The organism is Streptomyces microflavus (assembly GCF_014650075.1).
Taxonomy (GTDB): Bacteria; Actinomycetota; Actinomycetes; order Streptomycetales; family Streptomycetaceae; genus Streptomyces; species Streptomyces microflavus.
On record NZ_BMUG01000010.1, the window covers coordinates 285,994 to 395,686 of the forward strand.

Annotated in this window: 96 protein-coding genes, 1 tRNA gene, 2 pseudogenes and 1 riboswitch (1 of these 100 cut by a window edge); of the genes and pseudogenes, 63 read left to right on the forward strand and 36 right to left on the reverse strand. The window is 71.3% G+C overall.

Annotation, left to right across the window (positions count from 1 at the left end; translation table 11 throughout):
* Together IE264_RS28210 and IE264_RS28215 are read right to left on the reverse strand one after the other, a co-directional pair.
* On the reverse strand, positions 1-12 hold the beginning of the coding sequence (locus IE264_RS28210) for a hypothetical protein (RefSeq protein ID WP_158706528.1). 159 nt of this gene lie to the left of the window's left edge; 12 of the gene's 171 nt are visible here — the first part of the coding sequence; its start codon is at positions 10-12; its stop codon lies off the left edge, out of view.
* A gap of 65 nt (positions 13-77) precedes the next feature.
* Positions 78-665 carry a TetR/AcrR family transcriptional regulator gene (locus IE264_RS28215; RefSeq protein ID WP_032757270.1) on the reverse strand — a complete coding sequence of 196 codons (588 nt, stop codon included), beginning with the start codon at positions 663-665 and terminating at the stop codon, positions 78-80.
* A 115-nt stretch (positions 666-780) separates the two neighbouring features.
* Between IE264_RS28215 and IE264_RS28220 the strand changes: the two genes are divergently transcribed.
* The gene (locus IE264_RS28220; protein WP_032757347.1) at positions 781-1,653 is read left to right on the forward strand and encodes an SCO6745 family protein; all 873 of its coding nucleotides are present in this window, start codon (positions 781-783) and stop codon (positions 1,651-1,653) included.
* Positions 1,654-1,826: 173 nt separating this feature from the next.
* Positions 1,827-2,615, forward strand: coding sequence for an HNH endonuclease family protein (locus tag IE264_RS28225; RefSeq protein ID WP_032757272.1), 789 nt, complete (start codon positions 1,827-1,829; stop codon positions 2,613-2,615).
* 47 nt (positions 2,616-2,662) lie between these two features.
* Here IE264_RS28225 and IE264_RS28230 read toward each other — a convergent pair whose 3' ends face one another.
* Entirely contained in the window at positions 2,663-3,322 is a 660-nt protein-coding gene (locus IE264_RS28230) for a hypothetical protein (protein ID WP_032757273.1), read from the reverse strand.
* Positions 3,323-3,502: 180 nt separating this feature from the next.
* Here IE264_RS28230 and IE264_RS28235 point away from each other — a divergent pair, with 180 nt between their 5' ends.
* The 6 genes from IE264_RS28235 (at position 3,503) to IE264_RS28260 (ending at position 9,198) form a co-directional block, all read left to right on the forward strand.
* Positions 3,503-4,249: a hypothetical protein gene (locus IE264_RS28235; RefSeq protein WP_032757274.1), complete on the forward strand. Its 747-nt coding sequence runs from the start codon at positions 3,503-3,505 to the stop codon at positions 4,247-4,249.
* Between the two features lie 95 nt (positions 4,250-4,344).
* Positions 4,345-4,902, forward strand: coding sequence for an isochorismatase family protein (locus IE264_RS28240; RefSeq protein WP_229887825.1), 558 nt, complete (start codon positions 4,345-4,347; stop codon positions 4,900-4,902).
* 128 nt (positions 4,903-5,030) lie between these two features.
* Positions 5,031-5,651: a membrane protein gene (locus IE264_RS28245; RefSeq protein WP_032757276.1), complete on the forward strand. Its 621-nt coding sequence runs from the start codon at positions 5,031-5,033 to the stop codon at positions 5,649-5,651.
* Entirely contained in the window at positions 5,648-7,285 is a 1,638-nt protein-coding gene (locus tag IE264_RS28250; RefSeq protein WP_015609010.1) for a serine/threonine-protein kinase, read from the forward strand. The genes IE264_RS28245 and IE264_RS28250 overlap by 4 nt, the downstream gene beginning before the upstream one ends.
* 140 nt (positions 7,286-7,425) lie before the next feature.
* A complete protein-coding gene (locus tag IE264_RS28255; protein WP_032757277.1) occupies positions 7,426-8,082 on the forward strand; it encodes a SurA N-terminal domain-containing protein in 657 nt (218 codons plus the stop codon).
* Positions 8,083-8,181: 99 nt separating this feature from the next.
* Positions 8,182-9,198, forward strand: a complete 1,017-nt coding sequence (locus IE264_RS28260; protein WP_032757278.1) for a nucleoside triphosphate pyrophosphohydrolase — start codon at positions 8,182-8,184, stop codon at positions 9,196-9,198.
* Between the two features lie 55 nt (positions 9,199-9,253).
* On the opposite strand, the gene IE264_RS28265 is transcribed toward IE264_RS28260, so the two are convergent.
* On the reverse strand, positions 9,254-10,501 hold the full coding sequence (locus IE264_RS28265) for a cytochrome P450 family protein (protein WP_032757279.1): 1,248 nt from the start codon (positions 10,499-10,501) through the stop codon (positions 9,254-9,256).
* Positions 10,502-10,658: 157 nt separating this feature from the next.
* Between IE264_RS28265 and IE264_RS38570 the strand changes: the two are divergent.
* The 10 genes and pseudogenes from IE264_RS38570 to IE264_RS28315 all read left to right on the forward strand — a co-directional run.
* Positions 10,659-11,651 (forward strand): annotated as a pseudogene (locus tag IE264_RS38570) (recombinase family protein); the annotation flags it as partial.
* An 840-nt stretch (positions 11,652-12,491) separates the two neighbouring features.
* Positions 12,492-13,021, forward strand: a pseudogene (locus IE264_RS38575) (cytochrome P450); the annotation flags it as partial.
* A 209-nt stretch (positions 13,022-13,230) separates the two neighbouring features.
* A complete protein-coding gene (locus IE264_RS28280; protein WP_032757280.1) occupies positions 13,231-14,262 on the forward strand; it encodes a transglycosylase family protein in 1,032 nt (343 codons plus the stop codon).
* A 291-nt stretch (positions 14,263-14,553) separates the two neighbouring features.
* Positions 14,554-14,751, forward strand: a riboswitch (cyclic di-AMP (ydaO/yuaA leader).
* Positions 14,752-14,756: 5 nt separating this feature from the next.
* On the forward strand, positions 14,757-15,470 hold the full coding sequence (locus IE264_RS28285; protein WP_015609005.1) for a transglycosylase family protein: 714 nt from the start codon (positions 14,757-14,759) through the stop codon (positions 15,468-15,470).
* 314 nt (positions 15,471-15,784) lie between these two features.
* Complete coding sequence (gene eno, locus IE264_RS28290; protein ID WP_015609004.1) at positions 15,785-17,065, forward strand: phosphopyruvate hydratase; 1,281 nt, start codon at positions 15,785-15,787, stop codon at positions 17,063-17,065.
* A 140-nt stretch (positions 17,066-17,205) separates the two neighbouring features.
* Positions 17,206-17,685, forward strand: a complete 480-nt coding sequence (locus IE264_RS28295; protein WP_015609003.1) for an FtsB family cell division protein — start codon at positions 17,206-17,208, stop codon at positions 17,683-17,685.
* Positions 17,686-17,748: 63 nt separating this feature from the next.
* Positions 17,749-18,363: a DUF501 domain-containing protein gene (locus tag IE264_RS28300; RefSeq protein WP_015609002.1), complete on the forward strand. Its 615-nt coding sequence runs from the start codon at positions 17,749-17,751 to the stop codon at positions 18,361-18,363.
* Positions 18,360-19,322 carry a Ppx/GppA phosphatase family protein gene (locus IE264_RS28305; protein ID WP_015609001.1) on the forward strand — a complete coding sequence of 321 codons (963 nt, stop codon included), beginning with the start codon at positions 18,360-18,362 and terminating at the stop codon, positions 19,320-19,322. The genes IE264_RS28300 and IE264_RS28305 overlap by 4 nt, the downstream gene beginning before the upstream one ends.
* A gap of 470 nt (positions 19,323-19,792) precedes the next feature.
* Positions 19,793-21,181 carry an NAD(P)/FAD-dependent oxidoreductase gene (locus IE264_RS28310; protein WP_015609000.1) on the forward strand — a complete coding sequence of 463 codons (1,389 nt, stop codon included), beginning with the start codon at positions 19,793-19,795 and terminating at the stop codon, positions 21,179-21,181.
* A gap of 297 nt (positions 21,182-21,478) precedes the next feature.
* Entirely contained in the window at positions 21,479-22,783 is a 1,305-nt protein-coding gene (locus IE264_RS28315; RefSeq protein ID WP_032757281.1) for a class I SAM-dependent methyltransferase, read from the forward strand.
* Between the two features lie 136 nt (positions 22,784-22,919).
* Here IE264_RS28315 and IE264_RS28320 read toward each other — a convergent pair whose 3' ends face one another.
* On the reverse strand, positions 22,920-25,454 hold the full coding sequence (locus tag IE264_RS28320) for an ABC transporter permease (RefSeq protein ID WP_032757282.1): 2,535 nt from the start codon (positions 25,452-25,454) through the stop codon (positions 22,920-22,922).
* A gap of 94 nt (positions 25,455-25,548) precedes the next feature.
* Positions 25,549-26,319 (reverse strand): ABC transporter ATP-binding protein, encoded by a 771-nt coding sequence (locus IE264_RS28325; protein WP_015608997.1) that lies wholly within the window; start codon positions 26,317-26,319, stop codon positions 25,549-25,551.
* 554 nt (positions 26,320-26,873) lie between these two features.
* Between IE264_RS28325 and IE264_RS28330 the strand changes: the two genes are divergently transcribed.
* A tRNA-Leu gene (locus IE264_RS28330) sits at positions 26,874-26,959 on the forward strand.
* 209 nt (positions 26,960-27,168) lie between these two features.
* Positions 27,169-28,053, forward strand: coding sequence for a Bax inhibitor-1/YccA family protein (locus tag IE264_RS28335; RefSeq protein ID WP_032757283.1), 885 nt, complete (start codon positions 27,169-27,171; stop codon positions 28,051-28,053).
* An 81-nt stretch (positions 28,054-28,134) separates the two neighbouring features.
* Here IE264_RS28335 and IE264_RS28340 read toward each other — a convergent pair whose 3' ends face one another.
* Positions 28,135-28,365, reverse strand: a complete 231-nt coding sequence (locus tag IE264_RS28340) for a DUF4287 domain-containing protein (protein WP_015608995.1) — start codon at positions 28,363-28,365, stop codon at positions 28,135-28,137.
* Positions 28,366-28,524: 159 nt separating this feature from the next.
* Between IE264_RS28340 and IE264_RS28345 the strand changes: the two genes are divergently transcribed.
* Entirely contained in the window at positions 28,525-28,842 is a 318-nt protein-coding gene (locus IE264_RS28345; protein ID WP_015608994.1) for a hypothetical protein, read from the forward strand.
* A gap of 38 nt (positions 28,843-28,880) precedes the next feature.
* Here IE264_RS28345 and IE264_RS28350 read toward each other — a convergent pair whose 3' ends face one another.
* The 3 genes from IE264_RS28350 to IE264_RS28360 all read right to left on the reverse strand — a co-directional run bounded on the left by IE264_RS28350 (position 28,881) and on the right by IE264_RS28360 (position 32,408).
* Positions 28,881-29,744, reverse strand: coding sequence for a hypothetical protein (locus IE264_RS28350; RefSeq protein ID WP_032757285.1), 864 nt, complete (start codon positions 29,742-29,744; stop codon positions 28,881-28,883).
* Between the two features lie 270 nt (positions 29,745-30,014).
* Positions 30,015-31,235: an acetyl-CoA C-acetyltransferase gene (locus IE264_RS28355; protein ID WP_015608992.1), complete on the reverse strand. Its 1,221-nt coding sequence runs from the start codon at positions 31,233-31,235 to the stop codon at positions 30,015-30,017.
* Between the two features lie 165 nt (positions 31,236-31,400).
* Positions 31,401-32,408, reverse strand: coding sequence for an SGNH/GDSL hydrolase family protein (locus IE264_RS28360; protein ID WP_032757286.1), 1,008 nt, complete (start codon positions 32,406-32,408; stop codon positions 31,401-31,403).
* Positions 32,409-32,640: 232 nt separating this feature from the next.
* On the opposite strand from IE264_RS28360, the gene IE264_RS28365 reads away from it, so the two are divergent.
* The gene (locus IE264_RS28365; RefSeq protein WP_015608990.1) at positions 32,641-34,047 is read left to right on the forward strand and encodes a cystathionine beta-synthase; all 1,407 of its coding nucleotides are present in this window, start codon (positions 32,641-32,643) and stop codon (positions 34,045-34,047) included.
* 455 nt (positions 34,048-34,502) lie between these two features.
* On the opposite strand, the gene IE264_RS28370 is transcribed toward IE264_RS28365, so the two are convergent.
* Positions 34,503-34,949 carry a hypothetical protein gene (locus IE264_RS28370; protein ID WP_015608989.1) on the reverse strand — a complete coding sequence of 149 codons (447 nt, stop codon included), beginning with the start codon at positions 34,947-34,949 and terminating at the stop codon, positions 34,503-34,505.
* A 69-nt stretch (positions 34,950-35,018) separates the two neighbouring features.
* Positions 35,019-35,495: a protein-tyrosine phosphatase family protein gene (locus tag IE264_RS28375; protein ID WP_015608988.1), complete on the reverse strand. Its 477-nt coding sequence runs from the start codon at positions 35,493-35,495 to the stop codon at positions 35,019-35,021.
* 163 nt (positions 35,496-35,658) lie between these two features.
* On the opposite strand from IE264_RS28375, the gene IE264_RS28380 reads away from it, so the two are divergent.
* Both IE264_RS28380 and IE264_RS28385 read left to right on the forward strand, forming a co-directional pair.
* A complete protein-coding gene (locus IE264_RS28380) occupies positions 35,659-36,504 on the forward strand; it encodes a MurR/RpiR family transcriptional regulator (RefSeq protein ID WP_051821831.1) in 846 nt (281 codons plus the stop codon).
* Between the two features lie 192 nt (positions 36,505-36,696).
* The gene (locus IE264_RS28385; RefSeq protein ID WP_032757289.1) at positions 36,697-37,236 is read left to right on the forward strand and encodes a hypothetical protein; all 540 of its coding nucleotides are present in this window, start codon (positions 36,697-36,699) and stop codon (positions 37,234-37,236) included.
* Positions 37,237-37,248: 12 nt separating this feature from the next.
* On the opposite strand, the gene IE264_RS28390 is transcribed toward IE264_RS28385, so the two are convergent.
* From IE264_RS28390 to IE264_RS28405, 4 genes are all read right to left on the reverse strand, one after another.
* Positions 37,249-37,623, reverse strand: a complete 375-nt coding sequence (locus IE264_RS28390) for a hypothetical protein (protein WP_015608985.1) — start codon at positions 37,621-37,623, stop codon at positions 37,249-37,251.
* Positions 37,624-37,750: 127 nt separating this feature from the next.
* A complete protein-coding gene (locus IE264_RS28395; protein WP_015608984.1) occupies positions 37,751-38,218 on the reverse strand; it encodes a roadblock/LC7 domain-containing protein in 468 nt (155 codons plus the stop codon).
* Positions 38,219-38,256: 38 nt separating this feature from the next.
* Positions 38,257-39,069: a DUF4388 domain-containing protein gene (locus IE264_RS28400; protein WP_031124277.1), complete on the reverse strand. Its 813-nt coding sequence runs from the start codon at positions 39,067-39,069 to the stop codon at positions 38,257-38,259.
* Entirely contained in the window at positions 39,066-39,488 is a 423-nt protein-coding gene (locus tag IE264_RS28405) for a hypothetical protein (RefSeq protein WP_015608982.1), read from the reverse strand. Before IE264_RS28405 ends, IE264_RS28400 begins: the two co-directional genes overlap by 4 nt.
* A gap of 383 nt (positions 39,489-39,871) precedes the next feature.
* On the opposite strand from IE264_RS28405, the gene hutU reads away from it, so the two are divergent.
* The 4 genes from hutU to hutI all read left to right on the forward strand — a co-directional run bounded on the left by hutU (position 39,872) and on the right by hutI (position 45,442).
* Positions 39,872-41,530, forward strand: coding sequence for a urocanate hydratase (hutU, locus tag IE264_RS28410; RefSeq protein WP_015608981.1), 1,659 nt, complete (start codon positions 39,872-39,874; stop codon positions 41,528-41,530).
* A complete protein-coding gene (locus tag IE264_RS28415) occupies positions 41,530-42,822 on the forward strand; it encodes an allantoate amidohydrolase (RefSeq protein ID WP_032757290.1) in 1,293 nt (430 codons plus the stop codon). The genes hutU and IE264_RS28415 overlap by 1 nt, the downstream gene beginning before the upstream one ends.
* 77 nt (positions 42,823-42,899) lie before the next feature.
* A complete protein-coding gene (locus IE264_RS28420) occupies positions 42,900-44,216 on the forward strand; it encodes a formimidoylglutamate deiminase (RefSeq protein WP_051821827.1) in 1,317 nt (438 codons plus the stop codon).
* Between the two features lie 53 nt (positions 44,217-44,269).
* A complete protein-coding gene (gene hutI, locus IE264_RS28425) occupies positions 44,270-45,442 on the forward strand; it encodes an imidazolonepropionase (protein WP_015608978.1) in 1,173 nt (390 codons plus the stop codon).
* Between the two features lie 153 nt (positions 45,443-45,595).
* Here hutI and IE264_RS28430 read toward each other — a convergent pair whose 3' ends face one another.
* Positions 45,596-46,567 (reverse strand): RNA polymerase sigma factor SigF, encoded by a 972-nt coding sequence (locus tag IE264_RS28430; protein WP_015608977.1) that lies wholly within the window; start codon positions 46,565-46,567, stop codon positions 45,596-45,598.
* A gap of 285 nt (positions 46,568-46,852) precedes the next feature.
* Here IE264_RS28430 and IE264_RS28435 point away from each other — a divergent pair, with 285 nt between their 5' ends.
* From IE264_RS28435 to IE264_RS28460, 6 genes are all read left to right on the forward strand, one after another.
* A complete protein-coding gene (locus tag IE264_RS28435) occupies positions 46,853-47,221 on the forward strand; it encodes an STAS domain-containing protein (RefSeq protein WP_032757294.1) in 369 nt (122 codons plus the stop codon).
* A gap of 198 nt (positions 47,222-47,419) precedes the next feature.
* Positions 47,420-47,911 carry an ATP-binding protein gene (locus IE264_RS28440; protein WP_032757297.1) on the forward strand — a complete coding sequence of 164 codons (492 nt, stop codon included), beginning with the start codon at positions 47,420-47,422 and terminating at the stop codon, positions 47,909-47,911.
* A 165-nt stretch (positions 47,912-48,076) separates the two neighbouring features.
* Positions 48,077-48,796, forward strand: a complete 720-nt coding sequence (locus IE264_RS28445; RefSeq protein ID WP_032757298.1) for a hypothetical protein — start codon at positions 48,077-48,079, stop codon at positions 48,794-48,796.
* A gap of 56 nt (positions 48,797-48,852) precedes the next feature.
* Complete coding sequence (locus tag IE264_RS28450) at positions 48,853-49,824, forward strand: hypothetical protein (protein ID WP_032757300.1); 972 nt, start codon at positions 48,853-48,855, stop codon at positions 49,822-49,824.
* On the forward strand, positions 49,821-50,921 hold the full coding sequence (locus tag IE264_RS28455; RefSeq protein WP_032757301.1) for a hypothetical protein: 1,101 nt from the start codon (positions 49,821-49,823) through the stop codon (positions 50,919-50,921). The genes IE264_RS28450 and IE264_RS28455 overlap by 4 nt, the downstream gene beginning before the upstream one ends.
* 14 nt (positions 50,922-50,935) lie before the next feature.
* On the forward strand, positions 50,936-52,375 hold the full coding sequence (locus IE264_RS28460; protein WP_032757303.1) for a hypothetical protein: 1,440 nt from the start codon (positions 50,936-50,938) through the stop codon (positions 52,373-52,375).
* 128 nt (positions 52,376-52,503) lie between these two features.
* On the opposite strand, the gene IE264_RS28465 is transcribed toward IE264_RS28460, so the two are convergent.
* Positions 52,504-53,988 carry an oligopeptide:H+ symporter gene (locus IE264_RS28465; RefSeq protein ID WP_032757305.1) on the reverse strand — a complete coding sequence of 495 codons (1,485 nt, stop codon included), beginning with the start codon at positions 53,986-53,988 and terminating at the stop codon, positions 52,504-52,506.
* A gap of 491 nt (positions 53,989-54,479) precedes the next feature.
* On the opposite strand from IE264_RS28465, the gene IE264_RS28470 reads away from it, so the two are divergent.
* Both IE264_RS28470 and IE264_RS28475 read left to right on the forward strand, forming a co-directional pair.
* Entirely contained in the window at positions 54,480-55,157 is a 678-nt protein-coding gene (locus tag IE264_RS28470; protein WP_015608969.1) for a response regulator transcription factor, read from the forward strand.
* A 73-nt stretch (positions 55,158-55,230) separates the two neighbouring features.
* Complete coding sequence (locus tag IE264_RS28475) at positions 55,231-56,496, forward strand: sensor histidine kinase (RefSeq protein WP_015608968.1); 1,266 nt, start codon at positions 55,231-55,233, stop codon at positions 56,494-56,496.
* A 21-nt stretch (positions 56,497-56,517) separates the two neighbouring features.
* Here IE264_RS28475 and IE264_RS28480 read toward each other — a convergent pair whose 3' ends face one another.
* Entirely contained in the window at positions 56,518-57,051 is a 534-nt protein-coding gene (locus IE264_RS28480) for a GtrA family protein (RefSeq protein WP_015608967.1), read from the reverse strand.
* An 88-nt stretch (positions 57,052-57,139) separates the two neighbouring features.
* On the opposite strand from IE264_RS28480, the gene IE264_RS28485 reads away from it, so the two are divergent.
* From IE264_RS28485 to IE264_RS28495, 3 genes are read left to right on the forward strand one after another with little or no spacing between them, the layout of a single operon-like run.
* Complete coding sequence (locus tag IE264_RS28485; protein WP_229887812.1) at positions 57,140-58,354, forward strand: 5-(carboxyamino)imidazole ribonucleotide synthase; 1,215 nt, start codon at positions 57,140-57,142, stop codon at positions 58,352-58,354.
* Positions 58,351-58,884 (forward strand): 5-(carboxyamino)imidazole ribonucleotide mutase, encoded by a 534-nt coding sequence (gene purE / locus IE264_RS28490; protein WP_015608965.1) that lies wholly within the window; start codon positions 58,351-58,353, stop codon positions 58,882-58,884. The genes IE264_RS28485 and purE overlap by 4 nt, the downstream gene beginning before the upstream one ends.
* A 6-nt stretch (positions 58,885-58,890) precedes the next feature.
* Positions 58,891-60,087 carry a dipeptidase gene (locus tag IE264_RS28495; protein ID WP_015608964.1) on the forward strand — a complete coding sequence of 399 codons (1,197 nt, stop codon included), beginning with the start codon at positions 58,891-58,893 and terminating at the stop codon, positions 60,085-60,087.
* On the opposite strand, the gene IE264_RS28500 is transcribed toward IE264_RS28495, so the two are convergent.
* The 3 genes from IE264_RS28500 to IE264_RS28510 form a co-directional block, all read right to left on the reverse strand.
* Entirely contained in the window at positions 60,084-61,262 is a 1,179-nt protein-coding gene (locus IE264_RS28500; protein ID WP_032757307.1) for a GDSL-type esterase/lipase family protein, read from the reverse strand. The genes IE264_RS28495 and IE264_RS28500 overlap by 4 nt on opposite strands.
* A gap of 29 nt (positions 61,263-61,291) precedes the next feature.
* The gene (locus tag IE264_RS28505; RefSeq protein ID WP_032757308.1) at positions 61,292-61,657 is read right to left on the reverse strand and encodes a VOC family protein; all 366 of its coding nucleotides are present in this window, start codon (positions 61,655-61,657) and stop codon (positions 61,292-61,294) included.
* An 81-nt stretch (positions 61,658-61,738) separates the two neighbouring features.
* The gene (locus tag IE264_RS28510) at positions 61,739-63,082 is read right to left on the reverse strand and encodes a UDP-glucose dehydrogenase family protein (RefSeq protein WP_032757309.1); all 1,344 of its coding nucleotides are present in this window, start codon (positions 63,080-63,082) and stop codon (positions 61,739-61,741) included.
* A 207-nt stretch (positions 63,083-63,289) separates the two neighbouring features.
* Here IE264_RS28510 and IE264_RS28515 point away from each other — a divergent pair, with 207 nt between their 5' ends.
* Entirely contained in the window at positions 63,290-64,447 is a 1,158-nt protein-coding gene (locus IE264_RS28515) for an acyl-CoA dehydrogenase (protein ID WP_032757310.1), read from the forward strand.
* Positions 64,448-64,539: 92 nt separating this feature from the next.
* Here the strand turns inward: IE264_RS28515 and IE264_RS28520 are convergent, their stop codons facing one another.
* Positions 64,540-66,000 (reverse strand): FAD-binding oxidoreductase, encoded by a 1,461-nt coding sequence (locus IE264_RS28520; protein WP_229887814.1) that lies wholly within the window; start codon positions 65,998-66,000, stop codon positions 64,540-64,542.
* A 225-nt stretch (positions 66,001-66,225) separates the two neighbouring features.
* A complete protein-coding gene (locus tag IE264_RS28525; RefSeq protein ID WP_032757311.1) occupies positions 66,226-66,807 on the reverse strand; it encodes a dihydrofolate reductase family protein in 582 nt (193 codons plus the stop codon).
* A gap of 184 nt (positions 66,808-66,991) precedes the next feature.
* Here IE264_RS28525 and IE264_RS28530 point away from each other — a divergent pair, with 184 nt between their 5' ends.
* Positions 66,992-67,462 carry a hypothetical protein gene (locus tag IE264_RS28530; RefSeq protein ID WP_015608957.1) on the forward strand — a complete coding sequence of 157 codons (471 nt, stop codon included), beginning with the start codon at positions 66,992-66,994 and terminating at the stop codon, positions 67,460-67,462.
* 332 nt (positions 67,463-67,794) lie between these two features.
* Positions 67,795-68,988, forward strand: coding sequence for a S8 family peptidase (locus IE264_RS28535; protein ID WP_015608956.1), 1,194 nt, complete (start codon positions 67,795-67,797; stop codon positions 68,986-68,988).
* 82 nt (positions 68,989-69,070) lie between these two features.
* Here the strand turns inward: IE264_RS28535 and IE264_RS28540 are convergent, their stop codons facing one another.
* The gene (locus IE264_RS28540; protein ID WP_032757312.1) at positions 69,071-70,051 is read right to left on the reverse strand and encodes a hypothetical protein; all 981 of its coding nucleotides are present in this window, start codon (positions 70,049-70,051) and stop codon (positions 69,071-69,073) included.
* Positions 70,052-70,435: 384 nt separating this feature from the next.
* Here IE264_RS28540 and IE264_RS28545 point away from each other — a divergent pair, with 384 nt between their 5' ends.
* From IE264_RS28545 to IE264_RS28555, 3 genes are all read left to right on the forward strand, one after another.
* Positions 70,436-71,290 (forward strand): helix-turn-helix domain-containing protein, encoded by an 855-nt coding sequence (locus tag IE264_RS28545; RefSeq protein WP_032757349.1) that lies wholly within the window; start codon positions 70,436-70,438, stop codon positions 71,288-71,290.
* Positions 71,287-71,493 carry a DUF397 domain-containing protein gene (locus IE264_RS28550; protein ID WP_032757313.1) on the forward strand — a complete coding sequence of 69 codons (207 nt, stop codon included), beginning with the start codon at positions 71,287-71,289 and terminating at the stop codon, positions 71,491-71,493. Before IE264_RS28545 ends, IE264_RS28550 begins: the two co-directional genes overlap by 4 nt.
* A gap of 144 nt (positions 71,494-71,637) precedes the next feature.
* The gene (locus IE264_RS28555; protein ID WP_032757314.1) at positions 71,638-72,684 is read left to right on the forward strand and encodes a DUF5954 family protein; all 1,047 of its coding nucleotides are present in this window, start codon (positions 71,638-71,640) and stop codon (positions 72,682-72,684) included.
* Between the two features lie 33 nt (positions 72,685-72,717).
* On the opposite strand, the gene IE264_RS28560 is transcribed toward IE264_RS28555, so the two are convergent.
* Entirely contained in the window at positions 72,718-74,013 is a 1,296-nt protein-coding gene (locus IE264_RS28560; RefSeq protein WP_078657464.1) for an LCP family protein, read from the reverse strand.
* Between the two features lie 117 nt (positions 74,014-74,130).
* On the opposite strand from IE264_RS28560, the gene IE264_RS28565 reads away from it, so the two are divergent.
* Complete coding sequence (locus IE264_RS28565; protein ID WP_031124313.1) at positions 74,131-74,688, forward strand: acyl-CoA thioesterase; 558 nt, start codon at positions 74,131-74,133, stop codon at positions 74,686-74,688.
* A gap of 15 nt (positions 74,689-74,703) precedes the next feature.
* Here the strand turns inward: IE264_RS28565 and IE264_RS28570 are convergent, their stop codons facing one another.
* Positions 74,704-76,212, reverse strand: coding sequence for an LCP family protein (locus tag IE264_RS28570; protein WP_435851996.1), 1,509 nt, complete (start codon positions 76,210-76,212; stop codon positions 74,704-74,706).
* Positions 76,213-76,439: 227 nt separating this feature from the next.
* Between IE264_RS28570 and IE264_RS28575 the strand changes: the two genes are divergently transcribed.
* Positions 76,440-77,468 carry a glycosyltransferase family 2 protein gene (locus IE264_RS28575; RefSeq protein ID WP_032757317.1) on the forward strand — a complete coding sequence of 343 codons (1,029 nt, stop codon included), beginning with the start codon at positions 76,440-76,442 and terminating at the stop codon, positions 77,466-77,468.
* A 98-nt stretch (positions 77,469-77,566) separates the two neighbouring features.
* Here the strand turns inward: IE264_RS28575 and IE264_RS28580 are convergent, their stop codons facing one another.
* The 4 genes from IE264_RS28580 to IE264_RS28595 form a co-directional block, all read right to left on the reverse strand.
* Positions 77,567-79,291, reverse strand: a complete 1,725-nt coding sequence (locus IE264_RS28580) for an LCP family protein (RefSeq protein ID WP_190167721.1) — start codon at positions 79,289-79,291, stop codon at positions 77,567-77,569.
* A 37-nt stretch (positions 79,292-79,328) separates the two neighbouring features.
* Entirely contained in the window at positions 79,329-81,053 is a 1,725-nt protein-coding gene (locus tag IE264_RS28585; RefSeq protein WP_015608946.1) for an LCP family protein, read from the reverse strand.
* Positions 81,054-81,277: 224 nt separating this feature from the next.
* Entirely contained in the window at positions 81,278-82,750 is a 1,473-nt protein-coding gene (locus tag IE264_RS28590; RefSeq protein ID WP_229887816.1) for an LCP family protein, read from the reverse strand.
* A gap of 229 nt (positions 82,751-82,979) precedes the next feature.
* Complete coding sequence (locus IE264_RS28595) at positions 82,980-83,732, reverse strand: TIGR03089 family protein (RefSeq protein WP_032757319.1); 753 nt, start codon at positions 83,730-83,732, stop codon at positions 82,980-82,982.
* 137 nt (positions 83,733-83,869) lie between these two features.
* Here IE264_RS28595 and IE264_RS28600 point away from each other — a divergent pair, with 137 nt between their 5' ends.
* The 3 genes from IE264_RS28600 to IE264_RS28610 all read left to right on the forward strand — a co-directional run bounded on the left by IE264_RS28600 (position 83,870) and on the right by IE264_RS28610 (position 87,703).
* Positions 83,870-85,372, forward strand: a complete 1,503-nt coding sequence (locus IE264_RS28600) for a peptidoglycan recognition protein family protein (protein ID WP_032757321.1) — start codon at positions 83,870-83,872, stop codon at positions 85,370-85,372.
* An 81-nt stretch (positions 85,373-85,453) separates the two neighbouring features.
* Entirely contained in the window at positions 85,454-86,545 is a 1,092-nt protein-coding gene (gene manB, locus IE264_RS28605; RefSeq protein WP_032757323.1) for a mannose-1-phosphate guanylyltransferase, read from the forward strand.
* Between the two features lie 63 nt (positions 86,546-86,608).
* Positions 86,609-87,703 carry a DNA-3-methyladenine glycosylase family protein gene (locus IE264_RS28610; RefSeq protein WP_032757325.1) on the forward strand — a complete coding sequence of 365 codons (1,095 nt, stop codon included), beginning with the start codon at positions 86,609-86,611 and terminating at the stop codon, positions 87,701-87,703.
* Positions 87,704-87,908: 205 nt separating this feature from the next.
* Here the strand turns inward: IE264_RS28610 and IE264_RS28615 are convergent, their stop codons facing one another.
* From IE264_RS28615 to IE264_RS28625, 3 genes are read right to left on the reverse strand one after another with little or no spacing between them, the layout of a single operon-like run.
* Positions 87,909-89,258 (reverse strand): coenzyme F420-0:L-glutamate ligase, encoded by a 1,350-nt coding sequence (locus tag IE264_RS28615; RefSeq protein ID WP_078657465.1) that lies wholly within the window; start codon positions 89,256-89,258, stop codon positions 87,909-87,911.
* Positions 89,255-90,211 (reverse strand): 2-phospho-L-lactate transferase, encoded by a 957-nt coding sequence (gene cofD / locus IE264_RS28620; RefSeq protein WP_032757326.1) that lies wholly within the window; start codon positions 90,209-90,211, stop codon positions 89,255-89,257. The genes IE264_RS28615 and cofD overlap by 4 nt, the downstream gene beginning before the upstream one ends.
* A 13-nt stretch (positions 90,212-90,224) precedes the next feature.
* A complete protein-coding gene (locus IE264_RS28625) occupies positions 90,225-90,725 on the reverse strand; it encodes a cysteine dioxygenase (protein WP_015608938.1) in 501 nt (166 codons plus the stop codon).
* 693 nt (positions 90,726-91,418) lie between these two features.
* Between IE264_RS28625 and IE264_RS28630 the strand changes: the two genes are divergently transcribed.
* The 3 genes from IE264_RS28630 (at position 91,419) to IE264_RS28640 (ending at position 97,695) form a co-directional block, all read left to right on the forward strand.
* Positions 91,419-91,682 (forward strand): WhiB family transcriptional regulator, encoded by a 264-nt coding sequence (locus IE264_RS28630; protein ID WP_014046372.1) that lies wholly within the window; start codon positions 91,419-91,421, stop codon positions 91,680-91,682.
* Positions 91,683-92,092: 410 nt separating this feature from the next.
* Complete coding sequence (locus IE264_RS28635; protein WP_032757328.1) at positions 92,093-96,130, forward strand: glycosyltransferase; 4,038 nt, start codon at positions 92,093-92,095, stop codon at positions 96,128-96,130.
* On the forward strand, positions 96,127-97,695 hold the full coding sequence (locus IE264_RS28640) for a DUF5719 family protein (RefSeq protein WP_015608936.1): 1,569 nt from the start codon (positions 96,127-96,129) through the stop codon (positions 97,693-97,695). Before IE264_RS28635 ends, IE264_RS28640 begins: the two co-directional genes overlap by 4 nt.
* Positions 97,696-97,780: 85 nt before the next feature.
* On the opposite strand, the gene IE264_RS28645 is transcribed toward IE264_RS28640, so the two are convergent.
* On the reverse strand, positions 97,781-98,140 hold the full coding sequence (locus IE264_RS28645; protein WP_015608935.1) for a metallopeptidase family protein: 360 nt from the start codon (positions 98,138-98,140) through the stop codon (positions 97,781-97,783).
* Positions 98,141-98,594: 454 nt separating this feature from the next.
* On the opposite strand from IE264_RS28645, the gene IE264_RS28650 reads away from it, so the two are divergent.
* The 8 genes from IE264_RS28650 to IE264_RS28685 all read left to right on the forward strand — a co-directional run bounded on the left by IE264_RS28650 (position 98,595) and on the right by IE264_RS28685 (position 107,264).
* Positions 98,595-98,972 (forward strand): DUF3499 domain-containing protein, encoded by a 378-nt coding sequence (locus tag IE264_RS28650; protein ID WP_015608934.1) that lies wholly within the window; start codon positions 98,595-98,597, stop codon positions 98,970-98,972.
* Between the two features lie 55 nt (positions 98,973-99,027).
* Complete coding sequence (locus IE264_RS28655) at positions 99,028-100,395, forward strand: phosphomannomutase/phosphoglucomutase (RefSeq protein WP_032757330.1); 1,368 nt, start codon at positions 99,028-99,030, stop codon at positions 100,393-100,395.
* 408 nt (positions 100,396-100,803) lie between these two features.
* Positions 100,804-100,986, forward strand: coding sequence for a Trm112 family protein (locus IE264_RS28660; RefSeq protein ID WP_015608932.1), 183 nt, complete (start codon positions 100,804-100,806; stop codon positions 100,984-100,986).
* 176 nt (positions 100,987-101,162) lie between these two features.
* On the forward strand, positions 101,163-102,299 hold the full coding sequence (locus IE264_RS28665; protein WP_032761015.1) for an SIS domain-containing protein: 1,137 nt from the start codon (positions 101,163-101,165) through the stop codon (positions 102,297-102,299).
* 163 nt (positions 102,300-102,462) lie between these two features.
* Entirely contained in the window at positions 102,463-103,638 is a 1,176-nt protein-coding gene (manA, locus tag IE264_RS28670; RefSeq protein WP_032761018.1) for a mannose-6-phosphate isomerase, class I, read from the forward strand.
* An 87-nt stretch (positions 103,639-103,725) separates the two neighbouring features.
* Positions 103,726-104,736, forward strand: a complete 1,011-nt coding sequence (locus tag IE264_RS28675) for a cation diffusion facilitator family transporter (RefSeq protein WP_051822099.1) — start codon at positions 103,726-103,728, stop codon at positions 104,734-104,736.
* Positions 104,737-105,007: 271 nt separating this feature from the next.
* On the forward strand, positions 105,008-106,465 hold the full coding sequence (gene ahcY, locus IE264_RS28680; protein ID WP_015608928.1) for an adenosylhomocysteinase: 1,458 nt from the start codon (positions 105,008-105,010) through the stop codon (positions 106,463-106,465).
* 169 nt (positions 106,466-106,634) lie between these two features.
* The gene (locus IE264_RS28685; protein ID WP_032761021.1) at positions 106,635-107,264 is read left to right on the forward strand and encodes a hypothetical protein; all 630 of its coding nucleotides are present in this window, start codon (positions 106,635-106,637) and stop codon (positions 107,262-107,264) included.
* Here IE264_RS28685 and IE264_RS28690 read toward each other — a convergent pair.
* On the reverse strand, positions 107,261-108,196 hold the full coding sequence (locus IE264_RS28690; RefSeq protein WP_032761023.1) for an RDD family protein: 936 nt from the start codon (positions 108,194-108,196) through the stop codon (positions 107,261-107,263). The genes IE264_RS28685 and IE264_RS28690 overlap by 4 nt on opposite strands.
* A 120-nt stretch (positions 108,197-108,316) precedes the next feature.
* On the opposite strand from IE264_RS28690, the gene IE264_RS28695 reads away from it, so the two are divergent.
* Both IE264_RS28695 and IE264_RS38170 read left to right on the forward strand, forming a co-directional pair.
* Positions 108,317-109,324, forward strand: coding sequence for a stage II sporulation protein M (locus tag IE264_RS28695; RefSeq protein WP_015608925.1), 1,008 nt, complete (start codon positions 108,317-108,319; stop codon positions 109,322-109,324).
* Between the two features lie 120 nt (positions 109,325-109,444).
* Positions 109,445-109,693, forward strand: a 249-nt coding sequence (locus tag IE264_RS38170) for a hypothetical protein (RefSeq protein WP_229887820.1), incomplete at its 3' end; no start/stop codon positions are given.

Sequence of the window (109,693 nt, forward strand, 5' to 3'; positions counted from 1 at the left end):
GTTCGAGTCCATCCCCGAAGCAGACCGAAGTCACCGGCCCGGGGACAGCGAGGCCCTAGTGCAGGCCGAGCGCCCCTTCAGCCGTCGCCGCGGTTTTCCGGGGTGAAGATCAGGCCCGTGAGGGACCGGAAGGCCGCCTCCGGGTCCCGTCCCTCCAGCGCGTCGGACAGGTTGCCGCTGAGCAGCAGCGTCGCGAAGCCGTGCGCCAGTGACCAGGCGGCCACCCCCGCGAGCCGGTCGTCCTCGCCCCGGCCGCCCGGTGGGAGGTCCGCCACGCCCGCGCGCAGGGCGTCGGTCGCACGCGCCTGTGCGGAGAGCAGGTCCGGGTCGTCGGCCCGGTACAGGTCCGGCTGGAACATCACCTGGAAGTGCGCGGGGTGCGTCGCCGCGAACCGTACGTACGCCACGCCCCGCTCCCGCAGGTCCGGCGCCCCGGCCAGGGCGTCGGCGAACAGTGCGTACCCCTCGGCGGCCACAGCGGTCAGCAGGCCCGTGCGGTCCTTGAAGTGGTGCGCGGGAGCGGCGTGCGAGACGCCGGCCCGGCGGGCCAGGTCGCGCAGGCTCAGGGCGGCGGGGCCCTCGGCGGCGATGGCGTCGAGGGCGGCGGACAGGATGGCGCGCCGCAGATCGCCGTGGTGGTAGGTGCGCTCGCGCTCGTTGCTCATGGACAGCACCCTACCGGGCATCTAGTCATTGACAAGTTCTCTCGGGGTGCGCATGATGGAGATCCGATCTAGTCACTGGAAAGATGCCTGACTCCCGTTCGGGAGGGTGGAGATCATGACCGGAGAACCGGCCCGTGTGCGGCAGATGTGGCACCTCCTGGAGCCCCTGCACGCCGTTCTGTACTACGCCCCGGAAGCCTTCGAGGAGGCCGCCGCGCTGGGGTACGGCACCGAGGAGCGCTGGACGAGCTACTTCGCCTGGCGGGCGGCCCCGCTGGGGGCGGTCGATGCGCCGGAGGTGGTGCGGACGTTCCACAGCTTCGCCCCGGCGATGGTGGACCGGTATGTTCCGGCCGTCTGGGCGGCCGCCGGCCCGGACGCCGTGCTCGTGGCCCGGCTGCGGGCGGTCGACCGGTCCTACCGGGCGCTGTTCGGGGACCGGGTGGAGGGGCCGCAGTTCGCGGAGGCCGCCGCACTGGCGCGCCGCGCGGCGGAGGCGGCCGGGGGCGGTCAGGTGCCCCATGGCATGGGCCACGCCAACTCAGCCCTGCCCTGGCCGGACGCCCCGCACCTGACGCTCTGGCACGCGGCGACCCTCCTGCGCGAACACCGCGGCGACGGGCACATCGCCGCCCTGGCCGGGGCCGGCCTCGACCCGGTCGAGTCGCTGGTCTCCTTCGCGGCGGTCGGTGCGGCCCGCCCCGAGGTGTTCGCGAGCCGTGGCTGGGGCGAGGAGGAGTGGGGCGCGGCCCGGCGGCGGCTCCAGCAGCGTGGGCTGCTGGCGGCGGACGGCACGGCCACGGAGGCCGGACGCGAGCTGCGCGCGAAGGTGGAGCTGCGCACCGACGAGGAGGCCGCCGCACCATGGCGGGCCCTGGGGGAGGAGGGGCGCGAGCGGCTCGTGGAGCTGCTGGGGGAGCCCTGGCTGGAGGTCATCGGCTCGGGGACGCTGCCCGGGGAGAACACCCTCGGCATCGGCAAGGCCTGAGACGGGCTTTGCGAGGGCCAGAACTGTGCGCGCGGTGCCGGAACGGGCTGAAGGCGAGGACCGGGCGCCCTGAGCCGGAACGGGCTGAAGCCGAGTCATGAAAGCGCCCCCGACGGGGAAGACGCCCATAAGATTCTGGGCGTTCGGCTTTCTCCCCGTCAGGATGGCTTCACGTGATATCTGCCCGTACGTACCGAGCCGCGACCCTCCCCGCCCTCAGCGCCCTCGTCGTGCTCGCCCTGGCCGGCTGCGACCCCGACGACCTCGCGGCGGAGAGCGGCGGCGGCACGAGTGGCGGGGCGAACGGTGGCGCGCAGTCCGCCGAGGGCTTCGGCGTCAGCCCGCTGGACAACCCCGACGGTACGAAGCCGGGCCTGGCGCCCCTCACCAGCGACGCGGACCGGGCCGCCGCGCGGAAGATCATCGAGAAGGTCGCCACCAAGGGGCGCGGCCCGAAGACCGGCTACGAGCGGAGCAAGTTCGGCTCCGCGTGGAAGGACGGGATCGACGGCATCCCGCTCGCCCGGAACGGCTGCGACACCCGCAACGACCTCCTCGCCCGCGACGGCAAGGACATCGAACACCGCTCGGGCTCCAACTGCGTCGTCGTCTCGCTGAAGCTCAAGGACCCCTACACCGGCAAGAGCATCGACTGGCGCAAGCAGCAGGCGACCGAGGTGCAGATCGACCATGTGATGCCGCTGTCCTACAACTGGCAGATGGGCGCCGCCCGCTGGAACGAGACCAAGCGGCAGCAGATCGCCAACGACCCGCTCAACCTCCTGCCGGTGGACGGCCCGGCCAACAACGCCAAGCGCGACTCCGGCCCGGCCTCCTGGCTGCCGCCGTACAAGCCGGTCCGCTGCTCCTACGCGGTGCGGTTCGCCCAGGTCTCGCTGAAGTACGAACTCCCCGTCACCGCACCGGACAAGCAGGCGATGCTCGCGCAGTGCGGGGGGTGAGCCGGCCGCCCGGGGGGACCACGGTCCGTGGTCCCCCCGGATGACGCCTAGACCTTGCCGCCGCAGATCACGTCGTACGGCCTGCCCATCGCCATCATCAGCTCCATCGGCTCGGTGGTCGCCGCCGGGCACTGCTCCTTCTCCTTGACGAGGTCGAGCACCTTGAAGGCGTCGGAGCCGGCCGAGGCGCAGGCGACCTCCTTGGCGGTGGACGTGATGCAGTCGCCCTTCACCAGCTGCCCGCCCCCGGCGCCCGCGTCCCCGGGGTGGTCACCCGTCAGGTTGCGGCCGCAGACGGTGTTGGTGGGGATGCCGCCGCCCTTCTTGTTGTCGCCGGAGCCGAAGACCCGGGAGACCTGGATGATCAGGTCCGTTCCGGCCGGGCACTGGATCGCGTTCGGCAGGATGCTCGCGCTCTTGATTTCCAGCGCCTCGAAGGTGGCCCCGGAGTCGTCGCAGTCGAACGCGCGGTAGCCGTCCGGCTTGTTCTCCGGGTCCGGCCCTCCGCAGTCACCCACCTCCCACGAACCGCCCTTGCCGTCCGAGGCGGAGGAGGGCGACGAGGACGCCGACGACGAGGAGTCCTTGTCGCCGAAGACCTTGGACGCGCCATAGCCCAGGCCGAGAATCACCGCCAGCACCAGCAGGCTCTGCAGACACCCGGCGCCTCTCCGGGGGCGGGACGGCGTACTGCCTGGCTGGGTCATGGTGCTGCTCCTCATGGTGTCGTGCACAGGTACGAAGTCACGGGTGGGGACGCGGCATGGACACCTCACGGTTCCCCGATCCGGGCTTCCGGGGAACGGCCTCCGGGGCCGGCCGTCGCGAGGGCCCGGCGCGTCGAAAACCCCTGGTCCCAGGGGGTGCGGTCTGGCTAGGGTCGGCCCATGGAACTGCACATCACCACGCTCGCCGAGCGCCCCGAACTCGCCGACGCCCTGGACCGGATGCCGGACAACTGGCCGGAGTTCGTCCTGGAGGACATCGTCGGCTGGGCGAACTTCGGGCGGATCGCCGTCGAGTTCCCGCAGTACGTACTGGTCGCCACCGGCCCGGACGGCGCCGTGGTCGCCCGCGCCTACAGCGCCCCCTTCGAGCTGAACGCCCCCGGGCGCGGGCAGCTCCCCGCCGGCGGCTGGGACCGGATGCTGCTGTGGGCCTTCTCGGACCTGCGGCGCGGGCGGACCCCCGACACCGTCGGCGCGCTGGAGATCACCGTGGCCACCGGTCACCAGGGCAAGGGGATCTCGGGCCGCATGCTGGCGGCGATGCGGGAGAACGCCGGGCGGCACGGCTTCGGCGAGCTCGTCGCCCCGGTACGGCCGAGCGGCAAGCACCTGCGGGCCGCACTGCCGATGGAGGAGTACGCCCGGATCACCCGCCCCGAGGACGGGCTGCCCGAGGACCCGTGGCTGCGGGTCCACGTCAGGGCGGGCGGGGTCGTGGACTCGGTGGCCCCGGTGTCGATGACGGTGAGCGGGACGCTGGAGCAGTGGCGGAAGTGGACCGGGCTGCCGTTCGACACGGAGGGTCCGGTGGAGGTGCCGGGCGCACTGGTGCCGGTCCACTGTTCGCCCGCGCACGGGTACGCCGTCTACGCCGAGCCGAACGTGTGGGTGCGGCACCGGGTGTGACGGCAGCCGGGGCGGCACGTAACTCCGGTGCGGCGCCGCCCCGTCGCCGTTAGCGTGTGCCCGTGCCGCACACCCCCGCCCTCCTCGTCATCGACATGCAGAACGCCCTGGTGGCCATCGCCCACCAGGGCGCCGCGACCGTCGCGCGGATCGCCGGGCTCCGGGAGCGGGCCCGGGCGGCCGGCGTACCGGTGGTGACGGTCCAGCACCAGGACGACGAGCTGGAGCCGGGTACCGAGGGGTGGCACATCGCCCCCGCACTCGCGCCCGCACCGGGCGAGGCGGTCGTCCCCAAGTCCAGCCCGGACAGCTTCCTGGACACCGGCCTCGACGCGGCGCTGCGGGGTATGGGCGTCACCGAGCTCGTCGTCACCGGGTTCGCCACCGAGATCTGCGTGGAGTCCACCACGCGGCGGGCGCTGAGCCTCCGTTACGACGTGGTGCTCGTCGCCGACGCCCACACCACGTCACTCCGGACCGGCCCCGGCCCGTACGCCGCGCCGGAGGCGTCGATCGCGCACCACAACGAGATCTACCGGAACCTGCGTTTCCCCGGGCGGACCATCCGCGTACTGCGCACCGCCGAGGTGGATTTCACGGCGGCCCCGGCGGCCACGGCGACCGTCCGGCCCGCAGGGGTCGCGACCGCCTGACGGACGGTACGGTCACGCCCCGGTGACCTCATGGGCAACGGTTGGGCACAAGGGGGGACGGTCTGTCGGCGGCGGTGTATACGCTCACTGCACACGCCCGACTCACGTACGTCTCCCAGGAGCAGCACATGCACGGCTACGGCTATCCGCCGCAGCAGCCGCCGACGCCCCGGCCGTCCTCGGGGACGCTCACCACGCTGCGCGCCATCTTTGTTGTGCTGACCGTGCTGAGCTGCGGGTTCCTGGGGTGGGTGGCGATGCTGAGGCTCGCGGTCGTGACCCGCAAGCCCCGTGACTGGTGGCTGCTCGCGGTCACGGTCGTCCTCACCATCGGCCTGTTCGCGTTCTTCGCGGCCCTGCCCGAGGAGGACGAGATGACGGACACCCAGGCACTGGTCGGGGTCGGGTGGCTCATAGCGATCCTGGTCGGCGTCATCACGTACTACCTGATCATGGAGACACGGCACTTCGCGGCGCCCGGACCGTACGGCACCCGGACGCCGGTGCCCGGCCCCGCGACGGACCCGTACCGGCCGTCCGTCCACCAGCACCCGCCCGTCCAGGTCCAGAACCAGGCGCCCGTCCAGCCCCGGGCGCAGCACCCGACGCCGCCGCCCACCCCGAACCCGTACACCGTCGAGACCACGCCCCCCAAGCCCGCGCCCCAGCGCCTCGACCAGGTCCGGGCCGAGCTGGACGAGCTCAGCGACTACCTCCGCAAGGAGAACAAGGAGGGCGAAGGCCGGTGAGCGGCCGGGTCATCGCGGGACGGTACGAGCTGGCCACCATCCTCGGCCAGGGCGGCATGGGCCAGGTGTGGACGGCGTACGACCAGCGCCTGGACCGCCGCGTCGCCGTGAAGCTGCTGCGTCCGGACCGGGTCGCCGGGCCCACCGGCAGCGACGCCGCCGACGAGCTGCGCCGCCGGTTCGTCCGCGAGTGCCGGGTCACCGCACAGGTCGACCACCCCGGCCTGGTCACCGTCCACGACGCGGGCAGCGACGGCGACGACCTCTATCTCGTCATGCAGTACGTGGAGGGCGCCGACCTCGCCGACCACCTCGCCGAGCAGGACCCGTACCCCTGGCCCTGGGCCGTCGCGGTCGCCGCCCAGCTCTGCGCGGTCCTGAGCGCGGTGCACGCGGTGCCGATCGTGCACCGCGACCTGAAGCCCCGGAACGTGATGGTCCGGCCCGACGGCTCCGTCACCGTGCTCGACCTGGGCGTCGCCTCCGTCCTCGACACGGACACCACCCGCCTCACGCACACCGGTTCACCGATCGGCTCCCCGGCCTACATGGCCCCCGAACAGGCGATGGGCGGCGCAGTCGGCCCGTACACCGACCTGTACGCCCTCGGGGTGCTCCTGCACGAACTGCTCAGCGGGGACGTGCCGTTCGCCGGGTCCACCGCACTCGGCGTCCTGCACCGCCACCTCTACGAGCCGCCGGTCCCGGTCCGGCAGGGCAGGCCGGAGGTCCCCGCCGCGCTGGAGGCCCTCGTGCTGCGGCTGCTCGCCAAGGACCCGCAGGACCGGCCCGCCTCCGCGCAGGAGGTGTACGAGGAGCTGGCCCCGCTGCTGCCCAAGCACGGCACCCCCGCCGGGCCCCTCGACCCGACGCGCCCGTTCCTGCGCCCGCACGCCCCCTGGCCGGACCGGGCCGCCACCCCGGCCTCCGCGCCCGTACCCGCGTCCGTCTCCGTACCGTCGCAGGCCCAGGCGGGCACCACTCCGTGGCCCGCCGTCGCCTCCCTCCTCTCCCCGCCCCCGCCGCTCACGGCGCCGACCAACTTCACCCCGCCGCCCGCCCGCCCGGACGTCGCGCAGGCCGTGGACGAGGTGAAGAAGTTGCTCGGCGAGGGCCGGATCACCCAGGCCGTGGACATCCTCGGCTCGATCCTCCCGGCGGCCGCCGCCGAGCACGGCGAGCACTCACCCGTCGTCCGCATCCTGCGCAAGCAGTACGCGGCGACACTGATGGACGACGGGCAGTACCGCCGCGCCCTCCCGGAGCTGCGCCGCCTCGCGGAGGACCGCACCGCCGGGACCGGCCCGGCCGACATCCAGGTCCTCCAGTTCCGTTACGACGCCGCCCAGTGCCTGGAACAGCTCGGCGAGGCCACGGCCGCGCTCGGCGAGTACCGCGCGGTCCTCCCGTACTACGAGAACGCCTACGGGGCCGTCACCACCGATCCGGGCCGGGCCCTCGACATCCGCCACCGCATCGGGCAGCTCCTGCTGGCGGTCGGGGACCACACGGCGGGCCGGGCCCAGTTCCAGGCCCTGCTGTACGACGCGGAGCGCACCTACGGGCCGCACCACCCGCTCTCCGCCGACCTGCGCCGCCGCCTCAGCCACCAGCAGGACGTCCGGGGCGGCTGATTCCGGGGGTCCGGCCGCCCCACATCCCCAACTCCTCCCGAATCGTTGGTCGAATCAGTGGCACCGATCACATCCACTGCCTACCATCGATCACCGCAAGGCTTGTGCACCGATGCACAAACTCTCCACGGGAGGCTCCTTTGCACCGCCGTCGTCGCACCGCGCTCGCCGTCACCGCCGCAACCCTGCTCGCGGCACCACTCCTCGCCGCCTGCGGCAACGAGGCCCACCCCGGTGCCGCGGCCGTCGTGGGCGGCGAGCGGATCGAGGTCTCGGCGGTCCAGGCCCAGGCTGCCGACGTCCGCACCGCCCAGGAGAGCTCGCCCGAGGCGGCCCAGCTGGTCAACAAGTCGGGCCAGCTCAACCGCGCCAAGCTGCACGGGCTGATCTTCGGCCGGATCCTGGACAAGGCCGCCGAGGACGCCGGGGTCACCGTGAACCGCAAGGAGATCCAGGAGGCCCGGACCGCCAGCCGTGCCCAGGCCGGCGGTGAGGAGCAGCTGCGGGCGATGATGCTCCAGCAGCGCTGGGTCGCCCCCGACCAGATCGACGGCGACATGCGCCAAGAGGTGCTGCTGCCGAAGCTCGCCAAGGCGCTCGGCGCGGACCTCGGCACCCCGGCCGGACAGCAGGTCGTCGGCGAGGCGCTGACCAAGGCGTCGAAGCAGCTGAAGATCGACGTCAACCCGCGCTTCGGGGCCTGGGACGACCAGAAGATGCAGCTCGGCAACTACAAGGCGCCCTGGATCACCCAGGTCACCGAGTTCGCCCCGCAGGAGCCGGAAGCGGGCGCCTGATCTGGATGCCGTCCGGGCACCCGCCGGGCGCTTGAGCCGGGCGCCCTTCGGGTACCCGCCGGGCGCCTGACCTGGGGCCGCGGCGGGTAGGTTCGCCGGGTGAACGCTGAAGCCCCCGGCACGCCCACTGCCACCCCCGGCGACCCCGGCCGCATCGTCCTGCTCACCGCCAGCCACCGGGTCGCGCCCGGCCTGCTGTCCTGGCCGGCCTGGCAGACGCTGCACGCCGCCGACCAGGTCCTCACCGCCGACCCGGACCACCCCCAACTGCCCTACCTCCGCGAGGCGGGCGTCCGCGTCGAGCACGCGGCGCCCTCCGCCGACGAACTGGTGGCCGCCTGCGCGGGCGGCCGCACGGTCGTGGTCCTCGTCGGCGGCGAGGGCGACAGCCGCCTGACCGACGGCCTGGCCCGGCTCGGCGGCTCCGGCCGGGTGTCCATGCCGGACCTGGAGCTGCTCCCCGGCTCGTACGACCTGCCCGGCGCCCGCCTCCTGGACCTGGTCCAGGTGATGGACCGGATCCGCCGCGAGTGCCCCTGGACCTCGCAGAAGACGCACAAGGGCCTCGCCAAGTACGCCATCGAGGAGGCGTACGAACTGGTCGAGGCGATCGAGGACGGCGACCGGACCGAACTGCGCGAGGAACTGGGCGACGTACTCCTCCAGGTCGTCTTCCACGCGCGCATCGCGGAGGAAGGCCGCCCGGAGGATGGGGCGGAGCCGTTCGCCATCGACGACGTGGCGGGCGGCCTGGTCGAGAAGCTGATCCACCGCCATCCGCACGTCTTCGGCGACGAGAGCGCCGAGACCCCGGAGGACGTCCACGCGCACTGGCTGCGCACCAAGGCGATCGAGAAGCAGCGCACCTCGGTCACCGAGGGCGTCCCCCTCGGCCAACCGGGCCTGGCCCTCGCGGCAAAGCTCGGCAGCCGCGCCCGTACGGCCGGACTCGACGTCCCCCTCCCCACCGGCGACACCATCGGCTACGAGCTCCTGGCCCTCGCCGTGACCGCCGAGGCGAACGGCACCGACCCGGAGGCCGCCCTCCGCGCGGCGGCCCGTGCGTACAGGGACGCGATCGTGGCGGCGGAGGGCGGGGAGCCGGGGGCCCGGTAGGTGTGCGGGTGCTCTCCGCCCTCGAAGCCTCTGCGGCACGGGACCGGCACCATGGTCAACTAGTCGATGCTTCCGGTGTGAACTCCACCGGAAGGGTGCGCAGGCCTCGCATGATCAGGCCGCCACGCCACCGCAGATCGGCCGGATCCACCGCGAGCCGCAGGTCCGGCAGACGGCGGAACAACGTCTCCAGAGCAGTGCGCCCCTCCAGCCGGGCGAGGGGTGCACCGAGGCAGTAGTGGATGCCGTGCCCATATCCCAGGTGCTGGTTGTCCCGGCGGGCGAGATCGAGGGTGTCGGGGTTCTTGAACCTCTCGGGGTCGCGGTCCGCCGCCGCGAGCACCACGAGGACCGGGTCACCTTTTCGAATCGGCTGCCCTCCGATTTCGAGCCCCTCGGTGGCGTACCGCCAGGTTGCCAGCTCCACCGGGCCGTCGAAACGCAGCAGCTCCTCCACGGCGCTATCGATGAGGGGACCGTTGCCTTGCTCTACCGCACCCTGGAAAACGGATCGCTGAGCAGGGTTCCGGAAGAACGCATGGGCGCTGTTGCCGATCAAGTTGATGGTCGTTTCGAAACCCGCGAAAAGGATCACGAACGCCATTGCGGCGGCCTCGTTCTCGGTGAGGTGCTCGCCATGGTCACTCGCCCGGATCAGATCCGAAATCAGGTCGTCGCCGGGGTCGGCGCGCTTCTTGTGAATCAGCTCGGAGAGGTAAGCACGAATCTTTTTCACGGAGCGGGCGACGCCGCCGCGGGGGCCTCCGCCGTGCCGGATCATCATCCCGGCCCAGTCACGGAAGTCGTCCTGGTCCTCGCGGGGTACGCCGAGCAGGTCGCAGATGGCGTAGATGGGGAGCGGGAAGGCGAATTCATGGATGAGGTCGGCTTCCCCCTTCTCCGCGAAACCGTCGATAAGGCTGTTCGTCAGCTCTTGGACCCGTGGCGCGAAGAGCGCGGCCCGACGTGGCGTGAACGCCTTGGATACGAGTCGGCGCAGCCTGGTGTGGTCCGGCGGGTCGATGTTGAGCAGGTGCGTCATGAGGCCCGCGCCGCGCTCCCCCGGGATACCGGTCTTGGCGCGGCCCTGGGCGTCATCAGCGTGATGCTCGGGGTTCTTGGAGAGCCGTGCGTCGGCCAGCGCCTGCCGCGCGTCGGCGTAACGTGTCACGAGCCACGCTTCCACTCCGGACGGCAACTCTGTCCGATGCACGGGTGCGTGCTCCCGCAGCCAGGCGTATGCGGGATACGGATCGGTCGCGAACTCCCAGGAGAAGAGTTCCGGAGTCGGGGTGTCGTTCATCCGGCGACGGTATCGGGCGCTTGTGCGGCGAGAGCCCACTGGCATGGCGTTGAGATCTCGACCCGGAGGCTTGTGACGCTCCAGGGCAATCACGAGGACAGCAAAGCGTAGTGCTGTCGCAGCACGGCGGGGCGAGGACGGCAGACGGTGGCTGGAACTGTGTCCTCCGCCCCCGCCCGGTCCCGAAGCCACCGTTTACGACGAGTACGTGGACGAAGCGGTCTCCGGCGCGCTGGAAAGGCGTCCCGAGATGGACCGCCTGGTCCTCGACGCGCACCAGCAGCACTTCAACCGCATTCTCGTCCCCAACGTCGACCGCATCGGCCGGACGGCCCGCGCCGCCTACCAGTGGGCCTGGAACATGGCGGACCTCGGCATCCACTTCATCTCGGTCACCGAGGGCATCGACACCAGCACCGACGTCGGCTGGTCCCGGTTCATGCAGTACGTCACCTACTCCGAGATGGAGTGGCGGCGCATCCAGGAGCGGACCGCTGCCGGCCGCGAACTGAAGATCAGCTACGGCGGCTGGCCAGGTGGCCCCGCTCCTTACGGCTACATGATTGCCCAGGACGCCTCCCGGGTAGGCCGGCGCCGCAAGAGGTTCAGCGTTCTCGTCACCGCCGGTCAGGAGTCCATGGTGCTCTCCGTGGCCGTCGGGCTCATCGTCGACCAGGGCATGAACTACACCGAGGCGTGCGACGAACTCAACGAGCGCGCGCTCTTCACCCGCAGCGGCGTGCCCTGGACCGTCGGGAACCTGCGTAACCGCCTCTGGAGCGAGACCATCCACGACGGTTACGTGGTCTACCGGAAGACGAACCGGGGCAACGGCAAGAACACGACCCTGCGCTGCGAGGACGGCACCCCCGTTCACGGCGACCCGGTCAAGATCGGCGTCCCGCCCATTTTCAGTGAGGAGCGCGCCCGGCTCCTCATGGAAGCGCTCAAGAAGATCGGCTTCCAGAACGGCCGCATCACGGATCAGGTCTATCCCCTCAGCGGACGCATCGACGGGCATTGCGGCGAGGTCTACACCGGTGCAGGCCGAAGCGGTGAAGCACGTGCCTACCGCTGCAAGGGCATGACCCGTAAGGCGGGGTCCTGCGGCGAGCCGCACTTCAACGCCAAGGGGATCGAGGATGTCGTCTGGGCGGAACTGACCAGGCTCATGAAGGACGAACGCACCCTTCGGACGATGGCGGCCGAGTGGGTCAGCAACCTGCCCGGCGACAAGGAGAAGTACGAGCGGCGAGTCGCCGAGTTCGCCACGAGAATCGCGGCCCAGGAAAACCTCCTTGACCGGAAGGTGCCCGAGTACGTCAGGGCTGGGGTCGACCCCGTCGTCCTTGAGTCGTCTGTCAAGGAGATGAAACAGGAGCTGGAGAAGTTCCGGAAGCAGAAGAAGTTCGCGGAGGAGTGGCTGGAGGAGTACGCCGAGCACGAGCGCCAGGCACGCAACCTCGTAGACATCGCTGACAACGCCCGCGAGCGTCTCGGCACCATGACTCTGAAGGAGCGCAGGGAAGTCTTCGACATGTTCGACGTCAGGGTCGCCCCCGGCGCGATGGAGAACACGTCCAAGCCCGGCGTCAAGTGCGCGGTGAGCCAGTGGCACTGGGAGACCGGAACTCTCGTCCCGTCGGACCCGACGGATGAGGAATGGGAGTCGGTTCTCGCTGCACTGCGCACCTTCTTCCATGGGAAGGCGAAGCAGCACTTCGCTACGAAGTACGACATCCGTGCGCAGTTCTGCGGCATGCTGCACCGACTTCGGCGCGGCCTTGCGTGGAACGACATGCCCCTCACCTGGGGGCCGATCGACCCCATGCGGACGCGCCAGCTCAAGTGGTGGCAGAAGGGTGCCTGGCCCGAGGTCATGCAGGTGCTCTGCGCGGACAAGAGGGGAGTGGAGGCGTACCGTCGGCCGACTCTTCCTCAGCTCACGGTCACCGGCCGACTCCGTCTGGGGCTGTCGGCGGAGGCGCGGAGCGAGGCACCCGAGCACAAGGTGGAGAACACGTTCATCGATCGCAACGCGGTCAAGGCGGACAGGCCTGGCTATCTCCTTCTTTCCTCTGCTGGTCAGATCAGGTTCGAGACGACGATCGGCCTCATCGGCAACGGTACGTGCGCCCTGCTGGAGGCCTCGCTGTAGACGGGGAGAGTGCGCTGCCGGCCACCGGGACCGAGGAACTGCTCCGTTTCGACGGCCTGGTGGAGCTCTCGACCGGGCAGTACGTCACCGAGGCGCTGACGTTCGACCTGTCACGGAGTGACAATCAGCACCTCGGATACGGTCACGGAATCCACTACTGCCTGGGAGCGCCGCTGGCCCGGCTGGAGGGCCAGGCTGCGGTGGCGACGCTGCTGAGGCGCCTCCCTGGCCTGCGACTTGCCGGAGAATCCGCCGATTTGCGCTGGCGGGGCGGACTCATCATGCGTGGACTGCGCACTCTGCCGGTGGAGTTCGAGCCGGGACGCCGCCTCGAAGAAAGTGACACGCTGTCACCTCTGTGACTTTCACGTGATCTGCGCTGCATCGACTTGTGACATACGTTCGAGTCCCGCTAGGTTCACGGTTCGACGCGTCGGCCGCGGTTAAACCTTGGCCCGCCCGTCACTTGCTCAACAGCTTCACGCTCAGCAGATTTACGTTCAGCAGATTTGCGCTCAACAGTTTCATGCTTCTCAGTTCCTGCTTGTCAGTCGCACGGAAGGCAAACCCCATGGGCTCCGCGAACGGCAGACACCGCCGCCCTCGTCAGGCACCCGCCATCGTCGTCGCCGCAGGCGTGACCGGATCGGCCATCGCCATTCCGTTCCTCGGCGCGGCGGGCGCACACGCAGCCGACGCCACCACCTGGGACCGGGTCGCGGAGTGCGAGAGCGGCGGCATGTGGAGTGCCGACCTCGGCAACGGCTACTACGGCGGGCTCCAGTTCTCGCAGGAGACCTGGTCCGCGTACGGCGGCACCGCCTTCGCCGAGCGGGCCGACCTCGCCAGCCGTTCCCAGCAGATATCCGTCGCCGAGAAGGTCCTGGACGACAAGGGGCCGCAGGCGTGGCCGAGCTGCGCGGTGATCTCCGGCCTCGCGGTGGACGGCAGCCTGCCCGGTGTCGACCCCGGAACCGCGCCCGCCGCCGAGCCCACCGATGACGCGACGACCGCCCCGGCGGACGAAGCGGATGAAAAGGGTGAAGCGGGGAGTTCCGGCAATACGGACTCGTCCGGCAAGGCCGGTAAGACCGGCAAGAGCGGCAAGGGTGAGAAGGAGGGCGGGAGCGACACGCTCGACCCCTCGGGGAAGCCTTCCACGCCCCCGGTCGCCGGAAAGGCCGGAACCCCCGGGTCTCCTGACGCCTCGCAGCCCTCCACCTCCGCCCCCGACGCCTCGCAGGGCGCCGACGGCACCGGCGGCAAGCACCGGGGCGCTCCCGCGCCCGAGGAGGCCGGCGCGGTGGGCCAGGACGGCGACCCCCGTGAGTCCGGCCGGCACGCCTCGCGGGGCGAGGGTGACGTGCGGGACGGCGGTGCGGTCGTCGACGGCGGGTACACCGTGCAGCCCGGCGACAACCTCTGGGCGATTGCTGACGCACAGAAACTTCCCCAGGGCTGGACCGGCCTGTACGAGGCCAACAAGGACCTTCTGGGCTCCGACCCGGATCTGATCCTGCCCGGACAGAGCCTGGATCTGGGGCTGGAGCAGGTCGGCCAGGAAGGCGCCCCGGAGGGTGCCGAGGTGCCCGCCGCCAACTGATCAAAAGCGGGAAAACACCCCAAAATTGCGGGTAGTTCAGAGGCCTATGTCCACTTATGCGTAAGTGAGACATGGGTCTCTTTGCTTCAACTGGCGTGTCGCGTCCGCCCGCTCGCCGCAGATCCCCTCCGACCTGCGGAAACGATCCATCACAGAAGGCAAGTAAGCGCCGATTGGCCTAGTATGTCCATCTTTGAATGTGGGGGTTGCCTGTGTTTACGGTCGGAACCGCTCGCACCGCGGGCCCCGTCGACCGTCACGCCGAATCCTGCCGTCGGTCGAAGGGAACAGACGCGTAAAGCGCCGTAGGCAGGAGCGGGGGACCCAGGTAAGCCGCCGGGTCCGTACAGCCCCTTCGAAGGGCAGTTCCTTCGAAGTCGGGGACGTACGGGAACGGCTTGGGGTGAAGTCGCGTGCAAGGTCGCGCGACCGGGCAACTCATTGGCCCGAACCCGACAGCTCACCTCGTAGGCGTCGGTGAGGAGATTCGTTCCATGCTGCTTAACAGCAAGGGCAAGCACCGCCGCCCCTCGAAGGCCGTCCGTTTCGCCACCCTCGCGGGCATCACCGGTGCCGCCGTCGCCGTCCCGCTGATGGGCGCGACCAACGCTTCCGCCGCCTCCGTCGAGACCTGGGACGCCGTCGCCCAGTGCGAGTCCGGCGGCAACTGGTCCATCAACACCGGCAACGGCTACTACGGCGGGCTGCAGTTCTCGCAGTCGAGCTGGGCCGCCGCCGGCGGTACGCAGTACGCCTCCCGTGCCGACCTGGCCTCCAAGGACCAGCAGATCGCCACCGCCGAGAAGCTTCTCGACCTCCAGGGCCCGGGTGCCTGGGCCTGCGCCGGTGCCGGCGGCCTCACCAACGACGGCGTGGACCCGGGTGTGAACACCGGCTCCGGCCAGTCCGAGAGCAAGCCCGAGCAGGCGCAGCCCGAGCGCAAGGCCGAGCAGCCCACCACGCGCAGCGAGCAGCGCACCGCCCCGGCCGCCCCCAAGGCCGAGTCCAAGAAGACCGTCACCACCCCGACCGGTGAGAAGGTCCAGAAGGGCGACGGCGAGTACAAGGTCAAGGCCGGCGACACCCTGAGCAAGATCGCTGAGAAGGAAGACGTCAAGGGTGGCTGGAGCAAGCTCTTCAAGCTCAATGACGACATCGTCAAGGACGCGGACCTGATCTTCCCGGGTCAGCAGCTCCACCTGAAGTAACAGCGGGCTCTCCTCCCCGGAGGGAGGGGGTCCGGCTCCACCCTCCCTCGCACGGCTCCCCGGCCCGGCGCGCTCTCCCCCCGTGCGCGCCGGGCCGGGGTCTTTCGTTCACCTCTTGTCGTCATCGGGCCCGCACCGCTTGTTACTGCCCAGTAGATTTCTAGAGATTTGTCCCGTCATGCAGGCCCTTGGGTCCTTTTTCGTCCCAGGAGACGGGCGGTCGGCCGACTGACACGGCCGGGCCGGTTAGGCTCGTGTCGCAAGGCCACAGTGACCCTGCACAACCAGCGTCATATCCCAGAAGGAGATGCCTCGTGCCGTCCATCGACGTCGTCGTAGCCAGGGAAATCCTCGACTCCCGGGGCAACCCCACGGTCGAGGTCGAGGTTGGCCTCGACGACGGCAGCACGGGCCGTGCTGCAGTACCGTCCGGCGCCTCCACCGGTGCGTTCGAGGCCGTCGAGCTTCGCGACGGTGACCCCAACCGCTACCACGGCAAGGGCGTCGAAAAGGCCGTCCTCGCCGTCATCGAGCAGATCGGCCCGGAGCTCGTCGGGTACGACGCCACCGAGCAGCGCCTCATCGACCAGGCGATGTTCGACCTCGACGCCACCGAGAACAAGGCCTCGCTCGGCGCGAACGCCATCCTCGGTGTCTCGCTCGCCGTCGCCCACGCCGCCTCCGAGGCGTCCGACCTGCCGCTCTTCCGCTACCTCGGCGGCCCGAACGCGCACCTGCTGCCCGTTCCGATGATGAACATCCTGAACGGCGGCTCGCACGCCGACTCCAACGTGGACATCCAGGAGTTCATGATCGCCCCGATCGGCGCGGAGTCCTTCTCCGAGGCCCTGCGCTGGGGCGCGGAGGTCTACCACACGCTGAAGAAGGTCCTCAAGACCAAGGGCCTGTCCACCGGCCTCGGCGACGAGGGCGGCTTCGCCCCGAACCTGGACTCCAACCGCGCCGCCCTGGACCTCATCGTCGAGGCCATCAAGGAGGCCGGTTACGTCCCCGGCCGCGACATCGCGCTCGCGCTCGACGTCGCCGCGTCCGAGTTCTACAAGGACGGCGTCTACGAGTTCGAGGGCAAGTCCCGCTCGGCCGCCGAGATGACCGAGTACTACGAGGAGCTCGTCTCCGCGTACCCGCTGGTCTCCATCGAGGACCCGCTGTACGAGGACGACTGGGCCGGCTGGAAGGTCATCACCGACCGCATCGGCGCCAAGGTGCAGATCGTCGGCGACGACCTCTTCGTCACCAACCCGGAGCGGCTGGCCCGCGGCATCGAGGAGGGCTCCGCCAACGCCCTGCTCGTCAAGGTCAACCAGATCGGTTCGCTGACCGAGACCCTGGACGCCGTCGAGCTGGCCCAGCGCAACGGCTTCAAGTGCATGATGTCGCACCGCTCCGGCGAGACCGAGGACGTCACCATCGCCGACCTCGCCGTCGCCGTGAACTGCGGCCAGATCAAGACCGGCGCCCCGGCCCGTTCGGACCGCGTCGCCAAGTACAACCAGCTGCTGCGCATCGAGGAGATCCTCGACGACGCCGCGGTGTACGCAGGCCGCTCCGCCTTCCCGCGCTTCAAGGGCTGAGCCTTCAAGGGCTGACGCCTTCACGGGCTGACGCCTTCAGGGGCTGACCCGTAGCCCCGAGACGGTAGCCTCCGCCCGTCCCCGCACCCGGTCCCGTACCGTGTGCGGGGACGGACGTGCGTAACGGGGAGGCGGGAGACATGGCCGGGAAGGACCGCGACCGGTTCTCCACCGCGACCAGGCTGCGACTGCTCGGCGAGCAGACCGCGGCCCGCGTGTACCGCTCCCAGAACCGCCGCCAGGCCCGCCGCTCCCGGCTCACCGGCCGGGCCGCCTTCCTGGCGCTGGTGGTCTGCTCCCTGGTGGTGGCGCTCGCCTACCCGATGCGGCAGTACGTCTCCCAGCGCGACGAGATCGCCGAGCAGGAGCGGCTCTCGCGCCGGGCGGAGCAGCGCACCGAGGAGCTGCGGGACGAGAAGGCGCGGCTCCAGGACGACGCGTACATCATGCGTCTGGCCCGCCAGCACCTCCATTACGTACTCCCCGGCGAGACCGGCTACACGGTGGCCGACCCCGACGCGGCGCAGGACCGCCGCGGGGAGCCGGGTGCCGGCGACCGTCCCTGGCACGCGAACGTCTGGGACGGCGTGGACAGCGCCGACCGCACCGACCGCGACTGACGTCCCTACCCCCCTCCGAGACTTCCCCCCCCCGACGAGCTTCCGAGCAGAACCAAGGCAGGCATGGAAACGCCCCCTCCGCAGACCGAGTCCACCAAGCCCACCGACGCGGACATCGCCGCGTTCGAGCAGCAGCTCGGCCGCCCGCCGCGCGGGCTGCGTGCCATCGCGCACCGCTGCCCGTGCGGCAACCCGGACGTGGTGGAGACCCAGCCCCGTCTGGAGGACGGCACGCCGTTCCCGACGACGTACTACCTGACCTGCCCCCGGGCGGCCTCGGCGATCGGCACGCTGGAGGCCAACGGGGTCATGAAGGAGATGACGGCCCGTCTGGAGACCGATCCGGAGCTGGCCGCCGCCTACCGGGCCGCGCACGAGGACTACATCACCCGCCGCGACGCCATCGAGGTCCTGGAGGGCTTCCCGAGCGCCGGCGGCATGCCGGACCGGGTGAAGTGCCTGCACGTCCTGGTCGGCCACTCGCTGGCCGCCGGGCCCGGGGTGAACCCGCTGGGCGACGAGGCCATCGCGATGCTGCCGGAGTGGTGGGCCAAGGGCGCGTGCGTCACGCCGTGCACGCCGCCGGGCGAGGACGACGGCTGGACGGTGGACGAGGGCGACGGCGGCCACTTCGCCTTCCGCCCGGTCGACGGCCCCGCCGACGGGAGGAGCGCATGACCAGGGTCGCCGCGGTCGACTGCGGTACGAACTCGATCCGGCTCCTCGTCGCCGACGCGGACCCCGCCACCGGCTCCTTCACCGAGCTGGACCGGCGGATGACGATCGTCCGCCTCGGCCAGGGCGTCGACCGGACCGGCCGGCTCGCCCCCGAGGCGCTGGAGCGGACGTTCGCGGCCTGCCGCGAGTACGCCGCGGTGATCGAGGAGCTGGGCGCCGAACGCGTCCGCTTCGTCGCCACCTCCGCCTCCCGCGACGCCGAGAACAGCGCGGAGTTCGTCTCCGGCGTCCGGGACATCCTGGGCGTCGAGCCCGAGGTGATCACCGGCGACCAGGAGGCGCAGCTCTCCTTCGACGGGGCCACCAAGGAGCTGACCGGCAGCGACCACCTGGCCGAGCCGTATCTGGTCGTCGACATCGGCGGCGGCTCCACCGAGTTCGTGCTCGGCTCGGACCGGGTCGAAGCGGCCCGGTCCGTGGACATCGGCTGCGTACGGATGACCGAGCGTCACCTGGTGGCGGACGGGGCCGTCGTGGACCCGCCCACCCACGAGCGGGTCGCCGCGATCCGCGCGGACATCGACGCCGCGCTCGACCTCGCCGCCGGGAGCGTGGAGCTCACCGGGGCCGGCACGCTCGTCGGCCTGGCGGGCACGGTCACCACGATCGCCGGGATCGCGCTGGAGCTGGAGGAGTACGACTCCGGGGCCATCCACCACTCCCGGGTCTCCCGAGGCCAGGTCCGCGCGATCACCGAGCACCTCCTCCAGTCGACCCACGAGGAACGCGCCGCGATCCCCGTGATGCACCCGGGCCGGGTCGACGTGATCGCGGCGGGCGCCCTCGTGCTGCTCGCCGTGATGGAGCGGACGGGCGCGCACGAGGTCGTCGTGAGCGAGCACGACATCCTGGACGGCATCGCCTTCAAAGCGGCAGAAGGCGGACCGTTCAACGGCTGACGTCGTCGCCTGGAGCGCCGCGTAGGGAGCGGGCGGGCGGCCCCGCGCCGCCCGCTCAACCGCAGTGTCACCTGCACCTTTGAGCCGCCTCACCGCCCTGGTGGGCCGCTCGGGGGACCCTCGCGGGGACACGCCGCCACGAAGTTCGTGAACTTCTTCACAAGGAATTCGGCCCTGTTGGGCGAAGTTCGGGCCCGCAAGGGCCGTCCGGGCCATATGCGGGGCATCACGGAAGGCGTACGGGGGCGTTCCGGGGGCGTTGCGTACGTATGAAGCGGGGTGCCGATGCGGCGCTCCTGGAGGGCCAAGGGCCAGCTCACAGGCGGTCAGGAACGTTTCCCGGGGTGTTGCGGTTCCCCTGCGGGGTCATGACCTGGGTCACGTGGGCGGCGAAGTGTAGCAGAGGGTGGGTGAATCCTTGTGAAGGGGCTCACGAGCACCCCCCTGGGGCGAGGTGGATACTCGATGGCATGAGCACCACGGAGCGTCCCAGGATCCTCGTTGTAGGCGGTGGGTACGTAGGCCTGTACGCAGCTCGTCGCATTCTGAAGAAGATGCGATACGGAGAGGCGACCGTCACGGTCGTCGACCCGCGGTCGTACATGACGTACCAGCCCTTCCTCCCCGAAGCTGCCGCAGGCAGCATCTCGCCTCGGCATGTCGTCGTCCCGCTGCGACGCGTGCTGCCCAAGGCTGAGGTTCTCACCGGTCGTGTCACGACCATCGACCAGGACCGCAAGGTCGCCACGGTCGCGCCGCTCGTCGGCGAGGCCTACGAGCTGCCCTTCGACTACCTGGTCATCGCGATGGGCGCGGTCTCCCGTACCTTCCCGATCCCCGGCCTCGCCGAGCAGGGCATCGGCATGAAGGGCATCGAGGAGGCCATCGGCCTGCGCAACCACGTCCTGGAGCAGCTGGACAAGGCTGACTCCACGACCGATGAGGACGTCCGCCGCAAGGCGCTGACGTTCGTCTTCGTGGGCGGCGGCTTCGCCGGTGCGGAGACCATCGGCGAGGTCGAGGACATGGCCCGCGACGCGGCGAAGTACTACACCAACGTGAAGCGCGAGGACATGCGCTTCATCCTGGTCGACGCCGCCGACAAGATCCTTCCCGAGGTCGGCCCGAAGCTGGGCGCCTACGGCAAGGAGCACCTGGAGAGCCGCGGGGTGGAGATCTACCTCTCCACCTCCATGGACTCCTGCGTCGACGGTCACGTGGTGCTCAAGAACGGCCTGGAGGTCGACTCCAGCACCATCGTGTGGACCGCCGGTGTGAAGCCGAACCCGGCGCTCGCCCGCTTCGGTCTGCCGCTCGGCCCCCGCGGCCACGTGGACACATCCGAGAAGCTCCAGGTGCAGGGCACCGACTACATCTGGGCCGCGGGCGACAACGCCCAGGTCCCGGACATGGTCGGCCGCCGCGCCGGCAACCCGAACGCCTGGTGCCCGCCCAACGCCCAGCACGCGCTGCGTCAGGCGAAGGTCCTCGGCGACAACGTGATCTCCGGCATGCGGGGCTTCCCGCAGAAGGAGTACAGCCACGCCAACAAGGGTGCGGTCGCCGGTCTCGGCCTGCACAAGGGCGTCGCGATGATCGTCATGGGCAAGGTGAAGATCAAGCTCAAGGGCCGTCTCGCCTGGTACATGCACCGCGGCTACCACGGCATGGCGATGCCGACCTGGAACCGTAAGATCCGGATCTTCGCCGACTGGACCCTCGCGGTCTTCCTCAAGCGCGAGGTCGTCTCGCTCGGCGCCATGGAGACGCCGCGCGAGGAGTTCTACGAGGCCGCCAAGCCGGCCCCGGCTCCGGCCGTCGCCGCCAAGTCCGAGGGCGAGAAGGCCAAGGCCTCCTGACGCCCGCATGAGGGACGCTCCACCCGAGCGACCTGTACGACGCCCGAAGGGGCCGTCCGCCATCCGTGGTGCGGACGGCCCCTTCGGCGTATCCGCCGCAGGAGTGGATCACAGCCCCCCGGGCACGCCTTTTGCCCTTTCGTTGCCCGGTGGCGGGATGACTGAGCGTGCGGAGAGAGTTGACGGAGAAGTACCGCGTCGTGGCACCGAGACGTGCCACGGCGGGATCATGAGCACGTACATGTGTATTGGGCTTGTTGTGTTTGTCGGGGAAACACCACCACGGAGGTGTGCGCCATGGCACGCGCCGCATCGCGGCTCACCGCTCTCGCGGAAGAATTGCTCTCGGAACCCCTACCGGTCCGCATCCGGGCCTGGGACGGCAGCGAATCGGGTCCGCCCGGCGCCCCCGTCCTCGTGATCCGCCACCGCCGCGCCCTGCGCAGACTCCTGTGGAAGCCCGGCGAACTGGGCCTGGCCCGCGCCTGGGTGTCCGGTGAGATCGACGTCGAAGGCGACCTGTACGAAGCGCTCGACCGGATCGCCGGGCTGCTGTGGGACCGGGGTGCCGACGCCAAGGACGCCGTCCACCCGGTCCGCGACCCCGCCGTCCGCGCCTTCGCCCGCGGCCTCCTCCAGCTGGCCGGTCCCTGGCCGCCGCCCGCCCCGCCCGCCGAGGAGGTCCGCCGCCGCACCGGTCCGCTGCACACCAAGCGGCGCGACAAGGAGGCCATCAGCCACCACTACGACGTGGGCAACGACTTCTACGCCCTGGTCCTCGGGCCGTCCATGGTCTACTCCTGCGCCTACTGGGAGGACGGCTCCACCCTGGAGGACGCCCAGCGCGACAAGCTCGACCTGGTCTGCCGCAAGCTCGCCCTGAAGGAGGGCGACCGCCTCCTGGACGTCGGCTGCGGCTGGGGATCGATGGCCATCCACGCGGCCCGTGAGTACGGGGCGCAGGTCACCGGCATCACCCTCTCCCAGGAGCAGGCCGCCCACGCCCGCAAGCGCATCGCCGAGGAGGGGCTGACCGACCGGATCGAGATCAGGGTCCAGGACTACCGGGACGTCCGCGACGGACCGTACGACGCGATCTCCTCGATCGGGATGGCCGAACACGTCGGCTCGGTCCGCTACCGCGAGTACGCCGACGATCTCTACGCCCTCCTGAAGCCCGGCGGACGCCTGCTGAACCACCAGATCGCCCGCCGCCCGGAGAAGGACGAGGACGCCTACCGCATCGACGCGTTCATCGACTCCTACGTCTTCCCCGACGGCGAACTCGCCCCCCTCGGCCGCACCCTGGCCACCCTGGAGGAGGCCGGGTTCGAGGCCCGGGACGTCGAGGCGATCCGCGAGCACTACGCGCTGACCCTGCGCCGCTGGGTGGCCAACCTGGAGCGCCACTGGGATCAGGTGGTACGCGCCACCTCCCCGGGCCGGGCCAGGGTCTGGCGGCTGTACATGGCCGCCTCCGCGCTCTCCTTCGAGCACAACAAGATCGGCGTCAACCAGATCCTCGCGGTGCGCCCGCTGGAGGGCGGCTCCTCCCGGCTGCCGCTGCGCAGCCGCGCCTGGACGGAGAAGGCGGGCGGCTGACCCGTACGCGAGTCGTATCCGTGCGGGAACGGGAGCCGTATCCGTACCGCAACGGGCGAGGGGCCGGTGCTCCGCTCTTCAGCGGTGCACCGGCCCCTCGTCGTCCCTTGTCCCGTCCCGGTCTCCCGGGCCCCGGTTACTCGGTCTTGATCGCCGTCAGCATGTTGAGCTTCGCGGCGCTGCGGGCGGGCCACAGCGAGGCGAGGACGCCCACCAGTCCGGCGAGGGCCAGGAAGAGCGCGAGGCGGTCCCACGGGATGACCAGGGCGTAGCCGGGGATGTCGGCGGACAGGGTCCGGCCGATCGCCCAGCCGAGGAAGACGCCGAGGCAGACCCCGATCACCGCGCCGAAGACCGAGATGACGACGGCCTCCAGGCGGATCATCCGCTTGACGCGGCCCCGGTCGAGGCCGATCGCCCGCAGCATGCCGATCTCCTGCTGGCGCTCGAACACCGACATCGCGAGGGTGTTGACGACCCCGAGGACGGCGATCAGCAGGGCCATGGCGAGCAGCCCGTACATGATGTTCAGCGCGGTGTTGATGAAGCCGCCGAACATGTCACGGATGTCCTGCCGGTCCATGACGCTCATCGCCGGGTTGTCGCCGAGCGCGTCCACGATGGCCTGCTCGTTGGCCTTGCTCGCGCCGCCGTCCGTCTTGATCCAGATCTCGCGGATCTCGGGGCGGGTGGTGGAGCTGTGCTGGTCGGCGAGGGCCTTCGGCACCACGAAGGGCGAGAGGAACTCGTTCTCCTCGTAGAGGGCGCCGATGGTCAGCTCGCCCTTCTTGTCGTCGTCGAACTTCACCGGGAGGGTGTCGCCGGTCTTCCAGCCGTTGGACTTCGCGGTCTTGGAGCCGACGGCCACCTGGCCGTCGTTCAGCGTGCCCAGGGAGCCGGAGACCGTCTTCAGGGCGAAGACCTTCTCCACATCGCCCGGGGTGACGCCGGAGGCGGAGTGGTACTCCCCGTCGACCTCGAACCAGGCCGCCTGCTGCGGGGAGAGCGCGGAGACGCCGTCCGCCTTCGACAGGGCGGTGAGCGCCGACTCGTCGAGCGAGTCGCCACTGGCCATCGAGACCATGTAGTCGGCCTTGATGTTGTCCGTGGTCATCTTGTCGATGGCCTGGCCGAGGGTGACGCCGAGCACCGAGATGCCGGTGACCAGGGTCAGCCCGATCGCCAGGGCGGAGGCGGTGGCTCCGGTACGCCGGGGGTTGCGGACCGCGTTCTGCGAGGCCAGCTTCCCGGAGACGCCGAAGAGCTTGCTCAGCGACGGCCGCACCAGGGCGATGACCGGGCGGGAGAGCAGCGGGATCAGGATGATGATGCCGATCAGGGCGAAGAAGGCGCCGGCCGCGACCAGGTACCGGCCGTTCACCCCGCCGGTCGCCGCGCCGCCGACGATGCCCACGGCACCCAGCAGGGCGATGAAGCCGCCGATCGAGTTCCGTACGACGAGGGACTTGACGGAGGCGGTGGCGTGCACGCTGCTCATCGCCGCGACCGGGGCGATCTTCGCGGCCCGGCGGGAGGGCAGCCAGGCGGCCAGCACGGTGATCAGGATGCCGACGGCGAAGGCGGAGCCGACCGCGGTGGGCGAGACGATCAGCGGTCCGGCCGGGATCTTGCCGCCCAGGAGGCTCATCCCGGAGCGCAGGCCGGTGGCGAGGCCGAGGCCGACGGCGAAGCCGATGACGGAGGCGAGCGTACCGACGACGCCGGCCTCGATCAGCACGGAGCGCTTGACCTGGCGGCGGGAGGCGCCGATGGCCCGCATCAGGGCCAGTTCGCGGGTGCGCTGGGCGACCAGCATCGTGAAGGTGTTGGCGATGAGGAAGATGCCGACGAACAGGGCGATGCCCGCGAAGACCAGCAGGATGGTGTTGAGGCCGGTGAGACCGCTCTCGATCTGCTTCGCCTGCTCGTCCGCGAGAGCCTTGCCGGTCTGTGCGGTGGCCTCCTCCGGCAGCAGCGGAACGATCTCGTCCAGCAGCTTGCGGTCGGAGGCGCCCGCGGCCGCGGTCACGGTGGCGTCCTGGAAGACACCGGGCTTCAGGTAGAGCTTCTGGGCGGTCGCGGTGTCGAAGAGCACCAGGCTGCCGCCCGCGTTGACCGCGCCGTCCTCGGTGGTGAAGACACCGGAGAGGGTGTACTCCTTCACCGGGCCGTTGGTGGCGACCCGCACCGGGTCTCCGACGCGGTACTTGCCCTTGGACGCGGTGTCCTTGTCGAGCGCGATCTGCCCGTTCTTCACCGGGCCGCCGCCCTGGGTGAAGTCGTACGCGGTGTCCTTGCCGTCCTTGCCGGGGGCGAAGTTGGCGCCGGTGTTGGACCAGCCGTTGCCGATCAGCTTGCCGTCGGGGTCGGCGACCCCGGCGAAGCCGTTGACCCGGCCGGTGGCGGAGGCCACGCCGTCCAGGCCGCGGATCTTCTCCAGGGTGGCCTCGTCGAGGCCGGGGGTCTTCTCGTCGCGCCCGCCGGCGTGGGTCTGCACGGCGACGGCGACGTCGTCGTAGCTCTTGGCGGACTGGTTGCGGAAGGCGTTGCCGAGGGTGTCGGTGAAGACGAGGGTGCCGGAGACGAACGCTACGCCGAGCATGACGGCGAGCACGGTCATCAGCAGCCTGGCCTTGTGCGCGAGCACATTGCGCAGGGCGGTACGGAACATGTCTGTGTGTCCTGGGATGGGTTCCGGAAGGGGGACGGGGACGCGCAGGGCGCGGCGGCCGGGGTGCGCCAGGCGTACGGGGCCGCCGCGGGCGTCAGCTGGTGCGGCCCTTCGCGTCGAACGCCTTCATCCGGTCGAGGACCCCGTCGGCGGTCGGGTGCATCATCTGGTCGACGACCGCACCGTCCGCGAGGAAGATCACCCGGTCCGCGTAGGAGGCGGCCACCGGGTCGTGCGTCACCATCACCACGGTCTGGCCCAGCTCGCGCACCGAGTTCCGCAGGAAGCCGAGGACCTCGGCGCCGGAGCGGGAGTCCAGGTTCCCGGTCGGCTCGTCACCGAAGATGATCTCGGGCTGCGAGGCCAGGGCGCGGGCCACGGCGACCCGCTGCTGCTGGCCGCCGGAGAGCTCGGTGGGGCGGTGCTTCAGCCGGTCCGCGAGCCCCACCATGGAGATGACCTTCTGGAGCCACGCGGCGTCGGGCTTACGACCCGCGATGTCCATCGGCAGGGTGATGTTCTCCAGCGCGGTGAGCGTCGGCAGCAGGTTGAAGGCCTGGAAGATGAAGCCGATCTTGTCCCGGCGCAACTGCGTGAGCTGCTTGTCCTTCAGCGTGGACAGCTCGGTGTCGCCGATGCGCACCGAACCGCTGCTGAAGCTGTCGAGACCGGCCACGCAGTGCATCAGCGTCGACTTGCCCGAGCCCGAGGGGCCCATGATCGCGGTGAACTCACCCTGCGGGAAGTCCACGGTCACCCGGTCCAGGGCGACGACCTGCGTCTCACCCTCGCCGTAGACCTTCGACAGCTCCGTGGCGCGGGCGGCCACCGCGGTGGCGCGGTGAACGGTGGGAGTGGTGGTCACAGGGACGCTCCTGGTTCGGGTGATGCGGATGCATACGGGGGTGACACGGCCCGCGCTGACGGCGGTGCCTTGGGGACTACTCCATCGTCACGTCCCGATGGCGCTGAGTCGTCACTCCCTGGCCCCGTTCCCCTGGCCCTCTTGAGTCGCACCACAGGGGTGGAGACGTCCTCCTCGGGTATGACACCGACCCTGATGCTTCATCCGAGGGGCGGCCGGGTGACACAGGGTGATCACCGTTCTCCGGCCCGCGAAGGCGCCCGCCGAGGCGGAATGCGAGCCTCCTCCGACGCCCCGGACCCTGAGGGTGGCGCACCCCATGGCGAAGCCTGGCGCGCACCTGGCGCATTGGGCCGTACGGGTGCGGCGACTTTCCGTCAATCCCGCAGGGCATCCGGTCTGCCGGTATCCGGTGCGGGCGCGTGGTGAGGCCGCGCGTATGTGCTGACGGTCCCTCAAGCGGTCTATAAAATAGGACAACATCGCGCCACTGTTCCGCTGATCGGGGGACGCCCCCGGATAGGGTCAGTTGCCAACGCGGAGCCGCGCGGCACGCCCGGATGGTGGAACGTAGACACGGCGAGCTTAAACCTCGCTGCCCCTCGGGGGCGTGCCGGTTCGAGTCCGGCTCCGGGCACCACGCAGCACACGGAGCGTGACCCGTACAGCCCTCCCTGTAGCCCCCGCCGCAGTCTCGCGCCGACAGGCCCCCGGGCCCGGCCACCGGCAGGGTTCCACCGGCCCGTCCCGGCGGCGGTGAGAAAGATCCTCCCCTGGCACTAGGGTGGTTCTTTTGCCTACCCATTACTCTTGTCGCAAGGCCGCGCAGTGTGGCCATGGAGGAGTGAGATGAGGAGCAGCAACCCGGTCTTCTCGCGACGGGGGTTCAGCCGCGACAACGGCCACGCGGGCTTCAACGCGGCGCCGCAGGCCGGGGCCGCCGCGACGGGGGCCAACCCGTTCGCGCAGGGCACCGCCGCAAACCCGTACGCCACCAACCCTTACGCACAGCAGGGCACCCAGCCCGGCGCCCCGGCGCCCGCGCGCACCGACGCGATGACCATCGACGACGTGGTGACGCGTACGGCGATGACGCTCGGCACCGTGGTCGTGGCCGCCGCGATCGCCTGGTGGGTCCTGCCGGTCGACCAGGCGAACCTGGGCACCGCCTACGGCGTCGCCATCGGTGCCGCGATCATCGGCTTCGTGCTGTCGCTGGTGAACTCGTTCAAGCGCCGGCCCTCGCCGCCGCTGATCCTGACCTACGCGGCGTTCGAGGGTGTCTTCCTCGGCGTCGTCAGCAACATCGTCAGTGTCTACGTCGCCCCTGGCGCCGCGATGCAGGCGGTGCTCGGCACGATGGCGGTCTTCGCCGGTGTGCTGATCGCCTACCGCACCGGTCTGATCCGGGTCACGCGCCGTTTCTACGGCTTCGTGATGGCCGCCGCCATCGGCTTCATGCTGCTGATGATGGTGAACCTGCTGTTCGCCGTCTTCGGCGGCGGTGACGGCCTCGGCTTCCGCAGCGGCGCCCTCGGCATCGTCTTCGGCATCGTGGCCATCGTGATCGGCGCGTGCATCCTCGCCCTCAACTTCAAGCAGGTCGAGGACGGCATCGCGTACGGCGCCCCGCGCGAGGAGGCATGGCTGGCCGCCTTCGGCCTCACCGTGACCCTGGTGTGGATCTACATCGAGATGCTGCGCCTGGTCGCCATCCTCAGTGGTGACGACTGACCGGCGCCGAATCGGTGAGTACGTCGGGACGGCCCGCAGGCATCACGCCTGCGGGCCGTCCCGTGTTGTGGCCCTGCGCGGTCACAACAGCTTGCGTGCGGCCCGCCTGAGGTCGTACTCGTGGATGATCGCCTTGGCGTGGCCGTAGGCGAGTTCGTGCTCGCCGCGCAGCCAGCTCACCTTCTCCTCGAAGCGGACGAGTGAGGGTCCTTCGTCGACGGTCCTGAGCCAGTCGGAGATCTCACGACCGGTGCATTGAGGGATCCGGGAGAGCAGGTTGCGGTGGGTTTCTTCGGAGAAGACATGCGACATCGGCGCCTCCGACGCAGTGCGCGTTGCTGTTCCTTCCCGACACCGTGCCTGAGCGTTCGCCCGTTGGCAACCATGCGGGGAGGGGCGCTCGGGGCGCGGGGCGGGCGCGGGTGAAGGGGGCGTGGCAGTCGGGCGGGACGGGCGCGTAGGGTCGGGCCCGTGCTCGATACGACGCCTCTGATCCTGGCCGTGGACCGATTCGCCGACCGGCTGCGCTCCGCCCCGCAGAGCCGCCTCCAGCGCGGCGCGGCCGCCGAGGCCCTGGCCGCCGCCCGCGAACTCGCCGTACGGGCCCAGCGCTTCGAGAGCCCCGGCGCGGAGCCCCGGGTGCTGCCGGACGCCGGGATGTTCGCCGTGGGCGACCAACTCGCCGTCGCCGGGCGGGACCTGGCCGTGGCACTGGTAACGGCCCCGTCCGGAGAGCTGGACGAGGCCGTGCGGTACGTCGAGGAGGCGTCGGCGCGGGCTTTCGCGTAGCCGGGCCCGCGCCCGGGGGTTTCTGTGGTGCGGGAGGCTCAGAACGAGGCGATGACGCGGTCCGCCAGGATGTAGACGTTGTCCTCGCCGCAGGAGAAGGTCAGCGCGTAGGCGCCGGAGACGCCCGAACCGCCCAGCAGCACCGGCTGCCGGCCCGCCCGCAGCGCGTCCGCGAGCCGCTCGGCCGTCTCGCGGTGGCCGGGGGTCATGCAGAGCGTGGTGCCGTCGGCGAAGACGTACACATCGAGCGTGCCCAGCGGGCCCGGCCGCACATCGGTGAGCTCGGTGGCCAGGTCGGCCAGCTCTTCCAGGCGGCTCACGGTGCGCTCGTGGTCGGTGACCACCGGTGTCTGTACGGGGACGAAGTCCGGGTGCGAGGGGTGGCGGCGGCGGGCCGCGGCCAGCTCGGGGGAGTCCTCGGGGTGGTCCGCGATCTCCGGAAGGTCCATGAACTCACCGGCGAAGTCGGCGGCCTCGTGCTCCGCGAACGTCCGCTCGCTCAGCTCCGCCAGCTCCTCCATCGCCTCGGCCGCTTCGAGGTCCAGCGACTCCAGACCGGCGAAGTCGGCCTGGCGCGGCAGGTAGAACGGGGCGTCCTCACCGAGCATGGGCAGCCCGCCCAGCAGGGAAGGGGCATCGGCCGCGTCGCGGGCCTCCTGGGCGGCCCAGAAGGCGCGCGCCTCGGCCAGCTCGCGCTCGCGCTCCTCGGCCAGGGCCTCGGCCACGGCCGCGCGTATCTCCTCGGCGGGGGTGGCGGTACTACGGCTCTGTGGTGGCACCGACGCACCGAGAGCGCGGCCTTCGGCCAGCTCCGTGCGCAGGGCCGCGACCTGCTTGCGCAGCCCGTGAGCGGCATGCAGCGCGGCGGCGCCTACGGCCGTGGCAGCGGCGGTGGTCAGCAACAGGGCAAATGACATGGCGCTCACTGACAACTCCCGGTTTCAATCGATACCCCCGACTTCCTACATCAGCTTGGCCTGTACCCGTACCGCCTGTCAGTGCATTACGTCACGAAATGGACAGGTCTTTCGGTCCTAGGTTTACCCCCATATCTGCTGTGACCTGGGAAAACACCTCTCCCCCGGGACGCAGATCACATCCTGGGGGAGATTCGGTCACGGTCGGGGCTCGGCCGGATTCGGACAGCCTGTTCCGCGGGAGGGGGCGAGGGCTCAGCTCAGCCGCTCGATCACCATCGCCATGCCCTGGCCGCCGCCCACGCACATCGTCTCCAGGCCCCACTGCTTGTCGTGGAACTGGAGGCTGTTGATCAGGGTGCCGGTGATGCGGGCGCCCGTCATGCCGAAGGGGTGGCCGACCGCGATCGCGCCGCCGTTGACGTTGACCTTGTCCAGCGGCAGGCCGAGGTCCCGGTAGGAGGGGATGACCTGGGCGGCGAACGCCTCGTTGAGCTCGGCGAGGTCGATGTCGTCGATGGTCAGGCCGGCCCGCTTCAGCGCCTGCTTGCTGGCCTCGACCGGGCCGTAACCCATGATCTCGGGGGAGAGGCCGGAGACGCCGGTGGAGACGATCCGGGCCAGCGGGGTCAGACCCAGCTCGCGCGCCTTGGTGTCGGACATGATCACCAGGGCGGCGGCGCCGTCGTTGAGCGGGCAGCAGTTGCCCGCGGTGACCAGGCCGTCGGGGCGGAAGACCGGCTTCAGGCCCTCCACGCCCTCCAGCGTGACGCCCGCGCGCGGGCCGTCGTCCTTGGAGACGACCGTGCCGTCGGGGGTGGTGACCGGGGTGATCTCCCGCTCCCAGAAGCCGTTCTTCAGGGCTTCCTCGGCGAGGTTCTGCGACCGTACGCCGAACTCGTCCATCTCCTGGCGGGTGACGCCCTTGGACCGGGCCAGGTTCTCCGCGGTCTGCCCCATGGAGATGTACGCGTCCGGGACGATGCCGTCCTCGCGCGGGTCGTGCCAGCTCGCACCGGACTCCTCGGCGCGGGCGGCGGTGCGGGCCTCGGCCTCGGCGAAGAGCGGGTTGTGCGTGTCCGGCAGGCTGTCGGAGTTGCCCTTGGTGAAGCGGGACACCATCTCGACGCCCGCCGAGATGAAGACGTCGCCCTCGCCCGCCTTGATCGCGTGCAGCGCCATCCGGCTGGTCTGCAGCGAGGAGGAGCAGTAGCGGGTGACCGTACAGCCGGGAAGGTGGTCCATCCCCATCTGTACGGCGATGATGCGGCCCAGGTTGTTGCCCTGCTCGCCCCCGGGCAGGCCGCAGCCCAGCATCAGGTCGTCGATGTCCTTCGGGTCCAGCTCCGGGACCTTGGCCAGCGCGGTCTGGATGATCGTGGCGGTCAGGTCGTCCGCGCGCAGGTCCTTGAGGGACCCCTTGAAGGCGCGGCCGATCGGCGAACGGGCGGCAGAGACGATCACGGCTTCGGGCATCACGCGGCTCCATGAGGGCTGGAAGGCTGGGTGGACGGAGGGAACTCCTCTGGAAGCTACCCGGGCGTATCGCCGGGGTCACCCGGCAGGCCGTGTGATGCGGGACTCTTTTCTAAGCGCTTGCTCAGCCCCGTGGCCTGCCGGGTGCTCCCGGCCCGGAAGCCCCTACGGGTGGCCGTGCGCCGCGTCCGGGTGCGGGTGGGGCGCCGGTTCCGTCTCCGTCGGTGCGGGCAGACGCCGCCGCCTGCGGTGCTTGAGGAGGGCCCAGGGCGCACGGGCCCCCGTCACCTCCGTACCGGCCTCGCGGGCCGCCTGGGAGGCTGCCTTGGCCACCGGGAGGATGTCCTCGCGGCGCGAGCCGTCCAGCCGGTCCGACTCCGGCCACAGGCCCAGCACCGCGCAGAGCGTGGGCAGCATCGCCATGGCCGCCGTCGCGTACCCCTCGGCGGAGGGGTGGTAGTTGTCCGGCCCGAACAGCTCGCGCGGGTTCGCCGCGAACTCCGGGCCCAGCAGGTCGCCCAGCGACACCGTGCGCCCGCCCTGCTCCACCGAACCGATGGTCTGCGCCGCCGCCAGCTGCCGGCTCACCCGCCGGGCCAGCCAGCGCAGCGGCTGGTAGACGGGCTCGATCGTGCCCAGGTCCGGGCAGGTCCCCACGACCACCTCCGCCCCCGCCGTCCGCAGCCTGCGCACCGCCGTCGTCAGACAGCGCACCGACTGGGTCGCGGGCATCCGGTGGGTGACGTCGTTCGCCCCGATCATGATCACGCAGACGTCCGGGGTACGGGCCGGGTCCGCGAGCAGCAGCGAGACCTGCCGCTCCAGATCGTCCGACCGGGCCCCCGGCAGCGCCACGTTCCGCAGGTCCACCGGCCGCTCGGCCACCGCCGCGAGCCCCGAGGCGAGCAGCGCCCCCGGGGTCTGCCCGGCCCGCCGCACCCCCTGGCCCGCTGCCGTCGAATCCCCGAGCATCCCGAGCCGCAGCGGATCGTTCGGACCGGCGAACGCCACCCCGTACCGCCCGTCCGCGCTCGGTGGAACCGGTGCCGTACCGCCGCCCACCTGCCTCTTCGCGAGCTGGACCTCCGCCAGGAACACGCCGACGGCCGCCGCACCGATCAGTCCGATGCTGCCGCCGCCGTAAGCCGCGCCCGCCGCGATCCGCCGTGCCACCCTTGCTCTCGACACAGTCCGGTCCACCTCCTTCTCGCCGTACCGCCCTACATGTACCTACCTGCCCCGCGAAGGGCGCCGCCCAATCGCACCGCGCGTTTCCGGGCCCGTACGCTCCGTATCCGACCTCGCTTTCCGGCCTCCCCTTCCCGGGGCGGAGCCCGTACGTACGCATCGTCCGGCTCGTACGCATACTCTGGGCCGGACCATCTCGGAGATCCCGGAGTACACGGTGCAATTCCACGATTCGCTGATCACTCTTGTCGGCAACACCCCGCTGGTGAGGCTGCGCAACGTCACGGCAGGTATCCAGGCGACCGTCCTGGCCAAGGTCGAGTACTTCAACCCCGGCGGGTCGGTGAAGGACCGCATCGCCCTGCGCATGATCGAGGCCGCCGAGCAGAGCGGCGAGCTCAAGCCGGGCGGCACGATCATCGAGCCGACCAGCGGCAACACGGGCGTCGGCCTCGCGATCGTCGCCCAGCAGAAGGGCTACAAGTGCATCTTCGTCTGCCCGGACAAGGTGTCCACGGACAAGATCAACGTGCTGCGCGCGTACGGCGCCGAGGTCGTCGTCTGCCCCAGCGCGGTTGACCCGGAGCACCCGGACTCGTACTACAACGTCTCCGACCGGCTGGTCGCCGAGACGCCGGGCTCCTGGAAGCCGGACCAGTACTCCAACCCGAACAACCCGCGCTCGCACTACGAGACCACCGGTCCCGAGCTGTGGGAGCAGACGGAGGGGAAGATCACCCACTTCGTCGCGGGCGTCGGCACCGGCGGCACGATCACCGGCACCGGGCGCTACCTCAAGGAGATCAGCAACGGCGCCGTCCAGGTCATCGGCACCGACCCGGAGGGCTCGGTCTACTCCGGCGGCTCCGGCCGGCCGTACCTGGTCGAGGGCGTCGGTGAGGACTTCTGGCCCTCCGCCTACGACGCCAGCGTCACCGACGAGATCGTCGCGGTCTCCGACAAGGACACCTTCCAGATGACCCGCCGTCTCGCCAAGGAGGAGGGCCTGCTCGTCGGTGGCTCCTGCGGCATGGCGGTCGTCGGGGCCCTGGAGGTCGCCAAGCGGCTCGGCCCGGACGACGTCGTCGTGGTGCTGCTGCCCGACAGCGGCCGCGGCTACCTGAGCAAGATCTTCAACGACGAGTGGATGGCCGACTACGGCTTCCTGGAGGACACCAGCTCCTCGCCGCAGGTCAGCGCGGTGCTGAACTTCAAGGAGGGCCCGCTGCCCTCCCTCGTCCACATGCACCCGGACGAGACGGTCGGCCAGGCGATCGACGTGCTGCGCGAGTACGGCGTCTCCCAGATGCCGATCGTGAAGCCGGGCGCCGGACACCCCGACGTGATGGCCGCCGAGGTCATCGGCTCCGTCGTGGAGCGGCAGCTGCTGGACGCCCTGTTCACCCAGCGCGCCTCGCTCAGCGACCCGCTGGAGAAGCACATGTCGGCCCCGCTGCCGCAGGTCGGCTCGGGCGAGCCGGTCGAGGACCTGATGGCCGCGCTCAGTGGTGCCAATGGTGCGGACGCGGCGATCGTGCTGGTCGAGGGCAAGCCGAAGGGCGTCGTGAGCAGGCAGGACGTGCTGGCGTTCCTCGCGAAGGACGCCGGCTCCGCGAAGGTCTGACGGACCGGCTTCGGGGCTTCGCGAAAACGGTACGAGCGCGTCACGTCCGCGCAGCACCCGCTTAACACGGCTCCGGCACATTGGTGGGTGTCGGCAGGGAAACCCGCCGGCACCCAGAACGGCGACACCGGACTACGGAGCGGCTCCCGGACCTCCACCGTCGCCCGGACGCGGGTATCCGGCCCTGACCCGGACCGCGTCCTTCGCGGGGACCGCCGTCGTCCCGCCCCCCGGGCCACCGGGGGTGCGGCGGCCCCCGCGACATACTTGCGGTGACTGCGCGGCCGGACCCCCTGCGGGCCCGGCCGCGCAGGCGTTCCCGCTGTGCCCCGGGGAGCTGCTGCGTACGCCCCGCCCCGCCCGGGCAGCCTCCGGGCCCGCCCCGCCCCGGCCCACCTCCGCGCACGTCATGCCACGCCACGCCCCGCCCCGGGAAAACTGTCCGGTTACGTACCTCAGTCCTGCCAGTCGGAGGCCTCGCGGGCCTCGCGCCGCTCCCGCTGCCGGAACAGGCCCCCGTTGCGCGCCGCGTGGACCGCGTTCACCCCGACGATCCCCATCCAGGCCACCACCAGCCCCTCGATGCCCGCGTTGGCGACCCCGATCGCGGAGAGCGGGACGGCCAGGACGAGCGAGACGATCCCGAACCCGAACCGCTCCCCGAAGCCGGACGCCGTGCCCGCCGCGGACGGCGAACGAGCGGACCGGGGATCCCGGGCAGCCGTCACCTGCTGCTCGGCCAGGTGGCGCCGGACCCGCCGGTCCATGGTGGTGTCGAGGCGCTGCTCGACCTTCTCCAGGAACGATTCGATGAGCGCGGACTCGTACTCCGGCCCCAGCTCACCGCGTGCGTGGAGCGTGGCGGCGAGATCCCTCTTGAGCTCGTGGTCTCGGGCTTCCATGCCTTTACGTTACGAGCGCGGGCAGGCCGGAACACGGGGGCTAACCCCCGTATTTCCCGGCCCGGCCCGTCACGGCCGGCCGGCCCGCCCGCCGCCGGACGCGCCGGACGTGCCGGCGGCGAAGGTCTGGCGGATGAAGCGCCGCTGCCAGGGCACCTCGACCGCACGCGGGTGATAGTTCCGCCGCACCCACGTGACCGCTTCCTTCGGGTTCATCCCCTCGAAGACGCAGATCGCGGACAACGCCGTCCCCGTCCGGCCGATGCCACCTCCGCAGCAGATCTCCACCCGCTCGCTCACGGACCGCTCGTAAGCGAGGCGGAGCCTGCTCATCGCCTCCGCCGGGTCGGTGGGCAGCCAGAAGTCCCGCCAGGGCACCCACACCGATTCCCACGGCGGGTCGGCCGGCCGGTGGTCCGTCAGGTGCACGGCGAATGTCGGGGTCTGCCCCTCCGGCAGGTCATATCTGAGGCCGCGCCCCCGGATCCGCCGCCCGGAGGGCAGCTGAATGACCTTGGGGGTATCGGCGTTCCATGGTTCGGTCATCGTTGATCCCTGTTCCGATCGGGCCGGCAGAAATGACGTGCCTGATGGTTTCCCGATCGAGGGCCGCCCGTCCACCCGCTGCATATGGACATGCAGGGTCCTTCCTGGCTGAATGGATCTGTCGGCGCCGATCGTGGCGCGACGGATCCAGCAAGGGGACAGCATGAGTGGGAGCAGCCCCGCCGCGCGGTTGCAGCGGCTCTTCGAGGGGCACCGGCTCACGCCCACCCAGCGGCGCATCGCGCACTGCATGGTCCGCCGGGCGGCCGACGCGCCGTTCCTCTCCAGCGTCGAACTGGCCGAACTCGCCGGGGTCAGCCAGCCCTCCGTCACCCGCTTCGCCGTCGCGCTCGGCTTCGACGGCTACCCGGCGCTCCGCCGCCACCTGCGCGAGGTCGCGCCCGCCGACGCGGAGCAGGAGGACGCGGGGGAGACGTACAACGAGTACCAGCAGGCCGTGCGCGCCGAGATCGAGAACCTCCAGCACCTCTCGGACCTGCTCGCCGACCCCGGACCCGTCGAGCGGGCGGGCCGTCTGCTCGCCGGGTCCCGGCCGCTGCCCGTGCTGGGGCTGCGCGCGGCCTCCTCGCAGGCGCGCGGGTTCGGCTACTTCGCCGCCAAGGTCCACCCCGACGTCCGCGTCCTCGACGAGGGCGGCTCCATGCTCCTGGACCGGATCGACTCCGCCCGCCGGGCCGGGGCCACCGCCCTGATGTGCTTCGCGCTGCCGCGCCACCCCAAGGAGTGCGTGGAGGCGCTGGCGTACGCCGGGGAGCAGGGGTTCACCGTCGTGACGGTCGCCGACTCCGCCTTCGCGCCGGTCGCCAAACACAGCGATCTGCTGCTTCCGGCGGCCATCGGCTCCGGGCTCTCCTTCGACACCGTCTGCGCGCCGATGCTGCTGGGGCGGGTGCTGCTGGAGGCGATGTGCGACGAACTCCCCGACGCCCAGGCGCGGCTGGAGGAGTTCGACGCACGGGCGTCGGCGCGGGGTCTGTTCGTGGAGTGAGGGGCTCGCGCCCGCCGTTCTCGCGGGCGTCCGTGCCCGCCGTTTTCCCGGATTCTCACGCATCGCTCATCTGCGGCCGCTAATCTCCGCGCCCAGAAGCACCGCTCCGTCGCGGAGCGGGACATCGCAGAGCGGGACATCGCGGAGAGATGGGGTACGGACGTGGGGCGCGGAGGGCAGTCGCTGGCGAGAGTGGCCGTGATCGTACGGGCCGGTGCGGCACCGCTGTGGTGGGCCGGGCTGGTGGCCGCCGCCGCGGGAGCGTTCGTACCGGGGCTGACCGGACGCCGGATCGGGCTGCTGGCCGGGGCGGCGCTCTTCATCGTCACCGCGGCCGTCGTGGCCCTGGCGCGCGGCGGGCGGTACGCGGAGCTGGCCCGGGGCGCCTCCCGTGCGGGGCGCGGCGACTTCCTCCAGGACCGGGCCGTGACCGTACGGGTGTGGCGGCGCGGGCACCGGTGGTGGCTGCTGGGGGCGTTCGTGGCGGCGGTGGCCTCGTCGTTCGCCCTGCCGGGCGCGGGCGGGCTGGTGCTCGCGGGTGCGGGGGCCGGTCTCTGGGCGAAGGCCGTACGGATCGGTCAGCGGGAGCGCCGCGACGACGCCCTGTACTGGGTGCGCACCGACTGGGCCGGGCACGGCTCCCCGGTCGCGAAGCGGGTGCAGGGGCACCGCACGACGGGGCCGGTGGCGGGGGACGCCGCGCCGGGCGGGGCGCGGCGTCGCCGCCGGTGATCCAGAAGGTGCTCAGACCTCCAGATCGGCCTCGATCTTCTTCAGCTGGTGGCGGGCCATCGCCAGGTTGGCGCGGCTCGCGTCCAGCACCAGGTAGAGGAAGAGGCCGTTGCTGCCACGGGTCTTGAGCAGCCGGATCAGGTGGTACTGGCTCCCGAGGGTGATGAGGATGTCCTCGATCTCCTCCTTGAGGCCCAGGTGCTCCATCGTGCGGAGCTTGGCGCGGATCACGTCGGTGTTGCCCGCGGCGGCGACCTCCAGGTTGAAGTCCTTGCTGCCGCCGAGCGTGCCCAGGGCCATCCCGCTCGTGTAGTCGACGAGGGCGACACCCGTGGTGCCCTCGATCGAGCTCATCGCTTCCTTCAGTGACGCTTCGGTGTTCGCCATGGAGGCTCGTTTCCTTTCCGTGGCCGGCCGTGGTGACCGGGTCCGTTTCTGTATGAGTGACGTGGGTTTCCGCGTGATGGCGTGAGTCCCGGTGGTCTTGGTGGAGCAGGTGGGGGGAGCAGGGCCGCTACGTGGGGCGCTGCGGGAGCGTGCGGTTGGGAGCGCCGCGCGCTGGGGCGGTGCGGGGCATGGGGGGCGTGCGCTCGGCGCGTTCCAGGGCGGTGTCGACGAGTTCGCCGATCCGGGCGCCCGCACGGCGGCCCTCCAGGTGGAGCCGGCCGACGTTGATGCGGTCCTCGGCCAGCAGGGTCAGGACGGCGGAGGAGCCGGCGGCGTAGGTGGCGATGTAGCCGCTCTCGCCGCGGACCAGGAGCTCCCGGAAGCCGCCGCGGCCGGTGGCCTCCGTCATGCGGATCGAGACGCCGAGCGCGGCGGCGGTGAGGGCGGCGACGCCCTCGGCCTCGATGCCCGGGGTGTCGTGGGCCAGGACCAGTCCGTCGGTGGAGGCGGCCAGCGCCCCGGCGAGCAGGGGGACCCGGGCCCGTAACCGCTGGAGCTCGTCGAGGACACCGCGTGTCTCAGCCTCGGGAACCATCAGCTGTCTCCTCCCGGCACGCTGTCTGAGCGCGCGTATCACAGGGCCTCCAATGCGTCTCGGAGCCGGCGCAGCAGGGCGATATCGGGGTCGGCCGTCACCTCGGGGAGCGTGATCCGGCCGGGTGCCGAGGCGGCGGCGGGCAGCGGCTGCGCGCGGACCGCCGCCACCAGGCCGGCCGCGGCGAGCCGCCGCAGGTCGACCAGGATGTGGAACGCCGAACGGCCCAGTGCCTGGGCGATGTCGGAGGCCGTACGCACGCCGTCGGCCAGCTCCAGGACGGCGCGCTGGCGGGCGGGTACGGGGCTGTCGCCCGGGTGTGCCGACGACCGGACCACGGGGGCGCTGTCGCAGGCCGGGTCGGGCCAGATCCGGTCCAGCAGCTCCCGTCTGCGCAGCGTCTCGCGCTGTACGGCGGCCACCGGGACCGGCCGCACCGGGCCGATCCAGTGGGACACCCCGTAACGGAAGCGGGCGGGCGTCCCGGTCGGGGCGAGGGCGAAGAACGCGGCGTCATACAGCGCGCCCAGGTGGCACAACTCCAGCGCCCCGCCCGGTACATGACCGCTGTCCACGAGGTAGCGGCCGACCCGTTGCCCGGCCCCGGCCTGTGCCACCGCGTCCCACCAGCCTTCGTGGCGGAGCGTGCCGCCGGTGGTGAGGAGTACGTCGATGCCGGGGGTGGCGGGGCTCTCGGCGTGCACCACCTGGCCGTCGGCGAGGTAGAGCGTGCCGCGGTCGCGCATCAGTGCGCCGGTGGCCCGCTCGGCGGCGAGCCGCTGGAGCATCGGGGAGAGGACCGGGAGCCGGTCCGTCCCGGGGGCGCCGGGGTCGGCGGCTATCGCGCTCATGCCAGCACCAGCCGCTCGGCCAGCTCGCCGAGACGTAACCGGGCCAGCGCGAGGTTGCCCTCGGAGCGGCTCAGCCAGAGGTGGAGGAAGACGCTGCTGTCGAAAGCCGTCTCGACGAAGCGGAGCATGTGGTATCCGTCGTGGGTGGTGACGATGACGTCCTCGACGGCGGTGCTCGGCGCCCCCGCCGCCGCTTCCGCCGGTGCGGCCGCGCTTCCCGCCGCGAGGTGGGCGAAGGCGGGCTGTTCGGCGGTCATCCGGGCGACCTCCGCCGTCTCGGCCGCCGTGGCCTCGTGGTCGCCGTTGGGGGATTCGCCGATGGTCCCGAGCGCGAGGCCGCTCGTCCAGTCGACCACCGAGGCGCCACGGGCGCCGGGCAGCCTCATGACTTCGAGCAGGCACTCGTCGATTCCGGGCACGCGGATTCCCCTCCCGACGCGGCGTACGGCTGTGACCCTGAGGCTACGCAACGTGCTCACGGCAGGTGGAGGTTCTGGCATTTTCCTTTGGTACATGCGCCGCGGGGTGTAAAGGAGCGGCCGGATCGCGTCGGCCGTCGTGGTCGGGAGGGTGTGTTCCCCGGCCGTGCCGGAGCAGAGCCGCGGGGTGGTCAGGGGGGTGGCCGGCGCCGGTCCTGTGAGCGTGGGCGGGGTGGCCGACGTGCGGGGTTTCGGCGGAAAACCGACCGTCGACGGGCTTGCGTCCGGCGTTCGGGGGCGCGGCGCGAACCGCACCTGTTGACTACGACTATTCAGCGCCTCAGGATGTGAATAGATATTCACCGTCGCGAGGAGGCACCGCCATGTCAGGACCCCGCCCCGTACGAGCGCCGCGCGGCAGCGCCCTCACCACCCTGGGATGGCAGCAGGAAGCCGCCCTGCGCATGCTCCAGAACAACCTGGACCCCGAGGTCGCCGAGCACCCCGACAAGCTCGTCGTCTACGGCGGCACGGGCAAGGCGGCCCGCGACTGGCGCTCGTTCGACGCGATGGTCCGTACGCTGCAGACGCTCAAGCAGGACGAGACGATGCTCGTCCAGTCGGGGCGGCCGGTCGGTGTCATGCAGACCCACGAGTGGGCGCCGCGCGTCCTGATCGCCAACTCCAACCTGGTCGGCGACTGGGCCAACTGGGAGGAGTTCCGCCGCCTGGAGGCGCTCGGCCTCACCATGTACGGCCAGATGACCGCCGGGTCCTGGATCTACATCGGCACCCAGGGCATCCTCCAGGGCACCTACGAGACCTTCGCCGCCGTCGCCGCGAAGAAGTTCGGCGGGACCCTGGCCGGGACGATCACCCTGACGGCCGGGCTCGGCGGCATGGGCGGCGCCCAGCCGCTCGCCGTCACCATGAACGACGGCGTCGCCATCTGTATCGACGTCGACCCGCGCGCCATCGAGCGCCGGATCGAGCACCGCTTCCTGGACGTCAAGGCCGACAACCTGGAGCACGCCCTCCAGCTCGCCGTCGAGGCCCGTGACGCCCGCCGCCCCCTCTCCATCGGCCTCCTCGGCAACGCGGCGGAGCTGCTGCCCCGGATGCTCGCCGAGGGCGCGCCGGTCGACATCGTCACCGACCAGACCAGCGCCCACGACCCGCTGGCCTACCTCCCGCTCGGTGTCGACTTCGACGACATGGCCACCCTCGCCGCCGAGAAGCCCGCCGACTTCACCCAGCGCGCCCGCGAGTCGATGGCCCGCCACGTCGAGGCCATGGTCGGCTTCATGGACGCCGGGGCCGAGGTCTTCGACTACGGCAACTCCATCCGCGGCGAGGCCCAGCTCGCCGGGTACGACCGCGCCTTCGACTTCCCCGGCTTCGTCCCCGCCTACATCCGGCCCCTCTTCTGCGAGGGCAAGGGCCCCTTCCGCTGGGCCGCCCTGTCCGGCGAGGCGTCCGACATCCACAAGACCGACAAGGCGATGCTGGAGCTCTTCCCGGAGAACGAGTCGCTGCACCGCTGGATCAAGATGGCCGGCGAACGCGTCCACTTCCAGGGCCTGCCCGCCCGCATCTGCTGGCTCGGCTACGGCGAGCGCGACAAGGCGGGCGAGCGCTTCAACGACATGGTCGCGAGCGGTGAACTGGCCGCCCCGCTGGCCATCGGCCGCGACCACCTGGACTGCGGCTCGGTCGCCTCCCCGTACCGCGAGACCGAGGCCATGCTCGACGGCTCCGACGCCATCGCCGACTGGCCGCTCCTGAACGCCATGGTCAACGTCGCCTCCGGCGCCTCCTGGGTCTCCATCCACCACGGCGGCGGCGTCGGCATGGGCCGCTCCATCCACGCGGGCCAGGTCACCGTCGCGGACGGCACGAAGCTCGCGGGCGAGAAGATCCGCCGCGTCCTGACCAACGACCCCGGCATGGGCGTCATCCGCCACGTCGACGCGGGCTACGACATCGCGGAGTCGGTCGCCACGGACAAGGGCGTACGCGTGCCGATGGCGGAGGGCAACTGATGCCCACGGGCACCACGCCGAACGGCACGACGGAAGGCACGTCCGGCGCCCGGCAGTGGCGTGCGGGTGACTCCTTCCTCTCCATGTGGCGCGAGCTGGCCCCTGTCGGGCGCCACCCCGAAAGCGGCGGCTACCGGCGTTACGCCTGGTCGGCGGCGGACCTCGACTGCCGGGCCTGGTTCCGTACGCAGGCCGAGGCGCGCGGCCTCACCTACGAGAGGGACCGCAACGGCAACCAGTGGGCCTGGCTCGGCGACCCCCTGGCCGGCGACGCCGTGGTCACCGGGTCGCACCTGGACTCCGTCCCGGACGGCGGCGCCTTCGACGGGCCGCTGGGCGTGGTCTCCTCCTTCGCCGCGCTCGACGAACTCCACAGCAGGGGAGCGGTGTTCACCCGCCCCTTGGCGATCACCAACTTCGGTGACGAGGAGGGCGCCCGCTTCGGTCTTGCCTGCGTCGGGTCCCGGCTCGCCGCCGGGCAGCTCACCGTGGCCGACGCCCACCGGCTCCGGGACGCGGACGGGACCACCCTGCCCGCCGCCATGGAGAGCGCCGGATACGACCCCGGGGCCATCGGCCCCGACCCCGAACGGCTCGCCCGTATCGGCGCGTTCGTCGAACTCCACGTCGAGCAGGGCCGCGCCCTCGACCTGACCGGCGACCCCGTCGGCATCGCCTCCGCCATCTGGCCCCACGGCCGCTGGCGGTTCGACTTCCGGGGCGAGGCCAACCACGCGGGCACCACCCGCCTGGCCGACCGCCGCGACCCGATGCTGACGTACGCCGAGACCGTGCTCGCCGCCCGCCGCGAGGCCGAACTCACCGGCGCGCTCGCCACCTTCGGCAAGATCGCGGTCGAGCCCAACGGCGTCAACGCCATTCCCTCCCTCGTCCGTGGCTGGCTCGACTCCCGCGCCGCCGACCAGGCCACCCTGGATGCCGTCGTCACCGGGATCGAGCGCGCTGCCCGCGCGTACGCCGAGCGGGCCGGGATCGACCTCGACGTCGTACGGGAGTCGTTCACGCCCGTGGTCGAGTTCGAGCACGCCCTGCGCGGCGAGCTCGCCAAGATCCTGGAGGGGACGGGCGACACGGGGCGCCCGGTCCCCGTCCTGGGCACCGGCGCGGGCCACGATGCGGGTATTTTGTCCGCTTCGGTGCCCACCGCCATGCTCTTCGTACGGAACCCCACCGGCATCTCGCACTCACCGGCCGAACACGCCGCGGAGGACGACTGCACGGCCGGGGTGCGGGCACTCGCCGACGTACTGGAAGGTCTCGCGTGCAGCTGACAAACCGGACCGCGGTGACGACAAGGACGGCGGTGACGACAAGGACGGCGGGCGGGCCCGTCACCGCGACGTACTGGATGGACCACGCCTGGCTCGGGACCCATGTCGAGCCCGATGTCACCGTGGAGGTCGCCGACGGCCGCATCGCCGGAGTCAGGACCGGGGTGGAGACACCCCCGCCCGGCGCCACCGTACTGCGCGGCCTGACCCTCCCCGGCCTCGCCAACACCCACTCCCACGCCTTCCACCGGGCCCTGCGCGCCACCGTCCAGGTGGGCTCGGGCACCTTCTGGACCTGGCGCGAGCTGATGTACCGCGCGGCCTCCCGGCTCACCCCGGACAGCTACTTCGACCTGGCCCGCGCCACGTACGCGGAGATGGCCCTGGCCGGCATCACCTCCGTGGGCGAGTTCCACTATCTGCACCACGCGCCCGGCGGCACGCCCTACGACAACCCGAACGCCATGGGCGAGGCGCTGATCGCGGCGGCCGCCGAGGCCGGCATCCGGATCACCCTGCTGGACACCGCCTACCTGGCCGCCGGCTTCGGCGAGAAGCCCAACCGGCACCAGCTGCGCTTCTCCGACACCACCGCCGACGCCTGGGCCGAGCGCGCCTCCCTCCTCAAGGGCGACGACCACACCCTGATCGGCGCGGCCATCCACTCCGTCCGCGCGGTCCCGGCCGACCAGCTGGCCACCGTCGCCGCCTGGGCCGAGGAGCGGAGCGCCCCGCTCCACGTCCACCTCTCCGAACAGACGGCGGAGAACGACGCCTGCAAGGCCGCCCACGGCCGCACCCCGACCCGGCTGCTGGCCGACCACGGGGTCCTCGGCCCGCGCACCACCGGCATTCACAACACGCATTTGACGGAGGAGGACATCGCCCTGCTCGGCGCCTCCACCACCGGCACCTGCATGTGCCCCACCACCGAACGCGACCTCGCCGACGGCATCGGCCCCGCCGCCGCCCTCCAGAAGGCGGGCTCGCCGCTCTCGCTGGGCAGCGACAGCCACGCCGTCATCGACCTCTTCGAAGAGGCGCGGGCGATGGAGCTCAACGAGCGGCTGCGCACCCACATCCGGGGCCACTGGACGGCCGCCGCCCTGCTGAGGGCCGCCTCCGCCGACGGGCACGCCGCACTCGGCCGCCCCGACGCGGGCGTCCTGGAACCGGGCGCGCCCGCCGACCTGACGACCGTCGCCCTGGACTCCGTCAGAACAGCGGGGCCGGTGCCCCGACTGGCAGCGGAGACCGCCGTATTCGCCGCCTCCGCCGCTGATGTGCGGCACACGGTCGTGGCAGGCCGTCACATCGTGCGGGACGGCCGCCACGCACTGATCGAGGACGTGCCCGGAGCGCTCGCGGCGGCCGTGGCAGCCCTGCACCACTGACCCCGGACCGGAACCCGACCGAAACCCCGGAACGCAAGGAGAACACTCTCCAGATGACGACCACCGCCGTCACCCACATCGCCAGCCTGGTCACCAATGACCCCTCCCTCGGCAACGGGACCCCCCTGGGCCTGATCCTGGACGCGGCCGTCGTCATCGAGGGCGACCGCATCGTCTGGACCGGTGAATCAAGCAAAGCACCCGCCACTGACAACGTCCTCGACGCGGCCGGCCGGGCCATGATCCCGGGCTTCGTCGACTCCCACTCGCACCTGGTCTTCGCGGGCGACCGCACCCAGGAGTTCAACGCCCGCATGTCCGGGCAGCCCTACACCGCTGGCGGCATCCGCACCACGGTCGCCGCCACCCGCCAGGCCTCCGACGAGGAGCTCTCCGACAACGTCGCCCGCTACCTCGCCGAGGCCCTGCGCCAGGGCACCACCACCCTGGAGACCAAGTCCGGCTACGGCCTCACCGTCGAGGACGAGGCCCGCGCCCTGCGCGTCGCCTCCCGCCACACCGACGAGGTCACCTACCTCGGCGCCCACATCGTCTCCCCGGACTACGCCGACGACCCGGCCGGATACGTCGACCTGGTCACCGGCCCGATGCTGGAGGCCTGCGCCCCGCACGCCCGCTGGATCGACGTCTTCTGCGAGCGGGGCGCCTTCGACGGCGACCAGGCCCGCGCCATCCTCACGGCGGGCCGAGCCAAGGGGCTGCACCCCCGCATCCACGCCAACCAGTTGACGTACGGCCCCGGCGTCCAGCTCGCCGTGGAGCTCGATGCGGCCTCCGCCGACCACTGCACCCACCTCACCGACGCGGACGTGGACGCGCTCGGCCAGGGCAACACGGTCGCCACGCTGCTCCCCGGCGCCGAGTTCTCCACCCGCGCCACCTGGCCCGACGCCCGCCGCCTGCTGGACGCGGGGGCCACCGTCGCGCTCTCCACGGACTGCAACCCCGGCTCGTCGTTCACCTCGTCCATGCCGTTCTGTGTCGCCCTTGCCGTACGGGACATGGGGATGACCCCCGACGAGGCCCTCTGGTCCGCCACCGCGGGCGGCGCCGCGGCCCTGCGCCGCACCGACATCGGCCGGATCACCCCCGGCGCCCGCGCCGACCTGGTCCTCCTCGACGCCCCGAGCCATGTCCACCTCGCCTACCGCCCGGGCGTCCCGCTGGTCAGCGCGGTCTGGCGGGGCGGGGAGCGGGTGGAGTAGCCGCCGGGAGCAGCCGCCCGGAGCAGCCGCCCGGAGCAGCCGCCCGGAGCCCGACCTACGGAAGGACCCGCTCCGATATCCGGGGCGGGTCCTTCCGTATGCGCTCGGCACCGGCCTGCGCGGCCCCGCGGAGGGGCGGCGGACCGGGTCCGGCTACTCCTCCAGGGTCAGCCCCTTGCGGAGCTTGACCAGCGTCCGGGAGAGCAGCCGGGACACGTGCATCTGCGAGATGCCCAGTTCCTCGCCGATCTCCGACTGCGTCATGTTGCTGACGAAGCGGAGCGAGAGGATCATGCGGTCCCGCGAGGGCAGCGAGGCGATCAGCGGCTTCAACGACTCGACGTACTCGATGCCTTCGAGCCCGTGGTCCTCGTAGCCGAGGCGGTCCGCGAGGGCGCCCTCGCTGTCGTCCTCCTCGGGCTTGGCGTCCAGCGAGCTCGCGGTGTACGCGTTGCTCGCGGACATGCCCTCGACGACCTCGTCCGTCGTGATGCCGAGGCGCTCCGACAGCTCCGCCACGGTGGGCGCGCGGTCCAGCTGCTGGGAGAGCTCGTCCCCCGCCTTGGCCAGTTCGAGCCGCAGCTCCTGGAGCCGGCGCGGGACGCGCACGGACCAGCTGGTGTCGCGGAAGAACCTCTTGATCTCGCCCACGATGGTCGGCATCGCGAACGTCGGGAACTCGACACCGCGGCTCAGCTCGAACCGGTCGATCGCCTTGATCAGGCCGATGGTGCCGACCTGGACGATGTCCTCCATCGGCTCACTGCGCGAGCGGAACCGGGAGGCGGCGAACTTGACGAGCGCGAGGTTGAGCTCGACGAGGGTGTTGCGGACGTACGCGTACTCGTGCGTGCCCTCTTCGAGGGATTCGAGGCGCTCGAAGAGCGTCTTCGACAGGGCCCTGGCGTCCAGAGCCCCGATTTCGGCGTAGGGCGGGATCTCGGGGAGTCCCTCAAGGCCCTCAAGCCCATCGCCGGAAGAGTCGGGGGTGGTGCTGGTGGTGCTGGCGGAGCTGGCGCGCGGGCCCGGAACGGCGCTCGCGGCGGGGGAGTCGGAATTGGTCGGTCCCTGAGGACATGCCGACGACGCGTTGGGGGTACGCGCTTCGTCGAGCCGGGGTGACATGGTTCTCCTCCATCGTTCTCGGCATATGGCTGCCGATGCCCATACGTGTTCCTGCGGTGAAGCGGCGCCTCCAAAGCCGGTCGTGTTTCGGGTGTCCCTCTACCCTTACCCGGTTCCGGCCAGCAGTTACAAGCGCCAATTGACGCCATATGTCTGGTTTGTTCAGGTCTTCGACTACCGCGTGGCGAATGAAACGCGTACTGTTTTAGGCACGTCGGCGGCAGCTTTGCATCGCCGTACAGGCAGTGACGCGCACAGTGACGGACGGCGAAGAGGTACATGGGCATGGACCGCGGGACGGTCGGCAGTGCGAACCGGGGTCGACTTCAGGTCGAGGTCCGGACCGAGGGGCGCAGCGAGGTCGTGACGCCGGTGGGTGAGCTCGATCACCACACCGCCGATCTGCTGCGGGAACCTCTGGAGAGCGCGGTCGAGCAGGGGCGGTCACGCCTGGTGGTCGACTGCTCACGGCTGGACTTCTGCGACTCCACCGGGCTGAACGTGCTGCTCGGTGCCCGCCTCAAGGCGGAGGCGGTCGGAGGAGGGGTCCATCTGGCCGGAATGCTGCCGGTCGTGGCGAGGGTCTTCGAGATCACCGGCGCGGATGCGGTCTTCACCGTCCACGCCACGCTCGAAGAGGCCCTGGAAACCTAGATCTGGTGCACCGTGCGAGCGCGTCGTCCCTGATGGGACCGTGTTATGCGATCGACGGCCCGAAGGGGGTGTCGGAGCGGTGCGGCCGGGCAGGAGACACTCCGTCGGTATCCCGTAAAGATCCGGCACACTCGGTAACTGATCATTTCTGTTCAATCGCGACATGGCGACATGGCGAATCGGTGAGGTGAAGCGCTGATGAGCACCACCCGGCAGCATCCGCCGGGCGACCTCGGCCGCGAGCCGGAAGGAGCGGGCGCAGCCTCGCCCGTTCCGGCCGAGCGGCAGTGGCGCACGCTCTCACTCGGGCAGGCCAGCGGAATCGTTCCGATGGCCCGTGATTTCGCCCGGCAGGCCCTGCACGACTGGGGATGGCTCCCCGCGTCCAGTGCGGACCGCCGGGCCGCGGCCGAGGACGTCCTGCTGGTCGTCTCCGAGCTCGTGACCAACGCCTGTCTGCACGCGGAAGGCCCCGAGGAGCTCCGGATCGGCCGCACGCCCAAGGCGCTGCGCGTCGAGGTCGTCGACCGGGGGGCCGGCCAGCCCGCCCCCCGCACGCCGCACCGCGCCGGCCGCCCCGGCGGGCACGGCATGTTCATCGTGCAGCGCCTCTGCCTGGACTGGGGCGTGCAGCGTACGCCGGAGACGCCGGGCAAGACCGTCTGGGCGGAGCTCGCCGCACCCGCATAACCGCTTCCCACCACACATCGAAGAGCGCGCCGATCCGGCGCGCTCTTTGTCTTCCCTCCATCAGGCCCCGGGCGTACCTTGAGCGCCAAATCTGATGTGTCGTCAGTAACTTGCGCCCGTACGGATCGTGGCGCGCGGCGACGTCCGGCATGAGGGGAACACAAGGTGTCGAACCAGAAGCGGACAGCTCTCGCGCTGACGGCCGTGCTGGCGGGCTCGATGGTACTGATGGCCGCGCCCGCCGCCCACGCCGAGGTCGTGGACGTCAACTACCAGTGCGAGACGCCCATCGGGCCCAAGGGAGCCGTCTCGCCCATCGATATCAAGAGCGTCAGGAGCGGCAACGGCTACAAGCTCACCATGTCCTTCCAGAAGGGCGTCTCCTCCAGCCCGGTCGAGCTGGGCAAGGGGGCCATGAACCCGAGCGCCGTGATCGAGGTGGGCGGCGCGGAGACGGGGAAGGTCCAGGTCTCGGGGCCGGCGAACGCCGAGGCGATCCCGGCCAACACCCCCATCAAGATCAGTGACTTGTCGGGGACGTACACCCCGAAGAAGAGCGGCAAGGTCACCTTCACCGCTGGGGTGCTCACGATCAAGGCGCTCGGTACGACCACGACCTGTACGCCCAAGAACAGCCCAGGCCCCTCCCTGGAACTCGATGTCGAAGGCGCCGGCGGTTCGGGAGGTTCGGGGGGCTCCACGGGCGGTTCGACCGGCGGTTCCACGGGAGGTTCCACCGGCGGCTCGTCCGGCGGCGGTGAACTGCCGAAGACCGGCCCGCTCGACTCGGCGGTGGCGCTCGGCACCCTCGGCGGGACCGTGCTGCTGACCGGAGCGGCCGGAGTCCTCTGGCTGACCCGGCGGGGCCAGCGGCCCACGGCCTGAACGCCGTAAAGGACCGGGTGAGGGACCGCGTGAGGGACCGCGTGAGGGAGCAGCCCATGCCGCAGTCGACCCCGTACGTACACCGGAGGCCGTTCGTCCTTGCGGTGCTGTTCGGCGCCCTGCTGCTGTCGCTGCTCGTCGCACCCCCGGCGGCGGCCGACGACGGCCCCGGGCCCCCGGCGGGCTGGACCGCCCGGCCCGCGGGGGGCGGGAGCGCCGGGCAGGATGCCCGGCCGTACGTCTACCTGGAGGGCACCCCCGGGACGGTGCTCCAGGACCGGCTCTCGGTGACCAATCCCGCCCGCACCCCGCTCACCGTACGGCTGCGGGGCGACGGCCCGGCCGGGCCGTGGTTCCGGTTCGCCGCGGACACGGTCACCGTGCCCGCCCGGACCCGCGCCGACGTGCCGTTCGCCCTCGCCGTGCCGCGTTACGCGGTGCCGGGCGGCGTCGCGGGGGAGATCCTGACCGTCGGCGGGGGCGAGGAGAGACGCGTACCTGTACGGGTCCGGGTCGGCGGCCCCACGCTGGCGGCGCTCACCGTGGAGGACGTCGAGGTGTCCGGGCGGACCATCCGGTACGCCCTGGTCAACCGGGGCAACGCACCCCTGCGGCCGCGGCTGGCCGTGCGCGCGGAGGGGGTGTTCGGCACGCTGCTGGACCGGCCGGCCCGGCCGCTGCCCCTGGAACTTGCCCCCGGCCGCCGGGTGGAGCTCACCGAACCCTGGCCGGACGCCCCGGCCCTGGATTCGGTGACCGTACGGCTGCGGGTCACGGCCGGGGGCGGGGCGCGGGACGAGGCGGCGGCCTCGGCGGCGTACGTCCCGCCGGCCCCGGTCACCGGAGGCGGGCTGCTGGCCCTGGGCGTCCTGGCGCTGCTCGGCGCGCGGGCGTACCGGCGGCGCATCCGGCGCGGGCGTGGGGAGACCGGGACGGGCGCGGCAGCGGCTACCGCACCGGCCCCCGGGCCGGACGAGCAACCGGCCGAGGAAGAGCGGCACCTGGAGACGGCGGGAGCGGAATCGTGACGCAGCACCCCGGAGGCCGACCCGCTCGGCGCACGACGCCGGCAACTCTCCTGCTCCTCCTCTCCGTTCTCCTGGCCCTGTCCTCCCTGGCCGCCCCGGGCGCCGCCACACCCGCGTCGGCGGCCGAGGGGGATCCCTCCGTCACCCTCTCCAAGAAGGAGGCGGGCAAGGGCGGCGAGATCACCGTCAAGGGCACCGGCTGGCGCTCCGAGGCACTGCTGATGCTGCTGATCTGCGGCCGGTCCACCCCGGAGCGGGGCGTGATCGGCTCCACCAACTCCTGTGCCAACGCCGACGGCAGGGCCGTCACCACCGACAAGAAGGGCGCCTTCAGTAAGAAGCTGCCGGTGGCCGAGCCGCCGGAGCCCTGCCCGTGTGTGGTGCACGTGGCCACGGTGACCGGTGAACAGGCCCTGGCCGACACGGTGTTCATGGTGGCGGGCCACGCCACCGCCCCGCTGCCGCCCCGCAGCGAAGAGGGGCGGCTCGCGGTGCTGGCCACCACCCGTCTGGAGGGCGGGAGTTCACTGCTCACCTGGTTCGGCGCGCCGCCCGCCCGGCAACTGGTCTTCACCGTCGGCAACCTCGGTACGGAGCCGGTGGAGGATCCCGTCTTCGAGATCGGCACCGCGCACGGCGTCTACGCCCCGCAGTGGGAGGAACGCCAGTGGCGCGGCACGGTCGCGCCCGGGGGCAAGGCGCGGATCGAGCTGCCGGTCGAACTCTCCGCCGGAGCCCACGGCGACTACCAGGTCTCCCTGCGGTACGGGACGAAGGTGCTGGCCGAACAGCCGTGGGGGGTGGGCCGCCCGTGGGGCGTGACGCTCTTCTGGGTGCTGCTCTGCCTGGTCGTCCCGGCCGCCGTCTTCCGTATCGGCATGGCCGTCGTGGACAGGGTCCGCCCCCGCCCCGCCGGAACGGTGGCACGCCACGCGCACCGCACGCGGGCGCCCGCCACGAACGCGCCCGCGCACACGGGCGCGGACACCGACCCGGCCACGCTGCCGTGGTTCACCCAGGACTCCGCACCGTCGAAGAACCGGCGTTCCGCACCGTCGGAGAACCGACCCCCACCCACGACGAAGGGACACGTGTGAGAACGCAACGGAGGATGAGTGCGGCCGGAATCGCCCTGATGCTCGGCGGCGCGGGCATCGTGCTGGCCGCGAGCCCGGCCCAGGCCGCCGAGGTCAGTTACGCGACGGAGTGCGTTCCGCCGCCCATTTCGGGACTGCCCCCGGTCCAGGGCACCACGAAGGTGCAGCTGACCGCGCCGGCCGAGGCGAAGGTCGGCGATGAGATCGAGGTCGTCTGGAAGACGGTCGAGGCCGCGTCCAAGAACCCGGACGTGCTGGACCTGGGCAAGGACACGGTGAAGCCGACCGGCACGATCACGCTGGGCGGCGCGGCGAGCGGCGAGCTGAAGCTGGAGGGCCCCCGGCAGAACCCGCCCATCCCCAAGAACAGCCCCATGCTGCTGCCCGACATGACGGCCAAGCTGAAGCTGGAGACGGCGGGGGAGATCACGCTGACCCCGGGCGCGTACAACATCAACGTCTCCAAGCCGATCTCCACGGACACCAAGTGCGCCCCGAAGGAGGCGGTCCAGCCGGGCGCCACGATCAAGGTGACGGCGGAGGGCTCCAGCACCGGCGGCACCACGTCCGGAGGGACCGACTCCGGCGGTACGACGACGGGTGGCACCGACTCGGGAGGCACGACTGACGGAGGCACGACCGACGGGGGCACGACCGACGGGGGCGCGACCACCGGAGGTACGACCGACGGTGGCGCAACCGATGGAGGCGCCACGACCACGGGTGGCACGACCACCGGCGGCACCACATCCGGAGGCAGCGACTCCGGCGGCAGCACCGGCGGCAGCGGCGGTGAGACCGACTTCCCCGGCAAGGAGGTGTCCGTCGCCTACGCCTGCAAGACCCCCATCGGCGACAAGAACGCCACCTCCCCGGTCCGTATCAGCGCCAAGAAGAACGGTGGCGCGTACGACCTCACCGTCACGTTCAGCGCGTCCGTGATGGACAGCCCGATCGACATCCCGGCCGAGCAGGTCAAGCCGTCCATGGACGTCAAGCTCGGCGGGGCGGACAAGGGCACGGTCAAGGTCGAGGGCCCGCTGAACAAGGAGGTCATCAAGACCGGCGCCCCGATCGAGATCCCGGACCTCACCGGCACGTACAAGCCCGGCGCGAGCGGGAAGTCCACGCTCAGCCCCGGTGTCCTGACGGTGATGGCCGCCGGTACGACGACGACCTGCACCCCGCCCGCCGGTGTCGCGGTCTCCCTGGAGCTGGACACCTCCGCGCAGCCGGGCGGTGCGTCCGGTGGCTCGGGCTCCGGCGGCAGCGCGGGCTCGGGCGGAGCGGCCGCGTCCGGCGGCGGTACGGACTCGGGCGGCGGCCTGGCGGCCACCGGCGCGGAGAGCGACGGCGCCCTGCGCGCGCTCGGCCTGGTCGCGGGCACGGCGATCCTGCTGGGCGGCGCGGTGTTCACCTTCACCCCGTGGCGGAGGCTGCGCTCCACGCGCTGAGCCATGGCCACGACAGGGCTCGGCGTTTCACGCGCCGAGCCGTGGCCACCGTACGGCGAAGGGCCGCCGCACCGGAGAGTTCCGGTGCGGCGGCCCTTCGCCGTATGTCTACTGCCGGGCAGGCGGTGTCAGCGGACCTCGCCCATGAGCTTCTTGACCTTGCCGCGGTACATGAAGATCGCGATACCGGCGACCACGGCGAGTGTCGCCTCCGCGGCGACCACCCCGGTGCCGTTGAGCTCCACACCGGCCAGGGAGAGCAGACCGGTCGTGCAGTCACCGGCGGTGACGGCGAGGAACCAGACACCCATCATCTGGCTCGCGTACTTCGCCGGAGCCATCTTCGTCGTGACCGACAGGCCGACCGGCGAGAGCGTCAGCTCGGCGACGGTCTGGATGAAGTAGATCGCGACCAGCCACATCGCGGCGGCCTTGTGGCCGTCACCCGCGATGGTCAGCGGCATCAGGAAGACGAAGAACGAGGCACCGACCAGCACGAGACCGGAGCTGAACTTGACGATCGTGCTCGGCTCCTTGCCGCGCCGGTTCAGCGCCAGCCAGAAGGCGGCGAAGACCGGGGCGAGCGCCATGATCAGGACCGGGTTGACCGACTGGTACCAGGAGACCGGGAAGTCCCAGCCGAAGACGCTGTTCTCGGCCGAGGACTCGGCGAAGATCGCCAGCGTCGAGCCGCCCTGGTCGTAGATCATCCAGAAGATGGCGGCGGCCACGAAGAACCAGATGTAGCCGGACATCTTCGACTGCTCGGCCTCGCTGAGCTCCTTGTCGCGCTTGATGCGCGTCAGGACCATCACCGGAATGACGAGACCGGCGATGGTGATCGGGACCAGCAGCCAGTTCAGCGTGTAGACGCCGGTGACGACCGTACCGATGTAGAAGACGGCCGCGATGCCCAGCCAGATCATCGACTTGCGCAGGGTCGAGGCGCGCTCGTCCTTGGAGAGCGGCTTCGGGACGATCAGGCTCTTCTCGTCCAGGTGCTTGGTGCCGACCAGGAACTGGACCACGCCGAGGCCCATGCCGACCGCCGCGAGGGCGAAGCCGAGGTGCCAGTTGACGTTCTCACCGATGGTGCCGATCACCAGGGGCGCAGCGAAGGCGCCCATGTTGATGCCCATGTAGAAGATCGTGAAGCCACCGTCGCGGCGCGGGTCCTCCGGGCCGTCGTAGAGGTGGCCGACCATCGTCGAGATGTTGGACTTCAGCAGGCCCGAGCCGATGGCCACGAGGCCCAGACCGGCGAAGAACGTGCCCTCGGAGGGCAGTGCCAGGGTCAGGTGGCCGAGCATGATGACCCCGCCGGCGATGGCGACGGTCTTGCGCGGGCCCCAGACCCGGTCGCCGAACCAGCCGCCGGGCATGGCGAGCAGGTACACCAGCGACAGGTAGACCGAGTAGATCGCGGTCGCCGTGGCGGGTTTCATGTCGAGCCCGCCGGGCGCGATCAGGTAGAGCGGGAGCAGTGCCCTCATGCCGTAGTAGCTGAAGCGCTCCCACATCTCCGTCATGAAGAGTGTGGCCAGGCCGCGGGGGTGGCCGAAGAAGGTCTTCTCGCCGGAACTGGCCGAGTCCTTCGTCAGGCTGGACGCCATGGTCGATCCTTGCTGGTCGGGACGCGCTCGCCTCGTGAGCGGTGCGCGCCCGGTGGGGGGTAGCCGGCACCGGCGCGGCCGCACCCCATCCCCACGCCTGAGGGGGACTCGCCCCGGGGCCGGGCTCCGGGCGGAGCGGTCGGCGGCGGGGCGGGGAAGTACCGCGTCGGGATCCACACCCGGCGCGCGTTCGCACGCTCCGGGCCCGGCTCACAGGTCATTCACTCAAAGCGGGCCGGGATGAACCGGCCCAACACACAGAAGAGACCCTTGGCGCTCATGGCGGCCCAAAGGTCCTTCTGTAGTGCAACAGGCGTCGGGACACCATACGACACGACACAGCGGCATATGGAAGGACTTGAGACATGGATCACAGGTGATAGTGGAACCAGGCTCCCATATTCAAAGGTCCATGTCTGGATTTCGACGCTGACCCGCAGGCGCTGGCGAGGGCCTCACTCCGTACGTCCCGGCCGGACTACCATCAGTCCATGACCCGTGTACTGCTCGCCGAGGACGACGCGTCCATCTCGGAGCCGCTGGCCCGCGCACTGCGTCGGGAGGGCTACGAGGTCGAGGTCCGCCAGGACGGCCCGACGGCACTCGACGCCGGACTGCAGGGCGGCATCGACCTCGTGGTCCTCGATCTGGGGCTGCCCGGGATGGACGGCCTCGAAGTCGCCCGCCGCCTCCGCGCCGAGGGCCACACCGTGCCGATCCTGGTGCTGACGGCCCGCGCCGACGAGGTGGACACGGTGGTCGGCCTGGACGCCGGCGCCGACGACTACGTCACCAAGCCCTTCCGCCTCGCCGAACTCCTCGCCCGGGTCCGCGCCCTGCTCCGCCGCGGCGCCTCCGAGCCCGCCGCGCAGCCCGCCACCCACGGCGTCCGGATCGACGTCGAGTCGCACCGGGCCTGGATGGGCGAGGAGGAGCTCCAGCTCACCGCCAAGGAGTTCGACCTGCTGCGGGTCCTGGTCCGGGACGCGGGCCGGGTCGTCACCCGCGACCAGTTGATGCGCGAGGTCTGGGACACCACCTGGTGGTCCTCCACCAAGACGCTGGACATGCACATCTCCTGGCTCCGCAAGAAGCTCGGCGACGACGCGGCCAATCCGCGCTACATCGCCACGGTCCGGGGCGTCGGCTTCCGGTTCGAGAAGAGCTGACGTACGAAGCACCCATGCACCTCGACGACGAACAACCTCTCGATGACGCGGGACAGCGGAAGAACCGGCGGACATGCGCCGCCGCCTGATCAACTCCACGCTCGCCGTGGTCCTCGTGGTGATCGCCGTCTTCGGTGTCTCCCTGGTCATCGTGGAGACGCGCACCATCAGCGCCAGCGCCCAGGAGAGCGTCGAGTCCGAGGCGCTGCGGCTGATCAGCGTGGTCGACAGCCGGCTGCTGGGCGACGAGGTGATCAACTCCGGGGTGCTGTCCGAGCAGATCGACCCCAACCGGTTCGCGCTGATCGAGATCCCCGGCCGGGCCCCCATCGCCGTCGGGGAACGCCCCACCGGCAGCGTCCTGCGCGCCTCCGAGACCGGTGAGCAGGGCGAGAAGGTCACCGTCGAGGAGTCCCGCTCGGCCGTCACCCGCGAGGTCGGGCGCACGCTCCTGATCATCGGCGCGGTGGCGCTGCTCGCGATCATCTCGGCGGTGCTCCTCGCCGTACGCCAGGCCAACCGGCTCGCCTCCCCCCTCACCGACCTCGCCGAGACCGCCGAACGCCTCGGCTCCGGCGACCCCCGCCCGCGCCACAAGCGGTACGGGGTGCCCGAGCTGGACCGGGTCGCCGACGTCCTGGACTCTTCCGCCGAGCGGATCGCCCGGATGCTGACCGCCGAGCGGCGCCTCGCCGCGGACGCCTCGCACCAGCTGCGTACGCCGCTCACCGCGCTCTCCATGCGGATCGAGGAGATCTCGGTGACCGACGACCCGGAGACGGTGAAGGAGGAGGCGAACATCGCCCTCACCCAGGTCGAGCGCCTCACCGACGTCGTCGAGCGGCTGCTCACCAACTCCCGGGACCCGCGGACCGGCTCCGCCGTCGTCTTCGACCTGGACGAGGTCATCAAGCAGCAGATCGAGGAGTGGCGCCCCGCCTACCGCTCCACGGGCCGCGCGCTGGTCTGCTCGGGCAAGCACGGTCTGCGGGCGGTCGGCACCCCGGGCGCGGTCGCCCAAGTGCTGGCCGCGCTGATCGAGAACTCCCTGATGCACGGCGGCGGCACGGTCGCCCTGCGCACCCGGGTCACCGGCAACCAGGTGGTCATCGAGGTCACCGACGAGGGCCCCGGCGTCCCGGCCGAGCTGGGGGCGCGGATCTTCGAGCGGACGATCAGCGGCCGCAACTCCACCGGGATCGGCCTGGCCGTCGCCCGGGACCTCGCGGAGGCGGACGGCGGCCGGCTGGAACTGCTCCAGCAGCACCCGGCGGTCTTCGCACTCTTCCTCAGCCGCATCCCGCTCGACCGCAAGGACCCGGAACGCCCCGTGCGCTGAGCACGTCAGGAGCCGGAGGGATCAGTTCCGTACGGGATCGGGCTCTACGGTCTCCGTCGGCCGCCGCTGCTCCAGAAACCGTTCCGCAGGGAGTGCGGCCTCCTCGGTGGGGAGGGCCTTGTCGGGGAGGGTCTTGAAGACCCAGGTCCGGTAGGACCAGAAGCGGAAGAGGGTCGCGATCCCGATGCCGACGATCTTGAAGACGTTGCTCTGGACCGGGGTGTTCCAGTCGAAGCCGTACGTCGCCAGGTACAGCACCCCGGTCTCGATCACCGCGCCCACCGCGCTGAACAGCAGGAACAGGGTCAGCTCACGGGTCCGGCCCGTCTTGTCGCGGTCCCGGTAGGTCCAGTAGCGGTAGCCCACGTAGTTGAAGAGGACCGCGACGAACGTCGCCAGGAGGCTCGCCCGGACCACGGGGAGCTCCGTGGTGTGCCGGATCAGGTTGAAGGCCCCCATGTTGACCAGCAGGCCCATCGCGCCGACCGCGCCGAACTTGGCGACCTCCCGGGCCAGCAGATCAAGCCGGGTCCGCAGTGCGCCCCGTTCGCTCATGGTGATCGCTCAGTCCGTCCGTCCGATGGCGTCGACGGTTCCGTCAACTCCGCCATGCTAACCAGCCCTCCCGTGTGACGCCCCGGTGATGCCCGGGTGCCCCGCCGGGGGAGGGCCCCGGACGGCGTCCCGGGCGCCCCGGCGCGCCCGATACCCTGGAGGCGTGACGTTCCCGGTAGTCGGCATGGTCGGCGGCGGTCAGCTCGCCCGTATGACCCACGAGGCGGGTATCCCCCTCGGCCTGAAATTCAAGCTTCTCAGTGACACGCCCCAGGACTCGGCGGCCCAGGTGGTCAGCGAGGTCGTCATCGGCGACTATCGCGACCTGGAGACGCTGCGCGCCTTCGCGCGCGGCTGCGACGTGATCACCTTCGACCACGAGCACGTGCCGACCGAGCACCTGAGGGCCCTGGAGGCGGACGGCATCCCCGTGCGCCCCGGCCCCGATGCCCTGGTGCACGCGCAGGACAAGGGGGTGATGCGCGCCAAGCTGCTGGAGATCGGCGCGCCCTGCCCCCGTAACCGCATCGTGAGCGACCCGGCCGACGCCGCCGCGTTCGCCGAGGAGGTCGGGGGCTTCCCCGTCATCCTCAAGACCGTGCGCGGCGGGTACGACGGCAAGGGCGTGTGGGTGGTCCGCTCCGAGGCGGACGCGGCCGACCCGTTCCGCGCCGGGGTCCCGGTCCTCGCGGAGGAGAAGGTCGACTTCGTACGGGAGCTGGCGGCCAACATCGTCCGCTCGCCGCACGGCCAGGCCGTCGCCTACCCGGTCGTGGAGTCCATCCAGGTCGACGGGGTCTGCGACACGGTGATCGCCCCGGCCCCCGACCTGTCCGAGCACCTGGCCGGCGAGGCCCAGCAGCTCGCGCTGCGCATCGCCGCCGAGCTCGGTGTCGTCGGCCACCTGGCGGTCGAGCTGTTCGAGACGCGCGACGGACGCATCCTGGTCAACGAACTGGCGATGCGCCCGCACAACTCGGGCCACTGGACCCAGGACGGCGCGATCACCTCCCAGTTCGCCAACCACGTGCGGGCGGTCCTCGACCTCCCCCTCGGCGACCCGCGCCCGCGCGCCCCCTGGACGGTCATGTGCAACGTCCTGGGCGGCGACTACCCGGACATGTACCAGGCGTACCTGCACTGCATGGCCCGCGACCCGCAGCTCAAGATCCACATGTACGGCAAGGACGTGAAGCCCGGCCGCAAGGTCGGCCACGTCAACACCTACGGCGACGACCTGGCGGACGTGCGGGAGCGCGCCCGGCACGCGGCCGACTACCTGCGAGGAACGATCACCGAATGACTTCCCCCTCCGCACCCGTGATCGGCATCGTGATGGGCTCCGACTCCGACTGGCCCGTCATGGAGGCGGCCGCCAAGGCGCTCGACGAGTTCGAGATCCCGTACGAGGTCGACGTCGTCTCCGCCCACCGCATGCCGCGCGAGATGATCGCGTACGGCGAGGACGCGGCGGGCCGCGGCCTGAAGGCGATCATCGCGGGTGCGGGCGGGGCCGCCCACCTGCCCGGGATGCTGGCCTCGGTCACCCCGCTGCCGGTCATCGGGGTTCCGGTGCCGCTGAAGTACCTGGACGGCATGGACAGCCTGCTCTCCATCGTCCAGATGCCCGCCGGAGTCCCCGTCGCCACGGTCTCGGTCGGCGGCGCGCGCAACGCCGGCCTGCTGGCCGCCCGGATCCTCGCCGCGAGCGACCCCGCGCTCCAGGAGCGGATGGGCGAGTTCCTGCAGGAGCTGAACGCCCAGGCCACGGAGAAGGGCAAGCGCCTGCGGTCCAAGGTCCAGGGCTCTGACTCCTTCGGCTTCGGAAAGTAGGGTCCCGTGGACCACCTCGCCCGCGCGCACGAGCTGCTCGCCGCCCACCCGGTCGTCGACGGCCACAACGACCTCCCCTGGGCCCTGCGCGAGCAGGTCGGCTACGACCTGGACGCCAGGGACATCGCCGCCGACCAGCGCGGCCTGCTCCACACCGACCTGGCCCGGCTGCGGGCCGGCGGGGTAGGCGGCCAATTCTGGTCCGTCTACGTGCGCACCGACCTGACCGGCGACGCGGCGGTCAGCGCCACGCTCGAACAGATCGACATCGTCGCCGAACTGATCGCCCGCTACCCGACCCACCTGAGGCGCGCGCTCACCGCCGACGACCTGGAGAAGGCCCGCGCCGAGAGGCGTATCGCCTCCCTGATGGGCGCCGAGGGCGGCCACTCCATCAACAACTCGCTGGGCACCCTGCGCGCCCTGCACGAGCTGGGCGTCCGCTACATGACGCTCACCCACAACGACAACATCGACTGGGCCGACAGCGCGACCGACCTGCCCCGCCTCGGCGGCCTCTCCGCCTTCGGCCACGAGGTCGTCCGCGAGATGAACCGCATCGGCATGCTGGTCGACCTCAGCCACGTGGCGGACGGTGTCATGCGCGACGCGATCGCCACCAGCACCGCGCCGGTGATCTTCTCGCACTCCTCGGCCCGGGCCGTCTGCGACCACCCGCGCAACATCCCCGACGACGTGCTGGCTGCGCTCCCGGCCAACGGCGGGGTCGCGATGGCGACGTTCGTCCCGAAGTTCGTGCTGCCCGCCGCCGTCGCCTGGACCCAGGCCGCCGACCGGAACATGCGGGACCACGGTCTCCACCACCTGGACACCACCCCGCAGGCGATGCGCATCCACGAGGACTTCGAGGCGGCCAACCCCCGCCCCCAGGCCACCGTCGCGACCATCGCCGACCACCTCGACCACATGCGCGCGGTCGCGGGCGTCGACCACATCGGCATCGGCGGCGACTACGACGGCACGGCGTTCACCCCGAACGGCCTGGAGGACGTCTCCGGCTACCCGAACCTGATCGCCGAGCTCCTGCGCCGCAACTGGTCGGAGGGCGACCTCGCCAAGCTGACCTGGCAGAACGCGGTACGGGTCCTGCGCGACGCAGAAGCCGTCGCCCGCGACGAGCAGAGCGGGCGCGGCCCGTCCCACGCGACGATCACGGAGCTGGACGGACGGCGGATCCGCTAGCGGGTGGCCGCGAACGGTCCCCCAGGACCGAAGGCGAGCGCCGCGAACCGCTCGCCCATGCGGCGGTGGGCGGCGGGGCCCGGGTGGAGCCGGTCGGGCAGCGGCAGCTCGGCGGAGTCGGCCTCGCCGTACAGGGCGAGGCCGTCCAGGTAATACAGCTCCGGATCCTCGCCCGCCCGCTGCTCCACGATCCGGGCGAGTTCCTCCCGTACGACGCGCAGGGTCAGCTTCCCCAGCGCCGCCTCCGACGGGTCCCCCAGGGCGGTGAACTCCACCTGCCCGTCCTCGATGTCCGGGGCGGCCGGTCCCGGGGTGTCCTCCTGCGCGGGGCAGAGGATGGGCGAGACCACCAGTAGGGGCGTGGCGGGGTGCCCCTCGCGGATGGTGTCGAGGAACCCGTGCACGGCCGGCCCGAAGGCGCGCAGCCGCATCAGGTCCAGGTTCACGACATTGATGCCGATCTTGACGCTGATCAGGTCGGCCGGGGTGTCCCGCAGGGCGCGCGCGGTGAACGGATCGAGCAGGGCGCTGCCGCCCAGCCCCAGGTTGACCAGCTCCACACCCCCCGCGGCGGCGGCCAGGGCGGGCCAGGCGGTGGCGGAGCTTTCGGCGGCGGACCCCTGGCTGATCGAACTGCCGTGGTGCAGCCACACCCGCCGCCCACTCGGCTCCGCCGGCGTGACGGGGGCGTCGGTGCGCAGCGCGATCAGCTCGGTGGTCTCGGTGTACGGCAACCAGATCTCGACGGTCTTCTCCCGCCCGGGCAGCCCGTCGAACCGGACGGTGCCGACGGGGCCGGGGACCGTCTCCTGCGACCCGTCGCTCAGGTCCACCGTCACCAGATCACCCCCGCTCGCCGTGGCCCGCCCGGCCGGCTCCCCGTCGATGTGCAGGTCGTAGGCCCCGTCCGGACGGCGCGGGACACCCCGGTAGCCCACGACCGTGCGCACCACGTCCACCTCAATGGCGGTGGCCCGGCTGCGGAACACCAGCCGCACGCCGGAGGGCTGGGACTCCGCCTGGGCCACCTGTTCGTCACCGCCGAACTGCGCCCGGGCGCGGGCGGGCAGCCGGTGCGGAAGGAGACCGCCGCGCGCGGTGCGCTCCAGGTCGAGCGCACCGCGCACGAGGGCGTCGGTGAGGGGGGTGGTGATCAAGCCGGGGGAGTCGTCCATGCAACCAGCCTGTCCACCAAAGCCACGATCTAGCAGGCGCAGAGACAGAACGGATGCCCGGCCGGATCGGCATAGACCCGGAAGGACCGCTTCCGGTCCTCCGTGTCGAGCGGCCGGGCCCCCAGCGCCAGCACCTCCCGCTCCGCCGCGTCCAGATCCTCCACGGTCAGGTCCAGGTGGAACTGCATGGAGCTGTCGGGCCGGGGCCACTGCGGCGGTACGAAACCGGGCGCGGCCTGGAACGCGAGGGGTGTGCCCGGGGCGCCGGTGAGGTCGACCCAGCGGCTGTCCTCGTCGCTCGTGACGGTGCCGCCGATGACGGCGGCGTAGAAGCGGGCGAGCGCGAGGGGGTCGGGGCATTCCAGTACGACGGCGCCGAGTGTGGCGATGGGCATGACGCATACCTCCCGATGGATACCGCCCTGTTGCGGTACGGGGAGACGCCTACCCCGTACCGGCGCGGGAGTGCGGGTGACTCAGGCCTTCGGCCGCCCCATCGCCCGGTACGTCCACCCGGCCTCGCGCCACACCGCGCTGTCCAGGGCGTTGCGCCCGTCCAGGATGATCCGGCGGGAGACCGCCTCACCCAGCTCCGCCGGGTCCAGCTCGCGGAACTCGCGCCACTCCGTCAGGTGCAGCACCACGTCCGCGCCGCGCACGGCCTCCAGCGCGGAATCGGCGTAACCGAGGGTCGGGAACAGCCGCCGGGCGTTGTCCATCCCCTTCGGGTCGAAGACGGTCACCTGGCCGCCCTGAAGGTGGATCTGCCCGGCGACATTGAGCGCGGGGGAGTCGCGCACGTCGTCGGAGTCCGGCTTGAACGCGGCCCCCAGCACACCCACCCGCTTGCCGAGGAACGAGTCGCCGCCCACGGCCTCGCGGGCCAGCTCGACCATGTGGCCGCGGCGACGCATGTTGATGGAGTCGACCTCGCGGAGGAAGGTGAGGGCCTGGTCCGCGCCCAGCTCACCGGCGCGCGCCATGAAGGCCCGGATGTCCTTGGGCAGGCAGCCGCCGCCGAAGCCGATCCCGGCCCGCAGGAACTTCTTCCCGATGCGGTCGTCGTGCCCGATGGCCTCGGCGAGCTTCACGACATCCCCGTCGGCGGCCTCGCAGACCTCGGCCATGGCGTTGATGAAGGAGATCTTGGTGGCGAGGAAGGAGTTGGCGGAGGTCTTCACCAGCTCGGCGGTGGGGAAGTCGGTGACGACGAACGGCGACCCCTCCGCGAGCGGCCCGGCGTACACCTCGCGCAGCAGCTTCTCGGCCCGCTCGCTCTCCACGCCGACGACGATCCGGTCGGGGTGCAGGGTGTCGCTGACGGCGAAGCCCTCGCGGAGGAACTCCGGGTTCCAGGCCAGCTCGGCGTCCGCGCCCACCGGGGCCAGCTCCGCGAGGCGGGTGGCGAGGCGGGCGGCGGAGCCGACGGGGACGGTCGACTTGCCGACGACCAGGGCGGGCCGGGTGAGGTGCGGGGCGAGCGACTCGAAGGCGCTGTCGACGAAGCTCATGTCACAGGCGTACTCGCCGTGCTTCTGCGGAGTGTTCACACAGACGAAGTGCACGTCGCCGAAGTCCCCGACCTCCTCCCAGGAGGTGGTGAAGCGCAGCCGCCCGGTGGAGCCCTCGATACCGTCGACATGCTTGCGCAGCAGGTCTTCGAGCCCCGGCTCGTACATCGGCACGCGCCCGGTGGAGAGCAGCTCGATCTTCTCCGGTACGACGTCGAGCCCGAGGACCTCGAATCCCAGCTCGGCCATGGCGGCGGCATGGGTGGCGCCGAGATAGCCGGTGCCGATCACAGTGATCCTGAGGGCCATGGGTGCTCCTGGGAGGTACGGATAGACGTGCGAACCGAGCATAGTCGCGGAGGGCGGCCCCGCCTTTCCCCACCCGGTCCGCCGCTTACCTCCCTCTTTGCCCGACCCCTGTCACCAAGCTCACGTGCGACTCTCGTATGCCCTCGGACGGCTTCCGCACTAAAATTGAGTTACTTAACGGTAGTTAGCATCTGGGGAGTGAGCGTCTTGGCGGGTTCGACCGATTTCGACCTGTACCGTCCGGCCGAGGAGCACGACATGCTCCGCGAGACCATCCGCGCGCTCGCCGAGACGAAGATCGCCCCCTTCGCCGCCGCGGTCGACGAGGAGAGCCGCTTCCCGCAGGAGGCGCTGGACGCCCTGGTCGCCTCGGACCTGCACGCCGTCCACGTCCCGGAGGAGTACGGCGGCGCCGGCGCCGACGCGCTCGCCACGGTCATCGTGATCGAGGAGGTGGCCCGCGCCTGTGCCTCCTCCTCCCTCATCCCGGCCGTCAACAAGCTCGGCTCGCTCCCGGTGATCCTCTCCGGCTCCGAGGAGCTGAAGCGCAAGTACCTGGGCCCGCTGGCCAAGGGCGACGCGATGTTCTCGTACGCGCTCTCCGAGCCGGACGCCGGCTCCGACGCGGCGGGCATGAAGACCAAAGCCGTGCGCGACGGCGACTTCTGGGTCCTCAACGGTGTGAAGCGCTGGATCACCAACGCGGGCGTCTCCGAGTACTACACGGTCATGGCGGTCACCGACCCCACCAAGCGCTCCAAGGGCATCTCCGCGTTCGTCGTCGAGAAGTCCGACGAGGGCGTCTCCTTCGGCGCCCCGGAGAAGAAGCTCGGCATCAAGGGCTCCCCGACCCGTGAGGTCTACCTCGACAACGTCCGCATCCCCGCGGACCGCATGATCGGCGAGGAGGGCACGGGCTTCGCCACCGCGATGAAGACCCTGGACCACACCCGCATCACGATCGCGGCCCAGGCCCTCGGCATCGCCCAGGGCGCGCTGGACTACGCCAAGGGGTACGTCCAGGAGCGCAAGCAGTTCGGCAAGCCGATCGCCGACTTCCAGGGCATCCAGTTCATGCTCGCCGACATGGCGATGAAGCTGGAGGCGGCCCGCCAGCTCACCTACTCGGCCGCCGCCAAGTCCCAGCGCGTCGACGGCGACCTCACCTTCTTCGGCGCCGCGGCCAAGTGCTTCGCCTCCGATGTGGCCATGGAGGTCACCACGGACGCGGTCCAGCTCCTCGGCGGCTACGGCTACACGCGGGACTACCCGGTGGAGCGCATGATGCGCGACGCCAAGATCACCCAGATCTACGAGGGCACGAACCAGGTCCAGCGCATCGTCATGGCGCGCAACCTGCCGTAACGGCTCCGCACACGACGGCAACGGTTCCGCACACGACGGCGGCCCCCGGCATCACGCCGGGGGCCGCCGTCCGTGCGCCGGGCGCCGGGGCGTCAGCCGGCCGGCAGCTCGACCGACTGGGGATGGCGGAAGAAGTTCCGCGGATCCCACGCGGCCTTCACCCGCTGCAGCCGGGGGTAGTTGTCCTTGTGGTACAGCTCGTGGAAGGAGACTCCGGAGCTGTTGTACGCGGGGTCGCCCAGGTCGGTGTCCGGGTAGTTGACGTAGCAGCCGTCGGTGACGCCGTTCGGCACCGGGACGCCGCCCGTGTCGGCGTACAGCTCCTGGTACAGCGCCCGCAGCCACTCGACGTTCCGCTTGTCGAACGCCGCGTCGGGCCAGTACGACTCGAAGTACACCAGCCACAGGGCGTCCCGGTGACCGGCCGCCGTGTCGCCGTCGGCCAGCGCACCGATCCGGCCCCGCACGGAGTTGACCACCAGGAAGGTGTGCTCGTTCGGGTTGACGGTCTGCGTCAGGTGCCGGTAGATCACCTCCACCTGGTTCTCCGGGAAGGCGTCCTTCATGAAGGCCGACTTGTGCGAGGTACGCATGCTGGGGCTGGTGAGCGTCTCGCCCGCGGTCATGGTCTGCGCGGTCGCCTTCAGGAACGGCCGCTCCTCGGTGACGTTCACGACCGGCTCGGCGCCCAGCGCCCCACCCACGAACGCGATGAACTCGTCCACCAGCCTGCGGGCGTCCGGGGCCGCCGCGTCCATCTGCGCGATCACGTTGAACATGCCCGTCTCCGCGTGCTGGAGGAAGAGCCAGTGCCCGAGGGAGAGATAGGGGGAGTCCAGGCTTCCGTGCTCCTTGGACCAGTCGGCGTACGCGGACATGAACGACGCGAACCCCTCCTGGGTGATGTCCCCCCAGGACCAGGCCGCGAAGGTGCACAGGACGGTGGACGGCGCCTTCGGCAGCAGGTCGCCCGGACCGCCCTCGGCCCCCCGGCTCCGCATCCAGAAGCGGGTGACGACACCGAAGCTGCCCCCGCCGCCTCCCGCCACGGCCCAGGCCAGGTCGTGGTTGGGGTCGTCCGGGTCGCGGGTGGCGACGACCGCCCGCACCTCACCCCGCTCGTCCACGGTGACGACCTCGACGGCGTGGATGTGATCGCTGACGATGCCGTGCGGGCGGGAGAGGATGCCGTACCCGCCCCCGGAGAAGTGCCCCCCGGCCCCCGTGGCGTAACAGCCGCCGCCGGGCAGGGTCACGCCCCAGCCGATGTGCAGGAGCTCGTATATCTGGAGCAGGGTCGCGCCCGGCTCCACGACGAACGCCTCGCGCTCGTCGTCGAAGCCCACGTGGTCCATCAGCCGCAGATCGACGATGATCTCGCTCTCGTCGTTGAAGACGAGGTTCGCGAAGCAGTGCCCGCCGCTGCGCAGCGCGATCCGCTTGCCGTCGCGGACCGCCTCCTTCACGATCTCGACGACCTGCTCGGTGGTGGACGGGATCCGGATGGCCTCGGGGGAGGCCACATGGCGGTTGTTGCCGTGGCCTCTGATCATGTCCGGGTAGCGTGCGTCCTCGGGTGTCACGGTGGGAATGACCGCATTTCGCCCTGCCGGAATCCCTCGTCCATTCACGTGTTCCACACTCCCGCTGATCGTGAGCCGTGCCCTCTTGCGAGCTCGTTCCGTCTGCTGCACCACCCAGCCTTCGGGCGCACAGCGGAAGACGGGAGTCCGCGGCCGATCCTTTGTCAGGTGTGTGGAGGTATTTCAGCCGTTACATCAGCGGGCCACGCGGATCACGTCGAACACGTTCTTCTGGATGCCGTTGGCATACGCCTCGTACTCGACCAGCTTCAGCTTCTGGGTGTCCTTGTCCGTCGCGCTGAACAGACGCTTGCCCGCGCCCAGCAGGAGCGGGAAGACGAGCAGGTGGTAGCGGTCGATCAGACCGGCGTCCGACAGGCTGTGGTTCAGGGCGGCGCTGCCGTGGACGATGATCGGGCCGCCCTCGGTCTCCTTCAGCGCGGCGACCTCGTCGAGCGAGCGCAGGATGCCGGTGTCGCCCCAGTCGGAGACCAGGTCGTCCTCCTTGAGCGTGGTGGAGACGACGTACTTCGGCATCACCTTGTACTCGGCGAACTCCTCCATCGCCGGCCACACCGGGCTGAACGCCTCGTAGCTGGTCCGGCCCAGCATCAGGGCGGCGGCCTCCCCCTGCTCCCGGCCCTTGATCTCGTACGCCTCGGGGAGGAACTCCACGTCCTTGAAGGTCCACCCCGAGTTCCGGTAGCCGGGCTCACCGCCCGGGGCCTCCATGACGCCGTCCAGCGAAACGAAGGCGGTGCTGAGCAGGGTGCGCATCGGGGTCTCCTGGGTATCTCGTACGGTCCGGTACGGGCACTTCGTGCCGGGTGTCCACTCTTACGGACGTACTGACCGCGCACCCCGCCGAAACTCATCGGTCAGGCCGGGCCCATCCGTCCGGCTCCCCGTCCGGCTCCCCGTCCGGCTCGGCCTCGGACCACGGCCGGTACCCTCCCACCCCATGACCGAACTCGACAGGCTCACCGCCCTCTTCGAGGCCCTGGGGGCGGACGGTGACGCACCCGACTGGGCCGAGTCCGAGGCGGAGGAGGGGCTCCCGCAGCTCGCCCGGTACCGGCTCCTGCGGACGGTCTGGCAGGACGTCGACGCCTGGGCCGCGCAGGCACCCCGGTGGGTGGCCGCCTACCGCACCGACGGCGTGGCCGCCGGGGCCGTCGACCGCGCCCTCGCGGCCGGGCTCACCCCCGAGGACCTCGGCGAGCTGGCCCGCGAGGTGGCCCGGGAGACCGCGTTCGGGGTGCTGTACACCCTGGCCGACCCGGCGGACGGGTCGCTGCCCGCCGAGATCGAGGAGCAACTGCCGAGCTGGCGGCTGGCGGAGCTGAACCCGGCCGGTGAACCGACGGGCCGTCATCTGGACGCCCTGCACGAGGACTTCGCCGGACTCGAACCGAAGGGCATCGTGCCGTGAGTGACGTATCGGTGTGACCGGCCAGGTCCTCAACAGCCGGGGCGCGGAGGGGATGGGGGCGGCCGGAGGCGCGTACGACGACCTCAGCGCCGAATTCCGGACGGCGGGCGGCACGCTGGCACTGCCTCATCCCTCATGCCGCACTGCTGGCGGCGGGGACGGCGTAGGGCGTGCGTTGCCCCGTCCGGTCCCGTACTGCTCAAGGCGCACCGACGGACGCCCGATGGAAAGGGGGCCGCCGCCCGCACCCGTGGGAGCGGCGGTTTCCCCCTTTCGCCACCCCCCAGGGAGTGGCGGTTTCCCCGTCAGCCACCCCCCAGGGAGCTCCCTCCATGCGTCTGCTCGCCCGAGTGACGACCGCCGCACTCATCGCCCTCGCCCCCGTGCTGGCCGGAACCCCGTCCTCCGCAGCACCTGCCCAGGACCCGGCACCGCTGATCGCCTCCAAGGACGCGGTCCCGGGCCACTACATCGTGACCCTCGACGCGGGCATCGACCCCGCGACGCTGGCGGGGCAGCTGAAGGTGGAGCCGACGTTCACCTACAGCAAGGCCCTGAACGGATTCGCCGTCCCCCTGACCCCGACCCAGCTCACGCTCGTACGCAGCGCCCTCGGGGTGAAGACGGTCGAGGAGGACTCGAAGGTCTCGACCCCCTCGGCGGAAGGCCCCGGCGCGGTGGGAACCCGGGCCGCGCCGTCCTCCTCCTGGGGCCTGGACCGCATCGACCAGCAGGCACTGCCGCTGGACAACGACTTCACCACCCAGAACAACGGTTCCGGCGTGACCGCGTACATCCTCGACACCGGCATCGACTACACCCACGAGGAGTTCGGCGGCCGAGCCGTCCTCGGCTTCGACGCCATGCCGGACGCCGACACCCAGCAGGGCCTGGACTGCAACGGCCACGGCACGCACGTCGCGGGAACGGTCGGCGGCAAGACCTACGGTGTGGCGAGCGGGGTGAACCTCGTCAGCGTCCGCGTCCTCGGGTGCGACGGCAAGGGCAGCTACTCGGGGATGATCGCCGGTCTCGACTGGGTGGCCAAGAACGCCCAGCAGCCCGCCGTACTGAACGGCTCGCTCGGCGGCCCGAAGTCGGAAGCGCTCAACAGCGCGGCCGACGCGCTCACCGACGCGGGCGTCCTGCCGGTCATCGCGGCCGGCAACGACGCGAGGGACGCCTGCGACGTCTCGCCCGCCTCCGCCTCCCGTGTGCTGGCGGTCGCCGCGAGCAACCGCTATGACGAGGAGACGGACTTCTCGAACTTCGGCACCTGCGTCGCCCTCTACGCACCTGGTGAGGGCATCAGCTCCGCGAAGCTCGGCGGGGGCAGCGTGGACCTGGACGGTACGTCCATGGCCGCACCGCATGTGGCCGGGGTCGCCGCCCTGTACAAGCAGGCCCACCCGGACGACCTGCCGGAGGCGATCGTCGAGTTCATCGACGACCAGTCCACCAAGGACGTCCTGACCAAGGTCAGCAAGAGCTCACCGAACCAGCTCCTGTACACGGCCGGACTCTGACCCCTCCGGTACGTACGTGGCGGGACCTCTCGTTCGGATCGTGCCTGACTCGCGGGGTCCGGCCTGATCCGAAGGAAAGACCCTAGGCCGCCGTCGCCGTCGGCTCGTTCCGGCAGCCACGGCAGTGGCCCGGCGCCGTGGCGCGGAACGCACGGTCGCAGCCATCGCAGTTCTGGAGGGGGATGACCAGCGTGCGGCGGACCGGGGCGAGCTCCTGGGCGCCGGGGAGCGGCGGTGGCAGCAGCACGGTGAGGCGGTGCTTGACGATCTTCGCCGGGTGCTTGGGAGGCTGCGGGAGCTCGGTCGTCAGAGCGTGGCGGATGGTGTCGGGGTGCGCGTCCCGCTCCAGCCAGGCGGCCACACCGGGGACCAGCGCCTCGACGTCATCCTCGGACAGCACCAGCTCCTTCGCGTGACTCCGCAGCCCGGCGAGGATCGCGGAGGCGGTCTGCCGCAGCTCGGGGGTGAGCTCGCGGGGCCGGGGGAGTGGCCGGCGCGCCGCCTTGGGCGCGGTGCGCGACGGTACGCGGACCGGTGGGTGCGATTCCTCCGGTACGGGGGTGGGTTCGGGCGAAGGTGAAGGCGGGGGCGCGGGGGCGGGTGCCACCACCACCGGCACGGGTGCAGGTGTCACCAAGGGCGCGGGCACAGACGTCACCAACGGCACGGGCGCCGCCACCATCCCGCCCCGCAGCGCCGCCCCCGGCTGGTTGCAGAACACCGTGCGGGTGACCAGCCGGCCGTTCGCCAGCCTCACGCGGGTCCGGGACAGGTATCCGTGGGCCTCCAGCTCACGCAGGGCGGCGGCGATCCTCGTCTCGCCCTCGGTGAAGCGGGAGGCGAGCGCCTTGATGCCGACCTCGGACCCGGTGGGCATCGATTGGATGTGGACGCCGATGCCGATCGCGACGAGGGAGAGCTCGGCGTGCTGCGCGAGGTGGTTGCCGACGATTGTGAACCGGCTCGTGTGCGGGATCGCGAGGTGGATCACGCCGGAGGGCGGGAGGGGCCCGGGGAGTTCTGCCAGGGCGCGGGTGAGGGCGATATCGTGCTGGGTAGCCATGGGGAAGCTTTCTCTTCCTTGGTGGTCAGGCCCTCGTTCGGGATTGCCGTCCCGGCGGGGGCCGTCTCATGTCTGGGGTGTGCTGGTCAGCGTGAGCATATGCCTGCCAACCCGTGCAAAATCCAGCCCAGTTGGCGAATCTCACCCGTGTGAGTGACGCGCCCGTCCCGCAGCTGACCACCGGGATCGGGTGGGGTGGGGTTGGGTACTTTCTCTTGGTTCTTTTAAGTACTTGATGTCGTGGCCCGCCAGGTCGCGGTGAGCCACGATCCGGTGGCCCCTCACCGGGTCGTGACGCGTCACGACCCGGCCTGAGCAGCGAGTTCGGGTGGATTTCCGGGGATCCGCCACTCGGTGCGGCCCGCCGTCCCTACGCTGCGCACCATGGCTGACGAAGACGTATCCGAGCCCGATCTCGACCTGGACATCGACCCGGCGGACGATTCGAGCGCGGTGATGGCCGCCGTGGGGCGGCAGATCAAACTCTGGCGGGAGGCGGCCGGGCTGCGCGCCGCCGAACTGGGAACGGCGATCGGCTACAGCGAGGATCTCGTCTACAAGGTCGAGGGCGGACGACGCATCCCCAAACCGGAGTTCCTGGACGGGACGGACAGAGCTGTGGGCGCGGGCGGCAAGATCTCCGCGATGAAGAAGGACGTGGCGGAGGCCCGGTATCCGAAGAAGGTGAAGGACCTCGCCAAGCTCGAACGGGAAGCGGTGGAGCTCGGCGCGTACGGCAATCACAACGTCCACGGGCTTCTCCAGACCGCTGAATACGCCCGTGTGCTTTACGAGATGCGGCGGCCGGCGTTCGGGCCGGACGAGGTCGAGCGGTATGTCGCCGCACGGATGGCGCGGCAGGATATCTTCCGGCGGAAGCCGTTGACCATGCTCACCTTCGTCCAGGAGGAGGTGACGATCCGGCGGCCGCTCGGCGGGCGCGCGGTGCTGCGGCGCCAGCTCGAACACCTTCTGGAGATCGGGCAGTTGCGGAACGTCGAGATCCAGGTGATGCCGACCGACCGGGAGGACCACGCCGGGATGGGCGGTCAGCTCCAGCTTCTCAAGTTCAAGGACGGAACGGCGGTGGGACACTGGGAAGGGCAGTTGTTCAACCGCCTGACTTTCGACCCCAAGGAGGTTCGGATCCTGGAGCAGCGGCTCGGCCTCGTCCGGGCTCAGGGTCTCACTCCCCGGGAATCGCTGGCCTTCATCGAGAAAGTACTGGGAGAGACATGACGCGCATGACCCCGAGCGGCGACGCCTCCGCTCTGGAGTGGTTCAAGAGCAGCTACAGCAGCAACGACGGCCCCGAATGCGTCGAGGTTGCCGCCGCCCGCAGCACCGTGCACGTCCGTGACTCCAAGGACCTCGCCAGGTCACCGCTCGGCTTCACCTCCGCCGCCTGGGCGGACTTCGTCCCGTACGCCTCCGGCGGCTGAGCACGCCACCCTCGTACGCTCCGAGCGCGCTCGGCCTCCACGGACGGACGGCCGGGCGCGCTCGCGTGTGCGGCAGCTTCTCAGCCGGAAGCCCTTTGTGGCGGAAACCCTGACACCGGCATCCCCCTTCGGCACACTGAGTGCATGGACGATCACCCGGGGAAGTCGCCGGACCATCTCACGATCAACGTCACCCACCGGGACGACCCGGTCTTCGAGGTCACCGAGGCGGACGCGTTCGCCTCGGCCCGCAAGTATCCGAACATCGTGGTCCGGGGGCCGCTGTTCGGGCTTGCCGCGCAGCGGCGCGGGGAGCGGCCGCGCTGGCGGCTGATGGGCGAACTCGACACCGGGTTCCCGCAGATGGCCCGCGACGAGCTGAACTCGCACCTCTGGTTCAAGGCCAAGGACGAAACCGAGGACCGGGCCGAGCGGCGGTCGCTGCTGGCGGCCGTGGCCCGGCTGGAGACCGAGCCGGTCAACGAGGTGACGGCGGACGGGGTGCGCTACCGCATCGTGCGGGCCGACGAGTTCGCGCGGATCGGTGGCGGGCGCCTGGAGCCGCCCCGGGCCACCGACCCGGACGACGACAGCTGGGACCTGGACGCGCCTGAGTCCTCCCGCACCAAGGACTTCGTGGTCGACCACGCGGCCGCCGTCGGGCTGGCCGAAGGGATCGACCGGGCCGGGCTGCTGCAGCTCTCCTACACCGCCGACCGCTTCCCCTATGACGTACGGGCCGATTCCCAGCGGGCGTTGACCACCCACCCGGGCGTCGTCCTCCTCCCGACGACGTTCCGGGTGGTGGAGCGGAAGGAGCTGTCCTGGTCGATGGTGACCGGGCAGCACGCGACCCCGCAGGCCGCCCGGCGCGCCCTGGTCGACCACCTCACCCGGCCCATGCCGCAGCTCCCGGACCTGCCGGACATGCCGGAGCTGCCCGCGTGGATGAAGGTGGACGAGAAGGAGCAGGCGATCCACGACCGGGCCGCGAAGAAGTTCATGGCGCGCCGCAGGCCCAACGAACTCCTGGTGCGGGGGCGTCGGTTCGAGGTCGTGCGGGCCGAGCGTGTGATGCGCATCGGGCCCGACGGACCGGAGGGGCCGCGCCCGTCCGACACGGACGACTACGGCCCCTCCCAGATCCATCCCTTGATGGACGAGGAGGGGAACATCACCTACGGCACGTAGGTGATGTTCCCCTCAACAGCGGCGCGGAGGGCCTCAGTTGCCCTTGACCGTAACCTTCTCGTCGTTCTTCAGCTGCTCCACGAGCTGCTTCACCTTCGCCTTGTCCCAGACCAGGTTGCCGTTGGCGCTGCCGGAGATCGGCATGTTCATCGACGTACCGTCGCCGCCCGTGACGCCCTTCATCGCGAAGAACATGTTGGCCAGCGACCAGAGCGACATGTCCTTGTCCACGATCAGGGTGTCCAGGCCGGCGCCCATCGTCGGGTAGAGCTTGAACGGGTTGAGGATGGTGGACGGGGTCGCCGTCTGGCCGGCCAGCGCCGCGAGGAACTTCTGCTGGTTCTTCGTACGGTCCAGGTCGCTGCCCGCGAACGCGTACCGGGTGCGGACGAAGGCCAGGGACTGCTCGCCGTTCAGCGTCTGCTTGCCCGCCTGGAAGTCGGCCCCGGACTTCTTGTCCTTGAACGCCTTCGGGATGTCCAGCTCGACCCCGCCGATCGCGTCCACGATCTGCGCGAAGCCGCCGAAGCCGATCTCGACGTAGTGGTCGATGCGCAGCCCGGTGTTGAACTCGACCGTGCGCACCAGGAGTTCGGGGCCGTCCTCGGCGTACGCGGCGTTCAGCTTCACCTGGCGGCCGGTGCCCTGGAACATCTTGCCGGACTCGGACCCCTTGAAGGAGGGGATCTCCACCTGGGAGTCGCGCGGCAGGGAGACCAGCGTCGGGCCGCTGGAGCCGTCGTGCAGGATCATCATCGAGTCGGTGCGCTTGCCCTCGGCGGAACCGGTGCGCAGCCGCTTCTTCTCCTCGGCCGACATGCCCTCGCGGCTGTCGGAGCCGACGATCAGGTAGTTCGTGCCGTCGCCCGCTTCCGGCCGCTCGATGACCTTGGCCAGGTCGACCTCGCGCTTCAGCTTGCCGTCGGCCCAGAAGTACGTGGAGACGGAGACCACGAGGAGGACGACGACCAGGGTCAGCGCGCCGAGCTTGATCCGGCGGCGCCAGTCCGGGGCCGGGCGCCCCTGGACGTAACCCGCGTCACCGCCACCGCCACTGCGACCGCCGCCACCACGGCCGCCGCCCGCACCGCCGCCGTAGACCTGGCCGGTGTTGTAGCCGGGCTCGGGGCTGTTGCCGTAACCGGGCTGGCCGCCCTGGTAGCGGTCGTCGTACCCCTGGCTCTGCGGGGGCACCTGCGGCCTCTGCGGCGGGGCCGGGCGGCGCTGGATGTGGGGCATCGCCCGGGCGCTCTCGGGCTGAGGGCTGGCACTGCCCTGCCCGTAGCGCTCGCTGCGGTCGCCGGTCCGTCGATCGGGCCAATCGTTCATCCGAACAGTGTGCCGCGCCGACCCACAGCTATTACAGGGTGTAAGGGAAATCGCACCAGGGCTGTTGCGAAGCTGATGCATTCTGCGGGATCCGGCCCCGCGCATAAGGTGGACTGTATGACAGATCAGGCCACCCGCTCGGAGCGCTCGGAAGAAGAGATTCCGGGCAAGCCCACCGCCGCGTCCCGGACGACCCTCAGCCACATCATGACCGGCAGCGACACCAACCTCCTGGGTACGGTGCACGGTGGCGTGATCATGAAACTGGTCGACGACGCGGCGGGCGCTGTGGCCGGAAGGCACTCCGGCGGGCCCGCGGTCACCGCGTCGATGGACGAGATGGTCTTCCTGGAGCCGGTCAGGGTCGGTGACCTCGTCCACGTACGCGCCCAGGTGAACTGGACCGGCCGCTCCTCGATGGAGGTCGGCGTCCGCGTGATGGCCGAGCGCTGGAACGAGTCGACCCCGGCCCAGCAGGTCGGCAGCGCCTATCTGGTCTTCGCCGCCGTCGACGGGGACGGCAAGCCGCGCCGCGTACCGCCGGTGATCCCCGAGACCGAGCGCGACAAGCGGCGCTACCAGGAGGCGCAGATCCGGCGCACCCACCGCCTCGCCCGCCGCCGGGCGATCAAGGAGCTGCGGGAGAAGCGCGTGGCCGACGGCATCGACGACTGAGGCCCCGCAGGCGTCTTACGGGCAGACCACCTCGTCGCCCGTCACCGTGGCGAACTCGCCCGTCTGGTTGCTCTCCGCCCGCACCGGCCGCACCTTCGTGAAGTCCGAGCCGGCCGTCACCTCCATCGTGGCGCCCTGCCCCTTCACCGCCCTCAGCTCGCTCCCGGGCAACGCGGCGGCCAGCGACTTCGCCGAACGGTCCCAGCGCGGGTCGTACGTCACGAGCGTCCGCGCCAGGTCACGCAGCTTGCCGTTGAGCGGAGCGTCGGTGGTGTTGAAGCCGGTCGCGCGCAGGCCCGCGTCCACGTCCTTGCCGAGGCCGTCCTTCGGGGTCCCGTTGTAGACCTGCACCCGGATCTCCTCCGGCGCCACGTCCACCAGGGTTCCCTGCGCCTGCTTCGGCGCACCCGCCGCGGGCTTCGGCTTCGCCGGGGCCAGCGGCTTGTCCTCGCGCAGCGCCTGGAACAGCTTCTTCGACTTCGCCGCGTCCCACTGGACCGTGGAGCCGATGCCCTTCACCGGGAAGCTCGGATTCCCCACCGGCACGGAGGTGAACTCCGACGAGGCCGGGCTGAAGTCCTTCATCGCCTTGCCGAGCGCCAGCATCTGCTCCGTACCGAACCCCTCGTCGGCCCGGACCGAGCTCAGCACCGAGGCGGCGACCTGCTGGAACCGCACCGGGTTCAGCAGCACGCCGTTGCTGGTCGCCTCCTTGATCAGCGCCGCCATGAACTTCTGCTGGCGCTGCATCCGGCCCAGGTCGGAGCCCACGTCGACGTGGCGGGAGCGTACGTACTGAAGCGCCCGGCCACCGTCGAGCCTGTGGGTGCCGGCGGGCAGGTCCAGACCGGTGTACGAGTCCTTCATCGGCCGGGCCGTACAGATCTGCACCCCGCCCACCGCGTCGACCGTCTTCATGAAGCTGGTGAAGTCGACCTCCAGATAGTGGTCGACCTTGACGCCCGTCATGTGCTCGACCGTCCGCACGGTCAGCGTCGGCCCGCCCTCCGCGTAGGCGGCGTTCAGCTTCACCGGGTGGCTGTTGTGCTTCTTGCCGGTCGTGCGGTCCGTGTGGGCGGGGATCTCGGCGTAACTGTCCCGGGGCAGACTCACGACGCTCGCCCGCTGCTTGTCGGCCGAGAGGTGGACCAGCATGATCGTGTCGGTGCAGTGGCAGGGCGCGCCGCCCAGCTTGTACTTCTGCTTCTCCGCCTTGGTGATGGTGTCCCGGCCGTCGGTGCCCACGAGCAGCAGATTCGTGCCGTGCCCGGACTGGGGGCGGTTCTTCATGTCCCTGAACGGGTCGACCCGGCCGATCCCGCCCTCCAGGTTGCTCACCAGGGCGTGACCGATGCCACCCGCGCCCAGCACCAGCACCGAGAGCCCGGTGGCCACCCGCATGCCCCAGCGCGGCCGCTCGTCCTGCTTCCGGGAGCGGACCGGCCGTCCACCTTGCGGAGGGCGGCGGCGCGGAGGAGTGGTGCGGGGGCGGGGCTGGCGCTGCGGTGGACGGGGGGCGGTCACGGGGGGAGACACCTCCGCGGTGCACGGGGGACGGAGACACCTCTGCGGTGCAAGGGGACCATCGCACGGTAGGCCCATACGATCTCCGCCCCGGCCCGCCACCCGGCGGCGCGCGCACCGGTGTCCCCCATTCGCGGTAACGTGGCGGCCGAATCACGCCGCCTCCCGGGGTGCCCGCCCCCTGGGCGCGGAACCCCTGGCGCCCCCGAGGACCCCCTGAGGACCACATGTCTGCCGCGCAGTACCCCGCCGTCTCCGTGATCATGCCGGTGCTCAACGAGGAACGCCATCTCAGGAACTCGGTCCGGCACATCCTGGAGCAGGAGTACGCCGGTGAGATGGAGGTCGTGATCGCGCTCGGCCCCTCCGCCGACCGCACGGACGAGATCGCGGCCGAGCTGGTCGCCGAGGACCCCCGGGTCCACACGGTCCCGAACCCCACCGGCCGCACCCCCGCCGCCCTCAACGCGGCGATCAAGGCCTCCCGCCACCCCGTCGTCGTACGCGTCGACGGCCACGGCATGCTCTCCCCGAACTACATCGCGACCGCCGTCCGCCTCCTGGAGGAGACCGGCGCGCAGAACGTCGGCGGCATCATGCACGCCGAGGGCGAGAACGCCTGGGAGGACGCCGTCGCCGCCGCGATGACCTCGAAGATCGGCGTCGGCAACGCGGCCTTCCACACCGGCGGCCAGGCGGGCCCGGCCGAGACCGTGTACCTGGGCGTCTTCCGGCGTGAGGCGCTGGAGCGGGCCGAGGGCTACAACGTGGAGTTCATCCGCGCCCAGGACTGGGAGCTGAACTTCCGGATCCGCGAGGCCGGCGGGCTGATCTGGTTCTCGCCCGAGCTGAAGGTCCAGTACCGCCCGCGCCCCTCGGTGAAGGCGCTCGCCAAGCAGTACAAGGACTACGGCCGCTGGCGTCACGTCGTCGCCCGCTACCACTCCGGCTCCATCAACCTGCGCTACCTCGCCCCGCCGACCGCCGTCGTCGCCATCGCGGCGGGCCTGGTGGTGGGCGCCGCCGTCACCCCCTGGGCGCTTCTCGTCCCCGGCGGGTACCTGGCAGCGATCGTCGCCGGGTCGCTGCCCGCCGGCAAGGGGCTCCCGCTGAAGGCCCGCGCGCAGATCCCGGTGGCGCTGGCGACCATGCACATGTGCTGGGGCTTCGGCTTCCTCACCAGCCCGCGCTCCCTGGCGAAGCGGGTCATCGCGAGCCGCCGCCCGTCGCTGGCGAGCAGCAGCGAGACCGTCTGACCCATTCGGACCCGGTCGTAGTCGTAGAAGAGGGCCCCACCGCTGACCGGTGGGGCCCTTCGTCCTTCGTACGACCTGTTACGGGGTCACGGCACACGTCACCACGTGTACTGCGGGTTGACCTTCATACAGCCCTTCTCCTCGCCGTTCTGGGCCCCCGCCGAATCCGGGGTCTTCTCCGTGCCCTTGGAGACGGGGTAGACCCCCTCGTCGCGCCAGTCGGCGCCCACGGCGAGCGAGATGCCCGAGACGTCGGTCGACCTCTTCACCTGCGAGACCGGGATGCCGAGCGCCTTGGCGACCGCCTGCGCGTCGCCCTCCAGCTCCGCGCTCGGATACAGGACCCCGGTCCGCGCCGCCCCCGCCACGTTCCCGGCGTCGACGGTGGCCTTCGCGAAGCCCGCCTCCTTGAGCAGCTTCTCCACGTCACCCGCCCGCCCCGAGACCGGGCCGAGCGCGTCGGTGGCGGTCGCGTTCCGTACGGCGACGGCGATCTCGCCGATCGGAGCGGACGGGTCCTTCGGCTCCACCGGCTTCCGCTTGGACGCCTTGCCGTCGAGCGGCACGTCCTCGCGGACCATCCGGAACAGCTGCTCCGCGTCGCCCGCCTTCGGGTAGACCCGGCCGTCGTTCGTCCCGGTGCCGTACACGTTCGGCATGGTCGACATCGTGATGCGCTTCGTCGGGACCTTCTTCAGCTCCTCGGCCAGGTCGTAGAGCTTCTTGACCGTGTCGAGGCCCTTGTCGACCGTCAGCGCGGTGGTCGCGGCCTCGGCCAGGTTCATCAGCTTGCCCGGGTCGGTGAGCTTGGTGCCCTTGCGCAACTCCCGCACCATCGAGTTCATGTACTGGTGCTGGGCCTTGGCCCGCGCGAGGTCGCTGCCGTCCTCGAAGCCGTAGCGGGTGCGCAGCCACTGGAGGGCCTGCTCGCCCTTGACGTACGTGGTGCCCTCCTCCAGCTTCAGCCCGGAGCCGCCGCGGCCGTTGGCGCCGCGCGAGAGGATGTTGGCGTCCACGCAGACCGGGACGCCGCCGATCGCGTCGGCCATCGAGACCACACCGGCGAAGTCGATCATCATGAAGTGGTCGATCCGGATGCCGGTCAGCTCGTACCAGGCGGCCACCGTGCAGCCCGGACCACCGCGGCGCAGGCTCTGGTTGGTCTGCACGTCCTGGGTGCTGGCAGGGAAGACCTCGCCGTCCGGGGCCGTGCACTTGGGCATCTTGAGCATGGTGTCGCGCGGCATGCTGACCACGGAGAGGTTGGAGCGGTCCGCGGAGAGGTGGAGCAGCATCTGCACATCGGCGAGCGGCGGGGAGCCGAAGGTCTCCTTCGCTCCGCCCAGCTTCTGGTTCGCCTTGGAGTCCCGGGCGTCGGAGCCGATGAGCAGGATGTTGAGCGGGGTCTGACCGGCGGCGTTGGCCTTGTGGTCGGCCATCTGCTTGTCGCCGAGGGTCAGATCCTCCTTCTTGATGTTGCCGTTGAGGTGCTCGTAGTAGAGGTAGCCGGCCCCACCGGCGCCGAGTATGAGCAGGGCGAGTACGGAGGAGACCCAGCGGAGTACGCGCCGTTTGCCGTTCTTCGGGGCGCGGCGACTGCTCCGGCCGCTCCGGCCCCGGCTGCTTCTGCCCCGCGGCCCGGACCGCCGCCCCGGTCCTTGGGCGGCCGCCTTCCCCTCCGTACCGCTGCCGCTGCCGTCACCGCTCTCGCGGGTGTCCCCGTCCCCGTACCTGCCTTCGTCCCCGCCGTCCCGGTCCGCGTGCTGGACGCGTGACCGTGTCCCCTCCCCAGACGTACTGCTCCGTCCCACCGGACCCCCCATGCTGTTCAGATTTCCGCTGCGACGCGGTGACCCGGTGTCACTGTGCGCATACCGCCTTGTCGGCGCTTGCCCGCTGGATGTCCTCCGGCGCCTTCGCCGGTCCGGTGATGGGTATGCCCGCGCCCTTGAAGTCCGCCCCCAGCGTCAGCACCATCGCCTGCAGCCCTTCGGCGTCGGCGGTGCCCGGCTTCATGGCCGTGGCGGGCAGGCCCATCATCTCGGCGAGCGCGCGGGCCTGGTCGGCCTGGTTGGGCGCGTAGGCCAGCGTCGTCTTCTTGATCTTCTCGGGGGCGTTGGCCTTGTTGGTGGACTTCAGCACCCCCTGTTCGTTCTGGAGCCAGGTGACGGTCGCACCCGCGGCGCCCGGGATCTCACCGCCGTTGAGGACATCCACACGTACGTCGGCGGGCGCGGCCTTCGGGCCCTTGAGCAGGGCCGCCTGCTTGCTCTTGGCGGCCTTCTCCTTCTGCTTCACCTCGGTCAGCGAGGTGTCGGAGCGCATCATCGCGAAGAGCTGTTCACCCTTCTGCGGGGCCACGACCACGGTGATGGGGGTCGGCTCGGCCGGATTGTCTATGACCGGCATCGTGACGAAGGTGATGTTCTTGGTGTCGACCTTGCCGATCTCCTGGGCAAGCGTCATCAGCTTCTTCGCGCTGCCGATGCCCTGGTCGACCGTGAGGGCGTTGGTCGCCGCGTCCGCCAGCTTGAACAGCTTCGTGGGGTTGGTCAGGGTGTCGCTCGACTTCATCTCCCGGATCATCGAGCCGAGGAACTGCTGCTGCACCTTGATCCGGTCGAGGTCGCTCTCGTTGCCGAAGCTGTGCCGGGTGCGCAGCAGGGCGAGGGCTTCCTCGCCCTCGACGCGGGACTCTCCCTTGGGGAGCTTCAGATGGGACTTCGGGTCGTCGATCGGCTTGGCCATGCAGACCTTCACGCCGCCGACCGCCGTCGTCAGCTCCTTGACCGCGTTGAAGTCGACCATCATGAAGTGGTCGGGCTTGACGCCGGTGATCGCCTCGACCGTCCTCATCGTGCAGCCGGGGTCGCGGCCCTCCTGGCCGAGGCTGACGTTGAAGCGGACGTTCGGGGTGCCCGGGATGACCTTCTCCGACCCGTCCGGCTGCTTCGTCTCGCAGTCCGGGATGTCCGTCATCAGGTCGCGCGGGATGCTCATCGCCGTCGCGTTGGTGCGGTCCTCGGAGACATGGAACAGGATGTTCGTGTCGGCGTGGCCCTCGCTGCCCTTGTCGCCGTACCCCTCGTTGCCCTTGCCGGTGCGCTTGTCGGTGCCGATGATCAGGATGTTCATCGGGCCGTCGCTGAGGACGTCCTTGTTGCCCGCGTCGCCGATGTCGACGGTGTCGATGTTGCCGTTGAACCGCTCGTAGAGGAGGTACGCGCCGAGCGAGGCGGAGACGACGAGGAACGCCGTCACCCCGCCCGTCCACATCAGCGCCTTCTTCCGGCGGGCCTTGGGGGACTTGCGCTTACGGCGTCCCGCGGTGGCCGTGGCCTCCGCGCCGCGCCCGCCGCTCTGGGAGGCCCGGCGGCTGCGCTGGCCGGGCACCTCGCGGCGCGGGCCGTCGGGGGAGCCGGTTCGCCGGCGGCCGGAATCCTCCGCGGTGGTGGTACGCGCGGCGACCGGCGACTCCCCTGCGGATTGGTCCAGTCGCAGTTCGTAATTGCCGGTGTGCGGGTTGAGTACCCACTGGTCTGCGGGGTCGATATCGTCCGCCCGCCCACGGCTTTGCGCATCCACGGTTGCTTGAGTCCTCCGTCGGTGCCACGCGAGGCGCCCTCCCCCGGCAAGGCGCTCGTTTCTTCGCTCCAGCAGTGCACGACCTGACGGCCGGAAGCACCGGATCGCGTCACACTATCCGCCCGGTCAGAAAAGGAGCGACGTGCGTGACCTACACCACGCTCCTTACAACCGGGCATTCTTCCCATTATGCGTCGATTGCCTTCTCTGTCTTGGCAATTGCTTTACTGCTCACACAGGTCGTCCGCAGCGCTCGACCCCGAATAGGTGGGTGTCGGGGTCGGACTTTCGGAGCCGGTACCGTCCGGCTTTCCGTCGTCACCGCCGCCGTCACCCTCGCCGTTCCCCCCGCCGTTCCCCCCGCCGTCCTTCTCGGCGTCCTTGAGTTCGTCCGCCGGAACCACGGCCACGGGCTTGTCCTCGCGCAGTTGCTTGAACAGCTCGCCCGCGTCCGGTTCGACGAGTTCGTCCCGGTTCCGGTCCAGGCGGTACGGCTGCCTCGGCACGGTCAGGAACTGCACCTGCTCGGTCGGCACGTCCCGCATGCTCCGCACCAGGTCGTACAGGTCCCGCAGCGAGTCGAGCCCCGGGTCGGTCGTCAGCGACTTGGTCGCCGCGTCCAGGACCGGGTAGAGCCGCGTCGGGTTGAGCAGGACGCCGTTGCTCTGCATCTTGTTCACCAGGGCGCCGAGGAACTGCTGCTGGCGCTCCATCCGTTCGGTGTCGCTGCCGTCGCCGAGGGTCTTGCGCGCCCGTACGTAACCGAGCGCCTCCTCGCCGTTCAGCGTCTGCCGCCCGGCGGGGAGGTCGAGGTGCGCGTCCTTGTCGTCGATCGGCTTAGGCAGGCAGATCTCGACCCCGTCCACGGCGTCGACCATCTCCTTGAACCCGTTGAAGTCGACGACCATGTGGTGGTCGATACGGATGCCGGTCATCCGCTCCACCGTGCGGATCGTGCAGGCGGTGCCGCCGAGCTCGAACGCGGAGTTGAACTGGGCGAACCGCTTGCGGGTCTCCTTGTCGTCCCCGGTGCGGCAGCTGGGGATCTCCACCATCAGATCGCGCGGCAGGGACACCGCGGTCGCGCTCTTCCGGTCCGCCGCGAGGTGCAGCAGGATCGTGGTGTCGGAGCGCTGGCTGCCGCCGTCGTCACGGCCGTACTCACTGTTCTCCCCGGCCCGGCTGTCCGACCCGATGAGCAGGATGTTCTGGGCATCCATGACGACCGGGGTGGGCCGCTCCTTCTCGTACACCTTCAGCTCGGCGGCGGCGCTGGTGTCGGTGGTGATGTTGCCGTCGAGCTTCTTGTACAGCCACCAGCCCGCCCCCGCGGAGACCAGCACGAGGAACGACGCGGCGAGGGCGGCCCAGCGCAGCCAGGGGCGCTTCCGCCGGGACGCGGAACCGTCCTTGGGATGATCGGCCCAGGTCTGCACACCGGCGGCGCCTGCGCCCTGTGGGGTGCCGGAGTCCTGAGGGGCGTCGGCATCCGGGGCCTCGCTGTCCGGGGTGTCGGCGTCCGGGGCCCCGCCCCGAGGCGCTCCGTCCTCAGGCGCTCCGCCCTCAGATGCTCCGCCCTCAGACGCTCTGTCCTCAGGCGCTCCGCCCTCGGGTGCGGGCTCTTCCTGCGACCTGCCCTGCGGCGAGTCCCCGGCCGGGTGGTCCGGGTCGGCCGGCGTGCCAGCACTGTCGGTCACGTCTGCGTCCATCCTTCACGGTCGGCGGCGCGATGGGCCGCCGGTCGCAGGAGTAGACGGCTGAACCTCACGCTTGGTTGTGCACTGCCAGAGAGTGGTCTGTACCGCCGATCATCTACCCCCGTTGACGATCGCTATCGGGGGCTCGGCCCGCTGTGGGCCGGACGAGTGCACCTCAGGGCGCTTGTCATACCGCACTGTTGGCCGCTTCCCCGGCAGTGCGGGTGACTCACACCGCCGTGCCGGTGACCCGCTCGCTCTCGACCCGCTTCGCCAGGCCCTCCGCGTCGAGCTGCCCGAGGTGGCGGCAGAGGACCACGGAACCTCCGGCGGCCAGCGGCGCGAAGAGCCCGGCGCTCAGCCCCTCCCAGGTGTCGTACGAGTGCCCGGTCAGCAGCCGGGACCCCGGTACGAGCCCGAGCGCGTCGGCGTCCTCACGGGCCTTGGCGACGAGTTGCGTACCGGTCAGCTCGACCCCGCCCACCGCCAGCGCGGGAGCCCCGGGGTCCACCGGGGCGAACGGGGCGAAGCGGTCGCCCTGGCTCGGCACCTCCACCGCGTAGTCGGAGAAGCCCTCGGGCGGCTGTGGGAACCGGCCGCCCAGCGGACGCAGGGCCAGCGCGACCCGCTCGCCCCGGCAGGTCCGGGCCCGCTCCAGCGTGTCCGGCCCGCTCACCACGAGGTCGGCGGCGGCCGGGTCACCCTGGATGTCGGCGACGACGCCGACCGAGGAGCAGGCGAGCAGCCAGACCGCGGACTGCCAGTGCGCGGGGAGGAGCAGGGCGAGCCGGTCGCCGGGCTCGGCGGCGAGGTCGCTCTGGAGCAGATTGGCGGTCTTGGCCACCCAATTGGCGAAGGTGGCCACCGACAGTTCGACGCGTTCTCCGGTGGCGTCGTCGTAGAAGGTGACCAGGGGGCGGGCCGGGTCCGCGGCGAGGGCGGATCGCAGCAGGTCGGCGGCGGTTCGGTCGCTGGAGTTCATCCGCGCAAGAGTACGCGGGGACGCTGTGCGGGGCGGGCTGAACGGGTGTCACGTACACCGGTTCGGCAGACCCGGCGTCAGGTACGGGCCTCTGCCCGGGTAGCCGGACTTGCCCTGCTATGGCCAGGATCATGCGTATGCGTGCACTACTGGTCACCTCAGTCGGCGTCACCTGCGCGGCGGCACTCACCCTGCCGCTCGCCGCCCCCGCGTCGTCCGCCCCTGCCCTCTCCTCCGCCTCGGCCCGGCCACCTTCCCTCACCACCGAGCCACGTACGGACACCTCCGGCACCACCGACACCTCCGGCACCACCGCCCCCGATGGAGCCGAGCCCCGCGCCGCGAAGTCCGCCGCCGAACCGGCCGGCTCCACGCAGTCGCTGCCCCTGGCGCCCCTCGCCGTCCCCTCGAACCGGGTCGCGGGAGCACCGACGGTCCATGGCCTGCCCCAGCGCGACGCCCGCCCCTTCTCCCTGGTGGGCGTGGTCTGGGACGACGCCGAGGCCGAGCTGCACGGCACGGTCCAGGTCCGGACCCGGGCCACCGGCACCACGCGCTGGTCCGACTGGCAGGACGTCGAGACGCACAACGCGGACCACGCCGCCGACCTCGGCAGCGCGGAGCGCGAGGGCCGTACGGTGCGGGGCGCGACGGCCCCGCTCTGGGTCGGCGACTCGGACGGCGTGGAGGTACGCGTACGTCCGGAGTCCCCGGCCACCCCGGAGTCCCCGGGCTCCCAGGACCGCGCGGCCACCCCCGTACCGCTGCCGGAGGGGATGCGCCTGGAGCTCGTCGACCCCGGCGAGGACCCGGCGCCGGAGCCCGCCCGGGGCGCCCCCGCCAACCGGGCGGCCGTCCCCGCGGTCTTCGCGGACACCCCGCCGACCGCCGCACTGCCGGAGGTCCTGACGGCCGAGATCGCTGCGGCCTCGGCGGTCAACGCGGAAGTCGCGGAGCTCGGCGCGACCGTCATCCCCGCCCTCACCCAGGCCGAGACGGTGGAGTCGGTGAACCTGGCACCCGGGGCGAAGCCGTACATCGGTCCGCGGCCGAAGATCGTCACGCGCAAGGGCTGGGGCGCCGACGAGAAGCTCCGGGAGCGGAACTTCGGGTACACGAAGTCCGTCAAGGCGGCCTTCGTGCACCACAGCGCGACCGGCAACAACTACACCTGCAAGCAGGCCCCTTCGGTGCTGCGCAGCATCTACCGCTACCACGTCAAGAGCAGCGGCTGGCGCGACTTCGGCTACAACTTCGCCGTCGACAAGTGCGGAAACATCTACGAGGGCCGGGCCGGAGGCGTCACCAAGGCGGTCCTCGGAGCGCACACCCTGGGCTTCAACACCAACACGATGGGCATCGCGGTGCTCGGCTCCTACGGGTCCACCAACCCGCCCGCCGCCGCCGTGACCGCCGTCTCCAAACTCACGGCCTGGAAGCTCGGTCTGTTCGGCGCCAACCCCAAGGGGAAGGTGACGCTCGTCTCGGGCGGCAGCAACAAGTACAGGAAGGGCGTGAAGGTCAAGATGAACGTGATCTCGGGCCATCGGGACGGGTTCGCAACCGAATGCCCCGGAGCGCGTCTCTACAAGAAGCTCGGCACGGCCCGGACAAGCTCCGCCAAACTGCAGGGCCGCTGACCGGTTCATGTCGGACCGGTCTGCTTAGACTGGCCAGCCATATACCCAGGCCAGGCCCCAGCAGGAAGCAGAGACGGTGCTGTGACAGAGGCAAAAGAAGCGATCCTCCTGGTCGGTGGCAAAGGCACCCGGCTGCGCCCGCTCACGGTGCACACCCCGAAGCCGATGGTCCCGGCGGCGGGGGTCCCCTTCCTGACCCACCAGCTGGCGCGGGCCAGGGCGGCCGGGGTCGAGCACATCGTGCTCGCCACGTCGTACCTGGCCGAGGTCTTCGAGCCGCACTTCGGCGACGGTTCCTCGCTCGGCCTGCACATCGAGTACGTCACCGAGCAGGAACCGCTCGGCACCGGCGGCGCGATACGCAATGTGGCGGCCAAGCTGTCGTCGGGCCCGGACGAGCCCGTCCTGATCTTCAACGGTGACATCCTGACCGGGCTGGACATCCGGGCCCTGGTCACCTCGCACAACGACTCCGGGGCGGACGTCTCGCTCCACCTGACCCGGGTGGAGGATCCGCGCGCCTTCGGTCTCGTACCGACGGACGCGACGGGCCGGGTCACGGCCTTCCTGGAGAAGCCGCAGACGCCCGAGGAGATCGTCACCGACCAGATCAACGCCGGGGCGTACATCTTCCGGCGCTCGGTCATCGACACCATCCCCGAGGGCCGCCCGGTCTCCGTCGAGCGCGAGACCTTCCCCGGACTGCTCGCCTCCGGAGCCCACCTCCAGGGCATGGTCGACTCCACCTACTGGCTGGACCTGGGCACCCCGCAGGCCTTCGTACGCGGCTCCGCCGACCTGGTCATGGGCCGCGCCCCCTCCCCGGCCGTCCCGGGCCGCTGCGGCGACCGCCTGGTCCTGGAGACGGCCACGGTGGCCGCCGACGCCAAGCTCACCGGTGGCACGGTGGTCGGGGCCGGTGCGGTGATCGGAGCGGGCGCACGGATCGACGGCTCGACGGTCCTGGCCGGCGCGGTCGTCGAGGCGGGCGCGGTCATCACGGACTCGCTCATCGGGGCGGGCGCGAGGATCGGCAGCCGTACGGTGCTGAACGGCGCGGTGATCGGGGACGGCGCCCAGGTGGGCGCGGACAACGAGCTGCGGGACGGGGTGCGGATCTGGTGCGGCGCGGTCCTCCCGGACGCCTCGATCCGCTTCTCCTCGGACCAGTAGGGCGGCTCGGCCCGTACCCTCAAGAGGACACTTCCAGCACCAGAACCCCCTGAGGCCCCACCCGTGGCAGGACGATTCGCCCCCCGCACCGCGCGCCCGACGCTGCCGCACCAGGCAGCTCAGGTTGTGCGGCGCGAGAAGGGGTTCGCGCGCGGCGAAGAGGGGCCTGCGCGCGGCGAAGAGGGGCTCGCACGCGGTGGCGAGGGGCTCGCGCGCGGCGACGGGGCTCCCGTGCGGGGCGATGAGCGCCCGCTGACCCGGGAGTGGACCCCGCCCGGCCCGTTGGACCTGCGTCTGGTCCTCGGCCCGCTGCGCCGGGGCCCGGCCGACCCCACGTTCCGGATGGCGCCGGACGGCACGTTCTGGCGGGCCACCCGCACGCCGGAGGGCCCCGGCACCCTGAGGGTGGCGGCGCGCGGCGACCGCGTCGGGGCACAGGCATGGGGCCCCGGGGCGGAGTGGCTGCTGGCCTGCCTGCCCGCCCTCCTGGGGGCCGACGACGACCCGGACGCGTTCACCCCGCACCACCGCCTGCTCGCCGTGGCCCGGCACCGCCGCCCCGGGCTGCGGCTGCTGCGCACGGGCCTGGTCATGGAGTCGCTGATCCCGTCGATCCTGGAACAGAAGGTCACCACGGACGAGGCGTACCGCGCCTGGCGCCTCCTGGTCCGCCGCTACGGCACCCCGGCCCCCGGCCCGACGGCCGCACTGGGCCTCCATGTGATGCCGGACGCGCGGACCTGGGCGATGATCCCGTCCTGGGAGTGGCACAAGGCGGGCGTCGACACCAAGCGCTCGTCGACGATCATGCGGGCGGTACGGGTGGCGCCCAGGCTGGAGGAGGCGTCGGCGATGGAGCTTCCCCGGGCGACGGCCCGCCTGGAACTGATCCCCGGCATCGGCCCCTGGACCTCCGCCGAAACCCTCCAGCGCTCCAACGGCGCCCCCGACGCGGTCACGGTGGGCGACTACCACCTGCCGGGCATCGTGGGCCACGCCCTGGCGGACAACCGCCACGCGGACGACGAGGAGATGCTGACCCTGCTGACCCCGTACGAGGGCCAGCGTCACAGGGCAACGCGCTTGATCCTGCTCTCGGGCCGAATCCCGGAGCGCAGGGGCCCGAGGATGACACCGGGAAACATCGCAGCGCTGTAAAACACCCCCCATTCCAGCCCCTGCGGGGTTCGCTCACCCAGCCCCTCCGGCGTTTGAGGAGCGGGGTCCGGGGCAGAGCCCCGAAACCTCAGCCCGTCCGGCGCTTGAGGACAGAAGGGGTCCGGGGCAGAGCCCCGGTTTCGGGAAGGGGCGGGTAGGGGAGAGGCCCCGCGCAGCGGCCCCACCCCCCCCGCACGCCCCCACCTCACCGCACGGTGAGAAAGTCCTCCGCATCCCGAACAGCCCGCTCCCGAGCCACCCCCACCGCATGCCCCACAGCCACCGCCCCCAACGGATCCCACGACTCCGGCAGCGCCAACACCTCCCGCACCACCGACCGGCAGAACATCGTCGAGGACACCCACGCCGACCCCAACCGCTCACCCGCCAGCGCCACCAGGAAGTTCTGCACGCCGGCCCCCGCCGCGACCACGAACATCTCCCGCTCCGCCGTGTCCCGCCGCACGTCCCCGTACGTATGGGAGCCGTCCATCACCAGGCACGGCACCGCCAGATACGGCGCGTTGCGCAGCACATCCCCGCGCCGCACCCGCTTCGCGATCGACTCCTCGCTCTTGCCGTCACGCCGCAGATCCTCGATCCAGGCGTCCCGCATCGCGTCGAGCAGCCGGGTCCGCGACTCGGCGGACTCCAGCAGCACGAACCGCCAGGGCGTCGTGTGGTGCGGCGCCGGAGCGGTGACGGCGGCCGCCACCGCCCGCCGCACCGCCCCCGGATCCACCGGCTCGTCACTGAACTCGCGCACCGTCCGCCGCAGGGTCACCGCTTCCCGCACGGCCTCGGACGTCCCCAGCCGGAACATGTCATCGGCCGCGCCCCGCACCAGCGCACGGGCACCCGGGTCGTCCTCGTCCTCAGCACCGGGGGAGACCACATGCGGCAACCCCCGCACCACGGCGACCGGCAACCCCGCGGCCTTGCCCTTGACCAGGTCCCCGGCGGCGGCCAGCTCGTCCGCCGTCGCCACGACCGTGGCGCTGAGCGGATTGCCGTACGCGTCCGTCCCGCCGCGCAGATCGTCCAGCGCCCGCACCCCGGCCGCCCCGATCGCGACATCGGTCAGCCCGTTGCGCCAGGGCCGCCCGAAGGTGTCCGTGACGACGACGCCGATCTCCACGCCGAGGGTGTCCCGCAGCCCGTCCCGGATCGCCCGGGCGGAGGCGTCGGGGTCCTCGGGCAGCAGGAGCACGGTCCCGGCCGGGGTGTTCGACGCGTCGACCCCGGCGGCGGCCATCACCAGCCCCTGCCGGTTCTCCACGATCCGCAGCGTGCCGCGCCGCGCCACGACCCGTACGGTCTCCGCGTCGATGGCGGCCTCGCGGTCGGCGGCCTCGACGATCCGGCCCTCGGCCTTGGAAACGATCTTCGAGGTGACGAGCAGGACGTCACCGTCGACCAGCCCCGGCTCGGCCCCGGCGATCAGCTTGGCGAGATCGTCACCGGCGCGCACCTCGGGGATCCCGCCCAGGGCCCACACCCGGAAGGAAGGCGCGGAGCCGCCCCCCTCGACATCAGCACTGCCGACACCGCTCACGCCCGCACCTCCTCGGCCAGATCCAGCGCCTGGCGGGCCATCTCGGCGGTGGCGTCCACGTCCGTCATCATCAGGGGCACCGCCAGGCAGCGGATCCCCGCGGCCTCGACCTCGCCGACCGTACCGGCGTCCACCGTGTCGACCAGCCACCCGTCGAGCAGCCCCGACCCGTAGTGCTGGGCCACGGCCGCGGCCGTCGACTCGACGCCCACCGCGGCGAGCACCTTGTCCGCCATACCCCGCACGGGCGCGTCCCCGACGATGGGGGAGAGGCCGACGACCGGCACTCCGGCCTCGGCGATCGCCTCCCGGATACCGGGCACGGCGAGGATGGTGCCGATGGAGACCACCGGGTTCGACGGCGGGAAGACGATGACATCGGCGGCGCCGATGGCCTCCAGCACACCCGGCGCCGGCTTCGCCTGCTCCGCCCCGACCGGCACGATCGCCTGCGCCTCGACGGAGGCGCGCAGCTTCACCCAGTACTCCTGGAAGTGGATGGCCTTGCTCTCGCCGTCCATCTCGACGGCGACGTGTGTCTCGACCCGGTCGTCGGACATCGGCAGCAGCCGCACCCCCGGCTGCCAGCGGGCGCAGAGCGCCTCGGTGACCGCGCTGAGCGGATAGCCCGCGCCGAGCATCTGCGTACGGACGATGTGGGTCGCGAAGTCGCGGTCGCCGAGACCGAACCACCCGGGCCCCACCCCGTACGCCGCGAGCTCGTCCTTGACCTGGAAGGTCTCGTCGGTCCGCCCCCAGCCCTGCTCCTCGTTGATGCCACCGCCGAGGGTGTACATCACGGTGTCGAGGTCGGGGCAGACCTTCAGCCCGAACAGATGGATGTCATCACCCGTGTTGCCGATGACCGTGATGTCCGCCTCGGGCGCGGCCTGCTTGAGGCCACGCAGAAAACGAGCACCACCGATACCGCCGGCCAGAACAACAATGCGCATGCACAGCAGTTTGTCAGGCGGGTACGACATCCACGGCCGTCGGGGCGCATTGCGCGGCGTGCATCGGCATCTCGGTCAGACCCGGGTAGTAGATGTGCAGACTGACGGCCGGTTCGAGCGAGTCGTTGACCACTTCGTGGACGTAACCGGGGGCGAAGGCGCGCTGCGTCCCGGCACCGAGCGACTGGCTCCCGCGCTCGGTGTGCTCGGTCAACTCGCCCTCCAGGACCGTCAGTACCCCGGCGGAGCGGCCGTGGTCGTGGCGCCCGCTGCCCTGTCCGGGCACCCAGCTGAGGAGCCACACCTCGTAGCCGGGCCCCGTCTGGAGCCGGTGGTACCAGCGGGTGGTGGTGTCGTACCGGACGAGTCCGGCCCAGCGCGCACGGTCGGCCGCGATGGAGCGGGCGAGGCCGACGAACTCGGAGACGGTGGAGGGATGCTCGCGGGCGGGCTGCAGGAGGTGCTGGACCTCAAGGATGTCGCCGGCGATCTGAAGGTCGCTGTCGCTGTTCATGGGGTGCGGTGGTTCCTCGGCATGGGGGGTGCACGTGCGGGGGAGTCGCTTGAAGCATCGGCAGCCGCGGCAGAGCTACGGGGAAGCCGGAAAAGCAGGAGGAAAGAGCAAGAAGCTGGACTCAGAGCTGGAGCACTACGGCATCAACAGCTGTGACAGCTGGAACAGCAACAGCGGGCCTGGACAGCGCTGCGGAACCCACGGACGTGGGTGACGTGCATCGCTGCGATCGCTGACATGAGATCAAGGAGACCGGCTGAATCGCTCCCTGTCAACCCGATGACCGATATGGGGGCAATGTTTCACCCCTTCCGGTTGTCGCGCGAGGAGAAAGGTTTGTTCACCTGTAAGCGCGGAGACATGGCGCATCATCCGCACCCTTAAACGCGGCTGAGGGTCCGTGACCTGACTGTGATCTTGGTCGCTACAGTGATCGAATCGCAACGTAAGGGCGCGCCTGATCGTCTTGATCAGGAGAAGACGCATCAGGGGCGGCGCCGGTGGCATATGTCAGGTTTTTGGTGATTTCAACACTTTCCGCATACGCTTGGTTCCGCAGAGTGAATCCCTGGGCCAATAGCAGATCCTCGCTTGACTGGCTTGGAGATACACACTTGTAATTTCACTCGTGTCGTTCGGCCGCAATCAGTAACGGCCGCATCACGGGACGCAAGAGACAGACGAGGGGCGCACATGACCGAGCTGTTCCAGCAACTGCTGGTCGAGGACGCGGACGAGGAACTCGGCTGGCAGGAGCGCGCACTGTGCGCCCAGACCGATCCCGAGTCCTTCTTTCCTGAGAAGGGCGGATCCACCCGCGAGGCCAAGAAGGTCTGTCTCGCCTGTGAGGTGCGTTCGGAATGCCTTGAGTACGCCCTGGCCAATGACGAACGCTTCGGCATCTGGGGCGGGCTCTCCGAGAGAGAACGACGGCGCCTCAAGAAGGCAGCGATCTAGGCGATCCACAGGTGCCCTGCCGACCGCAGGGACACCCCCCGCACTTCCCCCACCCGACTACCTCCCCGCGCGTCCCCGGCAGCCCTTTCCCGAGCAGGGCTCCTCAAGGACCAGGCGCACGCACCGACGGCCCGTCGTCCATCGCCCCCTCCCGGGGGGAGCGGACGCCGGGCCGTCGGCATGTCCACGACCGTCGTGCGCCCGGCCCCGCACCCTCTGCGCGTCGGGCCCCGCACCCTCCCACCCCGGCCTTCCCCGCCCCTTCACCCGCTCGGGGCCACCGCCAGGTATCCGTACCGTTAGTGTGGGGCCCCGTCCGAGATGCGCCAACGCCCCGCCGGGGCGCGCGTGTACACCGATGCAGCCCCCGGGGATACGCCCCCGGACCCGGCCGGAGGGCCCGTACCTCGATGTCCGTGCACAGCCACTCGGCGGCGCCGAACGCGGCCGCCGCCGCCCCAGAGTTCCCCCGGCACGTCGTCACCGCCGTGCTCGTCTCCCACGACGGAGCGCGCTGGCTGCCCGACGTGCTGGCCGGGCTGCTCGGGCAGGAACGCCCCGTACAGAACGTCGTCGCCGCCGACACCGGCAGCGCCGACGACTCCGCCCGGCTGGTCACCGAGGCGCTCGGCGGCGACCGCGTCCTGCACCTCGCCCGCCGTACGAGCTTCGGCACCGCCGTCGACGAGGCGGTCCGCACCGCCGGGCCACTGACCCCCGACGACCTGCCCTACCTCAAGCGCCCCGGCGGCTGGGACCCCGTCACCCGGGCCTGGGTCGACGAGAACTACGACCTGCCGGAACTGCCGCACGGCGAACCGGTCCAGTGGCTCTGGCTGCTCCACGACGACTGCGCGCCCGAACCGGACGCGCTCGCCGAGATGCTGCGCGTCGTGGACACCGACAAGCACGCCACGATCGTCGGGCCCAAGCTGCGCGGCTGGTACGACCGCAAGCAGCTCCTCGAAGTCGGCGTCTCCATCGCCAACAGCGGCCGCCGCTGGACCGGCCTGGACCGCCGCGAGCAGGACCAGGGCCAGCACGACCAGGTCCGCACCGTCCTCTCCGTCTCCTCCGCCGGCATGCTCATCCGCCGCGACGTCTACGAGGAGCTCGGCGGCTTCGACCGCAGCCTCCCCCTGATGCGTGACGACGTCGACCTGTGCTGGCGCGCCCACCTCGCCGGGCACCGGGTCCTCGTCGCCCCGGACGCCGTCCTGCGCCACGCCGAGGCATCCGCCCGCGAGCGCCGCCCCATCGACTGCGCCGGCCGCTCGGTCGTCGGCCCGCACCGCGTCGACAAGGCGGGCGCGGTCTACACGATGCTCGTCAACGCACGCGCCAAAGCCCTGCCCTGGGTCCTGCTCCGGCTCGTCGTCGGCACCCTGCTCCGTACGCTCGCCTACCTCGTCGGCAAGGTCCCGGGACAGGCGCTCGACGAGGTCACCGGCCTCCTGGGCACCCTGCTGCGGCCCGGCCGCATCCTCGCCGCCCGCCGCGCCCGCGGAAAGGGCGTGGTCGACGCGGCCGAACTGCGCGCGCTCTTCCCGCCGCCGGGCGCCACCGTCCGGGCCACCGTCGACCAGGTCGCGGGCAACTTCGGCGGCCGGGGCGAGGCCGAATCGGGCGGTTCACGGCACGGCGCCGTCGAGTCCGGCCCCGGCGGCGACGACGCGGACTTCCTCGAAGTCGACCAGTTCGCGCGGCTCAAGCGGATCGGCCGCAAGCCCGGCCCCGTCCTCTTCGTCCTGCTGCTCGTGGTCTCCCTCATCGCCTGCCGCAACCTGCTCACCGGCGGCTCCCTGGCGGGCGGCGCCCTGCTGCCCGCCCCCGCGGAGGCCGGAGAGCTCTGGGGCCGGTACGCGGACGCCTGGCACACCATCTCCACCGGCTCCACCGAGACCGCCCCGCCCTACCTGGCGCTGCTCGCCGCCCTGGCGGCCCTCTTCCTGGGCTCCACCGGCTTCGCCGTCGCCGCGATCCTGGTCTGCTCGGTCCCGCTGGCCGGGCTCACCGCGTACTTCGCCTCCCGGCCGCTGCTCCCCTCGCGGCTGCTGCGGGCCTGGGCGAGCATCGCGTACGCCTTCCTGCCCGCCGCGACCGGCGCCCTGGCCACCGGCCGCCTCGGCACCGCCGTCCTGCTCGTCCTGCTCCCGCTGATCGCCCGCGCCGCCGTCGCCGCCCACGGTCTCCGCAACGGCCCCGGCGCGGACGCGGCGCGCGGCAGCTGGCGCGCGACCTGGGCGTACGCCCTGCTCCTCACCGTCACCACCGCGTTCACCCCCATCGTCTGGCCGCTCGCCGTGGTGCTCGGCCTCGGCGTGCTCGCGCTGCGCCGCCACGACATCACGGCGTACGGGCTCCGCTTCCTCGCCGCCGTCGGCACCCCGATGCTGGCTCTGGCCCCGTGGTCGCTCACGCTCCTCACCGACCCGTCCGCGTTCCTGCGGGAAGCCGGCCTGGACATCGGTACGGGGACGGCTTCGGCGCTCGACCTGCTCGGGATCAGCCCCGGAGGCCCCAACGCGGCGGGCGGCCTCCTGCTGCTCGGCATCGTGCTGGCGGCCCTCGCGGCCCTGCTGCGCGGCGAGCGCCAGTTCGCCGTCCGCACGGCCTGGGCCACCGCCCTCGTCGGCCTGCTCTTCGCGGCACTCGCCAACGGCTCGACCTGGGCCGGACCCGCCACCCTCGTCTACGGCGCCGCCCTGATCGCCGCCGCACTCGTCGGCGCCGACGGAGCCCGGATCCGGGTCGCCGAGCAGAGCTTCGGCTGGCGCCAGCCCGTCGCCGCCCTGATCGCCCTGGCCGCCGGCCTCGCCCCCGTCCTCGCCGCCTTCGGCTGGATGGTCGGCGGGGCGGACGGCCCCCTGGAGCGCCGCGACCCCGTACAGGTGCCCGCGTTCGTGGCCGAGGAGAGCTCGACCCGCGACCAGGCACGCACCCTGGTCCTCGGCGGCACCTCGCCCGAGTCCGTCTCGTACAGCCTGGTCCGCGGCTCCGGCGCGCGCCTCGGCGACGGCGAACTGACCGAGGCGGCGGGCAGCAACAGCCAGCTCGACAAGGTCGTCGCCAACCTGGTCGCGGGCTCCGGCGCCGACCAGGGCGGCCAGCTCGGCAACTTCGCCATCCGTTACGTCCTCGTACGCGACGGGGCACCGCGCCAGATGAGCCGGGTCCTCGACACGACCCCCGGCATCAGCCGCCTCAGCCAGCTGGACGGCAGCGCCCTGTGGCGGGTGGACCGGCAGGTGGCCCGCGTGATGGTGGTCCCGGCCGGCGGTGAGGGCGAGCGCGTTCCGGTCGGCTCCGGGCCCGTCGAGGCCCACTCCAAGATCCCGGCGGGCGACGAGGGCCGCATCCTGCGGATCGCCGACGAGGCCGCACCGGGCTGGCAGGCCACGATCGACGGAAAGCCGCTGACCCGCGTGACCGTCGACGGCTGGGCCCAGGGCTTCGAACTGCCCGCGGGCGGCGGCCGCCTGGACCTCACCTACGACGCCCCGTTCACCCACACCGTCTGGCTCTGGGCGCAGGGCGCGCTCGCCCTGGTCCTGGTGGTCATGGCCCTGCCCGGCCGCCGCCGGGAGATCGACGACGACCTGCCCGAGGAGGCGCTCGCCGTCGCGGCGGACGCGGCCGACGGCGACGGCCGCCGCGCCCGCAGGCTCCGCGCCGCGGCCGAGGCGGAGGCGATGGCCGCCGAGGCGGCCGGGACGACCGAGGACGGCTACCCGGCCGACGCCCCCGGCGACTTCCCGCCACCGCCGCCCGCCGCACCTCCGGCGGCACCGCCGTCCGCCCCGGCGACAGCCCAGGCGGAAGAGGCCGGTCCGGTTCCGGTTCCGGGTCCGGTTCCGGGTTCGGTTCCGGGCTCGGGGGAGTACATCCCCGACCAGCAGAGCACCGACCCGTACGCCGAGAACGGCGGCTACGCCCCGCAGCCCGGCTACGACCCGCAGGACACCACGGGCGGCTACGCGGCGCTCCCGCAGCAGCAGGGTTACGGGGAGTGGGACGGCCGGCAGTACCAGGCCGCCGACCAGCAGGCCGCAGCCCCGTACCAGCAGGGCGACTACGCCGCGTACCAGCAGGACCCGTACACCCAGCAGAACACCGGCTACTCCTCCGCCTACCCGGACCAGGGCGGCTACGGCCCCCAGGACCCGTACGGACAGCAGCAACAGCAACAGCAGCAGTACGGCGGCGAGGGCGACGGCCAGTACAGCCCCGGCCAGTACGACCAGCAGGGCCAGTACGAGCAACAGGGCCGGCAGAGCCAGTACGACCAGTACGGCCGGTACACCGGCGAGCAGCCCCCGTACGCCGCCCCCGACCGGCACCCCGCCGAGAACGCCGGGAACGGCGAGAACGGCGAGCAGCCCGACATCCCCGCCCCGGGCGAGACCCCGTGGCAGACCCGTAACGCATCGCGAGGCGAGTCCGAGTGAAGTCCACCCACCTGTCCCTCATCGCGGGCACCGTCGCCCTGGCCGCCATCACCGGCTTCGCCACGCTGAACGCCCCCGGAGGACCGGCCGCCGCGGAGGCCGGATCCGCCTCCTCTCTGCCGGTCGAACGCTCCAGCCTGGTCTGCCCGGCGCCCAGCACCTCCGACCTCGCGGAGACGCAGTACACCTCGTACACCCCGCCCGGAAGCGAGACCGCGAAGGGCGGGGGCGCGAAGGGCGAGGGCGCGGAAGGCACCGCCGAGCTGAAGCCGGCCCTGCCGGTCCTCGACGACGACGAGGTCGAGACCGACCCGAAGAAGATCAAGAAGGCCGAGGAGGCCGCGAAGAAGGCGAAGGCCCAGGCGGACAAGCCGGTCCTCGCCGTGAAGGAGCCCGGAACGCCGGTCCTCGCCGAGGCGGACGGCTCCGCCGCCCCGGCCCTCGTCGGCACGGCCACCGGCAGACTCGCCCCCGGCTGGGCCGCCCAGCAGACCACCACGGTCACCGCGGGCGGCGCCCGGGGCCTCCTCGGGGTCAGCTGCACCGCCCCCGACACGGACTTCTGGTTCCCGGGCGTCAGCACCGCGCGCTCGCGCCAGGACTACGTCCACCTGACCAACCCCGACGACAGCGCGGCCGTGGCCGACATCGAGCTGTTCGGCGCCAAGGGAGCGGTCACGTCCGAGGTCGGCGACGGCATCACCGTGCCCGCCCGCTCCAGCGTCGCCCTCCTGCTCTCCACCCTCACCGACGAGGCCGTCAACGACCTGACGGCCCACGTCACCACCCGCTCCGGCCGGGTCGGCGGGGTCGTCCTGACCGCCGACGACGGCTCGGGCGCCGACTGGCTCACGGCCGCGGCGGACCCCTCCGGAACCCTGGTGATGCCCGGCATCCCGGCCGACGCCACCTCCGTACAGCTGGTGGCGTTCGCGCCCGGCGAGAACGACGCGGACGTGAAGGTCCAGCTGATGGGGAAGAACACGACGTTCGCCCCGGCGGGGAACGACACCCTCCACATCAAGTCCGGGATGACCGCGACGATCGATCTGAAGGACATCACCCGGGGCGAACCGGGCTCGCTGCGCCTGACCCCCGTGGAGAAGAACCGGGCGACCCCGATCGTGGCCGCCCTGCGCGTGGTCCGGGGCACCGGCGCCAAGCAGGAGATCGCCTACATCCCGGCCACCGGACCGGTGGGCGCCCGGGCGAGCGTCACCGACAACCGGGCCAAGGGCTCCACGCTCTCCCTGGCGGCCCCGGCCGCCACGGCGAAGGTGAAGGTCACCACGTCGGCGGGGAGCGGCGGCGGCGAACCGGCCGTGGAGACGTACACCGTCAAGGCCGGTACGACGACGGCGATCACCCCGAAGCCCCCGGCCGGCCTGAAGGGCGCGTACGCGCTGACCGTCGAGACGGTGTCGGGCGGCCCGGTGCACGCGTCACGGGCGCTGGTCCTGCCGGAGGGCGGCGTCCAGATGTTCACGATCCAGACGCTGCCGGACGACGGGGGCACGGTCGTGGTGCCGTCGGCGCGACAGGACCTGTCGGTACTGGACGACTGAACGGGCCCGTCGGGCCACTGCCGGCACACCGCTACGGCCGGCATCACGGGGCTACGGGCGGCGTCACCGGCACGGGGCCGGCGGCCTAGTCCTGCCCGTACCGCGGGTCGACGGACTCCGGGGCCAGCCCCAGCAGCTCGGCTACCTGCTCGACGACGACCTCGTGGACCAGGAGGGCCCGTTCGTCGCGGTTCTTGCTGCGGATCTCGACGGGCCGCCGGTAGACGACGATCTGTGCGGGCCGCCCCTTGGCCGCCGGTACGGCGGTGCCGAGCGGAACGCTCTCCTCCAGGTCGCCGGGCACGTCCAGGACGACGAAGTCGACCTCGGCCAGCTGGGGCCAGCGCCGCTCCAGCCGCTCCACCGAGTCCTGGACCAGATCACGGAAGACCTCGCCCCGGCTGGCCGACAGCGGCACCTGAGGTGGCGCGACCGGCCCCCGCATACCGCGGCCATGACGGTCGCGGCGCCGGGGCCGCGGCTCGAACGGGTGGGGGGGAGGTACGGAGCTGTCCATCACCGACGCAGCGTAACGCTCCCCGGGACGGCCTGATCGTGCCGAGGACACGGCCGGTGAAGGGTTCCCCCGCCCGGAACACAAGGGCTGTCCACCAGGCCGCCCACCAGGCCGTCCACCCCCCTGTCCGTAGTTGAACATTCAGGCCAAGGTTGAGCCCGTTTCAGGCCCCTGATCCGATCATCGACGGGGTGCGGGACGCGGGTATCCGCCCCGGCGCACAACCGCCGGAGCCCCACGGCGCACAGCGCCCTCCCGTCGAGACGCAGGTCAGGACGGTTGCCGGTGGCGGGGGTGGGGCCAGAAGCACAGGGCGACACGGTGGGGGGAGCCGGGGGAGAGTCGTCGCAGCCCGCTCAAGAGTGCGGTACCGTCCAACATCGTGAGCCCTGTACGTCGCTGTTCGCGCACCGCGTGCGGCCGCCCTGCCGTCGCGACACTGACGTACGTCTATGCCGACTCGACTGCGGTCCTCGGCCCGCTCGCCACCTACGCCGAGCCCCACTGCTACGACCTCTGTGCCGAGCACAGTGAGCGGCTGACCGCGCCACGCGGCTGGGAGGTCGTGCGCCTCTCCGACGGCTCCGCACCGGCGCACCCGAGCGGTGACGATCTCGAAGCGCTGGCCAACGCGGTACGGGAAGCGGCCCGTCCGCACGACCGGGGCCCGGACGGCGGGGGCAGGGGCCCGCGCTCCGCGGACCCGGTGGAAGTCGCCCGCCGGGGCCACCTGAGGGTGCTGCGCTCCCCCGACTCCTGAGACCGACTCTTAAGGCATTACGTTGGGCCCTCCGTAAACACCAGGAGGACCGGCCGTGGTTGCTGATCTGTCGCAGCTCGTGAAGGCGTACGACGTGCGTGGCGTGGTGCCCGACCAGTGGGACGAGTCGCTGGCCGAACTGTTCGGAGCCGCGTTCGTCCAGGTCACGGCAGCCGACGCGATCGTGATCGGCCACGACATGCGCCCCACGTCGCCGGGGTTGTCCGGTGCCTTCGCCCGGGGCGCGGCGGCCCGGGGCGCGGACGTCACGCTCATCGGCCTCTGCTCGACGGACCAGCTGTACTACGCGTCCGGGGCGCTGGACCTGCCGGGCGCGATGTTCACGGCCTCGCACAACCCCGCGCAGTACAACGGCATCAAGATGTGCCGGGCGGGGGCGGCGCCGGTGGGCCAGGACACGGGCCTGAGGGAGATCCGCACGCTGGTGGAACAGTGGTCGGAAGGCGCCCCGCAGCCCCCCGCGTCCGCCACCCCCGGCACGATCACGGAACGGGACACCCTCACCGATTACGCGTCCCACCTCCTGGCCCTGGTCGACCTCACATCCATCCGCCCCCTGAAGGTCGTGGTCGACGCGGGCAACGGCATGGGCGGCCACACGGTCCCCACGGTCTTCGAGGGCCTCCCGCTCGACGTGGTCCCCCTCTACTTCGACCTGGACGGCACGTTCCCCAACCACGAGGCCAACCCCCTCGACCCGAAGAACATCGTCGACCTCCAGGCCCGCGTCCTCGCCGAGGGCGCCGACCTCGGCCTCGCCTTCGACGGCGACGCGGACCGCTGCTTCGTCGTCGACGAACGGGGTGCGGGAGTCTCCCCCTCCGCGATCACCGCCCTCGTCGCCGCCCGCGAACTGGCCCGCAACGGCGGCAAGGGCATCGTCATCCACAACCTGATCACCTCCTGGTCGGTCCCCGAGGTGGTCCGCGAGAACGGCGGCACGCCGGTCCGCACCCGGGTCGGCCACTCCTTCATCAAGACGGAGATGGCGGAGCACGGCGCGATCTTCGGCGGAGAGCACTCGGCGCACTACTACTTCCGCGACTTCTGGAACGCCGACACGGGCATGCTCGCCGCCCTCCACGTCCTCGCCGCACTCGGCGGCCAGCCCGGCCCCCTGTCGGAACTCGTCGCCGCCTACGACCGCTACGCCGGCTCCGGCGAGATCAACTCCACGGTCGCCGACCAGACCGCCAGCCTGGCCACGATCAGGGCGGCCTACGGCAACCGCGACGACATCACCTTCGACGACCTGGACGGCCTGACGGTCACGTCCACGGACTGGTGGTTCAACCTCCGGGCCTCGAACACGGAACCGCTGCTGCGCCTGAACGTGGAGGCGAGGGACGGGGCGACGATGGAGGCGGTACGGGACGAGGTGCTGGGCCTGATCAGGAGCTGAGGGCGGGGCTGCTCCGAGATTTCAGCCTGGGGCCGGGCCACCGGACCCTGCCTGCCCCCTCTAGGCTCCGCCTCCACCCCACCCCGTTCCCCTCACTCCCGGGCCCCGCCATTCCAGCCCCTCCGGCGTTTGAGGAGCGGGGTCCGGGGCGGAGCCCCGGTTTCGGGAAGGGGCGGGTAGGGGAAAGGCCCGCCGCAGGCGCCCCCACCCCCCTGCCACCACCGCCACCTGGCCCCGGCCCCCTGCCCCCGCCGCGCGCCACCCACCCAACGGCCACCCCCACCCCCCCACCGCCCCATCCCCCGATCCCCACCCCCGGCCGGGCCGCGCCCCCGTCCCCCCAGCGGTAGGCTGACGACGCCTGATCCACGTGAATCAGAAATCGCACCGCTCGAAGGGACCCACCCCATGCCGCTCGAAGCCGGCCTCCTGGAGATCCTGGCCTGCCCGGCCTGTCACTCCCCGCTCGACGACCGCACCGCGGCCGACAGCCCGGAGCTGGTCTGCACCGGCGCCGACTGCGGCCTGGCCTACCCGGTCCGCGACGGCATCCCGGTCCTGCTCGTCGACGAGGCCCGCCGCCCCGCCTGACCGCGAGCGAAGCGCGTACGGGCACGTCCCCGCGCGGCACCGCCGGACCGGACCGGACAGGGCGCACCCCGGCACAGGGCCCCCGCACCCCACCCCCGTACCCGCCCCGGCACCCCCGCCACCGACCCCCGCACCCGCACCCCGCACCCCCGCCCGGTGATCGGAGGCCCACCGCCATGCTCGACGAGTCCTTGCTCGACGCCCCGGAAGCCCTGGCCAGGGCCGACCGCCGCGACCTGCTCCGCGGCGCCGCCGAGGCAGGTGCCCGGGTCCGTACCGCCACCCGGCACGCCGCCGAGGCCGGCATCGGCGGCCTGAACCCGGAGGGCCGCCCCCGCGCCGTCCTCGTCGCCGGCCCCGGCACCGCCGCATCCGGCGTCGCCGACCTGATCGGCGCGCTGGCGGGCGCGGCAGCCCCCGTGACCCGGATCCACCCCACGGGCGTCGCCCCCGCCCCGGGCGCCCTGCGCTGGACGCTGCCCGGCTGGGCCGGCTCCGTGGACCTCCTCCTCATCGTGACCGCCGACGGCTCGGAGCCCGGCCTGGCCCTCCTCGCCGAGCAGGCGTACCGCCGCGGCTGCACCGTGGTCGCCGTCGCCCCCACCCGCTCCCCGCTGCGCGAGGCGGTCGACGGGGTGCACGGCCTGGTCGTCCCGATGGCGGCCGCCCCGCACGGCGAGTACGACGCGGAGACCTCCGCCGCCGGCCCCGGCACCCTGTGGGCCCTGCTCACCCCGCTGCTGGCGCTGCTCGACCGGGTGGGCCTGGTGACGGCGCCCGCCGAGGAGCTGCAGAAGGTGGCCGACCGCCTGGACCGCACCGCGGAACGCTGCGGCCCGGCCATCGCCACGTACAGCAACCCGGCCAAGACGCTCGCCGCCGAACTCGCGGACAGCCTGCCGCTGCTGTGGACGGAGGGCGCTGCCGCAGGCCCGGTCGGCCGCCGCTTCGCCGCCGTACTGTCCGAGCTCGCCGGCCGCCCCGCCCTGGCCGCGGAACTGCCCGAGGCGCTGCCCTCGCACGGCACCCTCCTCGCCGGGGATTTCGCGGCCGGAGCCGACCCCGACGACTTCTTCCGCGACCGGGTCGACGAAGGAGAAACGCTGAGAGCCAGGGTCGTCCTGCTCCGGGACCGCCCCACGGGCGGCCTCAGCGCCTACCCGGCGGCCCGCGAGCTGGCACTCGGCCACGACACACCGGTCAGCGAACTGGAACCGGAGGAGGGCAGCGCGCTGGAGACCCTCGCCGAACTGCTCGCGATCACGGACTTCGCGGCGGTCTACCTGTCGTTGGCCTCGGCCCCCCAGCCCTGACACCCACGCCAGACGCATCCCCCGGCGCGAGGCCACCCGCCCCTCACCCTCCGGCCACCCCACGGACGCCAGGACCTCACGCACCACTGATCCCCCTGGTGGCACACGCACCCCTCCCGCCCCACCTCATCCCGCCCCACCAGCCCCACCCGAGGACGACTCCATGGACCGCCTGTCCAACACCGTGCGCCCCTACGCCTGGGGCTCCACCACGGCCATTCCCGCCCTGCTCGGCATCGCTCCCACCGGCGAACCGCAGGCCGAGATGTGGATGGGCGCCCACCCCGGAGCGCCATCGCGCATCAGCCGCACCGCCCCGGCGGGCGAGACGGAACTCGCGCTCACCGAGGCCATCGACGCAGATCCGGAAGGCGAGCTCGGCGCCGCCACCGTCGCCCGCTTCGGCCCCCGCCTCCCCTTCCTCCTCAAGCTGCTCGCGGCCGGAGCCCCCCTCTCCCTCCAGGTCCACCCCGACCTGGACCAGGCGCGCAAGGGGTACGAGGACGAGGAGGCCCGGGGCGTCCCGATCGACGCCCCCCACCGCACGTACAAGGACGCGAACCACAAGCCCGAGCTGATCTGCGCCCTCACCCCCTTCGACGGCCTCTGCGGCTTCCGCAGGCCCACCGAGGCGGCGGACGCGATGGAGGCCCTCGGCGTCGACTCACTGAAGCCGTACGTGGACCTGCTGCGCGCCCACCCCGAGGAGGCCGCCCTCCGCGAGGTGCTCACGGCGATCCTCAGCGCCGACCCGGCGGAGATGGCCGACACCGTTGCCGAGGCGGCGGTCGCCGCGGAACGCCTCGGCGGCGCCCACGCCCCGTACGCCCGCATCGCCCACAACTACCCCGGCGACCCCGGCGTCCTCGCGGCGATGCTCCTGAACTACGTACGACTCCAGCCCGGAGAGGCCCTGTTCCTCGGCGCCGGCGTCCCGCACGCCTACCTCGACGGCCTCGGCGTCGAGATCATGGCCAACTCGGACAACGTCCTGCGCTGCGGCCTCACCCCCAAGCACATCGACGTCCCCGAACTCCTGCGCATCGTCCGCTTCGAAGCCACCGAACCCGGCGTACTGCGCCCCGAGGCGTCACCCTCCGGCGAAGAGCGTTATGAGACGCCCGTCGACGAGTTCGTCCTGTCCCGCTACACGCTCGCGTCCGGCGCCGCGCCCGCCGAACTGACCGCCCCCACCCCCCAGATCCTCCTCTGCACCGCAGGCGCCGTCCGGGTCGGCGAACTCGGCCTGACCCCGGGGCAGTCCGTCTACGTACCGGTCGGCGAAGCGGTGGAAGCCGCCGGATCGGGCACACTCTTCCGTGCCACTGTGGCGGCCTGACACACCGTCCCTCTCCGTGGCTGCAACAATGTGCCGCCGCAGCGCGGCAGCACCTGCCGTACACCGAGGAAGGGACACCACGCACACATGAGCGCGTCAGGCGGAACCAAGGCGATCGTGGCGGCACTCGTCGCCAACCTCTCGATCGCCGTGGCCAAATTCGTAGCGTTCCTCTTCAGTGGTTCCTCGTCGATGCTCGCGGAGAGCGTCCACTCGCTCGCCGACTCGGGCAACCAGGGCCTCCTGCTGCTCGGCGGCAAGAAGGCCAAGCGAGAAGCCACCCCGGAGCACCCGTTCGGCTACGGGCGCGAGCGCTACATCTACGCGTTCCTCGTCTCCATCGTGCTCTTCTCGGTCGGTGGCATGTTCGCGGTCTACGAGGGCTACGAGAAGATCAAGCACCCGCACGAGATCACGGCCTGGTACTGGCCGGTCGGCGTCCTGATCTTCGCGATCATCGCCGAGATCTTCTCCTTCCGTACGGCGATCAAGGAGTCCAACCAGACGCGCGGCAACCGCTCCTGGACCGAGTTCGTCCGCCGCTCCAAGGCCCCCGAGCTCCCGGTCGTCCTCCTTGAGGACCTCGGCGCCCTCGTCGGCCTTGTGCTCGCCCTCGGAGGCGTCGGCCTCGCACTGGCCACCGGCAACGGCGTCTGGGACGGCATCGGGACCCTCTGCATCGGCATCCTGCTGATCGTCATCGCGATCATCCTCGCCGTCGAGACGAAGTCCCTCCTGCTCGGGGAGTCGGCCGGCCTCGAAGAGGTCGAGAAGATCAAGGCGGCCGTGGTCGACGGTGACACCGTCACCGGCATTATCCACATGCGCACCCTCCACCTCGGCCCCGAGGAACTGCTGGTCGCCGCCAAGATCGCGGTCCGGCACGACGAGACCGCGACCGAGATCGCCAACGCGATCAACGCCGCCGAGAACCGGATCCGCGAGGCCGTCCCGATCGCCCGGGTCATCTACCTGGAGCCGGACATCTTCAACGCGGAAGCCGCCGCGGCCGGCACCACCCCGGGCGACCCGTCCGGTGCCCCGGCTCCAGCTCCGGCCCCGGACCCGGCCCCGGCTCCGAAGGATCTCGGCCACTGACCCATCGCACACCGGCCCCGATCGGCCCGGTGACCCCTCACACACGCCCGGCTCCACGAACGGGATGGGGCTCACTGGGCCGTTCGGTGTAGATTCGGATACGGAACAGACGTCGCTGCTGATGGCGGTCGACCGGCCCGCAGACGCGAGCCGGGCGAGGGACAGAGGGCCTCCGACGGACTGCACTGCGAACGCTCGGGCATTCGTGTGCCCGTCGCCGCAGAGTCAGCCCAGACAGCCCACCTCGACCCATCACGAGGAGCAGCCCGTTATGACGACGGTCGCCAATCGCCAGGACTTCAAGGTCGCCGACCTCTCCCTCGCCGCCTTCGGCCGCAAGGAGATCACCCTCGCCGAGCACGAGATGCCCGGCCTGATGTCCATCCGCAAGGAGTTCGCCGCCGCCCAGCCGCTGGCCGGTGCACGGGTCACCGGCTCGCTGCACATGACCGTGCAGACGGCCGTGCTCATCGAGACCCTCGTGGCCCTCGGTGCCGAGGTCCGCTGGGCCTCCTGCAACATCTTCTCCACCCAGGACCACGCCGCCGCGGCCATCGCCGTCGGTCCGAACGGCACCCCGGAGGCCCCCGCGGGCGTCCCGGTCTTCGCCTGGAAGGGCGAGACGCTGGAGGAGTACTGGTGGTGCACGGAGCAGGCGCTGACCTGGCCGAACACCCCCACCGGTGGTCCGAACATGATCCTGGACGACGGTGGCGACGCCACCCTCCTCGTCCACAAGGGCGTCGAGTTCGAGAAGGCCGGCGCGGCCCCGGACCCGTCGACGGCGGACAGCGAGGAGTACGCCTACATCCTCACCCTGCTGAACCGCACCCTCGGCGAGTCCCCGCAGAAGTGGACCCAGCTGGCGTCCGAGATCCGTGGCGTGACGGAGGAGACCACCACCGGCGTCCACCGTCTCTACGAGATGCACCGCGACGGCACCCTCCTGTTCCCCGCGATCAACGTGAACGACGCGGTCACCAAGTCGAAGTTCGACAACAAGTACGGCTGCCGCCACTCCCTGATCGACGGCATCAACCGCGCCACCGACGTCCTGATCGGCGGCAAGACCGCCGTCGTCTGCGGCTACGGCGACGTCGGCAAGGGCTGCGCGGAATCCCTCCGTGGCCAGGGCGCCCGAGTGATCATCACGGAGATCGACCCGATCTGCGCCCTCCAGGCGGCGATGGACGGCTACCAGGTCGCCACCCTCGACGACGTGGTGGAGCAGGCCGACATCTTCATCACCACGACGGGCAACAAGGACATCATCATGGCCTCGGACATGGCCAGGATGAAGCACCAGGCGATCGTCGGGAACATCGGCCACTTCGACAACGAGATCGACATGGCCGGCCTGGCCGCCATCGACGGGATCGTCAAGGACGAGGTCAAGCCCCAGGTCCACACCTGGAAGTTCCCCGACGGCAAGGTCCTCATCGTGCTCTCCGAGGGCCGTCTGCTGAACCTGGGCAACGCCACCGGCCACCCCTCGTTCGTGATGTCCAACAGCTTCGCCGACCAGACCCTCGCGCAGATCGAGCTGTTCACGAAGCCCGAGGAGTACCCGACCGACGTCTACGTGCTGCCCAAGCACCTGGACGAGAAGGTCGCCCGTCTCCACCTCGACGCCCTCGGCGTCAGGCTCACGACACTCCGCCCCGAGCAGGCGTCGTACATCGGTGTCGAGGTAGAGGGCCCGTACAAGCCCGACCACTACCGCTACTGATCCCGCCGCTGACGCCGCTACCTCTCCAGCCCCAGCGCCGGCTCCAGGACCGGTAGCGCACGTCAGCAGCGCGTAGCGAGCAGCAGCTACGAGACAGGCCCCCGCACCCCCGTGTCGGGGGCCTGTCCCGTTACCGCCCCCGCACAGCCAGAGGAACCCGAAGGACCCCATGCCCCGCGGCAGGTATTCGCTCCACGATCTCCACGACCACACCCCCCTCGGTGAAGAACACTTCCACTGCGCCCCCGGCCCCTCGGGCTGGCGCTACGTCTCCCAGACCACGTCCCCATCGGGCGACCACCTGGGCTCCGTCGACCTGGCCCTGGACGAACTGGGCCGGCCGATCCGCCTCGAACTCCACTCCGCGAGCTGGCAGGTACGGGGAGCCGCCCTGGAAGGCGTCACCTGGGTCCGCACCGACCCCACCGGCACTCACGCCACCGAAGGCAACGTCCGCGCCCACGCCTTCTCCGGAACATCCCCCGCGTTCCTCGTCGCCCTGACCCGGCTCCTGCGTCTCACCCCCGATTCCCCCGAGACCCGCGTCCGCGTGGTCACCTTCACGGACCCGGTCCTCGCACCCCGTACCAACGACCAGTCCTGGGCTCTGGTGAACAGTGAAGCGCACGCCACTGACAACGGCCCCCTGATTGTGGACACATACCAGGTCAGCGCCCTGGACACGGGGGATCAGCACACCGTTCACATCGCCGGGGACGTCGTCCTCGCGGCCCCGGGCATCGAGCTGGAGCACCTGGAGACGCCGCCGTCCCCCCGCACCTCCGAGCACTCCGGCTAACCGGGCGGAGCGAACCCCGCAGAGGACGCTCCCGCCCCCTCCTGCCCCGTCCCGTGACCAGGACGCGGCCCGCCGGCAGCACCGCTTCCATCGGCGACAGGACCGGCAGGCGCGGCAAACCCCGCGGACCCGGGAAACACAGTCGGAGCGGGTGGAGCGGGTGGAGCGGAGGACGCGTTCCGCGCCCCGGCGAACACCCGCCGGGCATCGCGCGCCTGCCGTTCATGAACCACCGCGGCCAGGAACGCCGCCGCCGGGACCCCCTGCGGCGGGGCGATCCCCGTCCGCGTCACGAGCTCGTCGGCCAGCCGCCCGGCGATCGAACCGCCGACACCGGGATCCAGCTGGTGCATCCGCGTCAGGTACTGCCGTATCGCGAGCCAGAGCTCGTCCGGCACGGCGGACAGATCCAGTTGCGAGAACCGGCCGACCAGCCACGGCGGGGGAGGCGGCACGGCAACCGACCGCTTGGCCGCCACCCGCTCCCGGATGACCAGCGTCCCCGCGAAGACATCACCGAGCCGACGCCCGCGTGCCGACACCAGCGACGCGATGGAGGCCACGACCCCGAACGTCATCAGGATCTCCACGGCCCCCATCGCCCCCCGCACGAGCGCGTGCCGGAACCGGATCGGCCCGCCGTCGTCCCGCACCACACGCAGCCCGCAGGCCAGCTTCCCGAGGGAACGGCCATGGCTCAGCGTCTCCACCGCGATCGGCCCACCTATCAGCACGAGCAGGAACAAGGCGACCGTGATGGCCGCGACGGCTGCTTCGTCCAACGTGACGGAGGCGATCGCCACCATGACCGAGACCAGCATGAAGACGCAGAAGACCACCGCCAGATCGATAGCCGCCGCCAGAGCCCGGCTCGGCAGCCTCGCCGGCCTCAGCCCCAGGACAACCGCGTCCCCGGTCACCAACTCGCTCATCGCGCCCCCACTCTTCCCCGACCTTCTCTGCCCCCGGCCGCACCCAGTCTGCCAAGCTGACCCGCAGCGCGCCGCAGTAGTACGGCCCGTACGCACCCATGCCTGGAGCAACAGCCGCCCATGGACCTCGACGTCTTCGTCACCGCCCACCGCACGGAGTGGGACCGCCTCGACCACCTCCTGCGCCGAGGGCGCAGCCTGACGGGCGCGGAGGCGGACGAACTCGTCGTCCTCTATCAGCGCACGGCCACCCACCTCTCGCTGATCCAGTCGACCACCCCCGACCCGCTGCTCACCGCCCGCCTCACCCAGCTCGTGGCCCGCGCCAGGGCCACGGTCACGGGCACCCGCAAGGCCTCCTGGCGGGACGCGGCCCGCTTTCTCACGGCGGGATTCCCCGCGGCGGTCTACCGCTCGCGTCACTGGTGGGTCCCCACGGCGGTGCTGTCCACAGTGGTGGCCGCACTCCTGGGCTGGTGGATCGGCACCCACCCCGAGGTCCAGGCGGCGATAGCCGCCCCGGAAGACCTCCGGGCCATGACCCGGCCCGGCGGGGAGTACGAGACCTACTACTCCAGCCACCCGGCCGCATCGTTCGCCGCGCAGGTATGGACGAACAACGCGCAGGCGGCCGCGATGTGCCTGGTGCTGGGCGCGTTCCTCTGCCTGCCGGTGATCTGGATCCTCTTCCTCAACATGCTCAACCTCGGTGTCGGCATAGGCCTGATGTCCTCCGCAGGCCGCCTGGACGTCTTCCTCGGTCTGGTCCTTCCGCACGGCCTGCTCGAACTGACCGCGGTGTTCGTGGCAGCCGGTACGGGGCTCCGCCTCGGCTGGACGGTGATCGACCCCGGCCCCCTCTCTCGCCGGACCGCCCTCGCCCAGCAGGGCCGCGCCGCACTGGGCATGGCCATAGGCCTGGCCCTGGTGCTGTTCGTCTCCGGCGTCATTGAAGGCTTCGTGACCCCCTCAGGCCTTCCGACCTGGGCCCGGATCACCATCGGCATCGCCGCTGAACTGGCCTTCCTCGCTTACGTCTACATCCTGGGCCGCCGCGCGGTACGAGCCGGCGACATCGGCGACCTCACAGCGGTCGAACGCAGCGCCGAGCTTCCCTCCGCCGCCTGACCACCGGTGTGCGTCGGCCCCCGCTGAGCTGCTAGTCTCCTCTTCGCCCGCAAAAAACCGTTGACACGGTCGATGCGGGGAGGTAGATTTAAACGGTTGCCTCGAACTAGACAGGTTCGAGTGAAGCGCGTAGTATCTATCTCGCTCGTACCGGGAAGTTCGTATATCCCGCAGAGCCAAATGATTCCCTTTATTTCGAAGATGCAGACCGTTCATTCGGCCGACACGCTTCTGATAAAGTCGGATCCGCCGAAAGGCAAGGCCACTCCACAGGCCACCGGAAATCGAATTCGGACCGGAAACGGAACGAAAAAGAGTCTGGTAAAGTTGGAACCGCCGGAAAGGGAAAACGCGAAAGCGAAGAACCTC

Coding starts and splice junctions, on each gene's coding strand:
- IE264_RS28215 (WP_032757270.1), bottom strand. CDS start 665: ATGAGCAACGAGCGCGAGCGCACCTACCACCACGGCGATCTGCGGCGC.
- IE264_RS28220 (WP_032757347.1), top strand. CDS start 781: ATGACCGGAGAACCGGCCCGTGTGCGGCAGATGTGGCACCTCCTGGAG.
- IE264_RS28230 (WP_032757273.1), bottom strand. CDS start 3,322: ATGACCCAGCCAGGCAGTACGCCGTCCCGCCCCCGGAGAGGCGCCGGG.
- IE264_RS28235 (WP_032757274.1), top strand. CDS start 3,503: ATGGAACTGCACATCACCACGCTCGCCGAGCGCCCCGAACTCGCCGAC.
- IE264_RS28240 (WP_229887825.1), top strand. CDS start 4,345: ATGCAGAACGCCCTGGTGGCCATCGCCCACCAGGGCGCCGCGACCGTC.
- IE264_RS28245 (WP_032757276.1), top strand. CDS start 5,031: ATGCACGGCTACGGCTATCCGCCGCAGCAGCCGCCGACGCCCCGGCCG.
- IE264_RS28265 (WP_032757279.1), bottom strand. CDS start 10,501: ATGAACGACACCCCGACTCCGGAACTCTTCTCCTGGGAGTTCGCGACC.
- IE264_RS28280 (WP_032757280.1), top strand. CDS start 13,231: ATGGGCTCCGCGAACGGCAGACACCGCCGCCCTCGTCAGGCACCCGCC.
- IE264_RS28285 (WP_015609005.1), top strand. CDS start 14,757: ATGCTGCTTAACAGCAAGGGCAAGCACCGCCGCCCCTCGAAGGCCGTC.
- IE264_RS28295 (WP_015609003.1), top strand. CDS start 17,206: ATGGCCGGGAAGGACCGCGACCGGTTCTCCACCGCGACCAGGCTGCGA.
- IE264_RS28300 (WP_015609002.1), top strand. CDS start 17,749: ATGGAAACGCCCCCTCCGCAGACCGAGTCCACCAAGCCCACCGACGCG.
- IE264_RS28305 (WP_015609001.1), top strand. CDS start 18,360: ATGACCAGGGTCGCCGCGGTCGACTGCGGTACGAACTCGATCCGGCTC.
- IE264_RS28310 (WP_015609000.1), top strand. CDS start 19,793: ATGAGCACCACGGAGCGTCCCAGGATCCTCGTTGTAGGCGGTGGGTAC.
- IE264_RS28315 (WP_032757281.1), top strand. CDS start 21,479: ATGGCACGCGCCGCATCGCGGCTCACCGCTCTCGCGGAAGAATTGCTC.
- IE264_RS28320 (WP_032757282.1), bottom strand. CDS start 25,454: ATGTTCCGTACCGCCCTGCGCAATGTGCTCGCGCACAAGGCCAGGCTG.
- IE264_RS28335 (WP_032757283.1), top strand. CDS start 27,169: ATGAGGAGCAGCAACCCGGTCTTCTCGCGACGGGGGTTCAGCCGCGAC.
- IE264_RS28340 (WP_015608995.1), bottom strand. CDS start 28,365: ATGTCGCATGTCTTCTCCGAAGAAACCCACCGCAACCTGCTCTCCCGG.
- IE264_RS28355 (WP_015608992.1), bottom strand. CDS start 31,235: ATGCCCGAAGCCGTGATCGTCTCTGCCGCCCGTTCGCCGATCGGCCGC.
- IE264_RS28370 (WP_015608989.1), bottom strand. CDS start 34,949: ATGGAAGCCCGAGACCACGAGCTCAAGAGGGATCTCGCCGCCACGCTC.
- IE264_RS28375 (WP_015608988.1), bottom strand. CDS start 35,495: ATGACCGAACCATGGAACGCCGATACCCCCAAGGTCATTCAGCTGCCC.
- IE264_RS28380 (WP_051821831.1), top strand. CDS start 35,659: ATGAGTGGGAGCAGCCCCGCCGCGCGGTTGCAGCGGCTCTTCGAGGGG.
- IE264_RS28390 (WP_015608985.1), bottom strand. CDS start 37,623: ATGGCGAACACCGAAGCGTCACTGAAGGAAGCGATGAGCTCGATCGAG.
- IE264_RS28395 (WP_015608984.1), bottom strand. CDS start 38,218: ATGGTTCCCGAGGCTGAGACACGCGGTGTCCTCGACGAGCTCCAGCGG.
- IE264_RS28400 (WP_031124277.1), bottom strand. CDS start 39,069: ATGAGCGCGATAGCCGCCGACCCCGGCGCCCCCGGGACGGACCGGCTC.
- hutU (WP_015608981.1), top strand. CDS start 39,872: ATGTCAGGACCCCGCCCCGTACGAGCGCCGCGCGGCAGCGCCCTCACC.
- IE264_RS28415 (WP_032757290.1), top strand. CDS start 41,530: ATGCCCACGGGCACCACGCCGAACGGCACGACGGAAGGCACGTCCGGC.
- IE264_RS28420 (WP_051821827.1), top strand. CDS start 42,900: ATGGACCACGCCTGGCTCGGGACCCATGTCGAGCCCGATGTCACCGTG.
- hutI (WP_015608978.1), top strand. CDS start 44,270: ATGACGACCACCGCCGTCACCCACATCGCCAGCCTGGTCACCAATGAC.
- IE264_RS28430 (WP_015608977.1), bottom strand. CDS start 46,567: ATGTCACCCCGGCTCGACGAAGCGCGTACCCCCAACGCGTCGTCGGCA.
- IE264_RS28435 (WP_032757294.1), top strand. CDS start 46,853: ATGGACCGCGGGACGGTCGGCAGTGCGAACCGGGGTCGACTTCAGGTC.
- IE264_RS28440 (WP_032757297.1), top strand. CDS start 47,420: ATGAGCACCACCCGGCAGCATCCGCCGGGCGACCTCGGCCGCGAGCCG.
- IE264_RS28450 (WP_032757300.1), top strand. CDS start 48,853: ATGCCGCAGTCGACCCCGTACGTACACCGGAGGCCGTTCGTCCTTGCG.
- IE264_RS28460 (WP_032757303.1), top strand. CDS start 50,936: ATGAGTGCGGCCGGAATCGCCCTGATGCTCGGCGGCGCGGGCATCGTG.
- IE264_RS28465 (WP_032757305.1), bottom strand. CDS start 53,988: ATGGCGTCCAGCCTGACGAAGGACTCGGCCAGTTCCGGCGAGAAGACC.
- IE264_RS28470 (WP_015608969.1), top strand. CDS start 54,480: ATGACCCGTGTACTGCTCGCCGAGGACGACGCGTCCATCTCGGAGCCG.
- IE264_RS28475 (WP_015608968.1), top strand. CDS start 55,231: ATGCGCCGCCGCCTGATCAACTCCACGCTCGCCGTGGTCCTCGTGGTG.
- IE264_RS28480 (WP_015608967.1), bottom strand. CDS start 57,051: ATGAGCGAACGGGGCGCACTGCGGACCCGGCTTGATCTGCTGGCCCGG.
- IE264_RS28485 (WP_229887812.1), top strand. CDS start 57,140: ATGCCCGGGTGCCCCGCCGGGGGAGGGCCCCGGACGGCGTCCCGGGCG.
- purE (WP_015608965.1), top strand. CDS start 58,351: ATGACTTCCCCCTCCGCACCCGTGATCGGCATCGTGATGGGCTCCGAC.
- IE264_RS28500 (WP_032757307.1), bottom strand. CDS start 61,262: ATGGACGACTCCCCCGGCTTGATCACCACCCCCCTCACCGACGCCCTC.
- IE264_RS28505 (WP_032757308.1), bottom strand. CDS start 61,657: ATGCCCATCGCCACACTCGGCGCCGTCGTACTGGAATGCCCCGACCCC.
- IE264_RS28510 (WP_032757309.1), bottom strand. CDS start 63,082: ATGGCCCTCAGGATCACTGTGATCGGCACCGGCTATCTCGGCGCCACC.
- IE264_RS28520 (WP_229887814.1), bottom strand. CDS start 66,000: ATGATCAGAGGCCACGGCAACAACCGCCATGTGGCCTCCCCCGAGGCC.
- IE264_RS28525 (WP_032757311.1), bottom strand. CDS start 66,807: ATGCGCACCCTGCTCAGCACCGCCTTCGTTTCGCTGGACGGCGTCATG.
- IE264_RS28530 (WP_015608957.1), top strand. CDS start 66,992: ATGACCGAACTCGACAGGCTCACCGCCCTCTTCGAGGCCCTGGGGGCG.
- IE264_RS28535 (WP_015608956.1), top strand. CDS start 67,795: ATGCGTCTGCTCGCCCGAGTGACGACCGCCGCACTCATCGCCCTCGCC.
- IE264_RS28540 (WP_032757312.1), bottom strand. CDS start 70,051: ATGGCTACCCAGCACGATATCGCCCTCACCCGCGCCCTGGCAGAACTC.
- IE264_RS28545 (WP_032757349.1), top strand. CDS start 70,436: ATGGCTGACGAAGACGTATCCGAGCCCGATCTCGACCTGGACATCGAC.
- IE264_RS28550 (WP_032757313.1), top strand. CDS start 71,287: ATGACGCGCATGACCCCGAGCGGCGACGCCTCCGCTCTGGAGTGGTTC.
- IE264_RS28555 (WP_032757314.1), top strand. CDS start 71,638: ATGGACGATCACCCGGGGAAGTCGCCGGACCATCTCACGATCAACGTC.
- IE264_RS28560 (WP_078657464.1), bottom strand. CDS start 74,013: ATGAACGATTGGCCCGATCGACGGACCGGCGACCGCAGCGAGCGCTAC.
- IE264_RS28565 (WP_031124313.1), top strand. CDS start 74,131: ATGACAGATCAGGCCACCCGCTCGGAGCGCTCGGAAGAAGAGATTCCG.
- IE264_RS28575 (WP_032757317.1), top strand. CDS start 76,440: ATGTCTGCCGCGCAGTACCCCGCCGTCTCCGTGATCATGCCGGTGCTC.
- IE264_RS28580 (WP_190167721.1), bottom strand. CDS start 79,291: ATGGGGGGTCCGGTGGGACGGAGCAGTACGTCTGGGGAGGGGACACGG.
- IE264_RS28595 (WP_032757319.1), bottom strand. CDS start 83,732: ATGAACTCCAGCGACCGAACCGCCGCCGACCTGCTGCGATCCGCCCTC.
- IE264_RS28600 (WP_032757321.1), top strand. CDS start 83,870: ATGCGTGCACTACTGGTCACCTCAGTCGGCGTCACCTGCGCGGCGGCA.
- cofD (WP_032757326.1), bottom strand. CDS start 90,211: ATGCGCATTGTTGTTCTGGCCGGCGGTATCGGTGGTGCTCGTTTTCTG.
- IE264_RS28625 (WP_015608938.1), bottom strand. CDS start 90,725: ATGAACAGCGACAGCGACCTTCAGATCGCCGGCGACATCCTTGAGGTC.
- IE264_RS28630 (WP_014046372.1), top strand. CDS start 91,419: ATGACCGAGCTGTTCCAGCAACTGCTGGTCGAGGACGCGGACGAGGAA.
- IE264_RS28635 (WP_032757328.1), top strand. CDS start 92,093: ATGTCCGTGCACAGCCACTCGGCGGCGCCGAACGCGGCCGCCGCCGCC.
- IE264_RS28645 (WP_015608935.1), bottom strand. CDS start 98,140: ATGCGGGGGCCGGTCGCGCCACCTCAGGTGCCGCTGTCGGCCAGCCGG.
- IE264_RS28660 (WP_015608932.1), top strand. CDS start 100,804: ATGCCGCTCGAAGCCGGCCTCCTGGAGATCCTGGCCTGCCCGGCCTGT.
- IE264_RS28665 (WP_032761015.1), top strand. CDS start 101,163: ATGCTCGACGAGTCCTTGCTCGACGCCCCGGAAGCCCTGGCCAGGGCC.
- manA (WP_032761018.1), top strand. CDS start 102,463: ATGGACCGCCTGTCCAACACCGTGCGCCCCTACGCCTGGGGCTCCACC.
- IE264_RS28675 (WP_051822099.1), top strand. CDS start 103,726: ATGAGCGCGTCAGGCGGAACCAAGGCGATCGTGGCGGCACTCGTCGCC.
- ahcY (WP_015608928.1), top strand. CDS start 105,008: ATGACGACGGTCGCCAATCGCCAGGACTTCAAGGTCGCCGACCTCTCC.
- IE264_RS28685 (WP_032761021.1), top strand. CDS start 106,635: ATGCCCCGCGGCAGGTATTCGCTCCACGATCTCCACGACCACACCCCC.
- IE264_RS28690 (WP_032761023.1), bottom strand. CDS start 108,196: ATGAGCGAGTTGGTGACCGGGGACGCGGTTGTCCTGGGGCTGAGGCCG.
- IE264_RS28695 (WP_015608925.1), top strand. CDS start 108,317: ATGGACCTCGACGTCTTCGTCACCGCCCACCGCACGGAGTGGGACCGC.